Below are 107633 nucleotides of genomic sequence, written 5' to 3'. Positions count from 1 at the left end.
CGGCCTTCATGCGGAACCCGCGTTCAAGCTGGTCGAAGGGCGCCACCGGGTAATCGCCCGAGAAACAGGCGTCGCAATATTGCGGACAGGCCTTGTTGCGGCCCTGGACCTCGCCCACGGCGCGGTAAAGCCCGTCCAGCGACACGAAGGCCAGCGAGTTGACGCCGATCCAGTCGCGCATCTCGTCGGGCGACATGTTGGCGGCCAGCAGCTTGTCGCGGTCGGGCGTGTCCACGCCATAGAAGCAGGGCCAGGCCGTGGGGGGCGAGGCGATGCGGAAATGCACCTCGGCCGCGCCCGCGTCCAGGATCATGTCCTTGATCTTGCGCGACGTGGTGCCGCGCACCACGCTGTCGTCCACCAGCACCACCCGCTTGCCCGCGATCAGCGACCGGTTCACGTTCAGCTTCAACCGGACGCCCATGTTGCGGATCTGCTCGGTCGGCTCGATGAAGGTGCGGCCCATGTACTGGTTGCGGATGATCCCCATTCCATAGGGGATGCCCGATTCCTGGGCGAATCCGATGGCCGCGGGCGTGCCGCTGTCGGGGACGGGGCAGACCAGGTCGGCCTCGATGGGCGCCTCGCGCGCCAGTTCCACGCCGATCTGGCGGCGCGTCTCATAGACCGAGCGCCCGCCGATGATCGAATCGGGGCGCGAGAAATAGACATGTTCGAAGATGCAGAACCGCCCCTTGGACGGCCCGAAGGGGCGCGACGATTCAACCTCGCCTTTCGAGATCACCACCATTTCGCCCGGCTCTATCTCTCGGATGAAATCGGCGCCAATGATGTCCAGGGCGCAGGTTTCCGATGCCAGCACGAAACCATCCTCGCCGACCTTGCCCAGCACCAGCGGGCGCACGCCCAGGGGGTCGCGCACGCCGATCAGCTTGGTCCGCGTCATGGCGATGACGGAAAACGCGCCCTCGACCCGGCGCAGCGCGTCCTTCATCCGTTCGGGGATGTTGCGCTGGATCGACCGCGCCATCAGGTGGATGATGCATTCCGAATCCGACGAGGACTGGAAGATCGAGCCGCGCTCGATCAGCTCGCGGCGCAGGGCGGCGGCATTGGTGATGTTGCCGTTATGGGCAATGGCGCAGCCGCCCATGTGAAATTCGCCGAAAAAGGGCTGCACGTCGCGGATCGCGGTGGCGGCCTTGGTCCCGGCGGTGGAATAGCGGACATGGCCGATGGCCAGCGGGCCGGGCAGCGTCGCCATCACCTCGGCCTTGGTGAAGTTGTCGCGGACATAACCGAAGCGGTGCGCGCTGTTGAAGCCGTGTTCGGCGTCGTGGGCGACGATGCCCCCGGCTTCCTGCCCGCGATGCTGCAGCGCGTGCAGGCCAAGCGCCACGAAGTTCGAGGCGTCGACGACGCCGATGGCCCCGAAGATGCCGCATTCTTCGTGCAGTCGGTCCGAATCGAACGGATGGGCCAGGAATGGTTGCATCGCGGCACCCTGAATGGCTTTGGGCTGTCCCGCGCTATGTAGTGCGGGTGCGACCCAAAGTCACGCCCCTGCTTGTCGGCGGGGGCGGTTTTTCGTCACCAAACCGTTACGGCAAGGCAGCCATGCGTCCAGTGCATCAGTTGGCGGCAGGCGGCGTTTCCTGCGCCGAAGGCGTTGCAGTTGCCGTGCAGCCCGCCACCATCTGTTCATAGCGGCTGACGATCCAGCCCGGCGCATCGTCGGGGATCTGCTGGTCCATCTGGCCGCGCATCCGCTCGAACACCTGGGCGCTGCGGCTGTTTTCCACCACCGCGACCTGCTGGCTGGTCATCACGCGGTCATAAACGATGAAGGCGATCGCGACCAGCAGGATGCCGCGTGCCACGCCGAACAGGAAGCCCATGCCCTGGTCCACGCCGCCAAGCGCGGACCGCTGCACGACCGACGAAAACAGCGGCGTGATGATCGAGAACACGACCAGGGCAAGCGCGAAGACCACGGCAAAGCCCGCGATGGTCGCCAGTTCGCAGCTGTCGCCCAGGAAGCGGTCCAGCACCGGCAACTGCGCGATCAGCGGGCGCATGGCGGCGGCGAAGATGAAGGCCAGGATGGCCGCGCCGATCCATCCCAGGATCGCCAGCGATTCGCGCACGAAGCCGCGCGACCAGGCCAGGATGGCCGAAAGGATGATGACCGCAGCCACCACCGCGTCGATAACTGTGAATCCGTCCATGGCCTTGCCCCTTGCGCCGGTTCTGTTGTCTTTTCAGGACCTTCAGCCGGCGCCGAAGACCTCTCCCACGAATCCTGTCAGATCGGCGATGCGGTTGACCCCCATGCCCCCTGCGCCCTCGACCTTCTGGCTGTCGGGCAAAATCGCCTGTGAAAAACCAAGTTTCTGCGCCTCTTTCAACCTGTTTTCCGCCTGCGCAACGGGGCGTAGCGCGCCGGACAGGCTGATTTCGCCGAACAGCACCGCTTCGGGCGGCAGGGCGCTGTCCTCGCGCGCGGACAGAAGCGCCCCTGCGATGGCAAGGTCGGCGGCCGGTTCGTTGACGCGCATCCCACCCGCCACGTTCAGGAACACGTCCAACCCTGCGAAAGGGATGCCGCAACGCGCTTCCAGCACGGCCAGGATCGTGCTGACCCGCCCGCTGTCCAGGCCCACGACCGTGCGGCGCGGGGACGCCAGCGTCGATGGCGCGACAAGCGCCTGCACCTCGGTCAGCACTGGACGCGTGCCCTCGATCCCGGCAAAGACGGCGCTGCCGGGGACCGGCTGGCCGCGCTCGGACAGGAACAGGGCGGATGGATTGGCGACCTCGGCCAAGCCGCTGCCGGTCATCTCGAAGACGCCGATCTCGTCCGCCGGGCCGAAGCGGTTCTTGACGGACCGCAGGATGCGGAACTGGTGGCCGCGCTCGCCCTCGAAATAGATCACGGTATCGACCATGTGTTCGACAACGCGCGGCCCGGCGATCTGGCCTTCCTTGGTGACATGGCCCACAAGGAAGATCGCCACGCCCTTGCGCTTGGCGAAGGTCACCAGTTCATGCGCGGCGGCCCGGACCTGGGCTACGCTGCCCGGCGCGGCTTCGACCTGGTCGGACCACAGCGTCTGGACGGAATCAATGATGGCAAGGTCGGGGCGTTCGTTGTCCAGCGTGGTCAGGATATCGCGCAGGTTGGTTTCCGCCCCCAGCCGCACCGGCGCATCCGCCAGCCCCAACCGCTGCGCGCGCATCCTGACCTGGGCGCTTGCTTCCTCGCCGCTGATATAGACGGCGTTCGCGCCCCGCCGGGCAAAGGCCGCCGCGCCCTGCAACAGCAGCGTGGACTTGCCGATGCCCGGATCGCCGCCGACCAGGATCGCGCTGCCGGGCACAAGTCCGCCGCCCAGGACGCGGTCCAGTTCCTCCATCCCCGACAGGCTGCGCGGGGGCGGGGCCTCGGTCGTCATCAGGCTGGACAGCGGGACCGCCCGGCCTTTGTGCGCGCCAAGGCCGCGGCCCGGACCCTGGGACAGGGGAGCCTCCTCGACGATGGTGTTCCAGGCGCCGCAGGCGTCGCAGCGGCCGGCCCATTTCTTGTGGGACGCACCGCAGGCGGTGCAGGTGAACGCATTGGTGGATTTTGCCATGCCCCTCATGTGGCATCTGGGGGCTGCCGTCGCAATATGGGTATTTGAACAACGAAGAACCCCTCACGCCTTTGTCGGCTTGATCTTTGGGGGCGTCCCGGTCAGGTTCCCCGCGCAAAATCAAGGCGTCCCGATGGCCACACCCCGACCGTTCTCCCGATACGAATTCACCATCGCCTGGCGATACCTGCGCGCCCGCCGGGCCGAGGGCGGGGTCAGCGTGATGACCTGGATCAGCCTGATCGGCATCGCGCTTGGCGTCATGGCGCTGATCGCCACGCTGGCCGTGCGCGCGGGTTTCCGGGCCGAGTTCGTGGACACGATCCTGGGGGCCAATGCCCATACGACCGTCTATATGGCACCCCAGCGCATCACGAACGAATTCACCGAGGACGTTTATGTCGTCCCCGGCCGGATCGCGGATTATGACGCCATGGCCGCGAAGCTGGCGCAGGTGCCGGGCGTCACGCGGACGGCGCCCGTGGTTCGCGGTCAGGTCATGGCGACCGCCAACGACAGCTCGAACGTGGCCGAGGTTTACGGTGTAAGCCTCGACGATCTCAAGGCAATGCCGCGGATCGTGGATCTTTCGACCTCGGTCGGCAGCCTTGAGGATTTCGACCGCGGCATCGCCATCGGGTCGGGCATCGCGCGCGAACTGGCGGTGGGGTTGGGCGACCGGATCCGCCTGATCGCCCCCGAAGGCGCCCGCACGGCCATCGGCACCACGCCCCGCGTTAAGGCCTATGAGGTCACATACATCTTCAGCGCCGGGCGATACGACATCGACCGCACCCGCATCTACATGCCCATGGTCGAGGCGCAGTCATATTTCAACCGCGAGGGCGTCGCCGACGAGATCGAGGTCTTCGTCGCCGATCCCGAACGGGTGGACGACTGGACGCTGCCGCTGATCCAGGCGGCGGGCGAGGGGGCGCAGGTCTGGAACTGGCGCGACAGTTCCGGCAGCTTCCTAGCGGCGCTGGACATGGAGGATGACGTGATGTTCGTGATCCTGTCCGTGCTGGTGCTGATCGCGTCCATGAACATCACCAGCGGGCTGATCATGCTGGTCAAGAACAAGGGCCGCGACATCGGCATCCTGCGCACCATGGGCCTGACCGAGGGCGCGGTGCTGCGGATCTTCTTTCTGTGCGGGGCCTTCACGGGCGTGATCGGCACCATCGCGGGCGTGGTGCTGGGGGTGCTTCTGGCGCTGAATGTGGACAACATCATGGCCGCGCTGAACGCCCTGACCGGCGGCGGCGCCTGGCAGCCCGAGGTTCGGGGCATCTATCGCCTGCCGGCCGATCTGCGCGCCTGGGACATCTTCCGCGCGGTGGCGCTGTCGCTGTTCCTGTCCTTCGTCGTCACCATCTTTCCCGCGCGCCGCGCCGCGCGCATGAACCCGGTCGAGGCCCTGCGCTATGAATGACGTGTTGCGCCTGGAAGGGGTCGGCAAGACCTATGGCAAGGACGGTCCCGCCCCGGTGCCGGTGCTGCGTGGCCTGGATCTATCCGTCGCGCGAGGAGAGGTGGTGGCCCTGGTCGCGCCGTCGGGCGCGGGCAAATCGACGCTGCTGCATATCGCGGGGCTGCTGGACACGCCCGACACGGGGCGCGTGATCCTCAACGGCCGCGACATGACCGGCCTGCCCGACCGCCCCCGGACCGAGGCGCGGCGGGCCGAGCTGGGCTTCGTTTACCAATTCCACCACCTGCTGCCGGAATTCAGCGCGGCGGAAAACATCATCCTGCCGCAGCTTGCCAACGGCGTTCCCCAACGCCACGCCGCCGCCCGCGCCGCCGATCTTCTGGCTCGTCTGGGCCTGTCGGCGCGCGCGGATCACCGCCCGGCGGCGCTGTCGGGGGGCGAACAGCAGCGGGTGGCCTTCTGCCGCGCCCTGGCGAACCAGCCCGCGCTGCTGCTGGCGGATGAACCCACCGGCAACCTCGACCCCGAGACTTCGGACCGGGTCTTCGACATGCTGATGGCGCTTGTCCGCGACACGGGCCTGTCGGCGCTGATCGCCACGCATAACCACGACCTGGCCCGGCGCATGGACCGCGTGATCCGCCTCAACCAGACGGTTGCGTGACCCGTGCCGCCGGGGCAAAGTCGGGAAAACAATGTGAAAGGGGCAGCGATGAAGGCAACATATGGGGCGGGCCTGGCCGGGCTGGCGATGGCGGGCCTGATCGCCGCCTGCACACCGCAGATGTCGGACCGGGTGCAGGCGCGAAACGACTTCAACGCGCTGTGCGTGGATTGCCACGGGCCGGACGGCCGGGGCGGCGGTCCTGCGGCGGCAGGCATGACCCCCGCGCCCGTCGATCTGACCCGCGTGGCCGCCAACAACAGTGGGGTCTTCCCGCGCCTGCAGGTGATGGGCCACATCTATGGCTTCACGCCGGGTCGCAGCGAATCGCCGATGCCCGAATTCGGGGACCTGCTGGACGGGCCGACCATTCCCTATGACGCCGGCGACGGGATCATGACCCCGACCCCGGTGCGGCTGGTGGCCCTGATGGAATATGTCGAGGCGATGCAGCGGTAATGCCGCGCCTTCCCCTGCTGGCCGCCGTCGCTGCGGCCACCCTGGCCCAACCCGCCGCCGCCGATCCGCTCGCGGATTTTGGCACGGCGATGAAATACGGCCTGCCGCTGGCCGCCGCCGTCTGCGCCGCCCGCGACGACCGCCTGGAGGATTTTGCCGTCCGTGGCGCCTTGCAGACAGTGCTGGTCCTGGGCCTGAAGACCTGGCTGGACGGCACGCCCGTATCCGTGCGGCCGAATGGCGAGGGCAAGGGCTTCCCCTCGGGCCATTCCGCCGCCGCAGCCTTCGGCGCAGCGGATCTGGCCGGAAAGTGCTTCGCGGACGACCGCGCGGCGGGCATCGGCCTTTATGGCGCGGCGGGCCTGACGGCGGCCAGCCGCGTCCATGCGGGCGAACACACTGCGCAGCAGGCGCTGACCGGCGCCCTGATCGGCTTTTCCTTTGGCGCGGCCGATTTCGGCATCGGAACCGAGGGCGCGAGCTTCAGCGTGGGAATGCGCTTCTAACGCCCGCAGCGGTCCAGCCAGACATTGATCGCGGCCAGCGACTCCGGCTCGTCCAGCCAGGGCACATGGGCGCGGCCCGGAACGCTGGCGAAGATCGTGTCGGGGCGTCGTCGAACCATCTCGGCCGCGACCTCGGGCGACAGCAGGTCGGAATTCGCCCCCCGGATCAGCGCGACCGGCAGCCCGGCGGTCGCATCCCACAGCGGCCACAGGTCAGGTGCATCGCCCTGGAACGCGGCCAGGAAAGCCTCGCGCAGGGCAGGGTCGTACCTGATCCGCAATCCCTCGGGCGTTTCCTCGTAATGCCTTTGTGCATCCCCCAGCCACCGTCCCTCGGGCACATCGGCAAAGCCCTCCATGACGGATCCCAGCCGCTCGGCCAGCAAGTCATGCGTTCGTGCCGCGGGGTTGCGCCCGACATAGTCGAAGATCCGCTCCAGCCCCGCCTTTTCGATGACCGGCCCCACATCGTTCAGGCACAGCCCCAGCAGCCGGTCATGCGCAACGGCGGCCAGCAGCATCCCGATCAACCCACCGCGCGACGTTCCCAGCACCGCCGCCGCACCGATCCCCAGATGATCCATTAGCGCCAGGGCATCCTTGCCTTCCTGCGGCACGGTGTAACTTGCGGCGCCGGTCCAATCCGACCGCGCCCGCCCGCGATAATCCATGCGGATCAGCCGCACACCCGCCAGATGCGGCGCGAGATAATCGAAATCGCCCATGTTCCGCGTCAACCCGGCCAGGCAAAGAACCGGCAGCCCTTCGCCCTTATCCGAATAAGCCAGCTGCGCCCCGTCATTCGCCGTGAAGAACTCGACCATCGCCCTTTGCCTTGGCTTAAATATCCCACAGGGGGTCCGGGGGACGTGAAGTCCCCCGGCGCGACCTTACAAGTTCTCGCTCTGCGGCATTCCCAGCACATGATAGCCGCCATCGACCAGCACGATTTCCCCGGTGGTGCAGGCGCCCCAGTCCGACAGCATCCAGACGGCGGTGCCGCCGATGGCCTCCAGCGTGGCGTTCTTCCGCAAGGGAGCGTTGGCCTCGGTGTGGCGGAAGGTCTTGCGCGCCCCGCCGATCGCGGCACCCGCCAGCGTCTTCATCGGGCCAGGGCTGATGGCGTTGACGCGAATCCGGTCCGGCCCCAGGTCGTTGGCCAGATAGCGCACGGTGGATTCCAGCGCCGCCTTGGCAACCCCCATCACGTTATAGAACGGCGTCACCCGGTTCGACCCGCCATAGGTCAGCGTGATCAGAGATCCGCCCGCTGACATCAGCGGATGGGCGCGCCGAGCTACCTCAATCAAAGAATAGCAGGAAATTTCAAGACTGTGCTTGAAGTTCGCCCGGCTGGTGTTCATGAACCGACCGGTCAACTCGTTCTTGTTGGAAAAGGCGATCGCATGGACCACGAAGTCCAGCTTGCCCCAGCGATCCGCGATGGCCGCAAAGGCCGCGTCCAGCGATGCATCGTCCGTGACATCCACGTCCAGCAGGAAATCCGATCCAACCGATGCCGCCAGCGGCTGCACCCGCTTGCCGAAAGCGTCCCCCTGATAGGAAAAGGCCAGTTCGGCACCTTCGGCCGCGACGGCCTTGGCGATGCCCCAGGCGATGGAGTGGTCATTGGCGACCCCCATTACAAGCCCGCGCTTGCCTTGAAGAAGATCGCCCATGTCCGGCCCCACCTATTCCTGATATTTCGACATCAGCAGGGTGGCGTTCGTTCCCCCGAACCCGAAGCTGTTCGACAGCACGGAATCAAGGCCGGCATTGTCCACCCGGCTTGTCGCAATCTCGCTTGGCGAAAGGTCGGGGTCCAGAGTGGTCACGTTTGCAGATGCTGCAATGAAGTCATTTTGCAACATCAGCAGGCTGTAGATCGCCTCGTGCACGCCGGTCGCACCCAGCGAATGCCCGGTCAGCGACTTGGTGGAACTGATCGGGGGCGTGCTGCCCTCGCCGAAGATGCGGCGCACGGCCTTGACCTCGCCCACGTCGCCCACCGGGGTCGAGGTGCCGTGCGCGTTGATATAGCTGACCTTGCGCCCCTCGGGCAGGGTCGCCAGCGCCACGCGCATCGCCCGCTCGCCGCCCTCGCCGGACGGAGCCACCATGTCGTATCCGTCGCTGGTCGCGCCATAGCCGGTGACTTCGGCATAGATTTTCGCGCCGCGGGCCAGGGCGTGGGACAGTTCCTCCAGCACGACGACCCCGCCGCCGCCCGCGATGACAAAGCCGTCGCGCGTCGCGTCATAGGGGCGCGAGGCGGTTTCGGGCGTGTCGTTGTATTTCGAAGACATCGCGCCCATGGCGTCGAACAGGCAGGACAGCGTCCAGTCCAGTTCCTCGCCGCCGCCGGCGAAGACGATGTCCTGCTTGCCCATCTGGATCTGCTCGACCCCGTTGCCGATGCAATGCGCGGACGTCGCGCAGGCCGAGGTGATGGAATAGTTCACGCCCTTGATCTGGAAGGGCGTCGCAAGGCAGGCCGAGTTGGTGGACGACATGCAGCGCGTGACCATGAAGGGACCCATGCGCTTGGGGCTGCCCTTTTCGATGACCGTCTGGTGCGCCTGGAAGAAGTTGCTGGTCGACGGCCCGCCTGATCCCATGATCAGGCCGGTGCGCGGGTTCGACACGTCGCTTTCCTCAAGCCCCGAATCCTTGATCGCCTGTTCCATGGCGATGAAGTTGTAGGCCGCGCCCGGACCCATGAAGCGCAGGTTGCGCTTGTCGATGTGGTCTTCCAGCGTGATCTGCGGCATGCCGTGGACCTGGCTACGGAAGCCGTGTTCGGCATATTCGGGCGCGAAGACGATGCCCGAACGGCCCGCCTTCAGGCTTTCCGTGACCTCGCCTGCGTTGTTGCCGATGGGCGAGACGATGCCAAGGCCGGTGATGACGACGCGTCGCATGGGCCTTCCTCCTTGATGTGTTCAGTGGGCCGCCGTCAGCTGGACGACAGCGCGACCTTCATGTCCTTGACCTGGTAGATGGTTTCGCCATCCGCCTCGACCCGGCCATCGGCCACGCCCATGGTCAGGCGCCGCGTCTGCACGGCCTTGGTGAAATCCACATGGTAACGCAGCAGCTTGCGGTCCGGGCGGACCATGCCGGTCAGCTTGACCTCGCCCACGCCCAGGGCATAGCCGCGCCCCTGCCAGCCGCGCCAGCCCAGGTTGAAGCCGGTCAGCTGCCACAGCCCGTCCAGGCCCAGGCAGCCGGGCATGATCGGGTTGCCGGGGAAATGGCAGGCGAAGAACCACAGGTCGGGGGTGATGTCGAACTCGGCCACGACATGGCCCTTGCCATGGGCGCCGCCGTCCTCGGAGATGTCCGTGATGCGGTCCATCATCAGCATCGGCGGTTCGGGCAGTTGCGCATTGCCGGGGCCGAACAGCTCGCCCCGCGCGCAGGCCAGAAGGTCGTCGCGGTCGAAGCTGGTTTTCTCCATCGCCATGCGGTTCGTGCCTTTCCTGCGGGATCGCGCCCGCCCTGTCCAAGTTGACGCGCTGTCTATCACTTGGGGTAACGCGGGTGCAAGTCAATGCGGGCGATGGGGCGACGGCGGCTTGCATCCGGCAAGACGGCGCGCGACAACCGTTGCCAGCCCGCGCAAGGAGAACCGCATGAGCCTGTATGTCGCCCTGCAGATGGACCCGGTCGAGCACGTCTCGATCACCGGGGACAGCACCTTCCGCATCGGGCTGGAGGCCCAGGTCCGCGGCCACCGGCTGTTCCAGTACACCGTCGATCAGCTGCGCTATGACGAAGGCCGGGTGATCGCGCGCGGCCGGCCTGTGACGCTGCGCCGTGAACAGGGCAACCACGTCACCTTCGGCGACTGGGCCGAGGTGGACCTGTCGGACTTCGACGTCGTCTGGCTGCGCCAGGATCCGCCCTTCGACATGGCCTATGTCACCTCGACGCACCTTCTGGACCGCGTGCATCCGAAGACACTTGTGGTGAACGATCCCTTCTGGGTCAGGAACTGCCCGGAAAAGCTGATGGTGCTGGATTTCCCCGACCTGACGCCGCCCACCATGATCGCCCGCGACCCTTCGGCGATCCGGGCCTTCCGCGACCGGCACGGCGACATCATCGTCAAGCCGCTTTACGGCAATGGCGGGGCAGGGGTGTTCCACCTGGACCCCGACGACCGCAACCTGTCGGCGCTGCTGGAACTGTTCGCCGGCATCAACCGCGAACCGATGATCGCGCAGAAATACATCCATGCCGTGAGCAAGGGCGACAAGCGCATCATCTTGGTGGATGGAGAGCCGGTCGGCGCCATCAACCGCGTGCCGCAAACGGGCGAGGCGCGGTCGAACATGCATGTGGGCGGCCGCGCGGAAAAGATCGGCCTGACTGATCGCGAATACGAAATCTGCAAACGGATCGGTCCCACCCTGCGCGAAAAGGGCCTGATCTTCACCGGCATCGACGTGATTGACGGCTGGCTGACGGAAATCAACGTGACCTCGCCCACCGGCATCCAGGAACTGGAACGCTTCGACGGCGTCAACGCGGCCGAGGCGATCTGGCAGGCGATCGAACGGCGGCTCGCCGCGCGCTGATCTTCATTCTGGCTGAAATATCCCGGGGGTGCGGGGGCTGGCCCCCGCCCTTCACCCCGCCTCGCGCACCCGTTCCTCGACGATCTCGAAGGGCACCCCCGGCTGGTCCTTGGCGGCCCGGATCACCAGCGAGGTCTTGACGCTGGCGACGTTCGGCGCCGCCGTCAGCGACTGCGTCAGGAACCGCTGGAAGGTCGAAAGATCCGGCGAAACGCATTTCAGGATGAAGTCGATCTCGCCGTTTAGCATGTGGCATTCGCGGACCAGGGGCCAGCCCTGCACCAGCGTCTCGAAGGCCGACAGGTCGCGTTCGGACTGCTGGGCCAGTCGCACCATGGCAAAGACCTGCACTTCGAACCCCAGTTCACGGGCGTCGATGTCGGCGTGATATCCGCGAATGAAGCCGGTTTCCTCAAGCGCGCGGACGCGGCGCAGGCAGGGCGGCGCGGATATGCCCACGCGGCGGGCCAGCTCGACATTCGTCATCCGGCCGTCGGCCTGCAGTTCGGCCAGAATCTTGCGGTCGATGTCGTCCAGTTTCGCGCCGGCCATGCTGCTCTTTCTCGATCGGGTCTTGCAGGTTGCCGGAAACTACAATGCAGGCATGACGCGCGCAACATTCTTTCTGGGCGCGTCCCGCGTTGCGAATTCCGGTGGGAAGGACTACCTCATGCACAAACACCGGATGGGGCGCAAGATGACCGATAGCACGCATGTCAAACTTCTGATCATTGGCTCTGGCCCGGCGGGCTATACCGCCGCGGTCTATGCCGCGCGCGCGATGCTCAATCCGATGCTGATCCAGGGGATGCAGCCCGGCGGGCAGCTGACCATCACCACCGAAGTGGAAAACTGGCCGGGCGAGACCGAGATCCAGGGCCCCGAGCTGATGGTCAAGATGGAAGAACACGCCCGCGCCATGGGCGCCGACATCGTCGTGGACATGGTGACCTCGCTGGACCTGCAGAAACGCCCCTTCACGGCCACCTGCGACAGCGGCCGCGTCGTCACGGCCGACGCGGTGATCCTGGCCACTGGCGCGCAGGCCCGCTGGCTGGGCCTGCCGTCCGAGGAGAAGTTCAAGGGCTTCGGTGTTTCCGCCTGCGCCACCTGCGACGGCTTCTTCTATCGCAACCGAGAGGTGGTGGTGATCGGCGGCGGCAACACTGCCGTCGAGGAGGCGCTGTTCCTGACCAAGTTCGCCAGCAAGGTGACGCTGGTCCACCGCCGCGACAGCCTGCGCGCCGAGAAGATCCTGCAGCAGCGCCTGTTCAACCACCCCAAGATCGAGGTGATCTGGAACCACGCCCTGACCGAAGTGCAGGGCACCGATACGCCCCTGGGCGTGACGGGCGCGGTCCTGACGTCGACGGTGGACGGCAGCACGCGCATGGTTCCGGCGGACGGCGTTTTCGTGGCCATCGGCCATGCGCCCGCCAGCGAACTGGTCAAGGACCAGCTTGAACTGCACAACGGCGGCTATGTGAAGGTCGAACCGGGAAGCACCCGCACCTCGATCCCCGGCGTCTTCGCGGCGGGCGACCTGACCGACCACGTCTATCGCCAGGCGGTCACAAGCGCCGGCATGGGCTGCATGGCGGCGCTGGATGCGGAAAACTGGCTGGCCGAACATGATGACGCGGGCCAGCCCGACCCCGACCACGCCTGGCGCGAAGACGAGATGGCCGGATGAACGGAAAAGGGGCGCGGTGATCCGCGCCCCTTCGTCTTGAAGTCCTGTCTTACTGCGACAGGGTGAACGGCTCGGTCATCTGGTCCACGTTGTCGGCGTTGATCAGGATGCAATCGAACAACTGCTTTTCCGTGTCCGCGCCGGTCGTGCCGTTCTTGATGAAGTTGTCGGCCTGGCGCACGGCTTCCTCGGCGAAGACGGCGACGGGCTGCAGGACGGTGTACTGCATCTCCCCCGCCTTGACCGCCGCGACCGCGTCGGGGGATCCGTCGAAGCCGCCGACCTTCACCTGATCCAGCTTGCCGGCTTCCTTCAGCGCCGCGATGGCGCCCAGGGCCATTTCGTCATTGCCCGAAATCACGCCGATGATGTCGGGGTTGGCCTGCAGCAGCGACTGCATCTTCTGATAGCCTTGGGTGCGGTCCCAGTTGGCGACTTCCTGGCCGACCTTCACCAGATCCGGGTACTGGGTCAGCACGGTCTCGAAGCCGTTCGACCGGGTCTGGGCGTTGTTGTCGGACGGCGCGCCGAACAGTTCGACATAGTTGCCGGCATCGCCCACGGCCTCGACCCAGGCCTGTGCGCCAAGGGCCGCGCCCTGCGCGTTGTTCGACACAAGCTGCGCCTTGGCCAGGCCTTCCTGGTTGATCTCGGCATTGATCAGGATGACCGGGATACCCGCGTCCACCGCCTTCTGCACCGCGCCCACGGAACCGTCGGCATTGGCCGGGTCCAGGATCAGCGCGACCGACTTGTTGGTGATCGCGGTATCGACCAGGGTGCTTTCGGTGTTGGTGTCGCCCCGGTGCGCGGCCACGTTGGCGGTATAGCCCAATTCCTCGGCCGTCTTCTTGGCGACCTCGCCTTCCGTGAACCAATAGGGGTTCGCGGGGTCGTTGACGATGATGGTGATCAGCCCTTCGGCCTGGGCCGCGGCCGCCATCAGCGGCAGCGAGGCAGCGGCGGCAAGCAGCGCGCGGCGGGTCATGGTGAACATTACTCTCTCTCCCCTTTGGGTTGTTACACTGCCGGAAGGCAGGCTTTCCGCCCGGCGTCCCGCGCCGGACGGGGAAGGTCGTGGGCCGTCAGGACTTGCGTCCGCCGCGCCCGTATTGGATCGAGTTCATCAGCACGGCCAGCACGATCACCGCGCCGGTGAAGACCGTCTGCCAGTATGAACTGACGCCGATGATCACGAGGCCCGCCGACAGGAAGCCGATCACGAAGGCGCCCAGCATCGTGCCGCGCACGCCGCCGCGCCCGCCGGTCAGCGCCGCGCCCCCGATCACCACCGCCGCGATGGCCGTCAGTTCATAGGTGGTCCCCGCCGTAGGCCCCGCCGATGTCAGCTGCGAGGCCAGCACCAGCCCCGCCACCGCCGACAGCGCCCCCGAGATGGTATAGACCGTGATCTTGACCAGCCGCACCGGCACGCCCGACAGTTCCGCCGCGCGTTCGTTCCCGCCCGAGGCATAAAGCCAGCGCCCAAAGGCCGACCGCGACAGCATCAGCCCCGCCAGCACCGCCACCACGGCCAGCACGATCACGCTGATGGGGATCCCCCACAGCCGGTTGAAGCCCAGCCAGTTGAAACCGGTATTGCCCAGGGCCTCCTGGCCGCGCAGGTTGTTGTAGGTCAGCCCGTTCGTCATCAGAAGCGCGACCCCGCGCGCCACATACATCACGCCCAGGGTGGCGACGAAGGGCGGCACCTTGAAGAAGGCCACCAGCACGCCGTTCAGCGCCCCCACGGCCGCGCCGATGGCGATGGTCAGCACGACCACCGCCCAGACCGGCGGGTAAAGGATCACCCCCGCCCATTCCAGCGTGACGCCCTGCATCATCGCGCCCGCGCAGACCCCGCAGAGCGCGAGGATGGATCCGACCGACAGGTCGATCCCGCCGTTCAGGATCACCAGCAGCATCCCCACCGACAGGATGCCATAGATCGCCACCTGCGACGACATGATCAGGAAGTTCGACACCGTGAAATAGTTCGGCGACAGGAAGGAAAAGACCGCGATGATCGCGATCAGGGCGAAAAAGGCGCGGCCTTCCAGCAGCAGGCGGCCGATGCTGAAGCCGTCCTGTTTGGGCGCGGTGGTGGTGGCAGACATAGGTTTTCCTCGCTCAACGGCCCATCAGGCAGCCACGGACTCGCCCGAGGCGGCCATGATCTTTTCCTTGGAAACGGTGGAATCGAATTCGGCCGAGATCCGGCCCTTGTGCATGACGATGATCCGATGCGCGATGGACAGGCATTCGCTGACCTCGGATGTGGAATAGATGACGGCAAGCCCCCGGCGGGCGCCTTCGGCCAGCAGGCGGAAGACCTCGGCCTTGGCGCCGATGTCGATGCCGCGCGAAGGTTCGTCCAGCATGATGACCTTGGGGTTGGTGGCCAGCATCTTGCCGATCACGACCTTCTGCTGGTTGCCCCCCGACAGCGATCCAATGGGCGCGCCCCCGCCCGAGGTCTTGACCGTGACGCTGCGGATGCTGTCGTCGATCAGCCTGCGTTCGGTGCGGCTGCTGGTGAACAGCCCGCGCGTGAAGTTGCGGATGGATGCCAGCGACAGGTTCTGGCCCACGCTCATGGTCTGGACCAGGCCGTCGCGCTGGCGATCCTCGGGGACCAGGGCCAGGCCGCGGGCGATGCGTTCGCCGATGGGCAGGTGGGAAATCTCCTGCCCTTCCAGCACGATCTCTCCGCCGCTGGCGCGCAGCCGTCCCGCGCAGGTTTCCAGAAGCTCGGTGCGCCCCGCGCCCATGAGGCCATAGATGCAGACGATCTCGCCCGCCTTCACGTCCAGCGACAGGTTGCGCACCAGATCCTGCCCGGTCTGGTCGGGCACCGACAGGTTGCGGATCGACAGGGCGACCTGCCCCCTGGCGCTGTCGGGCGGGCTGCCCAAGTCGTAATTCTCGCCCACCATGTTGCGGACGATCCATTCCAGGTCGATATCCGCGCGCGGCGCATAGGCCGTCATGGTCCCGTCGCGCAGCACCACGGCATGATCGGTGATCGTCAGCGCTTCTTCCAGGTGGTGAGAGATATAGACGATGCTGACGCCCCGCGCGGTCAGGTCGCGGATGACCTTGAACAGCACCTCGACCTCTGATGCCGAAAGCGCACTGGTGGGTTCGTCCATGATCAGGATGCGGCTGTCCACCGACAGGGCGCGGGCGATCTCCACGATCTGTTGCTGGCCCAGGCGCAGTTCCTCGACCGGGGTCAGGGGGTCGATCTCCTCCTCCAGTTCCTCCATCAGGCGGCGGACCTGGCGTTCCTCCTCGGCGAAATCGACGCCCATGGGGCCGCGCAGCTCGCGGCCCATGAAGATGTTGTCGCGCACCGACAGGTTCGGGGCCAGCGACAGTTCCTGGTGGATGATGGAAATGCCGCGGTCGCGCGCGTCGTTCGCGTTGGCGAAGTGGACGGGCTGGCCGTCCAGGATGATCTGCCCGGTGGTGGGCTGGATCACGCCGGACAGGATCTTCATCAGCGTGGACTTGCCCGCACCGTTTTCGCCGAACAGGGTCGTGACCTGGCCGCGATGGATGTCGAAGTTCACGCCCTTCAGCGCATGGACGCTGCCGTATGACTTGGCGACGTTGCGCGCGGCCAGAACGACTTCCTGGGCGTCGGGATTGCCTTCCGTCTGCCGGGTCATTGAACCGCGACCTCGACCGGGGTGATCATCCAGTTCTTGGGGTTGATCAGGCGGAAGGCACCGGTGACGGTGACGGTCTTTCCGGTCAGGCTGGCGGTGTCGATCCCGTCTAGGACGGCGGCCTTCATCGCGCGGTTGATGCCCGATCCGGCGTCCTGGTATTCGATCTGGTTCTTGAAATCGCCGAATGCGATGTCGCCCGGCGCGTCGCGCAGATCGGTGCCGTTGATCGCAGGCCCGGTCTGGACGCGGACGGTGATGTCCTCGGGCACGCCCTCGACGGTCAGCGGATAGACGCCCGAGCGCGCATCTCCGGCAACGCCCGTCAGCGTCACGAACATGATCGCCCCGGTGGATGAGGCCACGCCGTATTGTTCCGCCGCCGCGTCCTTGTCGGCCAGAACGGCAGGGGCCAGCGTGGCGGCATCCACCGCCTTTTCCTTCACGAAGGCCTGGATGCGCGGGAACTGTTCCTGCCCATAAGCGTCGGCCGAGAATGCCTGGGCACGCACATCCGCGTCAGAGCCGATGGAAACCACCGTGGTATCGAACGCGATCGCCCCGGCCAGCACCGCGGCGGCGGCAAGGCCGAACAACAGCCCGCGCCGCGACGGGGCGGGCGCCCGAGGCGCCCTTGCGCCTTGAATCGAATCCACGGCCTGCTTCACGGGCATCTGCGGTTCCCCCTTGTCCTTGCCTGTCCGGTCCCGCGATCCGGGATCGCGTGGATCGGCAGTCTCCACCTTGAAGGCCAACGTAACTGAAAATAATTTCTGTGTCTGCAAAAAAATGCATTTCCGACCGCCAGTCGGTCATGTATGATTTTCACAAGGCGTGCCATGCCGCGCCAGGGGGATCGCTATGACGCACAAGGGTTCTGGCCATGTCGGGCCGTGACATCCTGATCGGCATCGACGCCGGAACCTCGGTCATCAAGGCGGTGGCCTTCGACCTGGGGGGAAGGCAGATCGCGGCGGCATCCGTGCCCAATCGCTATCATTCGGGCTTGAATGGCGCGGTCACGCAATCGCTGGCGCAGACCTGGGACGATTGCACGGCGGCGCTGCGCGGGCTTGGCGCCAAGGTGGACGGTCTGGCGGCACGCACCGCCGCGCTGTCGGTGACGGCGCAGGGCGACGGCACATGGCTGGTGGGCCGCGACGGGCCGGTGGCGGATGCCTGGCTGTGGCTGGACGCCCGCGCCGCGCCCACGGTGGCACGTCTTGCGGGCGGTCCCGCGAACCGCGTCCGGTTCGAGGCGACGGGCACCGGGTTGAACACCTGCCAGCAGGGCAGCCAGATGGCGCATATGGATGCCCATGCGCCCGCCCTGCTGGACGGGGCCGAGGTCGCGCTTCATTGCAAGGACTGGCTTTACCTGAACCTGACCGGCGTGCGGGCGACCGACCCCTCGGAAGCCAGCTTCACCTTCGGCAATTTCCGCACCCGCGCCTATGACGACGCGGTGATCGAGGCGCTTGGCCTGACGCATCGCCGTTCCCTGCTGCCACCCATCATCGACGGCACGCAGGTGACGCATCCGCTGACGGACAATGCCGCGCGCCAGACCGGGCTGCTGGCGGGAACGCCGGTCGTCCTGGGCTATGTGGACATGGTGATGACCGCGCTTGGCGCGGGCGTCTATGGCGGGGCTGCGGGCGACGTGGCCTGCTCGACGGTGGGATCCACGGGCGTGCATTTGCGCGCGGTTCGTGCCGAGAACGTGCATCTGAACGACGAGGGCACGGGCTATGTCATCTGCCTGCCGGTCCCCGGCATCGTCACGCAGGTCCAGACCAACATGGCGGCGACGCTGAACCTGGACTGGGTGCTGGGGATCGCCGCCGGCATCATGTCGGACATGGGCCAACCGGTGACCCATCGCGATCTGGTCGCCCAGATCGAAGGCTGGCTGGCGCAATCCACCCCCGGCCAGATCGTTTATCACCCCTATATCTCGGACGCGGGGGAACGCGGCCCCTTCGTCAATGCCGACGCGCGGGCGGGCTTTGTCGGGCTGTCGGCCGGCCATCGATACCCCGACCTGATCCGCGCCGTGGCCGAAGGCCTGGGCATGGCCATGCGCGACTGCTATGCCGCGATGGGGCCGCTGCCTGGCGAGTTGCGCCTGACCGGCGGCGCCGCCCGGTCGCGCGGCTTGCGCGGGATCCTGTCGGCCAGCCTGAACGCCCCCGTCCGCGTGTCGGACCGCGACGAGGCCGGGGCTGCGGGCGCCGCCATGATGGCCGCCGTGGCCATCGGCGCCTATCCCGACATGGACGCCTGCATCGCCGAATGGGTGACGCCGTTGCTGGGCCGGGCGGAACTGCCCGACCCCGCGCTTGTTGCGGCCTATGACGCGCTGTTTCACGCCTTCACCGCTTCGCGCCGGGCCTTGCCGCCCGCCTGGGACGCGCTTGCCGCGGCCCGTTCCCTGAAAGGACACTGCTTATGACCTCTCAAACCGACATGATCGACCTTTTCGTCATTGGCGGCGGCATCAACGGCGCGGGCGTGGCCCGCGACGCGGCGGGCCGGGGCCTGAAGGTCGTGCTGTGCGAAAAGGACGACCTGGCCCAGGGCACGTCCTCTCGGTCGGGCAAGCTGGTCCATGGGGGCCTGCGCTACCTCGAATATTACGAATTCCGCCTGGTGCGAGAGGCGCTGATCGAACGCGAGGTCCTGCTGAACGCCGCGCCGCACATCATCTGGCCGATGCGCTTCGTGCTGCCCCATTCGCCGCAGGACCGCCCGGCCTGGCTGGTCCGGCTGGGCCTGTTCCTTTACGACAACCTGGGCGGCCGCAAGAAGCTGCCCGGCACCCGCACGCTGGATCTGCGCCGCGACCCCGAGGGCGCGCCGCTGCTGAACCAGTATCACAAGGGCTTCGAATACAGCGACTGCTGGGTGGACGATTCTCGGCTGGTGATCCTGAACGCGGTCGGCGCGGCCGAAAAGGGCGCCGAGGTCCTCACCCGCAGCCCCTGCATCTCCGCCCGCCGCGAAAACGGCGCCTGGACCGTGCAGGCCCGCAACGAGATGACGGGCGAAATCCGCACATTCCGCGCCCGCTGCATCGTCAACTGCGCAGGCCCCTGGGTCAGCGACATCATCAACAACGTCGCAGGCTCGAATTCGTCCCGCAAGGTGCGGCTGGTCAAGGGCAGCCACATCATCGTGCCGAAATGGTGGTCGGGCCAGCAGGCCTATCTGGTCCAGAACCACGACAAGCGGGTGATCTTCGTCAATCCCTATGAAGGCGACAAGGCGCTGATCGGCACCACCGACGTGGCCTATGAGGGCCGGGCCGAGGATGTGGCCGTCGCGGCTGAGGAAATCGACTATCTGCTGGCCGCCGTGAACCGTTATTTCAAGGAAAAGCTGCGCCGCTCGGACGTGCTGCACGCCTTTTCGGGCGTGCGGCCTTTGTTCGATGACGGCAAGGGCAACCCGTCCGCCGTGACGCGGGACTATGTCTTTGACCTGGACACGACCGGCGGCGCACCGCTTCTGAACATCTTCGGCGGCAAGATCACCACCTATCGCGAACTGGCCGAACGCGGGATGCACAAGCTGAACGGCATTTTCCCGAAGATGGGTCCCGACTGGACCGAAACCGCCCCCCTGCCGGGCGGAGAGATCGCCAATGCCGATTTCGAATCCTTCCTGGAATTGCAACGCGAACTGCATCCCTGGATGCCGCGCCCGCTGATCGTTCATTACGCCCGCCTTTACGGCGCGCGGATCAGGGATGTCGTGGCCGGCGCGATGACCATGGAGGGTCTGGGGCGCCATTTCGGCGGGACGCTCTATGAAGCCGAGGCCCGCTATCTGGTCGCGAAGGAATGGGCGCAGACGGCAGACGACATCCTGACGCGGCGCACCAAGCATTACCTGCACCTGACGCCCGACGAACAGCAGGCCTTTGCGGCGTGGTTCGACGGGTCTGACCTGGCGCAGGCGGCCTGATCCCATGCCCCTGACGCTTTCGCTGAACACCAATCCGCTGGTCAACCGCTTCGCCGATCCCGATGACCTGATCGGCACGGTCGCGCGCGATCTGCGCATTCGCGACCTGCAGCTGACGCACGAATTCATCAACCCGTCATGGGCAGCCCCGGTGATTCGCCGCCTGACGCGGCAGATGGCGGCTGCACTGGACCGGACGGGCGTGCGCGTCACCAGCGGCATGACCGGCCCTTACGGGCGGCTGAATCACTTCGGCCATCCTGACCGCGACGTGCGGCGATACTATGTCGATTGGTTCAAGACCTTCGCCGACATCATCGGCGATCTTGGCGGCACGTCCGTGGGCACGCAGTTCGCGATCTTCACCTATCGCGATTACGACGATCCCCAGCGGCGCGAGGCTCTGATCCGCACCGCCATCGACGCTTGGGCCGAGGTCGCCGAACACGCCAGGGCTGCGGGGCTGTCCTACGTCTTCTGGGAACCGATGAGCGTGGGGCGCGAGTTCGGCGAAACCATCGGCGCCTGCATGGAATTGCAGGACCGGCTGACGGCGGCGGACATGGCCGTGCCGATGTGGATGATGGCCGACATCGACCATGGCGACGTGACCAGCCCCAACCCCGACGACACCGACCCCTATGCCTGGGCGCGCGCGGTGCCCAGGGTCAGCCCGATCATCCACATCAAGCAGTCGATGATGGACAAGTCGGGCCACCGCCCCTTTACCGCCGAATACAACGCCAAGGGCCGGGTCCAGCCCGAACCGCTGCTGGCCGCCCTTGCCCAGGGCGGCGCGGTGGACAACGAAATCTGTCTGGAACTGTCCTTCAAGGAACGCGAACCGAACGACCGCCAGGTGATCGCCCAGATCGCCGAAAGCGTGGCCTTCTGGGCGCCGCATATCGACAGCGGCGCCGGGGACTTGCGCGTCTGATGGTTCAGCCCTTCGCCTTCGCCACCGCGACCGAGATCCTGTTCGGCAGGGGCCAGGCCGCCCATGCCGCAGGGCGCGTGGCGGGGCTGGGCCGCCGGGTGCTGCTGGTTCATGGCCGCAGCCCCGACCGCGCCGCCTGGCTGGCCGATGCGCTGCGGGCGCAGGGATGCGAGGTCACGACTTTCGCCGTGCCGCGCGAACCCGACACCGATCTGGTAGCCCAGGGTATCCAGGCTGCGCAGGGCGCGCAGGTCGTCGTGGCCCTGGGCGGCGGCGCGGTGATCGACGCGGGCAAGGCCATCGCGGCGCTTGTCCCCGCCACCCGTCCGATGCTGGACCACCTGGAGGTCGTGGGGCAGGGCCTGCCGCTGGATCACGCGCCCTTGCCCTTTGTCGCCATTCCCACCACCGCCGGGACCGGGGCCGAGGTCACGCGCAACGCCGTGATCGGCGTGCCCGAACACCGCCGCAAGGTCAGCCTGCGCGACACGCGGATGCTGCCGCGCCTGGCGATCGTGGACCCCGCGCTGACCGACGGCTGCCCGCGCGCGGTCACGCTGGCCTCGGGCCTGGATGCCATCACGCAGGTGATCGAGCCCTTTGTCTGCACCCGCGCGAATCCGCTGACCGACGCGCTGTGCCGCGACGCGATCCCACGCGGTCTGGCCGCGATCCGGCGGCTGATGGAGGCCGAGGACCAGGAGGCCCGCGACGACATGGCCTGGGTATCCCTGTGCGGCGGCTTGGCCCTTGCCAATGCCGGACTTGGCGCGGTCCATGGCCTTGCCGGGCCGCTGGGCGGACTGACCGGGGCGCCGCATGGCGCGGTCTGCGGGGCACTGCTGCCGCATGTGCTGATGGCGAACCGCCACGCCGCCCGGGATCCCGCAGCCGTCGAGCGGCTGGACCAGGTGGCCCGCTGGATCGGCGCGGCCTTTGACACGCCCTTCGCATCCATGCCCGAGGCGACGCGGGCCCTGGCCGACTGGTCGCACCGGTCGGGCCTTCCCGCGCTGACCGCCCTTGGCATCGGCCCCGAGGCGCAAGCCGCCGCCGCCGCGGCCGCGGCCAGTTCATCCTCCATGAAGGCCAATCCGGTCGTGCTGACGGAAAACCAGTTGCGCCGCATCATGGAGGAGGCCGGCTGATGGCACGGCATGGCGGGATCGACCCCGAGCGCAGCCTCGCCACCCGCGCGGCCTGGCTGCATTATGCGGGCGGGCTGACCCAGGCGGCGGTCGCCAAGCGGCTGGGCGTCACCGGCGTCAAGGCGCATCGCCTGATCGCCCGCGCCGTGGCCGATGGCGTGGTCAAGGTCAGCATCGACGGCGAGATCGTGGAATGCGCGATGCTGGAGGACCGGATCTGCGCGCTCTATGGCTTGGCCTTCTGCGAGGTTGCGCCCGATCTGGGCGAGGAAGGGATGCCCCTGCGCGCCCTGGGCCTGGCCGGGGCCAGTTTCCTGCGCCGGGAAATCGAGCGGGGCGAGCACAGGACCATCGGTCTGGGCCATGGCCGCACGCTGGCCGCGGCCGTCCAGGAACTGCCGCGTTTCGACGCGAACGGCACCCGCTTCGTGTCGCTGCTGGGCGGGCTGACGCGACATTATTCGGCCAATCGCCATGACGTGATGCACCGGCTGGCCGAACGGACCGGCGCGCAGGCCTATGTCCTGCCGGTGCCGTTCTTCGCCAATTCCGAATCCGACCGCGCGGTGTTGCTGAACCAGCCCGGCGTGGCCGAGATCTTCGACCTGGCCAATGGCGCCGACCTGAAGATCGTCGGCATGGGCACGGTCGATCCCGGCGCGCAGCTTGTGGCGTCGGGCATGATCGAGCCGCGCGAGATCGACGAGATCCGTGCAGCCGGCGGGGTGGGCGAGATGATGGGCCATTTCTTCGACGCCGGGGGCCGGGTGCTGGATACCGCGCTTTCGGCGCGGACGCTCTCGGCTTCGCTGGACGAACCGGGGGCCAGTCGGGTCGTGGTGATCGCGGGCGGGGCGGACAAGGTCGAGGCGATCCGTGCGGCCTTGCGCAGCGGGCGGCTGCAAGGGCTGATCACCGACGAGGTGACGGCGCAGGCCTTGGCGCTCCAATAGAAAAGGTGCGTGCAAAGCACGCACCCTACGGGTTTGCGGCGTAGGGTGCGTGGTTCCCCACGCACCTTGGCCGATCACTTGCCGGTCAATGCCTTCGCCCGTGCGACGATGGCGTCCGCCGTGATCCCGAACTCCTTGTACAGCCGGTCGATGGGCGCCGATGCGCCAAAGCCCGTCATGCCGATCACGTCATCCTCGGATGCGACATAGCGGGTCCAGCCGAACTTGCCTGCCGCTTCCACCGCGATGCGCGGCGCGTCGCCCAAGGTGGCCTCGCGATACTCCTCGGACTGGGCATCGAACAGCTCCCACGAGGGCATGGACACGACGGCGACGTTCAACCCGTCGGCGTGCAACGCCTCGGCCGCCTGGACGGCCAGCTGCACCTCGGTCCCCGTGGCGATCAGCGTCACGTCGCGGCCTTCCCCGAACTGGCGGATGACATAGGCGCCCTTGGCGGTCAGGTTCTCGTCGCCCGCTTCCAGCCGCAGTTGCGGCACGTCCTGGCGCGACAAGGCCAGCAGCGACGGCACCTTGCGGTTGCGGATCGCGATGTCCCAGGCTTCCAGCGTTTCCACCGTGTCGGCGGGGCGCAGGACCGTCAGGTTCGGGATGGCGCGCAGCGATGCCAGATGCTCGATCGGCTGGTGGGTCGGGCCGTCCTCGCCCAGACCGATGCTGTCATGGGTCATCACATAGATCGTGCCGACCCCCATCAGCGCCGACAGGCGGATCGCGTTGCGGGCATAGTCCGAAAACACCAGGAACGTCCCGCCATAGGCGATGAAGCCGCCATGCAGGTTGATCCCGTTCATCGCGGCGGCCATGCCGAATTCACGCACGCCATAGCCGATATAACGGCCCGGCGCCTGACGCGTGTACTGGCTGTCCACGGCCTTGACGCGGGTCAGGTTCGAGCCGGTCAGGTCGGCCGATCCGCCGATCATTTCCGGCAGCGCGGCGGTCAGCGGTTCCAGCGCCATCTGGCTGGCCTTGCGGGTCGCGGCCTTCTTGGGTTCGGCAAACAGCGCATCGCGGGCGGCCTTGACGGCGGCGTCATAGCCCTTGGGCAGTTCGCCCGACAGGCGGCGGTTGAATTCGTCGCGGACCTCGGCCGACTTGCCGGCCAGGCGGGCTTCCCAGGCCTCGCGGTCGGTGGCGCCGCGGGTGCCGATCCTGCGCCATTCGGACAGCAGGTCCTCGGGGATCACGAAGGGATCATGCGCCCAGCCGATCGCCTCGCGGGTCAGCGCGGCCTCGTCCTTGCCCAAGGGCGATCCGTGGACAGAATAGGTGCCCGCCTTGTTGGGCGAGCCGAAGCCGATCACCGTCTTCATCGCGATCAAGGACGGCTTGCCCGTTTCCGCCTTGGCCGCCGCAATGGCCGCATCAAGCGCCTTGCCGTCATGGCCGTCGCATTTCTGGACATGCCACCCGCAGGCCTCGAACCGTGCCGCGACATCTTCCGAGAAGCTGATCGAGGTCGGGCCGTCGATGGTGATGTCGTTGTCGTCATACAGCACGATCATCTTGCCCAGGCCCAGGTGCCCGGCAAGGCTGATCGCCTCTTGTCCGATGCCTTCCTGCAGGCAGCCGTCGCCCACGAAGACATAGGTGTGATGATCCACCAGATCATCGCCGAATTCTGCCGCCAAAGCCCGTTCCGCAAGCGCCATGCCGACAGCCGTGGCAATGCCCTGACCCAGCGGGCCGGTCGTCGTCTCGATGCCCTTGGCGTGTCCGTATTCCGGGTGGCCGGCGGTGATCGAGCCCCACTGGCGGAAGTTCTTCACCTGCTCCAGCGTCATGTCCTCATAACCCGTCAGGTGCAACAGGCTGTAGAGCAGCATCGAGGCATGGCCGTTCGACAGCACGAAGCGGTCGCGATCCGGCCAGTCGGGATTTTTTGCGTAGAACTTCAGGTGGTTGCGGAACAGGACCGTCGCCGCATCCGCCATGCCCATGGGCGCGCCCGGGTGGCCCGAGTTCGCGGCATTCACTGCGTCGATGGACAGCGCGCGGATGCAGTTGGCAAGCGCGAAGTTCTGCGGGTCCAGGTCGGCCTTGGCCGCGATCTTGGGATCCTTGGGCGAATCTAGGGGCATGTGGTCCTCCGAGGGTTTGGGGGTCAATACCGTGGACCGGGGTTGATCACAACAATAATCACAAAACACCATCACAATCTCACAATAATGGTGTTGCGATATGCCGGGATGATGTTACAAGCGCCCCTAACGCAGGAGGCATGGTTGAAGCGCGAGGAACGCAGGCAGGCGATCATGGATCTTCTGGTCGGATCGCGTGCCGTGGATCTGGACGATCTGGCCGACCGCTTTGCCGTGTCGCGCATGACCATCCACCGCGACCTGGACGACCTGGAACAGGCGGGCCTTTTGCGCAAGGTGCGCGGCGGCGCCACCATCGAGGCGGGGACGCAGTTCGAAAGCGACTTCCGCATCCGCGCGCTCCAGGACAGCGACGCCAAGGCCCGCATGGCCCGCGCGGCACTGGAGATGGTCGAACCCGGCATGACGGTGATGGTCAACGACGGGTCCATGGCCGCCCTGCTGGGCGCCAGCCTGACCGACAAGGCGCCGCTGACGGTCATCACCAACAACGCCGCCGTGATCGAGCGGCTGAAGGACGCGCCCCGCGTCACGTTGATCGCGCTTGGCGGCACCTACAGCGCCAAGTTCAACGGCTTTTTCGGCGTCGTGACCGAGGATGCGCTGTCGCGGCTGCGCGCCGACCTGGCCTTCATCTCGACCCCCGCCGTGGCGGGGCTGCGGGCCTTCCACATGGACGACGCGGCGATCCGCGCCAAGCGGGCGATGATCGCCGCCGCCGACCGGGCCGTGCTGCTGGTCAACCATACGCGCTTCGGCCGGTCGGCCCTGCACATGCTGGCCGACCTGTCCGATTTCGACGCCATCATCACCGACGCCGCCCCCGCGCCCCAGGATCGAACTGCCATCGACCGGGCCGGGCTGCGGCTGACAATCGCAAGGGACTGACCGCATGACGGATTTCTGGATCGGCACAAGCTGGAAGATGAACAAGACGCTGGCCGAGGCGCGCGTCTTTGCCGAAGGCCTGGCCGCGGCGGATGCTGACCGCGATCCGCGCATCCAGCGTTTCGTGATCCCGCCCTTCACCGCGGTGCGGCAGGTCAAGGAGTGGCTGGCGGATACCTCCGTCAAGGTCGGCGCGCAGAACATGCATTGGGCGGACGAGGGCGCCTGGACGGGCGAGGTCTCGCCGGTGATGCTGCGTGACTGCAACCTCGACATCGTGGAACTGGGCCACAGCGAACGCCGCGAGCATTTCGGCGAGACGGACGAGACCGTGGGCCTGAAGACCGAGGCCGCCGTCCGCCACGGGTTGATCCCGCTGATCTGCATTGGCGAGACCCTAGCCGAACGCGAGGCAGGCCGTGCGCAGGACGTGCTGGAAACCCAGGTACGCGGCGCGTTGTCCCGCGTGGCGGGCAGCGATGCGACGATCCTGCTGGCCTACGAACCCGTCTGGGCCATCGGCGTGAACGGCATCCCCGCGACCTCGGATTACGCCGATGCCCGGCAGGCCGAGATCATCGCGGTGGCCCAGAACATCCTGGGCCGCAAGGTGCCCTGTCTTTACGGCGGCTCGGTCAATCCGGGCAACTGCGAGGAACTGATTTCCTGCCCGCATATCGACGGGCTGTTTATCGGACGGTCGGCCTGGAACGTGGACGGCTATCTCGACATCCTGGCGCGCTGCGCCGCAACCATCGGAGACACGAAATGAAACTGGCAATCGCAGGCGACAGCGCGGGTGAGGGTCTGGCCAAGATCCTGGCCGACCACCTGAAGGACAAGCATCAGGTCTCGGAAATCAGCCGCACCGACGAAGGCCCTGACGCCTTCTATGCCAACCTCTCGGACCGGGTGGCAAGCCAGGTCAAGGACGGCACCTTCGACCGCGCCATCCTGGTCTGCGGCACCGGCATCGGCGTCTGCATCGCGGCCAACAAGGTGCCGGGCATCCGCGCTGCGCTGACCCACGACACCTATTCGGCGGAACGCGCCGCGCTGTCGAATGACGCCCATATCATCACCATGGGCGCCCGCGTCATCGGCCCGGAACTGGCCAAGGCCATCGCCGACAAGTGGCTGGCCGAGACCGAGAATTTCGACAAGGCCGGCAAGTCCGCGGGCAACGTGAACGCCATCGACGCGGTCGATGCGAAATACAACAAGGCGTAAGATGCTGAAACTGCCGAACGACGGCCCGGCAACAGGCCGCCTGCTGTCGCATGTGCTGACGGGTGACGGCCCCGCCGCCATCGTCCACGCGATTGCCCGGGCGCAGCCTGCGGTGGCCGCCCGCCTTGGCGCAGGGCGTCTGCACGGCGATCCGACCGAGATCGTCGGCGTGAACGACACCGGCGACAAGCAGAAGGCCCTGGACGTGGGCGCGCATCACCACATGATCGCGGCTCTGCGCGAGGCGGGTGTCCGCCAGGTCCTGTCCGAGGAAGCCGAGGCGGTCATCGAACTCAATCCCGAAGGTGCCTGGGACGTGGCGATGGATCCCATCGACGGGTCAGGCAGCATCGGCATCGGCGCACCCCTGGGGATGCTGTTCTCCATCCTACCCGCCGCGCCCGAGGGTTTCCTGCGCACGGGCGAGGCGGTCGTGGCCGCTGGCTATGCCTCTTTCGGCCATTCGATGGACTTCGGCTGGTCCCTGGGCGATGGCACCCATATCGCCGGCTGGGACGCCGAGGCGGGCGAGTTCCGCATGGTGCGCGAGAACGTCACGCTGAAGCCGACCGCATCCACCATCGCCTATAACGCGTCCAACGAACGCCACTGGAACGCGGGCCTGCAAGCCTGGGTCGCGGATCTGCGGGCGGGCAAGGACGGACCTCTGGGCAAGAACTACAACATGCGCTGGCTGGCCGCCGCCGTGGGCGAATTGCACCGGATCCTGCTGAACGGCGGCGCGTTCCTCTATCCCGCCGACCGCCGCCCCGGCTATGAAAACGGTCGCCTGCGGCTGGTCTATGAATGCATGCCGATCGCCTTTCTGGTCGAACAGGCGGGCGGGCTGGCGTCCGACGGCGCGCAGCCGATCCGTTATCGCAAACCGTTAGCGGTACACGACATGACGCCCCTGATATTCGGCGCTAAGGACGAGGTCGAGACGATCCTCGGCTATCTGGCCGAACCCACGGAAGGATAACAACATGGCTATGATTACCCTGCGCCAGCTTCTCGACCACGCGGCCGAGAATGGCTATGCGGTCCCCGCCTTCAACATCAACAACATGGAGCAGGGTCTGGCGATCATGACCGCCGCGCAGGCGACGAAATCGCCGGTGATCCTGCAAGCCAGCCGGGGGGCGCGGGCCTATGCCAACGATCTGGTGCTGGCCGGGCTGATCCAGGGCTTTGCCAAGGCCTTCCCGGACATCCCGCTGTGCATGCACCTGGACCACGGCAACGGGTTGGCGACCTGCGCCACCGCCATCCAGAACGGCTTCACCAGCGTGATGATGGACGGCTCGTTGAAGGCCGACGGCAAGACGCCCGCCGATTACGCCTATAACCGCGACATCACCGCCAAGGTGGTCGAGATGGCCCATGCCTGCGGCGTCTCGGTCGAGGGCGAACTGGGCGTCCTGGGCAGCCTGGAAACCGGCATGGGCGACCAGGAGGACGGCCACGGCGCGACCGAGCAGCTGGGCCATGACCAGCTTCTGACCGACCCGGACGAGGCCGTGCGCTTCGTGAACGACACCAAGGTGGACGCGCTGGCCATCGCCATGGGCACCAGCCACGGCGCCTACAAGTTCTCGCGCAAGCCCGACGGCGACATCCTGGCGATGCACGTGATCGAGGAAATCCACACCCGCCTGCCCAACACCCACCTGGTGATGCACGGGTCGTCGTCCGTCCCCGAGGATCTGCAACAGATCATCAACAGCTATGGCGGCGACATCAAGCCGACCTGGGGCGTCCCGGTCGAGGAGATCCAGCGCGGCATCAAGCACGGCGTGCGCAAGGTCAACATCGACACCGACAACCGCCTGGCGATGACTGCCGCGATCCGCAAGGTCTTTTCCGAGGAACCCTCCGAGTTCGACCCGCGCAAATACCTGAAGCCCGCGATGCAGATGATGTCGCAGGTCTGCAAGGACCGCTTCGAGGCGTTTGGCACGGCAGGCAATGCCGACAAGATCGTGCCGCTGCCGCTGTCGGTGATGGCCTCGCGGTATTGATCTGCGGATAGGATGAAGAAGGGGCCTCGCCGGGTGGCGGGGCCTTTTTCGTTGGAGGCCCTGGATTGACATGTACAGGATGAGGTACCAAGTTTGCGGGAAGCAAACCCGGTCCCGCCATGAACATCGTCACCTATACCGACGCCCGCAAGCACCTGAAGGATGTCATGGACCAAGCGATCCACGACAAGACCGAAACGGTCATCACCCGCTCGGGGCGTGAGGCCGTTGTGGTCGTCGGCAAGGAAGAATGGGACGCAATCCAGGAAACGCTGTATCTGCTGACCTCGCCCGCCAACGCGGGTCGCCTGCGGGACTCCATCGCCCAGTTGAATGCGGGGCAGGGGGTCGAGCGGACCCTGGACGATGAAGCTGATCTTCTCTGACGCCGCATGGCAGGACTATCACCACTGGCGCAACAGCGATGCAAAGGTTTTCGAGCGGCTGAACGATCTGATCAAGGAAACCATGCGGACACCGTTCAAGGGGACCGGCAAGCCCGAACCCTTGAAAGGCGATTTGTCCGGTTGGTGGTCCCGAAGGATCACGCAGGCGGACCGGCTGGTCTATCGAGTGTCGGGGAATGGGGAGGCGCAGGCGTTGGAGATTGCGCAGTGCCGGTATCATTATTAGGTGGGGTGGCTACTGTATAACCTGTCTGTTGCTATGGGGAGTTGTTTTGGAAAACAAAGCTATCGAGCAGATTGGCGAATATAAACTTCGCAAAAAGGACTTTTCTCATTTGCATCCTGATCTTCAAGCAGGATTGGTCATTACAGCTTATGCTATAACAGAAATAAATTCGTTGATGCGTCTATTCCTTAATGCTGCACATCCTCGAACAGGGAATGATCTGTTGGACTCAGCAAGTTGGACTCAACGCCACATCTTGCTCCGCACTATTTCTTCAAAAGTCTTTGAGTAGTGCGTGATGCTTGAAGGGAAGGATTGTAAAAATGCAGATAAAAGTTGGAGCGATGAATCCGAAAATATCAGAAAGGAAATTTCTTCTACTGAAAAGATGGTTGGCTTTAAATTATCAGAATATCTCCGTAATGAAGCAACAAATCACTATTCGTTCCGCGCAGCAAAAAAGAATTTGACGTACACGAGTCCTAATGCGGATTTTAGTCTCTATGTTCATCAAAAGCACGGGAACAGCTTCTACCCTGCCGGGGAAGAAGTTATGTTCATAGCTCGCGTATCACGACATATTCACGGTTTGAAAAATATCACCTTTCATGAAGCGATTGATGCATGGATGCTTTGGGTGAGAGAGGTTGTCACGATCATGTCAAACCATTATTACAAGATGATTGTAGAGCATATTTTTAATCAGAAGCCAGGAAAATTTGCTAAGAAAGTTACTTATTACGTTCCGTTTAGTATGGTTCAAGAAGTTCGCAAGCCTACCGCGCCAATATTTATGAGGGATCGGGGGCCATCTAAGTGCGTGTAACTTATTACAGAACAACACGTGGCGTTTTGTCTCATTAACCCCTCTGACGCGCCCTCCCGTCCTCCATCCCCATGCTGCGCATCGACGACATCTCCTATTCCATCCAGGGCCGCCCTCTGTCCAAAGGCGCAACTGCCACCATCCCCAAGGGCCATTGGGTCCACCCCAACCGCACCACCAACCCCATACCTGAAACTTCCCCACCCCTTCCGCTGTTATCCTCCCGACATTGGAAAGGAACCCCGCCATGGCCACCGAACCCAAACCCAGCCGCGGCATGCCCCGCTCGATCCTTTATGCGCTGATCCCCGCCGGATTTCTGATCATGGTCGCCTTCATGGTCCTGTCGGGGCGCGACCGGTCCGAAACCGCTGCCGAGGCCGCGGTCGAAACGACCGAGACCGTGCCCCTGCCGATCGAGTCTGCGCCTGGCACCCCGGTCCCCGCGGAAGCAGCACCGGCGCATGCAGCCCCCGTGGATGCAGCTCCGGTGGAACCGGCCAACTGACACATTGTCCCCCGCGCGGGGTGATGCAGTGGTGTGGGGTGCCTGTCGCCGCTTGACGCGCGGCTTCGCATCGGCCATCCCCCGGCAATGCTGCGCATCGACGACATATCCTATTCCATCCAGGGCCGCCCTTTGTTCGAAGGGGCTTCGGCCACCATTCCCGAAGGCCACAAAGTCGGCCTTGTCGGCCCCAACGGCGCGGGCAAGACCACGCTGTTCCGCCTGATCCGCGGGGAACTCAGCCTCGACGGCGGCGACATCAGCCTGCCCAGCCGCGCCCGCATCGGCGGCGTCGCGCAAGAGGCGGCGGGAACGGCCACCTCGGTCCTGGAAACCGTTCTGGCCGAAGACAAGGAACGCGCGGCCCTGCTGGCTGAAAGCCACACCGCCACGGACGCGCACCGCATTGCGGACATCCAGACCCGGCTGGCCGATATCGACGCCTGGTCGGCCGAGGCGCGGGCGGCCTCCATCCTGGACGGCCTGGGCTTTTCGACCGCCGACCAGGCACGGCCCACCAGCGATTTTTCCGGCGGCTGGCGGATGCGGGTGGCGCTTGCGGGGGTGCTGTTCGCGCAGCCCGACGTTCTGCTGCTGGACGAACCCACGAACTATCTGGACCTGGAAGGCGCGCTGTGGCTGGAAACCTATCTGGCGCGCTATCCGCATACCGTCATCATCATCAGCCATGATCGCGACCTCTTGAACCGCGCCGTGGCCCATATCCTGCATCTGGAGAACCGCAAGCTGACGCTTTACACGGGCGGTTATGATGACTTCGCGCGGATGCGGGCGGAAAAGCGCGCCCTGCAGGCCGCCGAGGCGCGAAAGCAGGCCGACCGCCGCGCCCATCTGCAAAGCTTCGTGGACCGCTTCCGCGCCAAGGCATCGAAGGCCCGCCAGGCCCAGGCCCGCGTCAAGATGCTGGCCCGGATGGAGCCGATCACTGCGCCCGAGGAAGCCAAGTTCCACCGCTTCGGCTTTCCGCAGCCCGAGGAACTGTCGCCCCCCATCGTCGCGATGGAGGGGGTCAGCGTCGGCTATGACGGGCGCGCGGTGCTGCGCAAGCTGTCGCTGCGCATCGACCAGGACGACCGCATCGCGCTGTTGGGCCGGAACGGGCAGGGCAAGTCCACGCTGTCCAAGCTTCTGGCCGAACGCCTGCCCGCGATGGAAGGCAAGCTGACGCGGTCGTCCAAGCTGCGCATCGGATACTTCGCCCAGCATCAGGTGGACGAGTTGGACCTTGGCGAAACCCCGCTGGCCCATATCCGCCGCCTGCGCCCCGATGAGGGCCAGGCGAAACTGCGCGCCCGGCTGGCGGGCTTCGGGCTGATGGAGGCGCAGGCCGAGACCAAGGTCGGCCAGCTGTCGGGCGGCCAGAAGGCGCGGCTGTCGCTGCTGATCGCGACCATCGACGCGCCGCATCTGCTGATCCTGGACGAACCCACCAACCACCTGGACATCGAATCCCGCGAGGCGCTGACCGAGGCGCTGAACGACTATACCGGCGCGGTGGTGCTGGTTTCCCACGACATGCACCTGCTGGGGCTGGTGGCCGACCGGCTGTGGCTGGTCAGCGACGGCGCGGTCTCTCCCTACGAGGGGGATCTGGACGATTACCGCCGTTTCCTGCTGGGCGGGGACGAACCCCGGGTCGTCGAGGAAAAGCCGAAACCCGCCCCGAAACGCGCGCCGCGCGACGAGTTGCTGGCCCTGCGCGCCGAAGCCCGCCGGGCCGAGGAACGTGTCCAGAAGCTGGCCGAGATGCTGGAAAAGCTGGACGTGAAGCTGGCCGATCCGGCGCTGTATAACGACCCGCACGAGGCGAAACGCTGGTCCGCCAAGCGCCTTGAGGCCGTGCAGGCCATGGCGCGGGCCGAAGATATCTGGATGAATGCGTTGGAAAATCTGGAAGGTGCCGAACGGGGATAGCTGTTGCGCAAATGCGCCGCCCGGGCGATGATCGTTAACGATTGGCCCGTGGCGCCTTGTGCAGTGTAACGATTCGACCCTAGGAAGCGATTACATCCCGCCGACCCCTCCTGAAGGACCCGACCATGAAACATCTGCTGGCCTTGGCCGTTCTTGCCGCATCCGCTGCCACGGGTGTTCATGCGCAGGATTTCGGCTTTGCAGGCCGCGAGTTTTCGGTCGATCTGGGGGTCGGCGTGGATGTCGGCCCGGATTATCCCGGTTCCGACGACGCCGAGGCCGGTCCCTGGCTGATCTGGCGCAACGCGGGCTTCGGCCAGCCGGGCAGCAACCTGCGCGAGGGTTTTGCGATCTCTCCGTCCTTCGGCACGGTGGGCGAACGCGACGCTTCGGACAATGACGACCTGGCGGGGATGGAGGATATCGACCGCGCCTATGAACTGGGTCTGCGCGTCAGCTATGGCGCGGGTCCGGTGACGGCGTTCGGTTCGGTCCGCAAGGGCTTTGACGGGCACGAGGGGCTGACCGGGGAAGTCGGCGCAAGATACCGCACCGAGCTGTCCGACCGCGTGACCCTGTGGTCGGGCCTGTCGCTGGGCTATGGGGACGGCGATTACAACGGCACCTATTTCGGCGTCACCCCGGACGAGGCGATCCCGGGCCGTCCCGCCTATGACATCGGCGGCGGCTTCAACAAGGCGTCGATCACCTTCGAGGCGCAATACGCCCTGACGGAGAACACCGCGTTGCTGGGCGAAATCGAATACGGCAAGCTGATCGGCGATGCCGCGGATTCGCCGGTGGTCCAGGACGAATACCAGCCCGCGATCAAGTTCGGGGTCGTGCGCAAGTTCTCGTTCGGGTTCTGACCCGGACCCTCAGGTCCAAGGGGCCGCGACACTGTCGCGGCCCTTTTCGTTCTCCGGCCAAGGGATGGCGGGATCAGGCCGGCTGGCGCCGCCGACGCCGCGTCATCGCCAGGGCGCCGATCCCCAGGCCCAGAAGTCCCGCCGACATGGGCAGGGGAACGGGGGCAGGCTGGTTGACGGAGACAACGGTGAACTCGGCCATTCTGTTGAAGAAGGTCATCGTTCCCCAGCCCAGCGACTCGGAAGACAGGTAATCGTTGTTGAAAACATAGGTCAGCGTCCCGCCTGGCCTTGGATCGACCGTCAGCGACCGATATTCGCCGAACAGCATGTCGCCGTTGTGATAGGTGCCCGTCACGCCGTCCGTGCAGCCGACCCCGGCAAGATTGCAGCGAAGCGCATAGCCGCCGTTGTCGAAAGGGGCGATCATGTCTTCGGGATCATCGGGGACCGACAGCGTGGCGCGGAACGCAACCATGTCGCCGATGGACAGCCCAGGTCGCAGGGTCGGCAGCGCCAGTCCGCTTTCCTCGGCCAGAAGGGTATCGAACTGATGCTCCTGCCATCCCGCCGGATCGGTCGGTCCGGCCGTGCCATAGTCCGTGACCGCCAGGTCGGTATATGTCGTGCCCTCGTATCGCAGACCGATATCGAACCTGGCCAGGGTGGCTGCGTTCGCCTGTCCGCCGATGCCGATCGCCAAACCTGCCGCCAGCAGGGAAATGACCGTGATTTTCATGCTCGACCTTCCCGTCGTAAGATGCGGCATCCCAAGGCCGCGCAGGGTCGATTACCGGCCGCTGCCGGGACCGAGTCAAAACCAAAATACCCGCGCCTCCGGTGATAGGCGAAAAAGGGATCATTGTCGGGAAAAACCGCCGATGCGGTTACGCTGCCGCAGGCGGGTCAAGGACGGTCATGGACGGGATGGAGCGGGTGAAGGGAATCGAACCCTCGTATTCAGCTTGGGAAGCTGCTGCTCTACCATTGAGCTACACCCGCGTGGCGCCTTGGCTAAACGATGGCGCGGGCCGCGTCAAGCATCAGACAAGGCCCATCTCGGCAAGCGCCGCGGCCATCTGCGGGGGCAGGGCGGCGTCGCCTGCGCGCCCGCGCGGCATGTCGGCGGGGGCATCCTGGGCCGTCAGATAGCGCCAGCCCTGGAAGGGGCGGCGCGGCACGGCGGTGACCGGCACGATGTCGCGGTCCAGGATCAGGGCGCAGCGGCGGATGCCGTCGTCGCGGAAATGTTCGTCCAGCCGGACGATCCGCTGGCGGGCCAGCATCACCCCCTTGAAGACCCAGAAGATCGACCCGCCCGACAGCAGTTCGTCCTCTCGCTTGGGCCACATGCGGGTGACATGGACGGCATGGCCGTCGCCAAAGCGGCGCTGCCATTCGGCCAGTTCATCGGGGCCTTCGGCGCCCACGCAAAGCTTCATGAGGTGGAGTTGTGCTGACATGGCCGCAAGATAGGGGGTGCCCGGCGGCCTCACAAGGCTGTCGGAAACGAAAAGGCCGCGCGGGATGGCGCGGCCTTTCGGTTCAATGGAATGGGACGATCAAAGCTCGTCCAGGGCCTCGACAGCCTTTTCCAGTTCTTCCTTGGTCACGGTCTTTTCAGTGACCTGCGCCTGCTCGGCGATGTGATCGACGACCTTGTCCTCGAAGATCGGGGCGCGCAGCTGCTGCTGGACGGCCTGGTTCTGCTGGACGAACTCGAAGAAGGCGCGTTCCTGGCCGGGATACTGGCGCGCGGCGCGCAGCACGGCCTGCGTCATCTCCTGGTCGGTGACGGTCACCTCGGCCTTCTGGCCGATCTCGGCCAGCAGCAGGCCCAGGCGCACGCGGCGCTCGGCCAGCTTCTTGTGCTCGTCGGTCGGCTCGATGCTGCCGTGGTTGTGGTCGTGGACCTCGGGGTTTTCCTCGTGCCACAGCTGGTGGGCGATCTGATGCGCCTCGGCCTCGACCAGCGATTCGGGCAGGTCGAACTTCACCTTCTCGTCCAGCTGGTCCAGCAGCGAGCGTTTCAGGATCGCGCGGGCGGCGCCGGCATATTCCTGTTCCAGGCGGCCGGCGATCTGCTTCTTCAGGCCTTCCAGATCCTCGGCGCCGAATTTCTTGGCCAGTTCGTCGTCGATTTCCGCCGCCTTGGGCGCCTTCACGGCCTTGACCTTGCATTCGAAGGTGGCGTCCTTGCCCGCCAGGTGCGGGGCGCCGTACTGGTCGGGGAACTTGACGTTCACCGTCACGTCCTCATCGGCCTTCGCGCCGACCAGCTGATCCTCGAAGCCGGGGATGAAGCTGTTCGAGCCCAGCACCAGCGGGTAATCCTCGCCCGCGCCGCCCTCGAAGGCCTCGCCGTCGACGAAGCCCTTGAAGTCGATCACGACCTGGTCGCCGTCCTTGGCCTTGCTGCCCTTCTTGCGGTCCTCGAAGGACTGCGCCGACTTCGCCAGGTTTTCCAGCGCCTCGTTGATCGCGGCTTCCTCGGCCGGGACCGACAGCTTTTCCAGCGTCAGGCTGGACAGGTCCACCTCGGGGATGGCGGGCAGCGCCTCGTAGGAGACGTTGACGACGACGTCGTCGCCCTCCTTCCAGGTCTCGCCGTTCTGCATCTCGACCTTGGGCTGGGTCGCGGGACGGTCGCCGGACGTGTCCAGGTGGTTCTTCAGCGCGCCGTCGATGGCTTCCTGCATGGCATCGCCCATGATCCGCTGGCCGAACTGCTTTTTCAGCATGGCCATCGGGACCTTGCCCTTGCGAAAGCCCTTCATCTCGACCTCGGGCTGCGCTTCCTTCAGCTTCGCATCGACCGTCGCGGCCAGATCAGCTGCCGGCAGGGTGAACTGATAGCCCCGCTTGAGACCTTCGTTCTGCGTTTCCGTGACCTGCATCATCGTCCTCATGCCATAATGGCCGCCAAAACCGGGCAGCCCGAAAAATTCCCGTCCTTCTAGTCGCGGGGGCAGGTCTCTGCAAGCGGAACCCGCGCAGCGGCCGGGGCGTTTTCCGTCGCTCCCCTTTGCAAAAGGCCCGCCATGACCCGTTTCAGCGTCATCATCGCCACCAGCCTTCTGGCCGCCGGAACGGGCCTGGCCCAGACCGCCGCATCCCCCGACATGGCCCAGCCCCGCGCCGCGACTGCAGCCACGGCGGCCCAGGACGCCGCCCGCAACGGGACCCCCGGCGCGCAGGCCCAGGGGACGCAGACGGCTGCCACCGAGGAAGCAGGCCAGTCCGGCGAAGGCGGCTGCCCGGCCCCGGACACGGTGGCCCAGCCCGCGACCCAGCCGCAGCCCGGTTCGGACAGCACCGAAGCCAACAACGCAGGCACCAGCGGGTGGAGCGGGGGCCTTGGCGGTTCCCACCTGGGCACGAACACGCAAGGGGCGCTGAACGCCTCGCCGACCTGGCAGCCGCCCACGGCGCGGGGTCTGGACCTGACGGGCCGGGCTGAACCGGTCGCGGCCAGGGCGCCCGACTGCTGATCAGTTGAGGATCGGCGGCTGCGGCTCGGCGTCGTCCAGCCGCAGCCGCAGACCGTCGCGGTTCAGGAACTCTCCGTCCCGGATCAGGGTGCGGTCGCCGTTCATCGCGCGGACAAGCTGGTCCAGCCGGTCGCGGGCGATGTCGTCCTTGACCAGCCCCTCGCGCCCCGCGCGGAACAGCACGACCGCGTCCCAGTCCACGCCCGATCCGTCCAGATAACCCGCCATGTCGGGCCAGCGGATCTCGTCCCCGATCACGTGCAGATAGGCCGACCGCAGCAGGTCGATGCGCCCGCCGCCGATGCCCAGCAGCACGATCAGCATCGTGAAGCCCTGGGTCTCGGCATAGGTCTGCTGCACCCAGTCGTCGAAATCGGTTTCGTTCATGCCTGGCCTTCGGAAACTGGCGGAAGGGAATGGGAGTCGAACCCACCCGGGACAGTCTCGCTGCCCCAACCGGAGTTGAAGTCCGGCCGCCCCACCGGGGACGATTCCCTTCCAGGATCGCCGAACAGGTCGGCGCGATGAGGGTTGATGCGACGTAAATCGCCCCGGCGCAAGGTCAGGCCCAGGCGGTCGAAGAAGTCGAGGATCTCGATGGCGACCTTGCGGCCGTTCTGCACGCGGTCGCGAAAGGCGGGCGCGGTGAACCAGCCGTCAGGGGCCTGCGCCGCGACATCGTGGATGATCGCCACCATCTCTCGCGTCGTCTCGCGCGCGAAGAAATGGTCATGGGCGATCTGGTCGGTTCGGCCCAGCTTCTGCGTCAGGCGCAGCACGCGGCGGATGTCGCGTTCGTCGATGCCGAAGTCGGTCGCGAAGTCGCGCACGCGCGGCGGGCGAAAGCGGGTTTCGCCCGCAAGGGCGGGGGCGATGCGATCCCACAGCGCCTCGTCATCCGGTGTCAGGCGGACCTCGTGGCCGGGCAGGCGGACGAAGGCACCATCGGGGACCGCGCGGCCCGCGTCGGCCTCGGCCCGCAGGAAGGTCAGGAAGGCGTCCTTCGGCAGGCGCGGGTGCAGCGCCAGGCGCAGGCGTTCGCGGCCCAGGCCCGCAAGGTCGGGGTTGTCCGCGTGGAACTGTGTCAGGGTTTCCGTCAACTGGGCCTGCAGCACGGTCAGCACCGGACGGCCAAGGGCCAGGTCGCCGATGGTCGCCGCATCCGCGCGGCGCAGGGCATCGGTCAGATCGGCAGGCGACAGGCTGCGGTCGCGGGCAAAGGCGGGCAGATCGACCGGCGCCACGGCCAGCATCGCGGCAAGGGCGGCCCCCGGATCCTCGGCGCGGGCGGCGTCAAGCAGCGCCAGCCGTTCGGGCGTGCGGCGCTTACGGGCCGGGGCGCGCAGGTCGAGGAAGCGCCCGCCGCCGATGGTGCGGCTGGCGGACACGTCGCGCAGGATGAAGCGGTCATGCACCGCCGCAGCAATGGGCCGATCCAGCACGATCTGCACGGGACCGCCTTCGCCGGGCTGGATCGGATCGCCCAGGGGCACGATGCGCGCGCCGGTTTCGACGGCGTGGCTGTGCAGGCGGGCGGGGAACCAGGTGCCGATGGGCTTGGGTTCGGACGGCAGCACCGTCAGCCAGGCGTCGATCCGGTCGGTCGGGGCGTGCAGCGTGGGCGACAGCACCACGTCGCCGCGATGGATGGCATCCTTGCTGATCGCCTCGCCCGCCAGGTTCAGGGCGCAACGCTGTCCCGCAACGCCTTCCGTTGCCGGGCGGTTCTGTGCGTGGATGGCGCGGATGCGGGCGGGCAGGCCGCGCGGGCTGACGATCACCTGATCCCCGACGGCAACCCTTCCCGTCAGCATGGTTCCCGTCACCACCGTGCCCGCGCCGGACAAGGTAAAGCTGCGGTCCACTGCCAGTCGCATGGGGCCATCGGCTTGGCGGGCGGTCGTCTCGGATTCAGTGGCGATCAGCGACGCGCGCAGGGTGTCGATCCCTTCGCCGGTCAGCGAGGACACGGGCAGGATCGGCGCATGGGCCAGGGCGGTCCCTGCAAGAGCCTCGCGGATCTCGGCGGCGACTTCGGCGCGGCGGGCGTCGTCCGCCAGGTCGGACTTGGTCAGCGCCACGACGGCGCGCGGAATGCCCAGCAGATCCAGGATCGCCACATGTTCCCGCGTCTGCGGCATCACGCCGTCGTCGGCAGCCACGACCAGCAGCGCCATGTCGATGCCGCCCGCGCCTGCCAGCATGGTGTGGATCAGGCGTTCATGCCCCGGCACATCGACGAAGCCGGTGATCGCACCGCTGCCCAGGTCGGCATAGGCGAAGCCCAGGTCAATGGTGATGCCGCGCGCCTTCTCCTCGGCCAGGCGGTCAGCGTCGGTGCCGGTCAGCGCCTTCACAAGCGCCGTCTTGCCGTGGTCGATATGCCCCGCCGTGCCGACGATCATGCCGACAACGCCCGCAGCAGATCCTCGTCCTGGTCGAGGCAGCGCAGATCCAGGATCAGCGCACCGTCGCGGATATGGCCGATCACCGGGCGGGGCAGGGCGCGCAGTCGGGCGGCCAGCCGGTCAGGCGCATCGCCCCCCGCGCCGGTGATCCGCAGCCCGGCCGAGGGGATGGTGTCGGTCGGCAGCGCGCCCGAGCCGATCTGGCTGGCGCAGTCCGTCGTGGTCACCGTGTAGTCCGGCAGCAGCGCACCGACCTGCGGGGCAAGGCGCGCGGCCTGCGCGGCGATGTCGGCTTGCGGGCGCGACAGGTATCGCAGCGTGGGCAGACGTTCGGCCAGCCGGTCGGGGTCGCGGTAAAGTCGCAGCGTCGCCTCCAAGGCCGCGATGCGGATCTTGTCCAGGCGGACGGCGCGTTTCAGCGGGTTTTTGTTGATCTGCGCGATCAGGTCGCGGCGTCCGACGATGAAGCCCGCCTGCGGCCCGCCCAGCAGCTTGTCGCCCGAAAAGGTGATCAGGTCCGCGCCTTCGGCCACGGCCTCGGCCACGGTGGGTTCGCGGCGCAGCCCCCAGGCGGCCAGATCGACCAGCGATCCTGCGCCCAGGTCATTGAGCAGCACCACGCCTGCCTTGCGCGCGATCTGCGCCAGGTGCGGGGCGGGCACCTCGGCCGTGAAGCCCTCGATGCGATAGTTCGAGGTGTGGACCTTGAGGATCAGCCCGGTGTCCGGCGTGATCGCGTCCTGGTAATCGCACGGATGGGTGCGGTTGGTGGTGCCCACCTCGACCAGATGCGCGCCGGCGCGGGCCATGATGTCGGGCATCCGAAAGGCGCCGCCGATCTCGATCAGTTCCCCGCGTGAGACGATGGCCTGCCGCCCTTGCCCGAAGGTGTTCAGCGCGATCAGCACGGCAGCGGCGTTGTTGTTGACGATCGTGGCGTCCTCGGCCCCCGTCAACTCGCACAGAATCCCACGCAGGTGGTCGTCGCGCTGTCCGCGACCGCCGCTGTCCAGGTCGAACTCCAGGGCCAGCGGGGCGGCCATGGCGGCACTGGCGGCGGCGATGGCCTCGTCCGCCAGAATCGCGCGGCCCAGGTTGGTGTGCAGGACAGTGCCGGTCAGATTAAGCATCGGCCGCAGGTTCGACTGCGCGGCGGCGGCCAGGTCGGCAGCCAGCAGATGCGGCAGGCGCGCGGCCTCGGCGTCACCGTCGGCGCCGTCGCGGATCGCGGCACGGGCGGCGTCCAGACGGGCGCGCAGGCCCGCCGTGACCGCCGCGCGGCCGTGGCCGTCGATCAGCGTTTGGCCCATCGGGGACAACAGGAACTGATCGACCGAGGGCAGGGCGCGGAACCCCGCCATCAGTATCCCGCGATGAAGGGGTTGAAGCCGCCGCGCCGGAAGTCCGTGTCCCTCATCAGCATGTCCAGCCCCAGGCTGGACACGTCGTCGGCGATGGGATCGAGGCTGGCGTTCTTGACCTGATACAGGATCTTGACCCAGCCTTTGCAATCGCCGCAGACCTCGGCCTTGACGGTCGCCTCGTCCGTTTCGGCGCTGCGATAGCTGATCGCGGCGTTCGATCCGCAGCAGAGGCAGACGACGCGCACCTCGTTCCACTGGGTCGCGCAGCAGCCGCAGGTAGCGTAGCGCGTGCTTTCGATGCCCGCCTGGCCCATCACCGATGACGTGGCGGGCTTGCCGCCGCAGGTGGGGCAGGTGCCGGTCCTGATCTTGACCAGCTTCGCCGCGTCCAGCGTTCCCGCCAACCGCGCCAGGTGCAGTTGCACCGCCGCGCCGACGAACAGGTGGGGCGCGGCGCTGTCGTCGGGGATGCGGTCGGACAGGATGTTTTCCAGCAGCCAATGCCGGTCGGCAATCCCCGATGCGGTCACCGCGGACAGGGCAAGGCGGGCCTGTTCGGGCATCTCAAGGCCCGCGGCCTCGGCCAGGAAGCGGTCCAGCGTGGCGTGCATCCCTTCGTCCGTGGCAAGCGCCGCGCGGTCGATGGGGGGCATCCGGCTGGATTGGGCCAGTTCCACCCGGTCCGTGGGGATCGGCATCACGGGGGGCAGTTCGCGCGCAAGCCGCGCCTGCAAAGCGGTCAGGTCGGCCAGAAAACGCATATAGGGCGCCAGATTGCCGCCGTGATCCGCCAGAAAGGCGAACCGCCCGGCCCGCTTGTCGAAGACGGCAGGGGCATCGGGCAGAAAGGCCAGCGGCGCCACAGGGACGCCGCCAATGACCGAAGGGTCGGGTTTCAGACTGTTGTTCATCGCCTCTCCGGGCCGAACCGGCCACTTGCCTTGCGTTATTCTGCCGGGCCGTTCTGGCGGCGTCCAGCCAGTTCGCGCAGCCACTTGCGGTGGTGGCGATAGGCCCAGCCGCCCGTCACGGTGCCCCGCGTCATCGCCCGCAGCGTGCCGCGCGTCCAGAAGGCCGCATAGACGTGCAGGATGAAGACCAGGATGATCGCCACCGCCGCAAGCGCATGGGTCAGGACGGCCCAGCGGCGGGTCGGGATCGAGACAAGCTCACCGAAGAACTGTTCCCAGATCATGATCCCGGACACGATCAGCACCACGATCAGCAGCGTCATGCCCCAGAAGATGAACTTCTGCCCGGCATTGTATTTGCCAAGCTCGGGCAGGTTCTCCTCGTTGCCCTTCACCACGTCGCCGATCTGGTTCAGCCAGGCCTTGTCGTCCGGCGTGGGCAGGTTCAGCCGCCACAACTGGATGAACATGACCATGAAGCTGACGAACAGCACCACGCCGATGATCGGATGCAGCCACCGCGCCGTCTGCCCGCCGCCGAAAAGGCCGGTCAGGAAATACAGCGACGGATGGAAAAACGCGAGGCCCGACAGCAGCAGCAGGATCAGCGACAGTGCCGTGACCCAGTGGTTGGCGCGGATGAACCCCCGGTAACGGCTGACCGTCACCGGGCGGGTCGATTCGATCCGGTCGCCCGGTTCGGAATAGACGGGGCGCACCATTCAGACAGCCCCCCTGTCGTCCGAACCGCCGGAACTGACCAGCTTCTCGGCCTCTTTCTCCTCGTGCTCGTCCACCTTGTTGGCACGGGCGAAGATGCCGTGGATCGCGGCGCCCACGGCGGCCACGCCCATGACGGCAAGACCGGCGGTCTTGGTCACGCCCTTCCAGCCCTCGACCACGGGCGAGATGCGCGGATCGTCCGGCAGCTTTTCATAGATCGACGGCTTGTCCGCGTGATGCAGCACATAGAAGACATGCGTGCCGCCGACCCCCGCCGGATCATAGATCCCGGCGTTTTCATAGCCGCGCGACTTCAGATCCTCGACCCGTTCGTTGGCGTGGGCGATCATGTCCTCTTTGGTGCCGAAGACGATCGCCTGGGTGGGGCAGGCCTTGGCGCAGGCCGGACCCTGGCCTACGGCAACCCGGTCCGAACACAGGGTGCACTTATAGCTCTTGTGATCGACCTTGCTGATGCGCGGGATGTCGAAGGGGCAGCCGGTCACGCAGTATCCGCAACCGATGCAGTTCTCGTGGATGAAATCGACGATGCCGTTGGAATACTGCACGATGGCGCCGGGCGCCGGGCAGGCCTTGAGGCAGCCCGGATCCTCGCAATGCATGCAGCCGTCCTTGCGGATCAGCCATTCCAGGTTATCGGTTTCCGGGTTCACCCATTCCGTGAAACGCATCAGGGTGAACATGTTCGGCGTCAGGTCGTGGGGGTTCTCGTAAACCCCCACGTTGGTCTCGACCTCGGGCTTGGTGTCGTTCCACTCGATGCAGGCGGACTGGCAGGCCTTGCAGCCGATGCACTTGCTGACGTCGATCAGCTTGGCGACCTTGGTCAGTTGCCGGTCCGGCTGCGGCACGTCCTTCGTGGCCGAGATTCGGACCACGTCGGACGGCAGCAGGTTGGACGCGATGGGCTGAACCGGAGGGTTCGAGGCCGCGGTCTTGGGTTGGGGCGCGGTTTCGCTCATGCCACCGGCTCCTCTGCCGAAGGTTCAATATTGACCATGAAGGCCTTGAATTCAGGCGTTTCCACATTGGCGTCGCCAACCTGGGACGTCAGGCTGTTCGGCCCGAAGCCCTTCTTCGCCGCCCCCACAAAGCCCCAGTGCAGCGGAATGCCAATCACATGGACGGTCTTGCCGTCGATCTGCATCGGCCGCAGCCGCTTGGTCACCACGGCCTTGGCCCAGACCTCGCCCCGCTTGGACCAGACGCGCACCCGTCCGCCGCGCTCGATGCCGCGCTCGGCCGCCAGTTCCTCGCTGATCTCCACGAAGAACTCGGGCTGCAACGCGGCGTTTACCGGGTTGTGCTTGGTCCAGTAATGGAAATGCTCGGTCAGGCGATAGGAGGTCGCCACGAACGGGAACTCGGGATCCCCGATGGCGGCGAACTGGTCGGCAGTGCTTTCGAAGACCCGCGCCACCGGGTTGCCCCGCATCCTGGGGTTGAACACGTTGGCGATGGGCGCCTCGAACGGTTCCATGTGGGTGGGGAAGGGACCGTCCCGCATCATGCCCCGGCTGAACAGGCGCGACGCGCCTTCCGGGTTCATGATGAAGGGAAGGGTTTCGCCCGGCTTGGCCGTGACCGGCATGTCGGGCACGTCATAGCCTTCCCACTTCTCGCCCGTCCACTCGATGATCTTGCGCGACGGATCCCACGGCTTGCCCTGCGGATCGCAGGAGGCCGCGTTGTAAAGGATCCGCCGGTTCGCAGGCCACGAGAACGCCCAGTTCTGGAACATGCCGGTGTCGTCGGGGTCGGTATTGTCCCGCCGCGCCATCATGTTGCCGTCCTTCGTCCAACTGCCGGCATAGATCCAGCAGCCGCCCATGGTCGATCCGTCGTCGCGGTAATGACCGAAGCTGGACAGTTGCTGGCCGGCCTCGGCCAGGACCTTGGTCGGGTCCTTGGGGTCATAGACAGTCGCCAGCGCGCGGCCGTTCATCTCGCGCGCAAGCTCGTCCGGCATCGGCTCGTTCGGGTCGGCATAATCCCAGGTCAGGTTCAGGATGGGGTCGGGGAAGACCCCGCCTTCGTCCTGATAGAGCTTTTTCACCCGCAGGAAGATCTGCGCCATGATCCAGGTATCGTGCTTGGCCTCGCCCGGAGGAGTCGCCCCCGCCCAGTGCCATTGCAGCCACCGCCCCGAGTTCACCAGGGCGCCCTCGTCCTCGGCAAAGCAGGTGGTGGGCAGTTCCAGCACCTCGGTCTGGATCGCCGCCGTGTCCACGTCGTTGTGGATCCCGTGGTTCTGCCAGAAATGCGAGGTTTCCGTGGTCAGCGGGTCCATGACCACCAGCATCTTCAGCTTGGAAAACGCCTCGGTCATCTTGCCGCGGTTGGGGAAGGACAGGATCGGGTTGAAGCCTTGGCAGAAATACAGGTTCACCTTGCCGTGGTTCATCAGCTCGAACATGCGCATCCCGTCATAGGCGGGCACGTCGAGCTTCGGCAGATAGTGATAGGCCCAGTCGTTTTCGGCCGTCGCGGCATCGCCCCACATGGCCTTCATGAAGCTGACCATGAACTTGGAATAGTTCTGCCAATAGCTGATCTGCCCCGGCACGATCGGCTTGAAGCCGCGGGTGGACATGTAGGTCGCCCAGTCCGCTTCCTTTTCCGTCGGGATGTTCAGGTATCCCGGGATCAGGTTCGACATCAGCCCGATGTCGGTCAGGCCCTGGATGTTGGAATGCCCGCGCAGCGCGTTCATGCCGCCGCCCCGGACGCCGATGTTGCCCAGGATCAGCTGCAGCATCGCCATGCCGCGGATGTTCTGCGCGCCCTTGGAATGCTGCGTCCAGCCAAGCGCATACATCGAGGTCATGGTCTTGGTCGGCGACGAGCATTCGCCGATCATCTCGGCGATGTGCAGGAACTTGTCCTTGGGCGTGCCGCAGATGCGTTCCACGAATTCGGGCGTATAGGCGTCCACATGGGCCTTCAGCAGGTTCCAGACGCAGCGCGGATCCTGAAGCGTCGGGTCGGTCTGGACGAAGCCGTCCTCGCCCATCTTGTAGTCCCAGGACGACTTGTCGTAGTCGCGCTTTTCCTCGTCATAGCCGGTGAAAAGCCCGTCGGACCAGCCGAACTCGTCCTTCACCAGGAAAGAGGCGTTGGTATAGTTGCGGACGTATTCCCACTGGACCTTGTCGTTCTCGATCATCCAGCGGATCATGCCCATCAGGAACACGATGTCGCTGCCCGGACGGATCGGCGCATAATAGTCCGACACGGAGGCCGTGCGGTTATAGCGCGGATCGACCACGATCAGCTTGGCGCCGCGATGGGCCTTGGCCTCGGTCACCCATTTGAAGCCGCAGGGATGCGCTTCCGCGGCGTTGCCGCCCATGACGATGACAAGGTCGGTGTTCTTGATGTCGGTCCAGGAGTTGGTCATCGCTCCACGGCCAAATGTCGGGCCCAAACTGGACACCGTGGGGCCGTGTCAGACGCGCGCCTGGTTATCGAATCCGACGATCCCCATGGACCGGACCGTCTTGTAGGTCAGCCATGCGGTTTCGTTTGTGGTTGCCGATGCCGCCAGGAAGCCGGTCGTCGTCCAGCGGTTGACGGGCACGCCCGCCTCGTTCGTCTGGATGAAGTTGGCGTCGCGGTCGTCCTTCATCGCGCGGGCGATCTTGTCCAGGGCCTCGTCCCAGGTGATGTCCTGGAATTCGCTGGCGCCCGCTGCGCGATAGCGCGGCTTGGTCAGGCGCGTCGGGGCCTTGACGAAGTCCTTGAGCGCGGCGCCCTTGGGGCACAGCGTCCCGCGGTTCGTCGGGTGGTCCGCGTCGCCCTCGATGTGGATCAGTTCGGCGGTCTCACCCGCCTTCACGTCACCCTTGGAATACATGATGATCCCGCAGGCGACCGAGCAATAGGGGCAGGTGTTGCGCGTTTCCGTGGTCGTGGCCAGCTTGAAGGCGCGCACATGCGCCTGTTCCGCCGCCTCGGCCTCGCCGAAGCCCATGGCCCCCAGCGACGTCGCCGCAACCCCCGCACCCGCCAGCCTCAAGAAGCCGCGGCGCGAAAGGTCGATGTTCATAACCCCTCCTGCTGCCTGTCGATAGATAGGTACGAGCCGAGTTTGCTGACCGGGCGGTCAAAAGTCAAGGTGAACAGGTGTTCCCGCCACAAGCCACCATTGCAGACGGAAGTTAAAGAAAGATAAAAATGTCATTTAAAATCAGAATAATGCAGTTCTTGAGCGATCATGGCCTTCGTGCGAGTGAGCGATCACTTTCATTGTGAGGAACGTGATGTTCAAGCCGATCTTTCTTGCCTGCGCCATCCTGTCGGTTGCGGGATGCGCAACGATTACCCGTGGATCGAACGACACGCTGGTGGTGAATTCCACACCTTCCGGTGCCCAGGTGAAGATGAGCGACGGGCAGACCTGCAACAACACGCCCTGCACCTTCAAGGTGCCGCGCAAGTCCGAACTTAACGTCCTGGTCACCAAGCAAGGCTGCACGCATCAGCAGATCCGCGTGACCAACAAGGTCGCGCCCGGCGGAAGCGCGGCCATGGCCGGAAACGTCTTCGTCGGCGGGATCATCGGTGCGGGCGTCGATGCCAGCAGCGGCGCGATGCTGGATCTGGTGCCGAACCCGGTCGAGGTGACGCTGGACTGCGGCTAAGGGTCTGGAACGGGCCGCAGCGCAAGCGTGTCGTGGTCCGTCGCCATTCTGGTGCGCGGCGAGGGACTCGAACCCCCACGCCGAAGCGGTTGGACCTAAACCAACTGCGTCTACCAATTCCGCCAGCCGCGCACGCGCCCAGCCTTACGGCAGGAGGGCCGCCGGGGTCAACGGGTCATCGCGATGGCGATTTGCGCCGCAAGGCGGGCGTTGTTCAGGACCAGTTCGATATTCGACTCCAGCGAGCGGCCTTCGGTCAGTTCGAAGATGCGCTGCAACAGGAAGGGCGTGACCTCCTTGGCGGCGATGCGCCGGGTCTCGGCTTCGGACAGGGCCTGTTCGATGAAGGGGCCGATCACGTCGGCGGTGATCTCGGCCTCGGGCGGGATCGGGTTGGCGACCAGTTGACCGCCCTTCAGGCCCAGGCGGGCGCGCATGGCGGCGGCTTCGGCGATCTGGTCGGCGCTGTCCATGCGCAGGGGCGCCTTGATGCCGCTGTTGCGCGACCAGAAGGCGGGCAGTTCGTCCTGACCGAAGGCGATGACGGGCACGCCCAGGGTTTCCAGCACTTCCCAGGTCTTGGACAGATCCAGGATCGCCTTGGCCCCGGCGGCCACGACCGTCACCGGGGTCTGCGCCAGTTCCTGAAGATCGGCCGAGATGTCGAAGCTGGTCTCCGCCCCGCGATGCACGCCGCCGATGCCGCCGGTCGCAAAGACCCGGATGCCCGCCAGATGCGCGCAGATCATGGTGGCGGCGACGGTGGTCGCGCCGGTGCGGCCATTTGCCAGGCAGACCGCCAGATCGGCGCGCGACAGCTTCATGGCCTGGTCGGATGGCGTCTGCGCCAGGGCTTCCAGCGCGTCATGGGTCAGGCCGACATGGATCTGGCCGCCCATCACGGCGATGGTGGCAGGCACCGCCCCGTTGTCGCGGATCACCTGTTCCACCTGCCGCGCCATCTTCAGGTTCTGCGGATAGGGCATCCCGTGGGTGATGATCGTCGATTCCAGCGCAACGACCGGGCGCCCCTCGGACAGGGCGTCCCGGACTTCGGGCGAGAAGGTGAGGGGGGCGGTCATGGGACAAGGCCTTTCGGTGCGTTCAAGAGCGAAGGGCGGCCCCCGCCGTGGGGGCGGGCGGGGGCTGCCCGGCGTGCCGCCGGGCGGACCGGATCGGCCAGGGTGGCGCTGTTCATGGAACGTCCTTTCCAGAGACATGGGCGGCCGCAGCCTCGGCAGCCTGGCGCAGGGCGGCGTCGCGTGGCTGGCCCGCCAGTTCGGCAGCCAGATGCGCCGCCAGGAAGCAGTCGCCCGCCCCGGTCACGCGCGCGACGGTCACGGCGGGCGGGGCATAGGTCAGGGCAGGGGCGCCCGCCATGGCTTCGGCCACCGGGCGGGGGCCGTCGGTGACCAGCACGCGCGCGGCGCCCCGCGCCACCACGGCCTGCGCGGCGGTCGCGGCGTCGGGGCAGGCGCGACCGGCCAGGATCTCGGCCTCGAGCCGGTTCAGATAGAAGCAGCCGCGCCGGGCGGCGATCAGCGGCTCCAGCCGTTCGGCCTTGCCGGGGCTGGCGGGGACCACGCGCAGGTCCGCGCGCATCAGGCGCGGGTCGCGGGCAATGGCTGCCAGCAGATCCTCGGTCAGGTTGCCGTCCAGGACGACCGGCGCGGTCCAGCCGGCCAAGGCCCCGTCCAGGGCAGCCAGGATCGCGGTCCCCGCGTCTTCCAGGCTGTGGACATCGGCGATGGCGGCGATCAGCCCCTCGCTGTCCTCGATGCCCATATAGGTGTCGGTGGGCAGGCCGGTGTCGCGGGCCAGGTGGTCGGTGATGACGCCCATCCGTTCCGCCTCGGCCACCAGGGCTGCGCCTTCCGGGTCGCGGCCGACGGCGGACAGGACGGCGGGGCGCAACCCCCAGCGGGCAAGCGCCACCGCGACGTTCAGCGCCACCCCGCCCGGGATATGGCGGATGCGGCCCGGCACGTCGGCGCCCGGCGCCATGCGGCGCGGCGCACGGCCGATCACGTCCCACAGCATCGCGCCGATGCACAGGATGTCGGGCTTGGTCATTCGCGGGTCCAGCTTTGCATCTCGGCTTCCAGAAAGCGTTCGAAATCGTCCAGGTCCACCGGGTCGAACTGCCCGAAGCCCCCCATCCAGACGGAGGCCGCGCGCATCCCTTCGGGGTCCAGCTTGCACCAGGTGATCCGGCCCCGGCGTTCCTGCCGGATCAGGCCCGCCGCCGCAAGGACCGACAGATGCTTGGAAATCGCGGCAAGGCTCATGTCGAAGGGGGCCGCGACGTCGCTGACGGCCATGTCGTCCTCCAGCAGCATCGACAGCACCCGCCGCCGCGTGGGATCGGCAAGGGCCGCGAAGATCAGGTCCAGCCGGTCGGGCGAGGGGGTGTCCATGCTCATCTCATGACGCGGAAAGGCGGGAATGGTCAACTGCGCGGTTGAATGATCTGTGATCGAGGACGGATTGATGGCCCGGGCGCTGAATGTTCGTTTTCAAGAAAGTCATTGTATTTCAGTTAATTGGTTCGGAAAGTCACTTGCTTGACTCGGGCAGCGATCCCCCCTAGACAGCGCCGCAACAAGGAACGGGGCATGACAGATGGCCGAAGACCCCCGGAGCGACGCGGACAGGGAAGCGGATGCCGCCCGTTTGCGCGACCTGGAAGACCGGCTGTCCCGCCTGACCCAGAAGCCAGAGGCGAACATGCCGATGGCGGGCTATGACAAGGCGCATGTCGCCTGGCGCATGGTCACCGAGATCGTCGCGGGCATCATGCTGGGCGCCGGGATCGGATACGGGTTGGATTACGTGTTCGGCACCCTGCCGCTCATGCTGATCCTGTTCATACTTCTCGGCTTCGTGGCCGGCATCAAGGTGATGATGCGCACGGCGGCCGAACTTGGCAGCAGACCCGGCCAGCCGCCGGGCACCGACGAGAGGGACTGATCGTGGCGACCGAAGCGCATGGCGAAGCAACCGGCCTGTCTTTCCACCCGATGGACCAGTTCATCGTCCGCCCGCTGTTCGGCGACGGCCCGGTCCACTGGTACACGCCCAGCAACGTGACGCTGTGGCTGTTCGCCATCATCCTGGCCACGCTGGCGCTGCTGGTGCTGGGCACGCGCGGCCGCGGCATCGTGCCGACCCGCACCCAGTCGATCGCTGAACTGGCCTATGGCCTGGTGCACAAGATGGTCGGCGACATCGCGGGCAAGGACGGGCTGAAGTATTTCCCCTATATCATGACGCTGTTCATGTTCATCGTCTTCGCCAACTTCCTGGGCCTTCTGCCCATGGCCTTCACCGTGACCTCGCATATCGCGGTCACAGGCGTGCTGGCGCTGGCGGTGTTCCTGACGGTGACGACCATCGGCTTCGTGAAGAACGGCGCGCATTTCCTGGACCTGTTCTGGGTCCGCTCGGCCCCGCTGGCGATCCGCCCGGTGCTGGCCGCGATCGAGGTGATCAGCTATTTCGTGCGCCCCGTCAGCCATTCCATCCGACTTGCAGGCAACATGATCGCCGGCCATGCCGTGATCAAGGTCTTTGCCGGTTTCGCGGCGATCGCCGCCGTGGCCCCGATTTCCATCATCGCGGTCGTGGGCATGTATGCCTTCGAAATCCTCGTGGCCTTCATCCAGGCCTACGTCTTCACCATCCTGACCTGCGTTTATCTGAAGGACGCGCTGCATCCGTCGCACTGACGCCGGACGCACAGGTCATCAACCCAATCCACCACTTCCAACCGCAAGGAGCATCATCATGGAAGGCAATATCGGAGAACTGGGCCAGTACATCGGCGTCGGCCTGACCGCCATCGGCATGGGCGGGGCGGCCATCGGTGTGGGCAACGTGGCCGGCAACTTCCTGTCGGGCGCGCTCCGCAATCCGTCGGCCGCCGCCGGTCAGACCGCCACGCTGTTCATCGGCATGGCCTTTGCCGAAGCCCTGGGGATCTTCTCGTTCCTGGTCGCGCTTCTGCTGATGTTCGCGGTCTGATCCTGCGCCATCCTTGCGGCGGGGTGGGGCTGCGGCCCCGCCCCTTCGTGACTGTCAGGGCCAAGGGGTAGGACATGATCAGCCTGTTGCAAGAGGCCGTCACCATCGCGGCCGAACATACCGAAAGCGTGGCCTCGTCCGTCGCGCATGGAGAGACCGAGACGACAACGGGCCTGCCCCAGTTGGATCTCTCGACCTTTGCGAACCAGATCTTCTGGCTGGTCGTCGCGATGGTCGTTCTTTACTGGGTCGTCGCCAGGATCGCGCTGCCGCGCATCGGCGCCGTCCTGTCGGACCGCCAGGGCGCCATGACCGGCGACCTGATGGCTGCCGAGGAATTCAAGCTGAAGGCCAAGGAAGCCGAGGCCGCCTATGACAAGGCGCTTGCCGACGCCCGGGCCGAGGCGAACAAGATCGTCGCCGCGAACCGTGCGGAAATCCAGAAGGAACTGGATGCCGCAATCGCCCATGCCGATGCCGAGATTTCGGCGCGCAGCGCAGAATCGGAAAAGCGCATCCGCGAGATCCGCGATTCCGCCGATGTCGATGCGCGCGAGGTTGCCCGCGACGTCGCCGCCGAACTGGTGCGCAGCTTTGGCGGGACGGTCGATCAGGCCGCTGTCGATCAGGCCATGGACAGCCGCATGAAAGGGGCCTTGCAATGAAGAAACTTGCCGTCATTGCCGTCGCCGGGCTGAGCGCCGGGCCGGCCTTTGCCGCGACGGGTCCGTTCTTCTCACTGCGGAATACGGACTTCATCGTCCTGATTTCGTTCCTGGTCTTCGTCGGGGTGCTGCTCTATTTCAAGGTGCCTTCCCGGATCGGGGCGCTGCTGGACAGCCGCGCCGCCGGCATCCGCCGCGACCTGGACGAGGCCAAGCGCCTTCGCGAGGAAGCGCAGGAAATCTATGCCAGCTATGAACGCCGTCAGCGCGAAGTGGCGGGCCAGGCCGACCAGATCGTCGCCAATGCCAAGCGCGAGGCCGAGGCCCAGGCCGCGAAGGCCAAGGCCGACCTGAAATCCTCGATCGAACGCCGCCTGAAGGCCGCCGAGGATCAGATCGCCAGTGCCGAAGCGGACGCTGTGCGTGCCGTGCGCGACCGCGCGGTGCAGGCGGCGATCGCCGCAGCCTCTGGCCTTCTGGCGCAGCAGGTCGGCGCAGGTCAGCGGTCTGCGGGGATCGACGAAGCCATCGACGACGTGGCGCGCCGTCTGAACTGACACGCGAACGGACGGGCGCAGGCCGCGGAACCATCGGACAGTGGAAAACCCCCGTCGCGCAAGCGGCGGGGGTTTCGCTGTTGCTCGTCAGTTCGTCGGGCGGATCAGGATTTCCACGCGACGGTTCTGGGCGCGACCTGCGGCGGTGTCGTTCGAGGCGACCGGCTGGTTGAAGCCCGCACCCGTCGCCACAAGGCGCGAGGGCGAGACGCCGGCGGCGGCCAGGATGCCCGTCACCGACTGCGCGCGGCGCTGCGACAGGTCCATGTTCAGCGCGGCGCTGCCGGTGTTGTCGGTATGGCCGACGACCTCGACCCGGCTGTTGGGATACTGGTTCAGGTTGCGCGCGACGGCGTAAAGGTCGTTCTGCGCGGCGCCCGACACGGCGGCCGAGCCGGTGGCGAACAGGATCCCCTCGGGCATCACGACCTGCAGGTAGGAACCGCGGTTGATGACCTGGATGTTCGGGTTCGACAGCGACTGTTGCAGCGCCTGCGCCTGGCGGTCGAGCATGTTGCCCGCAACGGCCCCGGCGATGCCGCCCAGGATCGCGCCGCGCGCGGCGTCGCGGCCCTGGTTGTTGCGGTCGCTGTCGCGGGTGCCCGCAAGGACGGCGCCGACGGCGGCCCCGGCCAGGGCGCCCTGCTGGGTGCGGCTCATGCCGGTGCCCGTGCCCATGCCGTCCATGCCGGTCGTGGGGGCGCAGGCGCCAAGCGCCACAAGGCCCGTGGCGGCGAGGAGAGAGGTGACGCGAAGCTTCATGGGATGTCCTTTCATGGTCTTGCGACGGGAAGATGCGGCAAATTTGCCTTTGCCGTCAAACGTGCCCGAAGCTGGCCCAGTTCCGGCCGAAAGGAAAGTCACGGCTGCGTGGAAGTTATTGGACTGGCGGAAAAACCCTCGCTTGCAGGCCGGGCTTGCATTGCGGCGCCGGGCCGGTCAAAAGCGTCGGGTCATGGTCCAGCCCCGCCGCCTGCCGCAGCCCTTGCCCTTTGCCCAGCAAGTCGCGATCTTCTCGCGCCTGGCCGAGGCCAATCCCCGGCCCGTGACCGAGTTGGAGTTCACCAATCCCTTCACGCTGGTGGTCGCCGTCGCCTTGTCGGCCCAGGCGACCGACGTGGGCGTGAACAAGGCCACGCGCGGACTGTTCGCCATCGCCGACACGCCGCAGAAGATGCTGGATCTGGGCCTTGAGGGCGTCACCGAGCATGTCAAGACGATCGGGCTGTTCCGCCAGAAGGCCAGGAACGTGATCGCCCTGTCGCGCATCCTGGTGGACGAATTCGGCGGCGAGGTGCCCGACAGCCGCGCGGCCCTGATGCGGCTGCCCGGCGTGGGGCGCAAGACCGCGAACGTGGTCCTGAACAGCGCCTTCGGCCATCCCGCGCAGGCGGTCGATACCCATATCTTCCGCGTCGGCAACCGCACCCGCATCGCGCCGGGCCGCGACGTGGACGAGGTCGAGCGTGCGATCGAGGACAACGTCCCCGCGCGGTTCCAGGACAACGCCCATCACTGGCTGATCCTGCACGGCCGCTATATCTGCCAGGCCCGCCGCCCGCGCTGCGCGGTCTGCCCCATCTACGATCTGTGCCCATACGAGGAGAAGACCGCATGACCACACCCTATGTGATCGGCATCGGCAATGCGGTGATGGATGTCATCTCGCCCACCACGGACGACCGACTGGCGGCGCTTGGCGTCCAGAAGGGCATCATGCAGCTGATCGAGCGCGAGCGGTCGGAATACCTGATGGCGGCACAGGCCGATGATCATGGGCCAGGACGCGCGCAGTCCAAGCTGGTGCCGGGCGGGTCGGTGGCGAACACGCTGGCGGGGATCGGGATGCTGGGGCTGCGCACGGCCTTCATCGGGCGGGTGGCGGACGATCCGCTGGGCCTGTCCTATGCCGAGCAGACCGAGGCGGCGGGGACGGTCTTCGTCAATCCCCCTGTCGCGGGGGAACAGTTGCCGACCTCGCGTTCCATCATCCTGGTGACGCCGGATGGCGAGCGGTCGATGAATACCTATCTGGGGATTTCCGCCGAGCTGGGGCCGGAGGACGTGAATCCGTCGGTGTTCCAGGGGGCTGGCTGGCTGTTCCTGGAAGGATACCTGTTCGACAAGCCCAAGGGGAAAGAGGCTTTCCTGAAGGCCGCGAAATCCTGTCACGAGGCGGGCGGGCAGGCGGGGATCGCACTGTCCGATCCGTTCTGCGTGGACCGCCACCGCGAGGATTTCCGGCGGCTGGTTGCCGGGCCGATGGATTACGTGATCGGCAATGTCCATGAATGGCAGTCGCTTTATCAGGTGGACGATCTGGAGGAGGCGCTGCGGCTGGCTAGCGTCGATTGCGGCACGGTGATCTGCACGCGGTCGGGCGAGGACGCGATCCTGATCCGCGACGGGGAACGGGTGAGTGCGCCGGTGCACCGGATCGTGCCGGTGGATGCAACGGGGGCCGGGGACCAGTTCGCGGCGGGGCTGCTGTATGGTCTGGCGACCGGCGGGCCCCTGGCTGTGGCGGGGCGCATGGGCTGCGTTGCTGCGGCCGAGGTGATCGGCCATGTCGGCCCGCGCCCCGAGCGTGACCTGCGGGCGGATTTCCGTGCCGAAGGGTTGATCTGAGGCTTTGCGTCCCGCGAGAGCCGGGGGCCAGCCCGGACCCCCGGGATATTTGGGCCAGAATGAATGGCGCCGCTGTGAAGGCCCCGGCGTTGCGTGGTTCTGCCGGCGCGTGTATCAGGTCTGCAACAGATTTGCAGCTTGAAGGACATTGCCGATGCGCAGGGTTGTTGTCACCGGATTGGGCATGGTCACGCCGCTGGCCTGCGGCGTCGAGGCGACCTGGGAACGGCTGCTGGCCGGGCAGTCGGGTGCCGGGCGGATCACGCGATTCGATCCCAAGGATGTCGTGACGAAATATGCCTGCGAGATCCCGTTTGGAGACGGCAGCGACGGCAGCTTCAACCCCGACGACTGGATGGAGCCGAAGGACCGGCGCAAGGTCGATGACTTCATCCTGTACGGAATGGCCGCGGCCGAGCAGGCGGTGAAGGATTCCGGCTGGGAGCCTGCGAGTGACGAGGATCGCGAACGGACCGGCGTGATGATCGGGTCGGGGATCGGCGGGCTGACCTCGATCGCGGAAACGGCGGTGCTGATCAAGGAGCGCGGGCCGAAGCGGGTCTCGCCCTTCTTTATTCCCGGCGCGCTGATCAACCTTGTGTCCGGGCAGGTCAGCATCCGCTTTGGCTACAAGGGGCCGAACCATGCGGTGGTGACGGCCTGTTCCACCGGCGCGCACGCCATCGGTGATGCGGCGCGGCTGATCATGCTGGGCGATGCCGACGTGATGGTCGCGGGTGGCGCGGAAAGCCCGATCAGTGAGATCGGCATCGCGGGCTTCAACGCCTGCAAGGCGCTGTCCACCAAGCGCGACAACGACCCGCAGGCGGCCAGCCGCCCCTATGACGTGGACCGCGACGGCTTCGTGATGGGCGAGGGCGCGGGCTGTCTGGTGCTGGAAGAATACGAGCACGCCAAGGCACGGGGCGCGAAGATCTATGCCGAGATCCTGGGCTATGGCCTGTCGGGCGACGCCTATCACATCACCGCGCCAAGCGAGGATGGCGATGGCGGTTTCCGGGCGATGCGGAATGCGCTGAAGAATGCCGGGCTGGAGCCTTCGGCGGTTGATTACATCAACGCGCATGGCACCAGCACCATGGCCGATACCATCGAACTGGGCGCGGTTGAACGGCTGCTGGGCGATCACGCGCCGAACGTGGTGATGTCGTCCACGAAGTCGAGCATCGGGCATCTGCTGGGCGCGGCCGGTGCGGTCGAAGCGATTTTCTGCGTGCTGGCGATCCGCGATCAGATCTGCCCGCCGACGATCAACCTGGACAACCCGGCCGTCGAGCCGAAGCTGGATCTGGCTGCCAATGCAGCCGTGCGGCGCAAGGTGGATGTGGTGCTGTCCAACAGCTTCGGCTTCGGCGGCACCAATGCGTCGCTGGTGCTGGGGGCGGTCAAGGAATGATCTGGCGCAACATCGCCTCGAACTTCCTGACGCTGCTGATCGTGCTGCTGATTGCCGCTGCGGCGGCGGTGGCCTGGGGCAAGCACCAGTTCAGCGGGCCGGGGCCAAGCGCGGTCGCGCAATGCGTGCAGGTGGCGCCGGGCGCGAGCCTGAACGCGGTCAGCCAGCAACTGGCCGAGCAGGGGGCGATCAGCAATTCCTATGTCTTCCGGGCCGGCGCTGACTACCTGGACAAGGCGCGCGACCTGAAATTCGGCAGCTATCTTGTGCCGCCCCGCGCCAGCATGGAGGAGATCGTCGGCGTTATCACGGCAGGCGGGCCTTCGACCTGCGGAACCGAGGTGCTGGTCCGCGTGGGCGTGCGGGAAAACACCGTTCTGCTGCGCGACATGAACCCCGATACCGGTGCCTTCGAGGAGATGGCGCGCTTCAATCCCGCAACCGAAACCGCGCCCGAGTCCATTGTCGCCGCTGTCGAAAAGCCCGGCGCGCGGCTGCGCATTGCCATGGCCGAGGGCGTGACAAGCTGGCAGGTCGTGGAGGCGCTGAAGGCTGCCAGCTTCATGACCGGAGAGGTCGAGGACATCCCGGCGGAGGGCAGCCTGGCGCCCGACACCTATGAGGTCGAGAAGGGCGCCAGCCGAGGCGCGCTGCTGGCCGAGATGGCGCAGCGCCAGGCGGCGATCCTGGCCGCCGAGTGGGAGGCGCGGCCCTTCGGCCTGCCTTATCGGACGCCTGAGGAGGCGCTGATCATGGCCTCGATCGTCGAAAAGGAAACGGGCGTGGCGGATGAACGGCCGCAGGTCGCCAGCGTCTTCGTCAATCGGCTGGAGCAGGGAATGCGGCTGGAGACGGATCCGACGGTGATCTATGGCATCACCAACGGTGAGGGGGTTCTGGACCGGGGGCTGCGGCGGTCGGAACTGGCCGCGACAACGCCCTATAACACCTATCGTGTCGACGGGCTGCCGCCCACGCCGATCGCCAATCCGGGCCGTGCCGCGATCCGGGCGGCGCTGAACCCGGCCGAGACGGATTACCTTTTCTTCGTGGCCGACGGGACGGGCGGGCACGCCTTTTCCCGCACCCTGGCGGAACACAACGACGCCGTGGCGCGCTGGCGCGAGATCGAGCGGCAGCGTGGCGAGGATCCGACCAGTCCCGTCCAGGGCGACGGCTGACGCGGCCCAAGCCGTTCAAAGGGTTTGACAAAGCCCGCCCCCCGCCGCAGCATCGCGGTCAAGGGGCGGGCTTTTCCAATGGCGCGGACCGCGCCGGGCGCCGCCCTGGCAGGAGGATGCGCCATGAAACTGTCCGACATGTTCTCGACCCTGGCCGAAAATGCCCGCACCTATGAAAAGCGCGTGGCCGAATGGCAGGACGAGATGAACAGCCGCAACGACGAGATGATGGCCAGTGCCCGCAAGTGGCAGGAAACCGCCATGCAGCGCCAGGACGAGATGAACCGGCAGTTCCGGGGTTATTTCGAGGAAGCCGGCGAGAACGTCCGCAACCAGTGGCAGACGATGCAGACCGCCTGGGAGGAGCAGTTCCAGAAGATGCGCGAAAAGGGCGAGGAAATGCGCGCCGCCGCGATGAAGTCGGGGCATTTCCCCGAATGGGCCGAAGCCTATGCCGCGCAGATGGTCGGCTTTGCGCAGAAGATGCAGGACGAGGCCGCCAATGCCATCGCCGCCGCGACTGAGGCAAAGGGCACGAAGTCCAAGGGAACCAAGGACGTCTAACAGGCGAATCCCGCGCCCTGTCGGAGCGGTTTCCGGCAGGCGCTGCATCGCAACATCAAGGGGTGTTGCGCAAGGTGTTGCAGGGGTCAACTACTTGTTAAACTTGGCTAATTTACCATTGAGCGTGCGCGCCAAGGTTTAGCAATTGACTTACCGAACGCCCTGGGGTAGAACATTTACATGCTGGGAAAAGTGGGCAAGCGGCCGGGGGGCGACCCCTAGGGCCGCTTTTTCATTTTTCGGCTCGTGCGGACAGGACACGAGGCGGGACAGTTTGCATGAACGATATGGAATGGCGCGGGGTCGTTGATCCCGAAGGACCGTTTGTGGCCGGGGGAAACCTTGCCCGGACGGACGTGAAGCCTGGTGCGAGTGCTGCGCTGGAGATGGACCCGAACGAGGCCATCTCCGTCGCCGAGGGGTTGTTCTGGTCGTACGTCAAGGATTTGAAACGTCACGAGGCCGCGTTGGAGGCCCGGCAGAGCGGGGCCGTCGATCCCGCCGAGCTGAAGGAAGCCATGCAAACCGCGAAGGTCGTCCGCGAGGCGGTGGGCCTTCTGATGGCGGAAAGGAACAGGGTTGACAAGTTACGCAAGGATATCGCCGGCGGGGTCGGAGGAGGCAGCCTCGACCTTGACCAGGCACGAGATGAGATCGGGCGCCGCCTGGCTTGCCTCCGCCGCGCCGGAGGACGTTGATGAATTCCTGGGCGGGCTTTCGGAAAATGCGCTGATGGCGCTGCCCTGGATGTTCGAGTTCTGGGCCCTGGATCACCAGTTGCCCCCCGAGGGCGACTGGAAGACCTGGGTGATCATGGGGGGGCGCGGCGCGGGCAAGACCCGCGCCGGGTCCGAATGGGTGCGGCGGATGGTCGAGGGACCGACTGCCGCCGCACCGGGGAAATGCCATCGCGTGGCCCTGGTCGGGGAAACCTTCGACCAGGTGCGCGAGGTGATGGTGTTCGGCGAAAGCGGCATCCTCGCATGTTCGCCCCCCGACCGGCGCCCCGTCTGGGAAGCCGGGCGCAGGCGGCTGGTCTGGGCCAATGGCGCGACGGCCACGGTCTATTCCGCGCATGAACCCGAAGCATTGCGCGGGCCGCAGTTCGACGCGGCTTGGGCGGACGAACTGGCCAAGTGGAAGAAGTCCGAGGATGTCTGGGACATGCTGCAATTCGCGCTGCGCCTGGGCGAGCATCCCCAGCAGGTGGTCACCACGACGCCGCGCAATGTGGGGGTGCTGAAACGGATCCTGGGCAACGCGTCCACGGTCACGACCCATGCGCCCACGGATGCGAACCGCGCCTATTTGGCGGAAAGCTTCCTGGCCGAGGTCGCGTCGCGTTACGGCGGGACGCGGCTGGGGCGGCAGGAACTGGATGGCGTTCTGCTGGACGATATCGAGGGCGCGCTGTGGACAACGGCAATGCTGGAGGGCGCGCGGGTCGAACGCGCGCCGAAGCTGTCGCGTGTCGTCGTGGCAGTCGATCCGGCCGTGACGGCGGGCAAGGCCAGCGACGAATGCGGCATCGTGGTCGCGGGCGTCGTGGCCGAGGGCGAGCCGGGAAGCTGGACGGCCTATGTGCTGGAGGACGCCACGATCAAGGGCGGGCCGCTGGACTGGGCGCGGGCTGCCATTGCTGCGATGGACCGGCACGGCGCAGAACGGCTGGTGGCTGAGGTGAACCAGGGCGGCGATCTGGTGGAAAGCGTGATCCGGCAGGTGGATCCCCTGGTGCCGTTCCGCGCGCTTCGCGCCGGGCGGGGCAAGGGGCTGCGGGCCGAGCCTGTGGCGGCGCTTTATGAGCAGGGGCGGGTCAAGCACCTGCGCGGGCTTGGCGCGCTAGAGGACCAGATGTGCCAGATGACCGTGCGTGGCTTCGAGGGGCGCGGGTCGCCTGACCGTCTGGATGCGCTGGTCTGGGCGATCCATGAGTTGGTGATCGAGCCGGGGGCAAGCTGGCGACGGCCGCAGATGCGGCGGCTGTAGTCGGGGGTTTCACCCCCGGACCCCCAGGATATTTGGACCAAGGCAAAGAGGCTGTCCTGCGGGGCGGCCTCTTTTTCGTTGGCATGGAGGCGAGAGATGGCGTTTCGATTGTTTTCGCGGGAGGAGAAGCAGGCCCCCGCGCCGGAAAGGAAGGCCAGTGCGACGGGCCGGGTGGTGGCTTTTGCCAGCGGCGCAGGGCGCGCGATCTGGTCGTCGCGGGATACGGTCAGCCTGACGCGGGGCGGCTTTGTCGGCAATCCGGTGGGCTTTCGCTGCGTCAAGCTGATCGCCGAGGCGGCGGCGGCCGTGCCGCTGGTCTGCGAGGATCGCGACCGGCGCTATGACATCCATCCGGTGCTGGATCTGCTGCGGCGGCCTAATCCGGGCCAGGGCCGGGCCGAGCTGTTCGAGGCACTGTTCGGGCAGATGCTGCTGTCCGGCAATGGCTATGTCGAAGCCGCGGGCCTTGGCGCGCAGGGCCTGCCCGAGGAGCTGCATGTGCTGCGGTCGGACCGGATGAGCATCGTTCCGGGCGTGGATGGCTGGCCTGTCGCCTATGACTATGCGGTGGGCGGGCGGAAGCATCGCTTCGACATGACGGGCAGTCCCGATCCGATCTGCCATATCAAGTCCTTCCATCCGCAGGACGACCATTACGGGCTGTCGCCCATGCAGGCGGCGGCGGTGGCGCTGGATGTGCATAACAGCGCGTCGGCCTGGTCCAAGGCGCTGCTGGACAATGCGGCGCGGCCCAGTGGCGCTATCGTCTACAAGGGCGTGGACGGGCAGGGGGTTCTGTCGCCCGAGCAATATGACCGGCTGGTGGGCGAGATCGAGATGAACCACCAGGGCGCGCGCAATGCAGGGCGTCCGATGCTGCTGGAGGGGGGCCTGGACTGGAAGCCGATGGGGTTCTCGCCGTCCGACATGGAGTTCCATGAGACGAAGATGGCAGCGGCGCGGGAGATCGCGCTGGCCTTCGGGGTGCCGCCGATGCTGCTGGGGATCCCGGGGGACGCGACTTATGCGAACTATGCCGAGGCGCACCGGGCGTTCTATCGCCTGACGGTGCTGCCGCTGGCCACGCGAGTCGCGGCATCCGTCGCCTGGTGGTTGTCCGAGCATCTGGGTGCAGAGGTCGATCTGCGGCCCGATCCCGACCGTATCCCCGCCTTGGCCGAGGAACGCGACCAGCAATGGGCGCGGATCGGGGCCGCCACCTTCCTGACCGATGCGGAAAAGCGGGCGCTTTTGGGCCTGCCGCCGCTGGCCGGGGCGTGATCCCATGGAGGGGTCGCGTTTCGTCAAGGACAGCTTCGGCTGGCACGACCAGCGGTTCGAGACGCAGGAACGGATCATGGCGCTGCAGTTCGGCACCATGGAAAAGCGGCTGGAGCGGATCGAGGCGCTGATTGAGGGGCTGGAGCGGCGGCTGTGGATGACCGTCTATGGCGTCGTTGCGGTGATCCTGACGCAGGCGGTGCAGGGCATTCTGGAATTTGCGCCGAAAGGAGGCTGATGGATGGTTCCGGGACTTGAGGTGAAATTCGCGGGTGGGGCGCCTGTCCTGTCGGACGGGCAGGTGATCGAGGGCTATGCCAGCCTGTTCGGCCTGACCGACCAGGGCGGCGATGCGGTGGCGCCTGGGGCCTTTGCCGCGTCGCTGGCGCGGCTGGCAGCCAAGGGCGACAAGGTGCGGATGCTGTGGCAGCACGATCCCGCAAAGCCCATCGGCGTCTGGGACGAGATCCACGAGGACGAGAAGGGTCTGTGGGTCAAGGGTCGCCTGCTGCCCGAAGTGACACAGGCGCGAGAGGCTGCGGCCTTGATCCAGGCAGGTGCCATCGATGGGCTGTCGATTGGTTATCGCACGATCCGCGCAGAGCGGGACAAGCAGGGTCGCCGCGTCTTGGCCGAGGTGGAGTTGTGGGAGGTGTCGCTGGTGACCTTCCCGATGCTGCCCGAAGCCAAGGTGGGCCGCAAGGAGGCGGACGATCTGCGCGAGGTTGCGGCGTTGTTCACGGCAGCGGCGGAAGCCTTGCGGGTTTGAGATTGCGGTGCGTGCGAGCGCGCATCCTACGGGTTTGGATCGCCCTTGGGGATCCGAAACAGGGGCGGGTCGGCCCCGATCATCGCGATGAGGAGACAGACCATGACCGAGGTGAAAGCCGCGGAGGGTGGCGGCACGGCTGCCGACCTGAAGGGAGCCATGATGGGGTTCGTCAGCGAACTCAAGGGCTTTCGTGACGACATTCAGAAGAAATTCACTGCACAGGAAGAGCGTATGAACATGCTTGATCGCAAGACCGCCATTCGTGGCCGCACCCCGCTGTCCGCCACCGCCGAGGTCGAGGTGCCTCATCAGAAGGCGTTCAACGCCTATCTGCGCAGCGGCGACGATGACGGCTTGCGCGGCCTGGTCATCGAGGAAAAGGGCCTGACGGTGGCGAGCGACGGCGGCTTCCTGGCCGCGCCGCAGGTGGCCGAGACGGTCCAGAACGTGCTGCGCTCGGGTGCGTCGCTGCGCAGGCTGGCCAATGTCGTGGCCATCGAATCCGCCAGCTATGAAGTACTGGTCGAGAAAAACGAGATGGGTGCGGGCTGGGCGACCGAAACGGCTGCCGCCGAAACCACGCCGGGCAACATCGAACGCATCTCGATCCCGCTGCACGAGCTGTCGGCCATGCCCAAGGCCAGCCAGCGTCTGCTGGACGACGCGGCATTCGATGTCGAGGCCTGGCTGGCCGAGCGCATCGCCGACAAGTTCGCCCGGTCCGAGGCCGCAGCCTTCATCACCGGCGACGGGGTTGGCAAGCCGAAGGGGATCCTGTCCTATCCGACCGCGCTGAACGCGACGGCGGGGACCAACGCCATCGGCGTGGTCGAGACCGGCACAGCGGGCGGATTTAACGCAAGCGCGCCGGCGGATGCGCTGATCGACCTGATCTATGCCTTGGGCGCCGAATACCGGGTCAATGCCAGCTTCGTCATGAACTCGAAAACCGCTGCGATGATCCGCAAGATGAAGGATGCCGATGGGCGGTTCCTGTGGACCGACGCCCTGGCCGCCGGGCAGACCCCGCAGCTGCTGGGGTATCCGGTCCTGATCAGCGAGGACATGCCCGACATCGGCACCGACGCGCTGGCCATCGCCTTTGGCGATTTCCGCGCCGCCTATACCATCGTCGAGCGTCCCGACCTGCGCGTCCTGCGCGATCCGTTCAGCGCCAAGCCGCATGTGCTGTTCTATGCGACCAAGCGCGTGGGCGGCGGCGTGACCGATTTCCGCGCCGTCAAGCTGCTGCAGTTCGCCTGATCCCGGATCGCGGGAACAGGTGAGGGAAAGACCGCGCACGGGTCGATGGCCATCCTGGCTTTGCAACTGTCCGCGCGTGCTGATGGCTGGCGCGCGGGCGCGGTCTTTCCCGATCTGATGCGACGACAAGGCCCCCGGCGGGCCTTGTCCCGGTGGATGACGAGCGGACAGCAAGACGGGAGGTTCGCGAGATGATGCTGATCGAGGAAACGGCGCCGGCGGCCGAGGCGCTGCCTGTCGCGGCGCTGCGCGAGCATTTGCGACTTGGAACGGGTTTCGAGATTGCGCAGGACAGTGCCGAGGACATGGCCTTGGCAGGCTTTCTGCGTGCGGCGATCGCCACGATCGAGGCGCGCACGGGCAAGGTACTGCTGACACGGCGCTTTCGAATGCAACTGGACGACTGGCGCGACCGGCTGGGCCAGACCCTTCCCCTGGCCCCGGTAAACGCTGTCGAAAGGATCGAGATCGATGACGGCATGGGCACCGTCACGGAGGTTCCGGCGGAAAACTGGCGGCTTCTGCCGCATGGGCAGCGCCCGATGATCCTGCCTGCCGGGGTGATCCTGCCGCATGTGCCGCGCAGGGGCTTGGTCAATGTGACCTTCCGGGCCGGGTTCGGTGAGGCCTGGTCGCAGGTTCCTGCCGATCTGGCGCAGGCGGTGATCATGCTGGCGGCACAATATTATGAGGATAGGGGCCAGTCGGGCGCAAAGGGGGCTATGCCTTTCGGCGTCAGCGCCTTGATCGAACGCTGGCGGCAGGTTCGGACGCTGGCAGGACGCGGCAGCCGAGAGGCACGGCGATGAGTATGCCCAGGCTGAATGTTCGGTTGGCTCTGGAAGGATCTGCCCGGCAGGACGACGGAATGGGCGGCTATCGCACCGTCTGGCAGCCCATCGGTTCGCTGTGGGCCGAAATGAAGGCCAAGGCGGGACAGGAGCGCGGCGCCGAAGTCGGTCCCGAAAGCGTCGTGTCTTGGCGGATCACAGTCCGGGGTGCCAGGGCCGAGGATCCGCGCCGCCCAGCCGCAGGCCAGCGGTTGCGGATGGGGCAGCGGACATTTGTCATCGAGGCGGTGGCAGAGCGTGACCCCTCTGGCCAGTGGCTGACCTGTTTTGCCCGAGAGGAGAAGCAGACATGAGCTTTGCGGCAAGCGTCGCCCTGCAAGGGGCGGTTTATCAGCACCTGCGCGCGGATCCCGCCCTGACCGACATGGTAGGAGACGCAATCTTCGACGCGATGCCGGTCGAGGCGCCTGCGGGCGTCTTTGTGTCGCTTGGTCCCGAGGATGTCGTGGATGCAAGCGACATGACGGCGGCGGGGTCGCGGCACGATTTTGTCGTATCCGTGCTTTCGGGCGCGGGGCAGGGCGGGGGTTTTGCCGCAGTCAAGGCGGCGGCCGCCGCTGTGGCCGACGCGCTGGACCAGGCGCCCCTGACGCTGAGCAAGGGGCGGCTGACTGCCCTGTGGTTCCTGCGCGCCAGGGCGCGCCGGGTGGAAAACGGTGCCGCGCGGCGGGTCGATCTGACCTTTCGCGCGCGGATAGATCTGGGCTGAGGAGACAAGCCATGGCGGCACAGAATGGACGCGATCTGCTGATCAAGATGGACATGACTGGCGACGGGGCGTTCGAGACCATTGCGGGTCTTCGCGCATCGCGCCTGTCGTTCAATGCCGAGACGGTCGATGTGACCAGTCTGGAAAGCGAAGGCGGCTGGCGCGAGCTGCTGGGCGGGGCTGGCGTGCGCAGCGCGTCGATTTCCGGGTCGGGCGTGTTTCGCGACGCCAATACCGATGGGCGGGCACGCCAGATCTTCTTTGACGGAGAGGTGCCGCGCTTCCAGGTCGTGATCCCGGATTTCGGCACCGTGGAGGGACCGTTCCAGATCACTGCGCTGGAATATGCCGGAAGCTACAATGGCGAGGCTACCTATGAAGTCACGATGGCATCCGCTGGCGCGCTGACATTCGTGGCGCTGTGATGGCTAATCCGTTGCGCGGAGAGGTCGAGGTGGTGCTGGACGGCACCGCCCATACCGCCCGACTGACGCTGGGCGCCCTGGCTGAACTGGAGCATGACCTGGGCGCCGACAGCCTGATGGCAATTGCCGGGCGGTTCGAGCAAGGCCGCTTCAGCAGCCGTGATGTGCTGGCCGTGCTGGTGGCGGGTCTGCGCGGGGGCGGCTGGCGCGGAACGGCGGCGGATCTGTTGACGGTCGAGATCGGCGGCGGGCCGGTGGCAGCCGGCCGGGCGGCCGCCGAGCTTCTGGCGCGGGCATTTCGGACCCTTTCATGAGCGGGGGCCTGGACTGGCCCGGCCTGATGCGGGCCGGGATGCGCGGCTTGGGGCTGCGCCCGGACCAGTTCTGGGCGCTGACGCCCGCGGAACTGGCGCTGATGCTGGGGGTCGAGGCGGGATCGCCCGCCATGACGCGGGACAGGCTGGCGGAGCTGGCCGCGCGCTATCCCGATCGGCCAAGGGAAACATCTGGATAGGGGCAAGGATCTATGGCCAACAAGGATGGGTTCAGTTCAACGCTGGATCAACTGGATGAAGGGTTCAGCCAGACCAGCCGCATGACCGCCGCCTTCGAGGCGGAGCTTGACCGCTTGCGGCAATCCGTGACCGTGACTGCGCGTGAAGTCGGGTCACTGAGTTCAGGCATCGAGGGCGGGCTGCGACGGGCCTTCGACGGGCTGATCTTCGACGGTGAGAAGCTGTCGGACGCGCTGAAGGGCATCGGGCGGTCGATTGCGGACACTGTCTTCTCGATGGCGATGAAGCCTGTCGAGAATGCCCTGGCCGGGTCCCTTGCCCAAGGCCTTGGCGGGATGCTATCGGGCGCGATGCCTTTCGCCAATGGCGGCGCTTTTGTCCAAGGCCGGGTGATGCCCTTTGCCAAGGGCGGGGTCGTCAGTCAGCCAACGCATTTTCCCATGCGTGGGGCCACCGGTTTGATGGGCGAGGCAGGTCCCGAAGCGATCATGCCGCTGCGGCGGGGTGCCGATGGCAGGCTGGGCGTGGCAGCCGCTGGAGGCGGCTCGCGTCCCATGAATGTCACGGTAAACGTGACTACCCCCGATGTGGCGGGTTTCCAACGCAGCCAGTCGCAAATCGCCGCACAGCTTGGGCGGGTGCTGGCGCGCGGCGAACGTAACAGCTGAGACAGGGGCCAAGATGGCATTTCACGAGGTAAGATTTCCGGCAAACCTGTCGTTCGGCTCCATCGGCGGTCCCGAGCGCCGGACCGAAATCGTGGCCTTGGCCAGCGGGTTCGAGGAACGCAACACCCCCTGGGCCCATGCGCGACGCCGTTATGATGCGGGAATGGGGCTGCGGTCCCTGGACGACTTGTCTGCCCTGGTCGCCTTCTTCGAGGCACGGGCCGGTCAGTTGCACGGGTTCCGCTGGAAGGATTGGTCAGATTACAAAAGCTGCCTGCCTTCGCGCGTGCCGTCCTTTGACGATCAGAAAATCGCGTCAGGGGATGGGGTAACAAAGGTCTTTCAATTGACCAAGATCTATTCCTCGGGTCCGGGCAGCTATGCAAGGCCGATCAGCAAGCCGGTGAAGGACACAGTAAAGGCAGGGATCGGCGGAAACGAGGTGTTCCCCGGAATGCATTATGCTGTCGATCATGCGACTGGCGTGATCACCTTTGCCGATGCGCCGGAACCGGGGGCCGAGATAACGGCGGGTTTCGAGTTCGATGTGCCGGTGCGGTTCGATACCGACCGGATCGCCGTGTCGGTCGCGTCTTTTCAAGCCGGCGAAATGCCCGCCATTCCTGTAATCGAGGTGCGGGTATGACGACGACAACGATCGCGCGCGCCTGGATGGTGCAGCGTGCGGACGGGATGGCTCTGGGTTTCACCGATCATGATGCAGGGCTGAGTTTTGACGGCATCCATTTTCGCCCGGATCACGGTATGTCAGCCCGAGCCCTGGTGCAGGCGACAGGACTTTCCGTTGACAATTCCGAGGCCGAGGGGGCGCTGTCGGACGACGCCATTACGGAAAAGGACGTGCTGGCCGGGCGATGGGACGGTGCCGCTGTCAAGATGTGGGAGGTGGACTGGACAAACGTGTCTACCCGGCGGCTGGTCTTCGCAGGCAGCTTGGGTGAGATCGCGCGGTCCCAGGGCGCCTTTCGTGCCGAACTGCGCGGATTGTCCGAGCCTTTGAACGCCGCACGCGGACGCGTGTTTCATCCGCGCTGTTCGGCACGCCTTGGGGATGGACGCTGCAAGCTGGACCTCGCCAATGAAACATTCATGGCCGAGGCTGCGATTGCAGGCATTGAGGACGGGCGAATCCTGCACTTTGCGGGGTTTCCAGCCTATGAAGCAGGGTGGTTCGAACGCGGCAGCCTTCTGGTTCTTGCAGGTGAGGCAGAGGGGCTGCGGGGCACGATCAAGAACGATACGGCCTTGCCGGACGGCGCCCGACAGATCGAATTGTGGCAGGGCCTGGGCATTGCGCCAGCCGCCGGGGATCGTGTCCAAATTACTGCGGGCTGTGACAAGAGAGCAGTAACATGCCGTGAGAAGTTCGATAATTTTCTGAACTTTCGTGGCTTTCCTCATCTTCCTTCGGAGGATTGGATCATGGCCCCGCAGGCAGGCCGATGACCATGGCAGACGATATCGTAGAAATGGCCCGTGCCTGGATCGGAACGCCCTACCAGCATCAGGCGAGTGTGAAGGGCGTTGCCTGCGACTGTCTGGGCCTGATCCGGGGCGTCTGGCGCGAGTGTCATGGGTCAGAGCCGGAGACACCCCCACCCTATACCGCCGACTGGGGAGAGGGCGGCGGGCAGGAGTTGCTGATGACCGCCGCATTGCGCCATTTCGTGCCGGTGGCTCGCCGTGCACCGTTGGAGCCGGGCGAGGTCTTGCTGTTTCGGATGCGTGCCGGCGCGGTCGCCAAACACTTGGGTATCCTGTCTGATGCCGGCCCGGCGCCTCGCTTCATACACGCCTATAATGCGCATGGTGTCATCGACAGTCCGTTGACGACCCCCTGGCAGAACCGGATCGCTGCCCGGTTCCGCTTTCCCTGAATCACAGACTTAGGAGGCCATTATGGCGACCATCATGCTGTCGGCCGTAGGGGCGTCGATTGGCGGAAGCTTCGGCGGTGCGGTTCTTGGCCTGTCGGGCGCCGTGATCGGCCGTGCAGTCGGCGCAACAGTCGGCCGGGTCATCGATCAGCGGTTGCTGGGCAATGGATCCAAGGCTGTCGAAACCGGCCGCATCGACCGCCTGCGCCTGCAAACCGCAGGCGAAGGCGCGCCGATCCCGCGGATCTGGGGACAAATGCGCTTGCCGGGCCATGTCATCTGGGCCTCTCCCCTGGAGGAGATTGCGCGGTCCGAGGATGCCGGCGGCGGCAAGGGTGCGCCGAAGTCGAAGGTCACGCAGATCAGTTATCGCCTGTCGGTCGCGCTTGCCCTGTGCGAGGGACGTATCCTGGGCGTCGGGCGGGTATGGGCAGATGGCGAGGAAATTTCGCCTGATGACCTGAACATGCGCGTTTACACCGGTGATGAAACCCAACAGCCCGACCCGGCGATTGCCGCGCATGAGGGCGGTATGGCGCCTGCCTATCGTGGGCTTGCCTATGTCGTGCTGGAGGATTTGACCCTGGAGGCCTGGGGCAACCGGATGCCTCAGCTGAGCTTCGAGGTGACGTCGCCTGCGCAGGATGGCAGCGGATTGTGTCGCGATGTGAAGGCTGTCGCGCTGATCCCTGGAACGGGCGAGTATTCTCTGGCGACTACTCCGGTCCATCAGGACCTTGGTCTGGGCGAACTGCGCTCAATGAACGTCAGCACGCCCATGGGCGGCACCGATTTCACCGTTTCGATGAACGTTCTTGGCCGTGAGTTGCCAAACGTCGGATCGGTGTCGGTGGTCGTATCCTGGTTTGGCAGCGACCTGCGCATCGGCCAGTGCGTGGTGCAGCCCAAGGTGGAGCAGCGTGAGATCGATGGCGAGGAAATCCCCTGGAGGGTTTCAGGAATTGGCCGCGATGCTGCTGTGCCGGTGGCACGCGTCAACGACCGGCCGATCTATGGTGGAACGCCCGCAGACCAGGTCGTCGTTGAAGGTTTGCGGGCCATTGCGGCGTCGGGACGAAAGGCGATCTTCTATCCCTTCATTCTGATGGAACAGACTGCGGGCAACAAGCTGGCCGATCCCTATGGCGCCGATGAACAGCCGGTCATGCCTTGGCGGGGCCGGATCACGACATCGATTGCGCCGGGTCGGCCTGGATCGGTTGACGGCACGTCCGCAGCCGACGCCGAAGTCGAGGCGTTCTTCGGCACTGCTGCCGTCGATGATTTCTCGCGCGACGGCGACAGTGTGAACTATCGTGGTCCCGAGGAGTGGTCGTATCGCCGCTTTATCCTGCACTATGCGCATCTCTGCGCGGCAGCAGGAGGCATCGACGCGTTTCTGATCGGCTCCGAGATGATCGGAATGACGCAGATCCGTGGGGCGGGAAACAGCTATCCGGCAGTGCAGCAACTGTGCCGTCTGGCCCACGATGTGAGGCGGATCCTTGGGCCTTCGGTCAAGATCGGTTATGCAGCCGACTGGTCGGAATACTTCGGCCATCATCCGGGCGGGGGAGAACTGTTTTTCCACCTGGATCCGCTTTGGGCGCACCCTGACATCGACTTCATCGGCATCGACAACTATATGCCCTTATCTGACTGGCGGGATGGTGAAGATCACCTGGATGCCCGTTGGGGACATATCGGCAATCCAGCCTATCTCGAGGCTAACGTCTGCGGGGGCGAGGGCTACGACTGGTATTATGCCAGCGATGCTGATCGTCAGGCGCAGCGGCGTACGCCGATCACCGATGGCGCCTACGACGAGGCATGGGTCTGGAAGTACAAGGATCTCGTAAGTTGGTGGCAGAACCTGCATTATGATCGACCGAATGGGGTGCGGTCGCGGCAGGCAACAGGATGGGTGCCAGGATCGAAGCCTATCTGGTTCACCGAATACGGCTGTGCGGCGCTTGACAAGGCCACCAACCAACCAAACAAGTTCCTGGACGCTATGAGTTCGGAGAGCACGTTGCCCTTCTACTCTAGCGGGCAGCGTGATGACGCGATTCAGGCGGCGTACATTCAAGCAGTCACGGCATATTGGTCAAGTCCGGCTAACAATCCTTCCATGGAGGATGGCCGGCGAATGGTTGATCTAGACCGGGCGCATGTCTGGTGCTGGGATGCGCGACCGTATCCGGCATTTCCCGCCCGTACGGATCTTTGGTCCGATGGACCTGCCTGGCAGCGTGGGCATTGGCTGAATGGGCGTGCCGGATCGGTTCTGCTCTCTTCGGTCATCGGGGATATCTGCCGTGAGGCGGGTGTGGCGAATTTTGACGTCAGCGCTGTTACCGGTGTCGTGCGCGGCTTTCATGTGAACGGGGGCGAGACGTCGCGGGCGGCCTTGCAGCCCATCTTGCTTGCGCATGGGCTGGACACAGTTGAACGCGACGGCAGCCTTCGGTTTGTGCCGCGCGATGGGCGGGTCACGCGTGATCTGGGGCCGGAGCATCTTGCGATCGGTGACGAGGTCAATGGCTTCGAGACGACACGACAGGCACAGGTGGAACTGTCTGGACGGTTACGGCTGACCCATGTCGAGGCGGGCGGAAGCTATACGACCGCTACAACCGAAGTCAGCCTGGCTGATGCCGACGGCAATTCGGTCAGCGACAGTGAGTTCGCCATGTCTCTGACACGTGCCGAGGGTCGGGCCATCGCCGAGCGGTGGCTGGCAGAAGCGGTCGTTTCACGGGATACGGCACGCTTCGCTCTGCCCCCTTCGGCCGCTGACTTGGGACCAGGTGACGTAATTCGCATGGATGACGGTCAGGGGGATCCGAAACGCTGGCGAATTGACAGGGTAGAGCGTGCAGGAGCCATTACTGTGGACGCCGTCCGGGTCGAACCGGGGGTATATCGTCCGGCCGTCACGAACGAGGACGACAGGCTAGCTAGCCGCTACACCCCGCCGCTGCCGGTATGGTCGCTGTTTCTCGATCTGCCGTTGCTGAAAGGCGATGAGCAGCCGCGTGCGCCTTATCTTGCCGCAACGGCGAAGCCTTGGCCCGGAACAGTGGTGGCCTATTCGTCAATCGAGAGCGAGGGCGGGTTTGAGCTGAACACGACGTTGAACCGACGGGCGTTCATCGGGCGGACGGAAACGCCACTTGGTCGGGCACGTCCCGGGGTGCTCGACCGTGGTGCGCCCTTGCTTGTCCGGCTGAAGGATGCCTCGCTGAGATCCGTCGGACAGAAGGCGCTACTTGCAGGAGCAAACGCCTTGGCGATCGGGGACGGATCAATGGAGAACTGGGAAATCATCCAGTTCTCCAATGCCGTCCCTGTAGGCAAGGACTTGTGGGCGATCAGCGACCGGTTGCGCGGCCAGGCTGGAACCGATGGCATCATGCCAGAGGTCTGGCCAAAGGGCAGTGTTGTCGTGTTGCTGGATGGCGCGGCGCAGCAGGTGGCACTGCCACCTTCAGCCCGCGGGCAGGAACGGTTCTGGCGCATCGGGCCGGCTCGAAGGGCTTTCGACGATTCCAGTTATCGCACCCGGGAAACCCAGGCACGGGGGATCGGCCTGCGGCCTTACGCGCCTTGCCACTTGAGTGCCCAAGGCCGCACGCTGGGATGGATCCGTCGCAGCCGTGTCGATGGCGACGGCTGGGATGGCGCGGACATCCCTTTGGGTGAGGTTCGTGAACGCTATCGTGTCCGCATCCTGCGCAACGGTCTTGTTCTGCACGAGGCGGATGTGAGCGCGCCGGAATACACCGTGCCTGAGCAGGTCTGGAACAGCGCCTGGCAGGGCGGCGTCTTTGTCGTCGCGGTTGCGCAGCTGTCGGATCAGTTTGGCCCGGGTCCCTTTGTGAGGAGGACTTTCAATGACGAATGAAACCATGCGCTTTCAGCTGCCTCTGCTGCAACCTGCCCAGGCTCAGAAGCATGTGACGGTCAACGAAGCCTTGATGCGGCTGGACGGCCTGACCAACGCCGTCCTGGAAAGCACCTCGGCCCTGACCCCACCGGAAGCAGTGATCGACGGGCAGTGCTGGGCCGTCCCGCAAGGGGCCAGCGGCGCATGGAGCGGACAGGCCGGGCGGATCGCGGTAGGGGCTAACGGCGGTTGGATCTTCATGGCGCCCTCACGGGGGATGCGTGCATTCGTGGCCGACCAAGGCGCCGAGGCGATCTTTGACGGCCAAGGGTGGTTCCTGGGCGGCGCAACTTTCGGCATCCTGGGTTCCGGCCTGGCCGTCCGCATGTCCGAGAAGGAGGTGACGGTTGGTGCGGGTGCGGCCTTCGATACCGGCGTTGTCATTCCGGCAGGTGCAATGGTGATCGGAGCCACGGCCAAGGTGATTCAAGCCCTGACCGGCAGCTTGCAGACTTGGCGGCTGGGCACGGCGGATTCTAACAACCGCTTCGGGCAGGGCTTGGGGAAGGGGGCGGGTTCATGGGCTCGCGGAATGCTTGGCGCACCCATGACCTATTACAGCAGCGCCAACTTGCTGATGACCGGCGAGGGCGGGTCGTTCACCGGCGGAAAGGTCAGCGTTGCCGTTCACTGGATGGAACTGCGGTTGCCGGACTGAGAGCTGTTCTTTCCCTTGGTCGCTGTTCACGGTAAGAAGGGTCAGTATTCGCCTGGATCAGTGACATGAACATGCAAAGCGGCACCAAGAAGAACCTGGGCCTGGATCGCGATGCGATCTGGGCGCAACTGCGGGACGAGGCTCGAGCAGCCGTTCGGGATGAGCCACTGCTTGGCTCATTGATCCACGCGGGTTTACTGCATCACGACAGCCTTGAGGCCGCATTGGCGTATCGGTTTTCCCTGAAGCTGGCCAGTGGTGAGATGAGCGAACAAATCCTGCGAGAGATAGCGGACCAGGCCTATCGCTCCTCGCCCGAACTGGGTGATGCGGCGCGGGCGGATTTGCTGGCCGTTTACGATCGTGATCCCGCCACGCATCGGTTGTTGCAGCCCATCCTGTTCTTCAAGGGCTTCCAGGCGCTGCAAGCCTATCGCATGGCGCATTGGCTGTGGCAGACGGGCCGGATCGACATGGCCTATTTCGTGCAGATGCGCTGCTCCGAATGCTTTGGCGTGGACATTCACCCTGCTGCCGTCATTGGCACCGGCGTGATGATCGACCATGCTCATTCGATTGTCATCGGTGAGACGGCAACCGTCGGCAACGACGTTTCGATGCTGCATTCCGTCACGCTTGGCGGCACCGGCAAGGAAGATGGGGACCGTCATCCGAAGATCGGCGACGGGGTGATGATCGGGGCGGGCGCCAAGGTTCTGGGCAATATTCGGGTTGGTCATCATTCGCGCATTGCGGCGGGTTCGGTCGTCCTGCACGAGGTGCCTTCCTGCAAGACGGTCGCCGGTGTTCCGGCACGCGTCATCGGCGATGCGGGATGCCCCGAACCATCGCACAGCATGAATCAGCTGCTTGGCTTGGGCGAGGATTACCTCTGAGACCAAGCGGCGGCGCCGCTGCCGCGCAGGTCCGCAAGCGTGATGTTTTCCTTGCGCAAACGCATGTCCAGGGCTTCGGCCATTTGCGTTACCAGCGAAAATCCATGATAAATTATGGCAGAATAGATCTGGACCGCACTTGCACCTGCGCGGATTTTCTCCCAAGCGTCCTCGACTGAGGAGATCCCACCCACACCGATGATCGGGATTGCTGCGTTTGTGGCGCGATAAAGCTTTGCCAGGACTACTGTCGAACGCTCGAACAACGGGTGTCCCGACAATCCCCCTGCCTGCTCGGAGTAGGGGCTGGCAATGCCCTCACGTGAAAGGGTGGTGTTGGTGGCAATGATGCCATCGACGCCGCTTTCCAGGGCGACGCCAGCGATGTCAGCAATTTCCCCATCCGCCAGGTCAGGGGCGATCTTCAGAAAGACCGGCCGTCGCAAGGGCAGTCTGTCGCGTGCTTCCAGCACCCCCCGCAACAAAGCCGAGAGTGCTGCGGCGCCCTGAAGATCGCGAAGCTTTTCCGTATTGGGCGAAGAAACATTCACCGTAAGAAAGTCAACCGAGGCGCCCGCGATCTCGACCACTGCCGCGAAATCGGCTGCACGGTCCGCACTGTCCTTGTTTGCCCCGATGTTCAGGCCGACCGGTATGCCTTGGGGCCTTGCCGCAAGGCGCAGGGCAAGGGCTTGTGCTCCCTCGTTATTGAAGCCGAAGCGGTTGATGATAGCCCGATCTTCGTTCAGGCGGAACAGGCGCGGTTTAGGGTTGCCCGGTTGCGGACGCGGCGTTGCGGCCCCCAGTTCGATGAAGCCGAAGCCCGCCCGCATCAGGGGACCGACGGCCTTGGCGTTCTTGTCATAACCGGCGGCCAGTCCGATGGGATTTGGCAGATCCAGTCCCGCCAGGTTGGTCCGCAATCGGTCAGAGGTTACAGGCGATCCCGCCAAGGGAACCAGTCCTGCCGACAAGGCCATGATCGACAGGTCATGCGCACGTTCGGGATCCAGCCGATGCAGGGCCGCCAAGCCAAGTTTTTCCACCAAAGTCATTCAAGCGGCCCCGTATCGTGGCCATCCTCGCTGCGCGAGATAATTCGCGACCATGCAATATCGTCCAGTGTGAGAGGACGATAGAGATGCGGGAATAGATCGCCCCCGCGCGAGGGCTCCCATCGCAGATCGCCACCGAAAACTGCCGCGTCGCAGCCTAGAAGGAGCAAATCCCCTTCATCCGCGAAATGCTTCGTCAGGGTGGTTCCAAGTTGGGCCGCAGTCGAAAAGTGCACGTATCCGTCAGCCAGATCGACCGGTGCGCCTTTCGAGGCGCCCGCTGCTTGAAGATCGGCCCATTCGGCAGGCCGCAATACCTTGTAGATCATCATGGGCGCATTTGCCGCCTCACCCCGCCCCTGGTCAAGCGGCGACATTCGCGTGTTTGACCCTTTCGGCAGGCTGGGCCAATCTTCCTTCGATCCGATCCAACGGGAACGAAAGGAATCACCGATGTCATTCCGCCTTCTGTCCGCCGTTTCGGCTGCGGCGCTTTTCGCGGGCGCAGCCCAAGCCGATACGGTGCTGCATATCCTGCACACCAACGACCTTCACAGCCGCATCGAAGCGATCAATGAATACGACAGCACCTGCGATGCGGAAACCGCCGCAGCTGGGGAATGCTTCGGAGGCGTTGCGCGGGTCGCGGCCAAGGTCAAGGAACTGCGCGACAGGATCACGGCCGAGGGCGGCAATGTCATCGTGCTGGATGCGGGCGATCAATATCAGGGATCGCTGTTCTACATGACCTACAAGGGCAAGGATGTCGCCGAGTTCATGACCGCCATCGGCTATGACGCGATGGCGGTAGGCAACCACGAATTCGACGACGGCCCCGAAGGACTTGCGATTCTGGCGGACGGGGTGGAATTCCCGGTGGTATCGGGCAACCTCGACCTGTCGCAGTCCAACGTCCTGAAGGGCAAGGTCGAGAACGTCGTCACCCTGGATATCGGCGGCGAAAAGATCGGCATCGTTTCTGCCTTGGCCATGGATACGCCCGAAACTGCATCCCCCGGTCCCAGCGTGATCTTCCAGGACGACATCGAAAGCTTAAAGGCAGACGTGCAGGAACTGACAGACCAGGGGGTGGACAAGATCATTGCCCTTACCCATGTCGGCTACCTGCGCGATCAGGAATTCGCCAGGCAGGTACCCGGCCTGGACGCCATCATCGGCGGCCATTCGCATACCCTTCTGGGCGACATGGAGGGGGCCGAAGGCCCGTACCCAACCATGATCGCAGGTCCTGACGGAGCCGAAATCCCGGTTGCGACCGCCTATGCCTACTCGAAATATCTTGGACACCTGACGCTGACCTTCGACGATGACGGCACCCTGACGAAGGTCGAAGGGCAACCGATCCTGCTGGACAATTCCGTCCCCGAGGATGAGGCCGTCGCCGCGCGGGTCAAGGAAATGGCCGCCCCTATAGAGGAACTGCGCCAGCAGGTCGTGGCAGAAACCGCCGCCCCCATCGACGGAGACCGCACCAGTTGCCGTGCAAAAGAATGCGAGATGGGCAACCTCGTCGCCGATGCGATGGTGGACCGGGTGAAGGACCAGGGGATCACCCTGGCCATCGCCAATGGCGGCGGGTTGCGTGCGTCCATCGACCAAGGCCCCGTCACGATGGGCGAGGTTTATACCGTCCTGCCGTTCCAGAACACGCTGGCGACGTTCCAGTTGACAGGCGCGGATGTGATCGCCGCGTTGGAGAACGGCGCCAGCCAGTACGAGGAAGGCGCCGGTCGTTTCGCACAGGTTTCAGGGTTGAAATACACCGTCGATCCCGCAGCCGAGCCGGGAAGCCGCATCAGCGATGTGATGGTAACGGCGGACGGCGAATGGAAACCCATTGACCCTGCCGCGACCTATGGCGTCGTATCGAACAACTACATGCGTTCCGGCGGCGACGGTTACGACGTTTTCGAGACGAAGGCGCAGAATGCCTATGACTTTGGCCCGGATCTGGCGCAGGTAGTCGCCGATTACCTGGCTGCACAGGATGGCGCCTATCAGCCGGCTCTGGATGGCCGCATCACCGTGAAATAGGTCAGAATGCCCCCGGCTTGCCAGGGGCGTTTTCCCTTACAACGGTTCGACCAGACGCCTGCGGCCCAGGTTTCGGCGCTGGCGGTCTGCAAGCTGCCGTGCTTCTTGTCCAGACAACAGACGACGCGCAGGATGCAGCCTGTCTTGGGCGAGTTCCGGAAACAGCGCCAGAATTTCTCGGCGTGCGGCGTCGCTCAGGGCGTTTATCGCCTGCGGTCCCGTGAAAAGGCTTTCGGACCAGGCACCGTTCGACATGACGATCTCGTGCCGGTCGAACAGAAGGTGGAAATAGGTCACGCCCTCAGGGGGGGTGCTCACCTCGATCCCGGGAAGGCCGACCAGGTGCTTGGCCGCCACCAGTATCTCGGCATCCTTAAACAGCCGGTGGGCGATGCGAGAGCGGATCAGCATCCGGTGCTGTGGCGAAACGGTCAGGTCGTGGCCGGGGCATCCCGCCCCAAGCGCCCCGGCTCGGATCAGGATCGGGCGAAGGTTGGGCCGGGCTTCCAACCCCTCCCTTGTGACATGGACGCCGCCCTGCCAGCGCAGTGTCTGCGCATGGTTATCGCGCGTCAGGACAAGATCGCCGGGCCGCAGCGTTTCCACAGGCCGCGCGCCTTGGGCGGTTTCGATCAGCGTACCCGCGGCAAAGCAGGTCACGGCTCCGGTCGCAAGCGGGGCGTAGGCGACCTGGTCGTTAGCCCGGCCGACGGCCTGGATCCCCTTGAAGGCATAGCTCTTCGTAAGGCTGAAGACAGGATAGGTCTTGTCGGCCCGCGGGATCGGCATCACCAGCACCGAATGGCGGCCGCCCAGTTCCACGCCAAAGGTTCCCGGCACGGACTTCCTGGGAAATGTCACCAGGAACTGGTCAACGCTGCCATCCGCATTTCTTGTTTCTATGATCGAGCAGGTATGGAATGACAACGCCGTTCCCGCAGGGACAGCCGCTGCATCATTGCCGAAAGTCACCGCCGTTGTCAGGGTCTGGCCCGTTGCATCGGGGGCATAGCGGCCACTTTGAAAGCGGTCGTCGTCGTCGCTTATGGTGATAGTGGACAGGGTCGCGCCCGGCATGGCGATGGCGCCCTTGACGTTCGACCAAGGGGATTCTGCCGTCGCCTCGGTGCCGCTGCCGCCCGTAGAAATGCGCTGACTGAGGGTCAGCACCGTGAATTGATAATCCATGACCCCTGCCGTCCTGCGAGAAAATCCCAGTTTTTCCCAGGCTGTTAGACGACCGCGACCAGCCGTCCCCACAGGCATATCGGCGAAGAGTTAACGAAGCGTTAAGACCGGTTTACAGAACATGAAGCACCTTCAGGGGCGCCAGCGCAGGAAATTCGCGATCATCCTCAGCCCGACGGCCTGGGATTTTTCCGGGTGAAACTGGGTGCCGACGATATTGTCGCGCCCCACAACCGCAGTGACCGGCCCGCCGTAATCCACATGCGCCAGCAGATGTGCTGGATCGGCGACCCTGAACTGCCAGCTGTGGACGAAATAGGCATGATCGCCCGTCGCGATCCCCTCCAGAACCGGATGGGGTCGGTCGATCACCAGATCGTTCCAGCCCATATGCGGCACCTTCAAACCCGGGGCGGCGATTGCGTCGACCTGCCCGCCAATCCAGTCCAGGCCAGGCGTTTCGCGGTATTCGTGACCGGTCGTGGCAAGCATCTGCATCCCCACGCAGATGCCCATGAAGGGCACGCCCCGGCCCAGGACAGCCTCGCGCAGCGCCTCGGCCATGCCGTCCACCTCGCCCAAGGAGCGGCGGCAGGCGGGGAAGGCCCCGTCGCCCGGCAGCACGATCCTGTCGGCGCGGGCGGCCAGCTGCGGGTCCGAGGTCACGACGATCTCGGCCCCTGCGTCGCGGCCCATCAGTTGAAAGGCCTTCTCAGCCGAATGCAGGTTGCCGCTGTCATAGTCGATCAGCGCCACCCGCATCACAGCGCCCCCTTGGTCGAAGGGAGCACGCCTGCCATGCGTGGATCGGGTTCGATCGCCTCGCGCAGGGCGCGGGCTACGGCCTTGAAGGCGGCCTCGGCGGTGTGGTGGCTGTTGATGCCGTGGATGCGGTCCACGTGCAGCGTAATGCCGCCATGGGTGGACAGGGCCTGGAAGAATTCGCGCACAAGCTGGGTGTCGAAGGTGCCGATCTTCTCGGTCGGGAAATCGACGTTCCAGACCAGGAAGGGCCGCGCCGACAGATCCAGCGCGGCGCGGACCAGCGAATCGTCCATGGCCAGCAGGAAGCTGCCGTAACGGCGGATGCCCTTCTTGTCGCCAAGCGCGCGGACCAGGGCCTGGCCGATGGCGATGCCCGTATCCTCGACCGTATGGTGGTCGTCCACATGCAAATCGCCCTTGGCGCGGATCGTCAGGTCGATCAGCGAATGGCGCGACAACTGGTCCAGCATGTGATCGAAAAAGCCAATTCCCGTCTGGTTGTCATAGACCCCAGAGCCGTCAAGGTTCAACGCGACCTCGATCTGCGTCTCGGCAGTGGTGCGGGTGATGGTGGCTTCGCGCATGGCAATGTCCTTTCGTCGGCCTGCCTTATAGGGTGCAGGGCGGGGCGCGCCAAGCGGGCAGGCTTGTCATGGGCGGGACGGGATGCCAAAAACGGGGAACGCCATGAAAGGACCGCCGATGAGCGATATCTCTGTCAGCGAACGCCGTCTCAGCGCGGCCCTGGACCGGATCGGCCAGTTCCTGGACCGAAGCGGGTCCGTTCCTGCGGGGCAGGGGGCCGATCTGCAGGCGGAACTGGATGCGGCCCAGGCGCAGATCGCCGCGCTGACCGGACAACTGGACCAGCGGCAGGCAGATGCGCAGGCCGGCGATCTGGCGGAACAGGCCGCGCGGCTGGCTGCGGCCAACGACGACCTGGCTGCGGCGAACCGCGCCCTGGTCCAGGCGATCGCCAAGGAAAGCGATGCGGTCGAGGCAGTCAGTGTCGCCCTGGAGGCCGAGATCGAGGCACTGCGCGCCGCCCGCGCCGCCGAGGCCGCCCAGCTTGGCGCCCTGATGGCCGAGGTCGAGCGGCTTCTGGCGGAAGACGGCGCCGCGCCCGCTGCCACGCCTGACGCCATGCCTGAAATCGCCGGAGATGCGGGCGGGATTCCCGAAGACGACCTGCAAGGGGGGGGCAGATAATGGCCGAGGTCGAGTTCACCATCGGGCACAAGGAATACCGCGTCGCCGCCCAGGACGGAGAGGAGCGTTTGCTGCAACGGGCCGCCGGTCTTCTGGACGCCGAAGCGCAGCATATCCTGTCGCAGGCGGGCCGGACGCCCGAACCGCGCTTGTTGCTTCTGGCCGGGCTGATGCTGGCGGACCGGCTCGCGACGATGGAAGAGCGCGCCGAAAAGGCCGAGCGTCATCTGAACCGCCTGCAAGCCAATCCCACGCGGGTCGAGGTTCCGGTCATTCCGGCGGATCTGAAGGAAGCCATGGCCGAACTGGCGGCCCGCGCGGAATCCCTGGCCGACCGGCTCGAGGAGCAGGCCGGGCGTTAACCCGGTCTTAACATCCCGCATGGCAGAAAGGCGCCATGCGAGCCTTGGTCCTTCTGCTTTTGCTATGCGCCTGCGCGACACCTTCGCCGCGGATGATGGGGGCGTCGCGCCACGACATCCGCCTGCAAGGCCTGAACTTCGCCGTCTTTCACAAGGAGGACCGGGCCCAGGTCGTGCGGCTGGACTTTGTCGCGCGGCCATCTGTGTCCCGTATCCGCCCCCTGATGGAACAGGCGGCGGCGCAGGCAACGGGCTGCAGGGTCATTCCTTTCAGCGCGACAAGCATGGCGTCCGCGATACCGGCGTGGTGGCCTTCGATCTGGATTGCTGGGGGACGCTCAGCCCCGGCCCAGGAAACTGATCAGGATTTGTGTCACCGCCTCGGGTGCGTCGGCATGAAGCCAATGGCCTGCATCCTTGACGCGCACCACCCGCGCCTGCGGGAAATGCGCACGCAGTGCCGCCTGGCCCGTCTCGGTCACGTAATCTGACCGCTCGCCCGCGATTTCCAGCACGGGGCCATGGAAGCTGGCCTGGGGCAGGTCGTCCGGCCAGCCGGTCAGGTTGTCCATCTGGTTGCGCAGGGCAGCCAGGTTCAGCCTCCACGCCTTTGGATCGGATTTCAGGTCCAACGATTGCAGCAGGAAGGCCCGCACGCCCGGATCGTCGATCAGCCGGGCCAAGGCGGCATCGGCGACGCTGCGGCGGTCAACGGTTCCAAGGTCCAGCGACTCCATCGCGTCGATCAGATGCGACTGCGAATGACCATAGGCGACCGGCGCGATGTCCATGACGACCAGCTTGCGGACCAGTTCGGGCCGGGTCAGGGCCAGCACCATGGATGCCTTGCCGCCCATCGAATGCCCCACCAGATCGACGCGGCCCCCCAGATCCGCGATCAGCCGCGCCAGATCGTCCGCAAGCGCGGGATAGCTGTGGTCGGGGGCGTGAAAGCTGTCGCCATGGTTGCGCATGTCCACCGTGACGACGCGCCGCGTGTCGGCCAGGCGGCGGGCCAGGGCGCCCAGGTTGCGGCCCTGCCCGAACAGGCCATGGACCATCAGGATGGGCAAGCCGCCATCCGTGCCAGTGATCGAGTGATTCAGCATCATGCCGCGACCCTAGATCGTCTGGCGCGCCCCCGCCAGAGCGTCTAGACTGCCGCCATGACCCGCAATGCAACCGGACCCGACGATATCCGCGACATGGCAGACGAGGTGTCGCGTCTGATCGCCGCCCGTTTCGGCGGTGCCCGGCGGGGCGAACGCCTGCCTTTGGCAGTGATGCTGCGCCGGCGGGGTGCCGCGTTGCCGCGTCGGCTGCGAAAGCAGGCACTTGCGCTTGCCAAGGCTGACGAGATGTCCGCCCAGCCGAAGATCGCGCGGCAACTGGACCTGGCCGGCCTGTCGCGCGCCCATCAGGCCCTGATCCTGCATCTGCAGCCGCTTGGCGAATTGTCGCGCTGGCAGGGACGGGCGATCGGCTTTGCTGCCTCGGTCGCGCTGGGCCTGCTGGTTCTTGCGTCGATCGTGATCTGGATCCTGCTGTGGCGCGGGTATCTTTGACCGTTGCATTCCCTGCAAGGCAGGTTTAGCGCCATCACACTTGTATTTGCTGCAATGCAGCAAGATGCTGGGGCAGATCCCACAGGAACGCGCGCATGACTGAACACGGCAATCTTCGCTATGCCATTCTGGCATTGGCCCTTGGCGCCTTCGCCATCGGCACATCGGAATTCGCGGCCATGGGGTTGCTGCCGTATTTCGCGGGCGATCTTGGCATCTCGGAACCGCAGGCGGGTCATGTGATCAGCGCCTATGCCCTGGGGGTGGTGATCGGCGCGCCGCTGACCTCGATCCTGGGGGCGCGGTTGCCGCGCCGGCGGTATCTGGCGGCGCTGATGGCCTTCTATGGGGTGATGAACATTGCCGCCGCCGTCCTGCCGGGGCTGGCCGTGCTGACCGGGATGCGCTTTCTGGCAGGCCTGCCGCATGGCGGTTTCCTGGGTGTCGCGATGCTTTATGCCGCCGATGCCCTGCCGCGCGAACACCGGGCGCGGGGCGCGGCGCAGGTCATCATGGGCCTGACCGTCGCCAATATCGTGGGCGTCCCGCTGGCCGGATGGCTGGGCCAAAGCATCGGCTGGCGGTGGGGATTCGCACTGCCGGGCTTCATCGCGCTGCTGTCCGCATGGCTGATCCTGAAGGTCGCCCCGCGGGTGGGCGGCAATCCCAATGCCCGGCCCTGGGACGAGCTTCAGGCCCTGCGCAACCCGCGCGTGCTGTGGCTGCTGGCCGTGGGTGCCATTGGCTTTGGCGGCTTCTTTGCCGTCTATGCCTTCCTGACCGCCGCGATGATCGCGACGACCCAGGCGCCGGCCTATGCGATCCCGCTGGCCCTGGGGGTCTTTGGCGTCGGCGGCACGCTGGGCACCTGGGTCGCAGGGCGCCTGACCGAACGCATGGGGCAGATCCGCGCGGCCTATATCAGCCTGGCAAGCATGGCCGCGACGCAGGGCTTTGCGTCCCTGGCGGTCGGCAACTGGCAGATGATGGTGTTGTCGTCATTCCTGCTGGCGGCGGGGGCCGGGCTGGTCATCCCGTTGCAGACCCGGCTGATGGACGTGGCGGGCCGCGCCCAGAACATGGCTGCCGCCATGAACCACGCCGCCTTCAACGCGGCCAACGCGCTTGGGCCGTTCCTGGCGGGGCTTGCCCTGTCTGCGGGCTGGGGCTGGGCTTCCAGCGGGTATGTCGGCATTGCGCTTACGGCTGCGGGGGCCTTGGTCCTGACAATGGCAGTCTGGCATGATCGGGCAAGCGGGGCGGTGGCAGACTGCGCATGATGACCTGGCGCGAGGTCGAGGCGAATTCGCGCCGCCACGTCACGAACAGCACGACGGCCGTGCCCAGCATCAGCGCCCATGGCCCGGCCAGCCAGCCAAGCGATCCAAGCGCGAAATAGACGCTGCGCAGCCCCGCGTTGAAGCTGCGCGCGGCGGTGATGTTCAGATCCGCCGCCTGCATGGCCCGGTCGCGCGACACTGGATCGTCGGGGTCATTCGGAACGGCGGCCATCATGATGGCGCAGTATCCGAACAGCCGATGCGCCCAGACGAACTTCAGGAAGGCGTTGACGACGAAGAACATCGTCACCAGCAGCTTCAGTTCCCACAGGATGTCGCCCCCTTCCAGGGCAAGTTCCTGAGCCAGGCCCTGCAACTGGTCGGTATTGCCGATCAGCGCCAGGATGCCGCCCGTGGCAATCATGCAGGCGGATGCGAAGAACGCCGTCCCTTCGCGCAGGCTGGACAGGATATTGCCGTCGAAGATGCGCGGATCGCGGGTGATGAAATGCACCATCCATTCACGCCGGAACCGCATCATCAGCACCGACACCGAAGGCTTCCCGGCTGGCGGGCGTTCGGTGAACCAGCCGATGCCGAACCAGACCGCGAACAGCAGGACGATGGCCGACAGATCGGCGGCAGAGATCGAGATGGGCAGCGGCAAGACCAGATCCATGGCCCGTTCTAGCCCTGTTCAAAGCTGTTTGAAAAGGCCGGGGCAGGGGTCTTGACAGGGGATTGCGCGCCCCTAAATCAACATTGCCGGCGGCCAGATGGCGCCGGTTGATGGCCCGCCCGAAGACCGGGGGGCACAGACTATTGCATCGCTTGTGAAGGATGTGACCATGCGCAACTTTGACCTGACCCCGCTCTATCGTGCCTCGGTCGGCTTCGACCGACTGGCGGACGTGATGGACCGCGCCCTGTCGGCGGATGTCGCCGCGCCGACCTATCCGCCCTATAACATCGAAAAGACGGGCGATGATGCCTATCGCATTTCGATCGCCGTGGCCGGCTTTGCGCCCGAAGACCTGAATGTCGAGGTCCGCGACGGCGCCGTGATCGTTTCGGCCCGCAAGGCCGAGGAAAACGACGGCCGCACCTATCTGCATCGCGGCATCGCCACCCGCGCCTTTGAACGCAAGTTCACCCTTGCCGATCACGTGCGCGTCGAAGGCGCCAGCCATGTGGACGGGATGCTGCACATCGACCTGGTCCGCGAAATCCCCGAGGCGCTGAAGCCCCGCCGGATCGAGATCGCGAAATCCGCGCCCAAGGTCGAAAAGCTGGACTCGTGATCCTCAGAACGGCTTCCGCTCCGTGAAGCCCGGATGCCCGTCGGTTCACCCCGGCGGGCATTTCGCGTTGGGATGGTAGGCGCGGAGGGACTCGAACCCCCAACCAAGGCGTTATGAGCGCCCTGCTCTAACCATTGAGCTACACGCCCAACCTTGCTTCTGCGTTAATGGCGTCGCTCTATCGGGTCAAGCGCGTTCGCCGTTGCCCCCATTGCCGCCATCCGTTATCGGGTGCGCAAATCCAGCCGGGGGCCGCCATGACCAAGAACGGGATCAGCTATCGCGATGCTGGCGTCGATATCGACGCGGGGAACGCGCTTGTGGAACGCATCAAGCCCGCCGCCGCCGCGACCGCGCGCCCCGGCGTGATGGACGCGCTTGGCGGCTTTGGCGCGCTGTTCGACCCCCGCGCGGCGGGCTATGACGACCCGGTCCTGGTCGCGGCGACCGACGGCGTGGGCACCAAGCTGCGCATCGCCATCGACACCGGCCACCTGGACGGCATCGGCCAGGATCTGGTCGCGATGTGCGTGAACGACCTGGTCTGCCAAGGGGCGGAACCCTTGTTCTTCCTGGATTATTTCGCCACCGGCAAGCTGTCGGTGGACGAAGGCGCCCGCGTCGTCGAAAGCATCGCGCGCGGCTGCAAGGCGGCAGGCTGCGCCCTGATCGGCGGCGAGACGGCCGAGATGCCCGGCATGTACCACGACGGCGACTTCGACCTGGCGGGCTTCGCGGTCGGCGCCATGCAGCGCGGCACGGCCCTGCCTGCCGGTGTGGTCGAAGGCGACGTGCTGCTGGGCCTCGCCTCGGACGGGGTTCATTCGAACGGCTATTCGCTGGTGCGCAAGGTCGCGGAACGCGCGGGCCTTGGCTGGGACGCGGCCTCGCCCTTTGGCGAGGGCGACTTGGGCGCGGCGCTGCTGACCCCCACGCGGCTTTATGTGAAACCCGCCCTGGCCGCAATCCGCGCGGGTGGCGTCCATGCTCTGGCCCATATCACCGGCGGCGGCATCACCGAGAACCTGCCGCGCGTCTTGCCGAAGGACCTGGGGGCCGAGATCGACCTGACCTCCTGGACCCTGCCGCCGGTCTTCCGCTGGCTGGCCGAGGCGGGCGGGATCGAGCAGGGGGAGATGCTCAAGGCCTTCAACAGCGGCATCGGCATGATCCTGTCGGTCGCTGCCGACCGCGCGGACGTGTTGGCCGACCTGCTGGCCGCGCAGGGCGAGACGGTCCACCGCCTCGGTCGCGTCGTGGCAGGGCAGGGCGTACGCTACAGCGGGGCGCTTGCGTGAAACGCGTCGCCATTCTGATTTCGGGCAGCGGATCGAACATGGTCCGTCTGGTCGAGGACATGCAGGCGGGCGATCATCCCGCCCAGCCGGTGCTGGTGGCGTCCAACGATCCCACGGCTGCCGGCCTGGCGAAAGCCGCCTCGCTTGGCGTGCCCACCGCCGCCGTCGATCACCGCGCCTTCAAGGGCGACCGAGCCGCCTTCGAGTCAGCCCTGCTGGAACCCCTGCTGGACGCGCGCCCGGACATCCTCTGCCTTGCAGGCTTCATGCGCATCCTGACGCCCGCCTTCATCGACCGCTTCGAAGGACGGATGCTCAACATCCATCCTTCTCTTTTGCCCAAATACCCAGGCCTGCACACCCACAAGCGCGCCATCGAGGCGGGGGATGCCGAAGCCGGCGCCACCGTCCACGAGGTCACAACCGACCTGGATGCAGGCCCGATCCTGGGCCAGGTGCGCGTGCCCATCGAACCCGGCGACACGCCCGAAACCCTGGCCGCCCGCGTCCTTCAACGCGAACATCAGCTTTACCCGCTGATCCTGCGCCGTTTTGCCGCAGGGGCGCGCGAACGCTTCGACATTTAGCCCCAGAGCGCCGTCAGCGCCGCCACGGGATCCTGGGCCGTCCAGATCTCGGGGCCAATGGCGATGAAGTCGCTGACGGGCGACAGTTGTTCCAGCAGTTCGCGGGTAATTGCCCCTTCGGCCACGACCGGAACCTCGATCATCTCGGACCACCACTGGAACAACTCAAGCTCCACCGGCTCGCCTCGATAAAGGGCCGAGGCGCCGACCGGGCCGAAGCTGACGTAATCCGCCCCGGCCTCACCCGCGTTCATCCCCTCGTGGCGCGACGACCCACAGAAGGCGCCGACGATGGCATCCGCGCCCAACTCCTTGCGGGCATAGCGTACGGCCTTCGCCCCATCCGTCAGGTGAACCCCGTCCAGCCCATGCCGCTGCGCCAGGGCCACATGGTCGTCGATCACCACCGCCACGTCGCGGGCATGGGCGATCTCGCGCGCCAGATCGGCCAGACGGCCCAACTCATCCTCCTCGGCCCCCGCGCGGATGCGCAGGCAGGCGACCGGAAAGGCGTCCATCACCGCCGCCAGTTGCGGACCCAGGGCCGAGGCCTGCGCACCGGCGGGCGTCATCAGGTAAAGCTGCGGGGCGTCTTGGGCGTCGGACATGGGCGAACTCCTTTGGCTCGCCCATAGCGCAGCTTGCCGCCCGCCGCCAGACGGACTATCTGCCCCATCATGCAAAGCCAACGCCTGCCCGTCATCATCCTGGTCCGCCCGCAGATGGGCGAGAACATCGGCGCCGCCGCTCGCGCCATGCTGAACTTCGGCCTGACCGAGATGCGGCTGGTCGATCCCCGCGACGGCTGGCCCAACCCGCGCGCCATAGCCATGGCGTCCGGCGCGGCGGGGCAGGTGCTGGACCGTGCCCGCATCTATCCGACGCTGGCCGAGGCGATGGAGGGCATCGACTTCGCCTTTGCCACCACCGCGCGGGGGCGCGAACTGTCGAAGCCCGTCCACACGCCAGCGACCGCGATGGAGATGGCGCGCACCCATCCCGGCCGCTGCGCGATCATCTTCGGCCCGGAACGCACGGGGCTGGAAAACGACGACGTAGCACGCGCCAATGCCATCGTGACGGTGCCGGTCAACCCGGACTTCCCCTCGCTGAACCTGGCGCAGGCGGTGCTGCTGATGGGCTATGAATATGGCCGCGACATCCTGCCCGCCGAGCCGTCCCCCCACCACGCCCGCCCCGAAGCCATCGCCTTGGCCGACCGCCTGGAGATCGAGAAGCTGGGCGATCATTGGGAGGAAAGGCTGACCGAGGCGGGTTTCTTCTTTCCCGAGACCAAGGCCGCCTCGATGCGGCTGAACCTGCGCAACATGTGGTCGCGCCTGGCGCTGACCCGCGGCGACGTGCGCATCCTGCACGGGATGCTGCGGCAGTTGACCCGGCGCTGACCCACCCCTACTGTCCGCCTGAAGGAGCAAGCGATGGCCAAGCGCCCCGTGTTCGAGGAAGTTTCGGACCCCACCGCCAGCAGCCGCCCCGTCACCACGACCGGCATGATTGACGCAGCCCCGCGCGGCGCGCGGCGCGCGATCCGCGTCTGGCTGATGATCCTTTTCGTGATGGTCCTGGCGATGATCGCGCTTGGCGGCGCGACCCGGCTGACCGGGTCGGGCCTGTCCATCACCGAATGGGCGCCCGTCACCGGCACGATCCCGCCCCTGAACGAAGCCGATTGGCAAGCGGAATTCGAGGCTTACAAGCAGATCCCCCAATATGTCGAGGTCAATCCCGACATGGATCTGGCGGGCTTCAAGGAGATCTACCTGTGGGAATGGGCGCACCGCCTGCTGGGCCGGCTGATCGGCCTTGTCTGGGCGGCGGGCTTTGTCTTCTTCCTGGCAACCCGGCGCATCCCGACCGGCTGGACCCCGCGCCTGCTGGGCCTGGGCGCGCTTGGCGGGCTGCAAGGGGCCATCGGCTGGTGGATGGTCAGTTCCGGCCTGGTCGAGGGGATGACCCGCGTGGCGTCCTATCGGCTGGCGACGCATCTCGGCCTGGCCTTCGTGATCCTGGGCCTGATCACCTGGTATGTCCTGCTGCTGGGCCGGTCAGAGGCCGACCTGCTGCGCGCCCGCCGCGCGGGCGAGGCCAAGCTGTTTTCGATGTCCACGGGCCTGATGCACCTGGCCTTCGTGCAGATCCTGATCGGCGCGTTGGTCGCGGGCATCGACGCGGGCCGCACCTATACCGGCTGGCCGACCATGGGCGGCGAATGGATCCCCGCGCTGATCTGGGACCCGGTGCTTGGCTGGCGCAACTTCTTCGAAAACCCCGCGCTTGTGCAGTTCGTCCACCGGATGGTGGGCTATCTGCTGGCGATCTTTGCGGTCGTGGTCTGGCTGCGCGCGCGGCGTTCGCCCCATCCTGTCACGCGCGGTGCCTTCACGGCGATGATCGTGGCGGTCGCGGTGCAGGTGGCGCTTGGCATCATGAACGTGATCCATGCTTCGCCCCTGGGGCTGGCGCTGACGCACCAGTTGGGCGCGGTCGTCCTGTTCGCGCTGATCATCCGGGCGCGTCACCACGCGCGCTTTCCGCATGAAACCTCGGTCAGGGGGACCATCCGATGACGGCGATCAACGACCTGCTTGCCTTCCAGCGCCAGACCGAGGCGCTGTCCTCGATCGCCGAACGGCTTGGCTGGGACCAGGAAACCGTCATGCCGCGCGGCGCGGTCGAACAGCGGGCCGAGGAGATGGCCGCGATCGAGGCCGTGCTGCACGAGCGCCGCACCGATCCGCGCATCGGCGAATGGCTGGACGTGGCCGAACCCCGGACCGAGGCCGAGGCCCGGTCGGTCGAACTGATCGCACGCGATTTCAGCCGCGCGAACCGCATTCCCGCCAAGCTGGCGCAGGAACTGGCGCGGCTCACATCCCTGTCCCAGGGCATCTGGGCCGAGGCACGCGCCAAGGACGCGCCCGAGGATTTCCTGCCCACGCTGGATCAGGTCCTGGTCCTGAAGCAGGACGAAGCCGCCGCCCTGGCCGATGGCGGCGACCATTATGACGCGCTGCTGGACGATTACGAACAGGGCATGACGGGGGCCGAGATCGCGGCCCTGTTCGACACCATGCGCCCGCGTCTGGTGGCGCTGCGCGAGGAGGTTCTGGGGGCCGGGCGGCAGCCCGCGCCGCTGTCGGGCCATTTCCCGCAGGAAACCCAGATCCGGCTGGCGCGCACCTGTGCCACCGCCTTCGGATATGACTGGACGCGCGGGCGGATGGACATCGCGGTCCACCCCTTCAGCAGCGGCCGGTGGCAGGACAGCCGCATCACGACGCGGGTGGTGGAAACCGATCCCTTCAACTGCATCTATTCCACCATCCACGAGGTCGGCCATTCCAGCTATGAACTGGGAATAGACCCGGATTACGCCTTCACGCCCCTGGGCCGGGGCGTGTCGATGGGCGTCCACGAAAGCCAGAGCCGCATCTATGAAAACCAGATGGGCCGGGGCCGAGCCTTCACCGGCTGGCTGTTTGGCCGCATGTCGGACGCCTTCGACGGGCTGAACATCACCGATGCGGATGCCTTCTATGCCACCGTGAACCGCGTCACCCCTGGCTTCATCCGCACCGAGGCCGACGAGGTGCAATACAACCTGCACATCATGATGCGCTTTGATCTGGAACGCGACCTGATCTCGGGGCGGCTGTCCACCGACGATCTGGTCGAGGCCTGGAACGACCGCTTCCTGCGTGATTTCGGGGTGGTGGTGGACCGCCCGGCCAATGGTGTCTTGCAGGACGTGCATTGGGCGGTAGGGCTGTTCGGCTATTTCCCGACCTATGCCTTGGGCAACGTCTTCGCGGGCTGCCTGAACCATGCCATGCGGCAGGCGGTGCCAGACCTGGACAATGCGCTTGCCGCGGGCGATGCCGCGCCGGCCGTCGAGTGGCTGCGAGAAAACGTGCAGCGCCATGGCGGGCTGAAGCGCCCGCGTTCCCTGATCGAGGAGGCGACGGGGGCCGATGTCTCGCCCGAGCCGCTGCTGTCCTATCTGGAAGGCAAGTTCGGCCAGATCTACGGGCTGTAAACAGAAGGCCGGGCGATCCGCCCGGCCTTTCGCTTACCTGTTGGGCCACAAGGGCGCGTGTCGGTTCACGTCCTTGTAGAGCAGGTATCGGAACGGCCCCGGCCCGCCCGCATAGCAGGCCTGCGGGCAGAAGGCGCGCAGCCACATGTAGTCGCCCGGCCCGACCTCGACCCAGTCGCGGTTCAGGCGATAGACGGCCTTGCCCTCCAGCACGAAGAGGCCGTGCTCCATCACATGCGTCTCGGCGAAGGGGATGGATCCGCCCGGCTTGAAGGTCACCACGGTGATGTGCATGTCGTGGCGCAGGTCGGCCGGGTCCATGAAGCGCGTGGTGCCCCAGGCGCCATCCGTGTCGGGCATCATGGACGGAGGGATGTCCTGTTCCTGCGCGACGATGGGATCGGGCCGCGCCAGCCCCTCGACCGGCTGCCACCGCTTGCGCCACCAGTGGAAGCCGGTGTTGCCGGGCGTGGTGTTTCGGACCGACCAGGACGTGCCGGGGGGCACATAGGCGAAGCCGCCGGGGGTCAGCAGGTGTTCGGTCCCGTCAATGGTCACCGACATCGACCCGCCGGTGACAAACAGGGCGTGCTGGATCTCGGGGTCGTCATCGGGATGGTCCGATCCGCCGCGCTCGGCCAGTTCGACGATGTACTGGCTGAAGGTCTCGGCAAAGCCCGAGAGCGGCCGGGCGATCATCCACATCCGCATCCCCGTCCAGCCGGGCAGATAGCTGGTCACGATGTCGCGCATCACGGTGCGGGGGATCACCGCATAGGCCTCGGTGAAGACGGCCGTGTCGGTGGTCATGCCGGTCTGCGGCGGCAGGCCCGCCACGGGACCGGCATAAGGCACGCGGTTCGGGTTCTCGACCGGGACGGGGGCCACGTCGCCCACGGGGGCGCCGGCAGGGGGAAGGTCTGGGGTCATGTCGGTCATTTCAGGGCCTCTTTCAGGCGAAGTTCGCCGATGCGCATGACCTGGCGTTCGGCCTCGGCCCGCTCGGTCGGGGTGTCGTTGTCGATGCGGGCCTGCATGGCGGCCATGATGCCCGGCTTGTCGTGGTCGCGCACGGCGATGATGAAGGGAAAGCCGTGCTTGGCGACATAGGCGTCGTTCAGGCGCGTGAACGTCGCGCGTTCATCATCCGTCAGGCTGTCCAATCCCGCGCTTGCCTGTTCCGCGGTGCTGTCGGCCGTCAGGCGCTTGGCCTGCGCCAGCTTGCCCGCCAGATCGGGGTGCGCGTTCAGGACGCCCAGCCGTTCGTCGTCGGACGCGCTGCGGAACACCTGCGCCATCCGCGCGGCCAGGCCCGAGGCGCTGTCATGGACCGCGCCCATCTCGGCGTCCCAGACCCGTTCGGCGATGAAGGGCGAATGTTCATAGATGCCGCCGAATTTCTGGACAAAGCTGTCGCGGTCCATCTGCGACGGACGCTGGCGCGGCTGGAACGGATGCACCTCGGCCCAGTGGCGCGCGATGTCGAGGCGGCTGGCGAACCAGACGCCCTCGTGCTGGCGGCAATGGTCCAGGAACCGCTGGATCGCCATGGCCCGGCCCGGACGCCCGGCAAGTCGGCAATGCAGGCCGATCGACATCATCTTGGGCGCGCCCGCCGCACCTTCGGCGTAAAGGATGTCGAAGCTGTCGCGCAGATAGTCGAAGAAATCCGTCCCCGTGCCGAAGCCCTGGCCGGACGAGAAGCGCATGTCGTTGGCGTCCATCGTATAGGGCACCATCAGCTGCGGCTTGCCGTTGTGGACATGCCAATAGGGCAGCTCGTCCGCGATCGTGTCGGCCAGGTATTCGAAGCCGCCTTCCTCGCAGCCAAGCGCCACCGTGTTCATCGAACAGCGGCCCTGGTAGAACCCGCGCGGGCGTTCGCCGGTGACGCGGGTGTGCAGCTCGACCGCCTGGGCGATGTGATCCGCCTCGACCTCGCGCGGGATGTCGCGATAGTCGATCCATTTCAACCCGTGGGTCGCGATCTCCCACCCGGCCGATTTCATCGCGGCCACCTGTTCGGGGCTGCGTTCCAGGGCGGTGGCGACGCCATAGACCGTCACGGGGATGTCGCGCAGCATCCGGTGCAGGCGCCAGAAGCCCGAGCGCGCGCCATAGTCATAGATCGATTCCATGTTCCAGTGCCGCTTGCCGGGCCAGGGCTGGGCGCCGATGATCTCGGATAGGAAGGCCTCGGAGGCGGCGTCGCCGTGTTCGATGCTGTTCTCGCCGCCTTCCTCGTAGTTGAGGACGATCTGCACCGCGATCCTTGCGCCGCCAGGCCATTTCGGGTCGGGGGTGGTTTCTCCATATCCTCGCAGGTCGCGGCTATAGCGCATCGGGCATCCTTTCCGTGGCAGCGTCACGCGCAGCAAACCGCGTGCGAGCCTCTGCGGCAAGCGGGCGGCAGCAGAATTCTGTATCAACGAATCGGAAAAGATCAGCGCCGGTTTCAATTACCTGTTGAAAGACTTGCGGGCTGGTGCTGATTGTTGCCACGAACGCGGCCCCCATAAGCTGCGCGCATGCGGCCACCATAAGCCGCGCGGGAGGGAAACCCATGGAACGTTATTTCAAGCTGTCCCAACACGGCAGCACCGTCAGGACCGAGGTGATCGCAGGCATCACCACATTCCTGACGATGGCCTATATCATTTTCGTCAACCCAGACATCCTGTCAACGACCGGCATGGACCGCAACGCCGTCTTTGTCGCCACCTGCCTGGCCGCCGCCATCGGATCGGCGGTCATGGCGTTGTGGGCCAACTGGCCCATCGCCATGGCCCCGGGCATGGGGCTGAACGCCTTTTTCGCCTTTACCGTCGTTGGCGCCATGGGTTTTACCTGGCAGCAGGCGCTTGGCGCGGTCTTCATCAGCGGCCTGATCTTCCTGTTCCTGTCGGCCACAGGGATCCGCCGCTGGCTGGTGGCGGGGATTCCCGTGTCGATGCGCAGCGGCGTGGCCGCCGGGATCGGCATGTTCCTGGGCATCATCGCGCTGCAATCCTCGGGGATCGTGGTGGACAGCCCCGCGACGCTGGTCACGCTGGGCGACCTGACCAACCCCGGCACGCTGCTGGCGGTGGCGGGCTTCTTCATCATCGTGGCGCTGGATGCGTTGCGGGTGACGGGCGCGATCCTGATCGGCATCCTGGTCATCACGGTGGCCGCGATCCTGCTGGGCGTCAGCCAGTTCGGCGGCATCATGTCCATGCCGCCCTCCATCGCGCCGACGCTGATGCAGCTTGATGTCTGGGGCGCGCTTGGCTTCGGCATCTTCCACGTCATCCTGGTCATGGTCCTGGTCGAGGTCTTCGACGCCACCGGCACCCTGATCGGCGTGGCCAAGCGTGCGGGCCTGCTGAAGGAAGGCCCGGTGCATACCAATCCCGGCCTGTCGCGCGCGCTGATGGCGGATTCGACCGCGATCACCGTGGGGTCCATGCTGGGGACCAGCTCGACCACGGCCTATGTCGAAAGCGCGTCCGGCGTGCAGGCGGGGGGCCGGACCGGGCTGACCGCGCTTGTCGTGGCGGTGCTGTTCCTGCTGGCGATGTTCTTTGCGCCCTTGGCCGGGTCGGTGCCCGCCTATGCCACCGCGCCCGCGCTTCTGTATGTAGCGACCCTGATGGTGCGCGAACTGTCCGAGATCGCGTGGGAGGACGTGACTGAATCCGCCCCCGCCGTCCTGACCGCCCTGGTGATGCCCTTCACCTATTCCATCGCCAACGGCCTGGCCTTCGGCTTCATCAGCTATGCGGTGATCAAGCTGCTGACCGGCAAGGCGTCCCAGGTCCATGCGGCGACCTGGATCGTGGCCGCGCTGTTCGTGATCAAGTTCGCCTTCTTCGGCGGCCACTGATCCGATCGGCAGTCATCGACAAGAGGCCTCGCGGGCGACCGCGAGGCCTTTTGCTATCCACCCATCGCATGGCTCAGTTCCGCCGCGGCGGCCGTCACGACCGCGCCCAGCGTCTTGACATGCTCTGGCCCGATGCGGTGCGTGGGTCCGCTGACGCTGACCCCGGCAATCGCCTCGCCCGTCAGGTCGAAGACCGGGGCGGCGATGCAGCGCATCCCGCGCGTCCGTTCCTCGTCATCGAAGGAAAAGCCGCGGGCGCGGATCCGTGCCATGTCCTCGGTCAGGGCCTCGGGCGTGGTCAGCGTCCTTTCGGTGAAACGGGCCAGGCCGGGACCCTCCAGATAGGCGCGCAATGTCTCGGGCCGGCCATAGGCCAGCAGCGCCTTGCCGATGCCGGATGCGTGCAGGGGCGACCGGGTGCCGGGCGGGAAGAAGGCGCGGATGGTTTCGTGGGTTTCGGCCTGGCTGACGAACAGCACCGCATCGCCGTTCAGGATCCCCAGGTTCGCCGTTTCCCCGGTATGCTTCATCAGCGCCTGCAGAACAGGGCGTGCACGTTCGACGATCCCCGACCTGCGCATGAAGGCCGATCCCAGCCGGAAGGTCGCCGCCCCGATGTTCCAGGCCTGCGTGGCCGGATCGCTTTCCACCATGCCGCGCGCGGCCAGTGAATGCAGCAGCCGGTGCACGGTCGAAGGCGGCTGGCCGATCCGGTCCGCGACCTCGGACAGGGTCAGGCCGGGATGGGTGGCCAGCAGGTCCAGCATGTCCAGGGCGCGATCCAGCACCTGCACGGTGCCGCCCTGGTCCTTGGTGCTGCGGGGGCGGCCCCGGCGGCGGGTAGGTTCAGACATTTTCGCCCTTTTCTAAAGAATACATTGCCAAAACCGCAATAATCCTGCGCCCCTTCTGAAAAAAGGCAAGCACATGGTCTTGCTGCTGATTTTGGCATTTATCGCGAAAATGGAAAACATTTCCAGAAAAATTGTGACATCTGGTCGCAGGTGGTATTCTGCGCTTATCAGAGGAGGAAGAGCCATGACCAGCCAGAATCCCGTGTTCATTCCAGGCCCCACCAATATCCCCGAGGTGCTGCGCAAGGCCGTGGACATGCCCACGATCGACCACCGCAGCCCGGTCTTCGGACGCATCCTGCACCCCGCGCTGGAAGGGGTGAAGAAGGTTCTGAAGACCACGCAGGGGCAGGTCTTCGTCTTCCCCTCGACCGGGACCGGCGGGTGGGAAACCGCGATCACCAACACCCTGTCGCCCGGCGACAAGGTTCTGGCGACGCGCAACGGCATGTTCAGCCACCGCTGGATCGACATGTGCCAGCGGCACGGCCTTGACGTGCAGGTCGTCACCCAGGAATGGGGCGAGGGTGTTCCCGCCGACCGGTTCGAGGAAATCCTGACCGCCGACAAGGGCCACCAGATCAAGGTCGTCCTGGCGACGCATAACGAAACCGCCACCGGCGTGCGCAGCGACATCGCCGCCGTCCGCCGCGCCCTTGATGCGGCCGGCCATCCGGCGCTGCTGTTCGTGGACGGGGTTTCGTCGATTGCGTGCTATGATTTCCGCATGGACGAATGGGGCGTCGATATCGCCGTGACCGGCAGCCAGAAGGGCTTCATGCTGCCCCCGGGCTTGGCCATTGTCGGTTTCTCGCCCAAGGCCATGGCGGCGGTCGAGACCGCGAAACTGCCGCGCACCTTCTTCGACATCCGTGACATGGCGAAAGGCTATGCCAACAACGGCTATCCCTATACGCCGCCGGTCGGGCTGCTGAACGGCCTGAACGTCGCCTGCGGGATGCTGCTGGACGAGGGGCTGGAGAACGTCTTTGCCCGCCACCACCGCATTGCCGAGGGCGTGCGCCGCGCCGTTGGTGCATGGGGGTTGCAGCTTTGCGCCAAGCGCCCTGAATTGTATTCGGACAGCGTCAGCGCGATCCGCGTGCCGGAAGGGTTCGATGCCAACAAGATCGTCAGCCACGCGCTGAACGCCTATGGCGTGGCCTTCGGCACCGGGCTTGGCGATGTCGCGGGCAAGGTCTTTCGTATCGGCCACCTTGGCAGCCTGACCGACGTCATGGCGCTGTCGGGCATCGCCACGGCGGAAATGGTCATGGCCGACCTGGGCCTGCCGGTGAAATTGGGCAGCGGCGTCGCCGCCGCGCAGGACCATTACCGCCAAAGCGCCACCGCAATGAAGGCTGCCGCGTGATGAAGGACGCCATGGAGATCCCGACCTATCAGGACATGCTTTCTGCACACGACCGCATCCAGCCATACATCCGCCGCACGCCGGTTCGCACCTCGGATTACCTGGACGATCTGACCGGGGCCCGGCTGTTCTTCAAGTGCGAGAACTTCCAGGAGCCGGGGGCCTTCAAGGTCCGCGGCGCCGCCAACGCGGTCTTCGGCCTGGACGAGGCGCAGGCCGCGAAGGGCGTGGCCACCCATTCCAGCGGCAACCATGCCTCCTGCCTCAGCTACGCCGCGATGCGCCGGGGGATCCCGTGCAACGTGGTGATGCCGCGCACGGCGCCGCAGGCCAAGAAGGACACGGTGCGCCGCTATGGCGGCGTGATCACCGAATGCGAGCCCTCCACCTCCTCGCGCGAGGCGACATTCGCCGAGGTGCAGGCGCGGACCGGCGGCGATTTCGTCCATCCCTACAACGACCCGCGGGTGATCGCGGGGCAGGGCACCTGTTCCAGGGAATTCATGGAGCAGACCGACGGGCTGGACATGGTCGTGGCGCCGATCGGCGGCGGCGGCATGATCTCGGGCACCTGCCTGACGCTTTCGACGCTGGCGCCGGAAACGAAGGTCATCGCGGCCGAGCCCGAGCAGGCCGACGACGCCTATCGCAGCTTCAAGGCGGGTCACATCATCGCCGACGATGCGCCCAAGACCATCGCCGACGGACTGCTGGTGCCGCTGAAGGATCTGACCTGGCATTTCGTCAGCAACCATGTCTCCGAGATCTACACGGCCTCCGACGCGGAAATCATCGATGCGATGAAGCTGATCTGGAAGCACCTGCGCGTGGTGATGGAGCCCTCCAGCGCCGTGCCGCTGGCGGCCATCTTGAAGAACAAGGACGCCTTCGCCGGCAAGCGTGTCGGCATCATCATCACCGGCGGCAATGTCGATCTCGACAAGCTGCCCTGGACCCAAGGAGCGCAATCATGAACGCACCGATCAAGTCGAATGGCGTGAACCTCGACACCCTGGAAGTCGGCTTCGACGTGCCCGCGCTGCCGGGCATGGACGAGGCGGACATCCAGACGCCCTGCCTGATCCTCGACCTGGACGCGCTGGAGCGCAACATCAGGAAGATGGGCGACTATGCCAAGGCGCACGGGATGCGCCACCGGGCCCATGGCAAGATGCACAAGTCGGTCGATGTGCTGAAGCTGCAGGAAAGCCTGGGCGGCGCGGTCGGCGTCTGCTGCCAGAAGGTCTCGGAGGCCGAGGTCTTCGTGCGCGGCGGCATCAAGGACGTGCTGGTCTCGAACCAGGTGCGCGACCCGCTGAAGATCGACCGGCTGGCCCGCCTGCCCAAGCTGGGCAGCCGGATCATCGTCTGCGTGGACGACGTGGCGAACGTCGCCGACCTATCGGCGGCGGCGCAAAGGCACGGCACGACCATCGAGTGCTTCGTGGAAATCGACTGCGGCGCAGGCCGCTGCGGCGTGAAGACCACGCCCGAAGTGGTGGAGATCGCCAAGGCCCTCGACGCGGCACCGGGGCTGAAGTTCACCGGCATCCAGGCCTATCAGGGCGCGATGCAGCACATGGACAGCTATGAGGACCGCAAGGCCAAGCTGGACGCGGCCATCGCCCAGGTCAAGGATGCGGTCGAGGCGCTGAAGGCCGCGGGGCTGGAGCCGGAACTCGTCTCGGGCGGCGGGACCGGCAGCTATTACTTCGAGAGCAACTCGGGCGTTTACAACGAACTCCAGTGCGGCAGCTATGCCTTCATGGACGCGGACTATGGCCGCATCCACGATGCCGAGGGCAAGCGCATCGACCAGGGCGAATGGGAAAACGCGCTGTTCATCCTGACCAGCGTGATGAGCCACGCCAAGCCCGACAAGGCGATCGTGGACGCGGGCCTGAAGGCGCAGTCCGTCGACAGCGGGCTGCCCTTCGTCTATGGCCGCGACGACGTGAAATACGTCAAGTGCAGCGACGAGCATGGCGTGGTCGACGACCCGCAGGGCGTCCTGAAGGTCAACGACAAGCTGCGCCTGGTGCCGGGCCATTGCGACCCGACCTGCAACGTCCACGACTGGTATGTGGGCGTCAGGAACGGCAAGGTGGAAACGCTGTGGCCGGTGTCGGCGCGCGGGAAGGCCTATTGATGTGGGTCGTTCCTGAAGGCGAGATCGCAGGCCTGATGACCCCCGAGGCCGCGTTCGACGCGGTCGAGGCGGTCTTCGCCGCCATGGCGCGCGGCGAGGCCCGCAACTTCCCCGTCGTGCGCGAGGCCATCGGGCATGAGGACGCGCTCTACGGCTTCAAGGGCGGCTTCGACGGGGCAGGGCTGACGCTCGGCCTCAAGGCCGGGGGATACTGGCCCAACAACGGGAAGCACGGGCTGATCAACCACCAGTCCACGGTGTTCCTGTTCGACCCCGACACCGGCCGCGTCTCGGCGGCGGTCGGGGGCAACCTGCTGACCGCGCTGCGCACGGCGGCCGCGAGTGCCGTGTCCAGCAAGTACCTGGCCCCCGAAGGGGCGCGGGTGCTGGGCATGATTGGGGCGGGCCACCAGTCCGCCTTCCAGATGCGCGCCGCCGTGCGCTTCGGCAATTTCGAGAAAGTCATCGGCTGGAACCCCCATCCCGACATGCTGACCCGCCTGGCCGACACCGCAACTGATCTGGGCCTGCCCTTCGAGGCCGTGGATCTGCCGCGACTGGGCGCGGAAGCCGACGTGATCATCTCGATCACCTCGGCCTTCGAGCCGCTGCTGATGGACGGTCATGTCCAGGGGCCGACGCATATCGCCGCGATGGGCACCGACACCAAGGGCAAGCAGGAACTGGACCCGGCGCTTGTCGCCCGCGCGCGCCTGTTCACCGATGAGGTGGCCCAGTCGCTCAGCATCGGCGAGTTCCAGCACGCAAGCGCGCAGAACGCCATCTCCGCAGAGGACGTCACCGCGATAGGCCAGGTCATCATCGGCCAGCATCCGGGGCGCGGCGATGCGGATGTCACCATCTTCGACGGCACCGGCGTGGGCCTCCAGGACCTCGCCGTCGCAAAGGCCGTCGTCGAACTCGCCAAGCAACAGGGAAAGGCCATAAAGGTCGATATCTGAGGGAACAAGACAGCCGTGGAAAGGGAGGTCCGCAATGTCTGACGCAACTTATCAGGGGGGGATCCATCCGGTGGATGAGATCCTGCCCGCCCCCAAGCTGTTCACGCTTGGGTTCCAGCATGTGCTGGTCATGTATGCAGGGGCCATTGCGGTCCCGCTGATCGTCGGCCGCGCGCTGAACCTGCCGCCCGAGGAGGTGGCGTTCCTGATTTCCGCCGACCTCTTCGTCTGCGGCGTCGTGTCCATCATCCAGAGCCTGGGGGCGACCCAGTATTTCGGGATCAAGCTGCCCGTGATGATGGGCGTGACCTTTGCATCCGTCGGCCCGATGGTCGCGGTCGCGACATCCATGCCCGGCCATGAAGGCGCGCGCGCGTTGTTCGGGGCAATCATCGCGGCGGGGATCATCGGCATCTTCATCGCGCCCTTCATTTCCAAGATGCTGCGGTTCTTTCCGCCGGTGGTTACGGGCACGCTGATCCTGACCATCGGGATCAGCCTGATGCCCATCGGCATCAACTGGATCTTCGGCCTGCAGGTCGGCCCGACCGCACCCAAGATCGTGGACCCCGAAGCCGCCGCCTGGCTGGAGGCCGCCCGCGCGGCGGGCAACGTGCCCGCCAGCGTGACGCTGGCGCCGACGGTGCAGAACCCGCTTTATGCGGCAGGGCAGAACATCCTGATCGCGGTGCTGGTGCTGGGCACGATCCTGCTGGTGTCGAAATTCGCGCGCGGCTTCCTGTCGAACATCGCCGTGCTCGTCGGCATCGTCGTGGGCGGCGTCGTCGCAGCCATGCTGGGCATGATGAACTTCGACAAGGTCGGCGCGGCGGAATGGTTCGCGGTCATCAAGCCGTTCCACTTCGGGATGCCGACCTTCGACCCGATCATGATCGCCACGATGGTGCTGGTCATGCTGGTTACGCTGATTGAATCCACCGGCATGTTCTTGGCCCTTTCGGACATCTGCAAGAAGCCCATGGAGCAGAAGTCGCTGGCTGCGGGCCTTCGCGCCGACGGCTTGGGCACCATGATCGGCGGGATCTTCAACACCTTCCCTTATACCTCGTTCAGCCAGAACGTCGGGCTGGTGGGCGTCACCGGAATCCGGTCGCGCTTCGTCTGCGTGGCGGGGGGCGCGATCATGATCGTGCTGGGCCTGATCCCGAAGATGGGCGCGCTTGTCGAAAGCCTGCCGACGACCGTCCTGGGCGGCGCGGGTCTGGTGATGTTCGGCATGGTCGCGGCGACCGGCGTGCGCATCCTGGCGCGTGTGGATTTTGCCACCAACCGGCACAATCTGTTCATCGTCGCGATCTCGGTCGGGATGGGGATGATCCCGCTGGTTGCGCCGAACTTCAACCAGTGGATGCCGCACGCAATCCACCCGCTGATCCATTCCGGCATCCTGCTGGCGGCGATCACGGCAGTTCTGCTGAACTGGTTCTACAACGGCGCGGCCCATGTGGACGAGGAAGAGCTGCGGGCGGCGGGTCATGTCGCGGACCACTAGGACGCTGTTCCGGGGCGCCGAGGTCGTCGTCACCATGGACGACGCCCGGCGGGAAATCCGGGGCGGCGATGTCCTGGTCGAGAATGGAAAGATCGTCGCGGCGGGTGAAAACCTGCCGCGCAATGGTGCGACAGTGGTCGAGGCCGCGGGCTGCGTGATCACGCCCGGGCTGGTCAACACCCATCACCACCTGTTCCAGACCCTGACCCGCGCCGTGCCCGCCGCGCAGGACGCGGCGCTGTTCGGCTGGCTGCGCACGCTTTATCCCATCTGGTCGCGCATGACGCCCGACGACATCCGCCTGTCAGCCGAGGTGGGGCTTGCGGAACTGGCGATGTCGGGCTGCACCTGTTCGTCGGACCATCTGTATCTGTTCCCGAACGGCTCGCGGCTGGACGACAGCATCGAGGCCGCGCAGAAGGTTGGCATCCGCTTCACGGCAACGCGCGGGGCCATGTCGATCGGCGAAAGCAAGGGCGGCCTGCCGCCCGACGCCCTGGTCGAGGACGAGGCCGCGATCCTGCGCGACAGTGAACGTGTGGTGGATGCCTTCCACGACGCGGGCGAGGGCGCGATGGTGCAGGTGGCGCTTGCGCCCTGTTCGCCCTTCTCGGTCAGCCGCGAGCTGATGCGCGACTCGGCGATCCTGGCGCGGGACAAGGGCGTGCGCCTGCATACCCACCTGGCCGAGAATGACGAGGACATCCGCTATTCGCTGGACAATTTCGGGATGCTGCCGGGGGACTATGCCGAAAGCCTGGGCTGGACCGGCGACGATGTCTGGCACGCCCATTGCGTGAAGCTGTCCGCGCCCGAGATCGACCTGTTCGCCCGCACCGGCACGGGGGTGGCGCATTGCCCCTGCTCCAACGCGCGGCTTGCCAGCGGGATTGCCCCGGTCCGTGCGATGCGCGATGCGGGCGTGCCGGTGGGCCTTGGCGTCGATGGCTCGGCCAGCAACGATTGCAGCCACCTTGGGCTTGAGGCGCGGCAGGCCATGCTGGTCGCGCGGCTGAAGGACGGCCCCGCCGCCATGGGCGCACGCGAGGCGTTGGAGATCGCGACACTGGGCGGGGCGCGTGTTCTGGGGCGCAGCGACATCGGCGCCTTGACGCCGGGGATGCAGGCCGACCTGGTGCTGTGGGACGTATCGGACCTGCCGCTGGCGGGGCAATGGGATTCGGTGGCGGCGCTGATCTTCTGCGCGCCGATCCGTCCGCGCGCGGTCTATGTCGGGGGCAGGGCGGTCGTTGACGATCACCGTCTGCTGACCGCTGATCCCCGTGACCTGCGGGCGCGCGCCGAACGTGCCGTGGCACGCCTGGCGGGCTGAGGATGGGGGGCTGTCTGCCCCCCAACGCGCGCTGCGCGTTCCCCCCGAGGATATTTCTGCCAAAGTGAAAGAACCCGCCGCCAGATTTTCTACGAAATCTTAAGACTACCTTGCTTACGGTCCCACTCGTGCCGGCCTGGGCAGATCGGTTATCAAGAAAACAGCGATAATGAGGGAGGGCGACGATGCCTGGATACCTGACCACCCATGTGCTGGACACGGCGCGCGGCCGCCCGGCCGAGGGGATGGAGGTGGTGCTGTTCCGTCTTGAAAACGGCCAGCGGACCGAACTTGCACGGCTGAAGACCAACAGTGACGGCCGCACCGACAGCCAGATCCTGCCTGCGGCGGAATTCGCCACCGGCACCTATGAGTTGGAATTCCACGCTGGCGCCTGGATGGACGCCACCGGGATCGAGCCTGAAAGTCCGCGGTTCCTGGACGTGATCCCGATCCGCTTCGGCATGTCGCAGGACGATCACTACCACGTGCCGCTGCTGGTTTCGCCCTTCGGCTTCTCCACCTATCGCGGAAGCTGAGCCATGCTGCACCTGATCCCCGACCAAACCATCATCTGGGAATGGCTTGCCTTCGCCATCCGCTGGACGCATGTGATCACCGCCATCGCCTGGATCGGATCGTCCTTCTATTTCATCGCCCTGGATCTTGGGCTGCAAAAGGTGCCGGGCCTGCCCAAGGGCGCGCATGGCGAGGAGTGGCAGGTCCACGGCGGCGGCTTTTATCACATCAACAAATACCTGGTCGCGCCCGAACAGATGCCCGAGCATCTGACCTGGTTCAAATGGGAAAGCTATGCCACCTGGCTATCCGGCGCGGCGCTGCTGATGGTCACCTATTGGGCGGGCGCGAACCTGTATCTGATCGACACCGCCAAGGCCGATCTGGCGACCTGGCAGGCGATTCTGATTTCTGCGGGTTCGTTGGCGCTTGGCTGGCTGATCTATGACACGCTGTGCAAGTCGCGCTTGGGCGAGACGCCGACGGTCCTGATGCTGCTGCTGTTCGTGGCGCTTGTCGTGATGGGCTGGGGCTATACGCAGGTCTTCACCGGCCGCGCGGCGCTGCTGCATCTGGGCGCCTTCACCGCGACGATCATGACGGCCAACGTGTTCTTCATCATCATGCCGAACCAGCGGATCGTGGTGGCGGACCTGAAGGCCGGGCGCGCGCCCGATCCGAAATACGGCAAGATCGCCAAGCTGCGTTCGACGCACAACAACTATCTGACGCTGCCGGTCATCTTCCTGATGCTGTCGAACCACTATCCGCTGGCCTTCGCCAGCCAGTACAACTGGCTGATCGCGGCGCTGATCTTTCTGATGGGCGTGACCATCCGGCACTTCTTCAACACCATGCACGCCCGCAAGGGATACCAGTGGTGGACCTGGGCGGTGACGGCGGTGCTGTTCATCATGGTGATGTGGCTGTCTTCCGCCGGCCTGAACCAGGACACGCTGGAACAGGCCGAAACGCGGCCCCTGACCCCGGTCGAAACCCGCTTCGCCGAGGCCGAGGGCTTTCAGCAGGTCAGCGACGCCGTGCTGGGCCGCTGTTCGATGTGCCACGCGCGTGAGCCGGGATACGAGGGCATCCTTCATGCCCCGAAAGGCGTCTTCCTGGAAACACCGGGCGACATCGCGAAACACGCGCGCGAGATCTATGTCCAGGCGGGGCTGACCGATGCCATGCCCCCTGCAAACGTCACCTATATGGAGCCGCAGGAGCGCGAGCAGATCATCCGCTGGTTCCGTGCCGCAGGCGGCGCAAGCCTGGCGGGAATGTAGGCCCGTGTTCCGTATCCGGCCCGCACGGCCCGAGGATACGGCAGCCTTGTTCGACGTCCGCACGTCGGTCCGGGAAAACCACCAGGGGGTCGAGGAACTGGCCAGGCTGGGCGTCACGCCCGAAAGCGTTTCGGCCATGATCGTCACGGCCCCTTGCTGCTGGGTCGCGGTCGAGGATGACCGGATCGTCGGCTTTTCCATGATCGACGACGACCGGGGAACCCTGTTCGCCGCCTTCGTGCGCCCGGAATGCGAAGGACGCGGCATCGGCGGCGGGCTTGTCGCCAGGGCCGAGGCCGCGCTGTTCCAGCGCCACCCTGTCATCTGGCTTGAAACCGGCCGCGGCACCCGCGCCGCTGCCGTTTACCGCCATCTCGGTTGGGGCAGCGAGATCGACCTGGGCGGCGGCAATATCCGCCTGTTCAAGACGCGCCCGTCCTAGCGGTCAAAAACCTTCTTCAATTCCCGCACCGCGAAATCCGCGAACATCCGAACCTTCGGGTCTTGCAACCGTCGATGCGGGGTCAGGCAGCCGAATTGCGACGGCAGGGGGCGGTTCCGGGGCAAGACCTCGACCAGGCGGCCGGACTTGATATCTGCGGCGACTTCGTACAGCGGCCGGTTTGCGATACCTTCACCCCCACGCGCCCAGGTTGTCAGCACGTCGCCGTCGTCGGTGTCGAAACGCCCCGAAACCATCATCTTCTGCGGGCCGTCCTCGGTCTGCAGGACCCAGTAGAATTCCGGGCTGCGGGGATAGCGCAGCAGCAGGCAGTTGTGATCGACCAGATCCTCGGGCGCCTTGGGGGTGCCGTGCTGGGCCAGGTATTCGGACGAGGCGACCAGCACGCGCGGACAATCCGCGATCTTGCGCCATTTCAATGCGGAATCGGCGGGTTCTCCCAGAAAGAACGCCAGGTCGATCGCATCCTCGACAATGTTGACGTTGCGGTCCGACAGCCGCAGCCGGAATTCGACGCCGGGGTTTTCCTTGCAGAAAGGCGGGATCAACGGTGCGATCAGCCGCCGTCCCAGGCCAAGCGGCGCGGTCAGGCGGATCACCCCCTGCGGGCGGCCCGAGAAGCTGGACACAAGCGCCTCGGCCTCGTCCAAGGTGTCGATGACGCGGCGGGCGTTGTCATAGAAGGCGCGCCCGATCTCGGTGGGGGTCAGCTTGCGGGTGGTGCGGTTCAGCAGCCGCACGCCAAAGCGGTTTTCCAGATCCTTGATGCGGTTCGAGGCCACTGCCGGGGAAAGCCGCAGGTCCCGGCCCCCCGACGTGATCGAACCCAGTTCGACCACACGGACAAAGACGCGCAGGCTTTCAAGATAGGACATGGATGATAGGCCGTTTTCAAGGAATCGTGTAAAGTCTTCCGGGTCGGCGCCGATTTCGCAACCGTTTTTTTCGGCCTAGCTTGATGACGGGTCCACAGCCACGAAGGATTGCCATGACACCCGCGCTGCGCTTTCTGCTGAACGATCAGCAGGTTGAATTGACCGAGGTCGGTGCTTCGGACACGCTGCTGGATTTCCTGCGCATCAACCGCCGCCTGACCGGCACCAAGGAAGGCTGCGCCGAGGGCGATTGCGGCGCCTGCACGGTGCTCGTCGGTCGCTTGACCGATGACGGGCTGATCTATGAACCCGTGAACGCCTGCATCCGCTTCCTGGCGTCCTGCCATGGCTGCCATGTCGTCACGATCGAACACCTGCACGGGCCGGACGGCGGATTGCACCCGATCCAGGCCGCGATGGTGGAACATCACGGCAGTCAGTGCGGCTTCTGCACGCCGGGGATCGTGATCGCGCTGTATGGCTTGTGGATGGCCAATCCCGAAGCCACGGCCACGGATATCGAGGTGGCTTTGCAAGGCAACATCTGCCGCTGCACGGGATACGAGCCGATCGTCAAGGCGGCGCTTGCCGCAGGCC

Annotated in this window: 114 protein-coding genes, 4 tRNA genes and 1 pseudogene (2 of these 119 only partly in view); 75 read left to right on the top strand and 44 right to left on the bottom strand. The window is 65.9% G+C overall.

Annotation, left to right across the window (positions count from 1 at the left end; translation table 11 throughout):
- The 3 genes from purF to radA form a co-directional block, all read right to left on the bottom strand.
- A protein-coding gene (gene purF, locus RAH32_RS05260) for an amidophosphoribosyltransferase (RefSeq protein ID WP_306605800.1) crosses the window boundary here: on the bottom strand, positions 1-1456 show its 5' portion. It extends 35 nt beyond the left edge of the window; only the first 1456 of its 1491 coding nucleotides appear in the window; it begins with the start codon at positions 1454-1456; the stop codon falls past the left edge of the window.
- Positions 1457-1592: 136 nt separating this feature from the next.
- Positions 1593-2189 carry a CvpA family protein gene (locus tag RAH32_RS05255; RefSeq protein WP_306605799.1) on the bottom strand — a complete coding sequence of 199 codons (597 nt, stop codon included), beginning with the start codon at positions 2187-2189 and terminating at the stop codon, positions 1593-1595.
- 42 nt (positions 2190-2231) lie between these two features.
- Entirely contained in the window at positions 2232-3596 is a 1365-nt protein-coding gene (radA, locus tag RAH32_RS05250) for a DNA repair protein RadA (protein WP_306605797.1), read from the bottom strand.
- Positions 3597-3729: 133 nt separating this feature from the next.
- On the opposite strand from radA, the gene RAH32_RS05245 reads away from it, so the two are divergent.
- Genes RAH32_RS05245 through RAH32_RS05230 form a run of 4 tightly spaced genes read left to right on the top strand, consistent with a single transcriptional unit; the run spans position 3730 to position 6660 of the window.
- Positions 3730-5031 carry a lipoprotein-releasing ABC transporter permease subunit gene (locus RAH32_RS05245; protein WP_306605795.1) on the top strand — a complete coding sequence of 434 codons (1302 nt, stop codon included), beginning with the start codon at positions 3730-3732 and terminating at the stop codon, positions 5029-5031.
- The gene (locus tag RAH32_RS05240; protein WP_306605794.1) at positions 5024-5695 is read left to right on the top strand and encodes an ABC transporter ATP-binding protein; all 672 of its coding nucleotides are present in this window, start codon (positions 5024-5026) and stop codon (positions 5693-5695) included. Before RAH32_RS05245 ends, RAH32_RS05240 begins: the two co-directional genes overlap by 8 nt.
- Before the next feature lie 48 nt (positions 5696-5743).
- A complete protein-coding gene (locus RAH32_RS05235) occupies positions 5744-6154 on the top strand; it encodes a cytochrome C (protein ID WP_306605792.1) in 411 nt (136 codons plus the stop codon).
- Complete coding sequence (locus RAH32_RS05230) at positions 6154-6660, top strand: phosphatase PAP2 family protein (RefSeq protein ID WP_306605790.1); 507 nt, start codon at positions 6154-6156, stop codon at positions 6658-6660. The genes RAH32_RS05235 and RAH32_RS05230 overlap by 1 nt, the downstream gene beginning before the upstream one ends.
- Here RAH32_RS05230 and RAH32_RS05225 read toward each other — a convergent pair.
- The 4 genes from RAH32_RS05225 to fabA all read right to left on the bottom strand — a co-directional run bounded on the left by RAH32_RS05225 (position 6657) and on the right by fabA (position 10126).
- Positions 6657-7484: an alpha/beta fold hydrolase gene (locus RAH32_RS05225; RefSeq protein WP_306605788.1), complete on the bottom strand. Its 828-nt coding sequence runs from the start codon at positions 7482-7484 to the stop codon at positions 6657-6659. The genes RAH32_RS05230 and RAH32_RS05225 overlap by 4 nt on opposite strands.
- 66 nt (positions 7485-7550) lie before the next feature.
- Entirely contained in the window at positions 7551-8339 is a 789-nt protein-coding gene (locus RAH32_RS05220) for an enoyl-ACP reductase FabI (protein ID WP_306605786.1), read from the bottom strand.
- A 12-nt stretch (positions 8340-8351) separates the two neighbouring features.
- Positions 8352-9581, bottom strand: coding sequence for a beta-ketoacyl-ACP synthase I (fabB, locus tag RAH32_RS05215; RefSeq protein ID WP_306605784.1), 1230 nt, complete (start codon positions 9579-9581; stop codon positions 8352-8354).
- Positions 9582-9616: 35 nt separating this feature from the next.
- Positions 9617-10126, bottom strand: coding sequence for a bifunctional 3-hydroxydecanoyl-ACP dehydratase/trans-2-decenoyl-ACP isomerase (gene fabA, locus RAH32_RS05210; protein ID WP_306605782.1), 510 nt, complete (start codon positions 10124-10126; stop codon positions 9617-9619).
- Positions 10127-10295: 169 nt separating this feature from the next.
- On the opposite strand from fabA, the gene gshB reads away from it, so the two are divergent.
- Complete coding sequence (gene gshB, locus RAH32_RS05205; RefSeq protein ID WP_306605780.1) at positions 10296-11243, top strand: glutathione synthase; 948 nt, start codon at positions 10296-10298, stop codon at positions 11241-11243.
- A gap of 51 nt (positions 11244-11294) precedes the next feature.
- Here gshB and RAH32_RS05200 read toward each other — a convergent pair whose 3' ends face one another.
- Positions 11295-11795: an Lrp/AsnC family transcriptional regulator gene (locus tag RAH32_RS05200; protein WP_306605779.1), complete on the bottom strand. Its 501-nt coding sequence runs from the start codon at positions 11793-11795 to the stop codon at positions 11295-11297.
- Between the two features lie 118 nt (positions 11796-11913).
- Here RAH32_RS05200 and trxB point away from each other — a divergent pair, with 118 nt between their 5' ends.
- Positions 11914-12936 (top strand): thioredoxin-disulfide reductase, encoded by a 1023-nt coding sequence (gene trxB / locus RAH32_RS05195; protein WP_306605778.1) that lies wholly within the window; start codon positions 11914-11916, stop codon positions 12934-12936.
- A gap of 49 nt (positions 12937-12985) precedes the next feature.
- On the opposite strand, the gene RAH32_RS05190 is transcribed toward trxB, so the two are convergent.
- The 4 genes from RAH32_RS05190 to RAH32_RS05175 form a co-directional block, all read right to left on the bottom strand.
- Entirely contained in the window at positions 12986-13933 is a 948-nt protein-coding gene (locus RAH32_RS05190; RefSeq protein WP_306605776.1) for a D-ribose ABC transporter substrate-binding protein, read from the bottom strand.
- An 88-nt stretch (positions 13934-14021) separates the two neighbouring features.
- On the bottom strand, positions 14022-15053 hold the full coding sequence (locus RAH32_RS05185) for an ABC transporter permease (RefSeq protein ID WP_103171527.1): 1032 nt from the start codon (positions 15051-15053) through the stop codon (positions 14022-14024).
- A 24-nt stretch (positions 15054-15077) separates the two neighbouring features.
- Positions 15078-16610: a sugar ABC transporter ATP-binding protein gene (locus tag RAH32_RS05180; RefSeq protein WP_306605772.1), complete on the bottom strand. Its 1533-nt coding sequence runs from the start codon at positions 16608-16610 to the stop codon at positions 15078-15080.
- Positions 16607-17284, bottom strand: a complete 678-nt coding sequence (locus RAH32_RS05175) for a DUF2291 family protein (RefSeq protein ID WP_306605770.1) — start codon at positions 17282-17284, stop codon at positions 16607-16609. The genes RAH32_RS05180 and RAH32_RS05175 overlap by 4 nt, the downstream gene beginning before the upstream one ends.
- Before the next feature lie 209 nt (positions 17285-17493).
- Between RAH32_RS05175 and RAH32_RS05170 the strand changes: the two genes are divergently transcribed.
- The 5 genes from RAH32_RS05170 to RAH32_RS05150 are packed head-to-tail and all read left to right on the top strand — an operon-like array spanning position 17494 to position 23617.
- Complete coding sequence (locus RAH32_RS05170) at positions 17494-19065, top strand: FGGY-family carbohydrate kinase (protein ID WP_306605768.1); 1572 nt, start codon at positions 17494-17496, stop codon at positions 19063-19065.
- A complete protein-coding gene (locus tag RAH32_RS05165; RefSeq protein WP_306605766.1) occupies positions 19062-20579 on the top strand; it encodes a glycerol-3-phosphate dehydrogenase in 1518 nt (505 codons plus the stop codon). The genes RAH32_RS05170 and RAH32_RS05165 overlap by 4 nt, the downstream gene beginning before the upstream one ends.
- 4 nt (positions 20580-20583) lie before the next feature.
- Positions 20584-21516 carry a sugar phosphate isomerase/epimerase family protein gene (locus RAH32_RS05160; RefSeq protein ID WP_306605764.1) on the top strand — a complete coding sequence of 311 codons (933 nt, stop codon included), beginning with the start codon at positions 20584-20586 and terminating at the stop codon, positions 21514-21516.
- On the top strand, positions 21516-22664 hold the full coding sequence (locus tag RAH32_RS05155) for an iron-containing alcohol dehydrogenase (protein ID WP_306605762.1): 1149 nt from the start codon (positions 21516-21518) through the stop codon (positions 22662-22664). Before RAH32_RS05160 ends, RAH32_RS05155 begins: the two co-directional genes overlap by 1 nt.
- Positions 22664-23617 carry a sugar-binding transcriptional regulator gene (locus RAH32_RS05150; RefSeq protein WP_306605760.1) on the top strand — a complete coding sequence of 318 codons (954 nt, stop codon included), beginning with the start codon at positions 22664-22666 and terminating at the stop codon, positions 23615-23617. Before RAH32_RS05155 ends, RAH32_RS05150 begins: the two co-directional genes overlap by 1 nt.
- 74 nt (positions 23618-23691) lie before the next feature.
- Here the strand turns inward: RAH32_RS05150 and tkt are convergent, their stop codons facing one another.
- The gene (gene tkt / locus RAH32_RS05145; RefSeq protein ID WP_306605757.1) at positions 23692-25722 is read right to left on the bottom strand and encodes a transketolase; all 2031 of its coding nucleotides are present in this window, start codon (positions 25720-25722) and stop codon (positions 23692-23694) included.
- Between the two features lie 144 nt (positions 25723-25866).
- On the opposite strand from tkt, the gene RAH32_RS05140 reads away from it, so the two are divergent.
- From RAH32_RS05140 to RAH32_RS05090, 11 genes are all read left to right on the top strand, one after another.
- The gene (locus RAH32_RS05140; RefSeq protein WP_306605755.1) at positions 25867-26631 is read left to right on the top strand and encodes a DeoR/GlpR family DNA-binding transcription regulator; all 765 of its coding nucleotides are present in this window, start codon (positions 25867-25869) and stop codon (positions 26629-26631) included.
- 4 nt (positions 26632-26635) lie between these two features.
- Positions 26636-27403 (top strand): triose-phosphate isomerase, encoded by a 768-nt coding sequence (locus tag RAH32_RS05135; RefSeq protein WP_306605753.1) that lies wholly within the window; start codon positions 26636-26638, stop codon positions 27401-27403.
- Positions 27400-27861, top strand: coding sequence for a D-erythrulose-4-phosphate isomerase (gene derI / locus RAH32_RS05130; protein WP_306605751.1), 462 nt, complete (start codon positions 27400-27402; stop codon positions 27859-27861). Before RAH32_RS05135 ends, derI begins: the two co-directional genes overlap by 4 nt.
- 1 nt (position 27862) lies before the next feature.
- Positions 27863-28843 (top strand): class 1 fructose-bisphosphatase, encoded by a 981-nt coding sequence (locus RAH32_RS05125; RefSeq protein ID WP_306605749.1) that lies wholly within the window; start codon positions 27863-27865, stop codon positions 28841-28843.
- 4 nt (positions 28844-28847) lie between these two features.
- The gene (fba, locus tag RAH32_RS05120; RefSeq protein WP_306605747.1) at positions 28848-29882 is read left to right on the top strand and encodes a class II fructose-bisphosphate aldolase; all 1035 of its coding nucleotides are present in this window, start codon (positions 28848-28850) and stop codon (positions 29880-29882) included.
- Between the two features lie 119 nt (positions 29883-30001).
- On the top strand, positions 30002-30268 hold the full coding sequence (locus RAH32_RS05115; protein ID WP_306605746.1) for a type II toxin-antitoxin system Phd/YefM family antitoxin: 267 nt from the start codon (positions 30002-30004) through the stop codon (positions 30266-30268).
- Positions 30249-30515 (top strand): Txe/YoeB family addiction module toxin, encoded by a 267-nt coding sequence (locus RAH32_RS05110; protein ID WP_306605744.1) that lies wholly within the window; start codon positions 30249-30251, stop codon positions 30513-30515. The genes RAH32_RS05115 and RAH32_RS05110 overlap by 20 nt, the downstream gene beginning before the upstream one ends.
- Positions 30516-30813: 298 nt before the next feature.
- The gene (locus tag RAH32_RS05105; RefSeq protein ID WP_306605741.1) at positions 30814-31341 is read left to right on the top strand and encodes a hypothetical protein; all 528 of its coding nucleotides are present in this window, start codon (positions 30814-30816) and stop codon (positions 31339-31341) included.
- A 247-nt stretch (positions 31342-31588) separates the two neighbouring features.
- Positions 31589-31849: a hypothetical protein gene (locus RAH32_RS05100; protein WP_306605739.1), complete on the top strand. Its 261-nt coding sequence runs from the start codon at positions 31589-31591 to the stop codon at positions 31847-31849.
- 87 nt (positions 31850-31936) lie between these two features.
- Positions 31937-33784, top strand: a complete 1848-nt coding sequence (locus RAH32_RS05095; protein ID WP_306606555.1) for an ABC-F family ATP-binding cassette domain-containing protein — start codon at positions 31937-31939, stop codon at positions 33782-33784.
- A 125-nt stretch (positions 33785-33909) separates the two neighbouring features.
- Entirely contained in the window at positions 33910-34653 is a 744-nt protein-coding gene (locus RAH32_RS05090; protein ID WP_306605737.1) for a MipA/OmpV family protein, read from the top strand.
- Between the two features lie 73 nt (positions 34654-34726).
- Here RAH32_RS05090 and RAH32_RS05085 read toward each other — a convergent pair whose 3' ends face one another.
- From RAH32_RS05085 to tig, 4 genes are all read right to left on the bottom strand, one after another.
- Positions 34727-35392: a hypothetical protein gene (locus tag RAH32_RS05085; protein ID WP_306605735.1), complete on the bottom strand. Its 666-nt coding sequence runs from the start codon at positions 35390-35392 to the stop codon at positions 34727-34729.
- A 189-nt stretch (positions 35393-35581) separates the two neighbouring features.
- Positions 35582-35655, bottom strand: a tRNA-Gly gene (locus RAH32_RS05080).
- 41 nt (positions 35656-35696) lie between these two features.
- Entirely contained in the window at positions 35697-36116 is a 420-nt protein-coding gene (locus RAH32_RS05075) for a DUF1489 family protein (RefSeq protein WP_306605733.1), read from the bottom strand.
- Positions 36117-36215: 99 nt separating this feature from the next.
- Complete coding sequence (gene tig, locus RAH32_RS05070) at positions 36216-37550, bottom strand: trigger factor (RefSeq protein ID WP_306606553.1); 1335 nt, start codon at positions 37548-37550, stop codon at positions 36216-36218.
- A gap of 144 nt (positions 37551-37694) precedes the next feature.
- On the opposite strand from tig, the gene RAH32_RS05065 reads away from it, so the two are divergent.
- A complete protein-coding gene (locus RAH32_RS05065; RefSeq protein ID WP_306605731.1) occupies positions 37695-38144 on the top strand; it encodes a hypothetical protein in 450 nt (149 codons plus the stop codon).
- Here RAH32_RS05065 and RAH32_RS05060 read toward each other — a convergent pair whose 3' ends face one another.
- The 9 genes and pseudogenes from RAH32_RS05060 to RAH32_RS21705 all read right to left on the bottom strand — a co-directional run bounded on the left by RAH32_RS05060 (position 38145) and on the right by RAH32_RS21705 (position 47619).
- Entirely contained in the window at positions 38145-38531 is a 387-nt protein-coding gene (locus RAH32_RS05060; protein WP_306605730.1) for a hypothetical protein, read from the bottom strand.
- Between the two features lie 17 nt (positions 38532-38548).
- Positions 38549-38644 (bottom strand) — tRNA-Sec (locus tag RAH32_RS05055).
- A gap of 48 nt (positions 38645-38692) precedes the next feature.
- Positions 38693-40549, bottom strand: a pseudogene (gene selB, locus RAH32_RS05050) (selenocysteine-specific translation elongation factor); the annotation flags it as partial.
- On the bottom strand, positions 40546-41913 hold the full coding sequence (gene selA / locus RAH32_RS05045; protein ID WP_306605729.1) for an L-seryl-tRNA(Sec) selenium transferase: 1368 nt from the start codon (positions 41911-41913) through the stop codon (positions 40546-40548). The pseudogene selB and the gene selA, both read right to left, overlap by 4 nt.
- The gene (gene fdhE, locus RAH32_RS05040) at positions 41913-42827 is read right to left on the bottom strand and encodes a formate dehydrogenase accessory protein FdhE (RefSeq protein WP_306605727.1); all 915 of its coding nucleotides are present in this window, start codon (positions 42825-42827) and stop codon (positions 41913-41915) included. Before fdhE ends, selA begins: the two co-directional genes overlap by 1 nt.
- 35 nt (positions 42828-42862) lie before the next feature.
- Positions 42863-43549, bottom strand: coding sequence for a formate dehydrogenase subunit gamma (locus RAH32_RS05035; RefSeq protein ID WP_306605725.1), 687 nt, complete (start codon positions 43547-43549; stop codon positions 42863-42865).
- Positions 43550-44533 carry a formate dehydrogenase subunit beta gene (gene fdxH, locus RAH32_RS05030; protein ID WP_306605723.1) on the bottom strand — a complete coding sequence of 328 codons (984 nt, stop codon included), beginning with the start codon at positions 44531-44533 and terminating at the stop codon, positions 43550-43552. It abuts the gene before it with no gap.
- On the bottom strand, positions 44530-47007 hold the full coding sequence (gene fdnG / locus RAH32_RS05025) for a formate dehydrogenase-N subunit alpha (protein WP_489681442.1): 2478 nt from the start codon (positions 47005-47007) through the stop codon (positions 44530-44532). Before fdnG ends, fdxH begins: the two co-directional genes overlap by 4 nt.
- A gap of 12 nt (positions 47008-47019) precedes the next feature.
- Positions 47020-47619 (bottom strand): twin-arginine translocation signal domain-containing protein, encoded by a 600-nt coding sequence (locus tag RAH32_RS21705; protein ID WP_489681441.1) that lies wholly within the window; start codon positions 47617-47619, stop codon positions 47020-47022.
- 214 nt (positions 47620-47833) lie between these two features.
- Between RAH32_RS21705 and RAH32_RS05020 the strand changes: the two genes are divergently transcribed.
- On the top strand, positions 47834-48214 hold the full coding sequence (locus RAH32_RS05020; protein WP_306605719.1) for a translation initiation factor 2: 381 nt from the start codon (positions 47834-47836) through the stop codon (positions 48212-48214).
- Between the two features lie 49 nt (positions 48215-48263).
- On the opposite strand, the gene RAH32_RS05015 is transcribed toward RAH32_RS05020, so the two are convergent.
- The 4 genes from RAH32_RS05015 to RAH32_RS05000 form a co-directional block, all read right to left on the bottom strand.
- Positions 48264-48346: transfer RNA gene (locus RAH32_RS05015), tRNA-Leu, on the bottom strand.
- 35 nt (positions 48347-48381) lie between these two features.
- Positions 48382-49296: a pseudouridine-5'-phosphate glycosidase gene (locus RAH32_RS05010; protein ID WP_306605717.1), complete on the bottom strand. Its 915-nt coding sequence runs from the start codon at positions 49294-49296 to the stop codon at positions 48382-48384.
- A gap of 112 nt (positions 49297-49408) precedes the next feature.
- Positions 49409-50287, bottom strand: a complete 879-nt coding sequence (locus RAH32_RS05005) for a PfkB family carbohydrate kinase (protein ID WP_306605715.1) — start codon at positions 50285-50287, stop codon at positions 49409-49411.
- On the bottom strand, positions 50284-50637 hold the full coding sequence (locus RAH32_RS05000; protein WP_306605713.1) for an ArsR/SmtB family transcription factor: 354 nt from the start codon (positions 50635-50637) through the stop codon (positions 50284-50286). The genes RAH32_RS05005 and RAH32_RS05000 overlap by 4 nt, the downstream gene beginning before the upstream one ends.
- A 199-nt stretch (positions 50638-50836) precedes the next feature.
- Between RAH32_RS05000 and RAH32_RS04995 the strand changes: the two genes are divergently transcribed.
- The 5 genes from RAH32_RS04995 to RAH32_RS04975 all read left to right on the top strand — a co-directional run bounded on the left by RAH32_RS04995 (position 50837) and on the right by RAH32_RS04975 (position 53459).
- Positions 50837-51184: an AtpZ/AtpI family protein gene (locus RAH32_RS04995; protein ID WP_306605710.1), complete on the top strand. Its 348-nt coding sequence runs from the start codon at positions 50837-50839 to the stop codon at positions 51182-51184.
- A 2-nt stretch (positions 51185-51186) separates the two neighbouring features.
- Positions 51187-51942 carry a F0F1 ATP synthase subunit A gene (locus tag RAH32_RS04990; protein WP_306605707.1) on the top strand — a complete coding sequence of 252 codons (756 nt, stop codon included), beginning with the start codon at positions 51187-51189 and terminating at the stop codon, positions 51940-51942.
- 58 nt (positions 51943-52000) lie between these two features.
- A complete protein-coding gene (locus RAH32_RS04985; RefSeq protein ID WP_089343169.1) occupies positions 52001-52237 on the top strand; it encodes a F0F1 ATP synthase subunit C in 237 nt (78 codons plus the stop codon).
- Positions 52238-52311: 74 nt separating this feature from the next.
- On the top strand, positions 52312-52902 hold the full coding sequence (locus RAH32_RS04980; RefSeq protein WP_306605702.1) for a F0F1 ATP synthase subunit B': 591 nt from the start codon (positions 52312-52314) through the stop codon (positions 52900-52902).
- Positions 52899-53459, top strand: coding sequence for a F0F1 ATP synthase subunit B (locus tag RAH32_RS04975; RefSeq protein WP_306605700.1), 561 nt, complete (start codon positions 52899-52901; stop codon positions 53457-53459). Before RAH32_RS04980 ends, RAH32_RS04975 begins: the two co-directional genes overlap by 4 nt.
- Before the next feature lie 87 nt (positions 53460-53546).
- On the opposite strand, the gene RAH32_RS04970 is transcribed toward RAH32_RS04975, so the two are convergent.
- Positions 53547-54221 (bottom strand): YiaD family glycine zipper/OmpA-like lipoprotein, encoded by a 675-nt coding sequence (locus tag RAH32_RS04970; RefSeq protein ID WP_306605698.1) that lies wholly within the window; start codon positions 54219-54221, stop codon positions 53547-53549.
- A 193-nt stretch (positions 54222-54414) separates the two neighbouring features.
- On the opposite strand from RAH32_RS04970, the gene nth reads away from it, so the two are divergent.
- The 24 genes from nth to cysE all read left to right on the top strand — a co-directional run bounded on the left by nth (position 54415) and on the right by cysE (position 75123).
- Positions 54415-55077, top strand: a complete 663-nt coding sequence (gene nth, locus RAH32_RS04965) for an endonuclease III (protein WP_306605696.1) — start codon at positions 54415-54417, stop codon at positions 55075-55077.
- Positions 55074-56087 carry an adenosine kinase gene (locus RAH32_RS04960; RefSeq protein ID WP_306605694.1) on the top strand — a complete coding sequence of 338 codons (1014 nt, stop codon included), beginning with the start codon at positions 55074-55076 and terminating at the stop codon, positions 56085-56087. Before nth ends, RAH32_RS04960 begins: the two co-directional genes overlap by 4 nt.
- 154 nt (positions 56088-56241) lie before the next feature.
- The gene (fabF, locus tag RAH32_RS04955; RefSeq protein WP_306605692.1) at positions 56242-57504 is read left to right on the top strand and encodes a beta-ketoacyl-ACP synthase II; all 1263 of its coding nucleotides are present in this window, start codon (positions 56242-56244) and stop codon (positions 57502-57504) included.
- Positions 57501-58685: an endolytic transglycosylase MltG gene (mltG, locus tag RAH32_RS04950; RefSeq protein WP_306605690.1), complete on the top strand. Its 1185-nt coding sequence runs from the start codon at positions 57501-57503 to the stop codon at positions 58683-58685. Before fabF ends, mltG begins: the two co-directional genes overlap by 4 nt.
- Positions 58686-58808: 123 nt before the next feature.
- Complete coding sequence (locus RAH32_RS04945) at positions 58809-59249, top strand: hypothetical protein (protein WP_306605688.1); 441 nt, start codon at positions 58809-58811, stop codon at positions 59247-59249.
- Between the two features lie 278 nt (positions 59250-59527).
- Complete coding sequence (locus RAH32_RS04940) at positions 59528-59947, top strand: permease (RefSeq protein ID WP_306605686.1); 420 nt, start codon at positions 59528-59530, stop codon at positions 59945-59947.
- Complete coding sequence (locus tag RAH32_RS04935) at positions 59898-61238, top strand: DNA-packaging protein (protein WP_306605683.1); 1341 nt, start codon at positions 59898-59900, stop codon at positions 61236-61238. The genes RAH32_RS04940 and RAH32_RS04935 overlap by 50 nt, the downstream gene beginning before the upstream one ends.
- Before the next feature lie 96 nt (positions 61239-61334).
- Entirely contained in the window at positions 61335-62519 is a 1185-nt protein-coding gene (locus RAH32_RS04930; protein WP_306605681.1) for a phage portal protein, read from the top strand.
- Between the two features lie 4 nt (positions 62520-62523).
- Positions 62524-62757, top strand: a complete 234-nt coding sequence (locus RAH32_RS04925) for a GTA head formation protein, RCAP_rcc01685 family (RefSeq protein WP_306605679.1) — start codon at positions 62524-62526, stop codon at positions 62755-62757.
- A 3-nt stretch (positions 62758-62760) separates the two neighbouring features.
- Positions 62761-63288: an HK97 family phage prohead protease gene (locus RAH32_RS04920; RefSeq protein WP_306605677.1), complete on the top strand. Its 528-nt coding sequence runs from the start codon at positions 62761-62763 to the stop codon at positions 63286-63288.
- A gap of 102 nt (positions 63289-63390) precedes the next feature.
- Complete coding sequence (locus RAH32_RS04915) at positions 63391-64554, top strand: phage major capsid protein (RefSeq protein ID WP_306605675.1); 1164 nt, start codon at positions 63391-63393, stop codon at positions 64552-64554.
- Between the two features lie 191 nt (positions 64555-64745).
- Positions 64746-65363: a head-tail connector protein gene (locus tag RAH32_RS04910; protein WP_306605673.1), complete on the top strand. Its 618-nt coding sequence runs from the start codon at positions 64746-64748 to the stop codon at positions 65361-65363.
- Positions 65360-65698 (top strand): head-tail adaptor protein, encoded by a 339-nt coding sequence (locus RAH32_RS04905; RefSeq protein WP_306605671.1) that lies wholly within the window; start codon positions 65360-65362, stop codon positions 65696-65698. Before RAH32_RS04910 ends, RAH32_RS04905 begins: the two co-directional genes overlap by 4 nt.
- Complete coding sequence (locus RAH32_RS04900; protein ID WP_306605670.1) at positions 65695-66114, top strand: DUF3168 domain-containing protein; 420 nt, start codon at positions 65695-65697, stop codon at positions 66112-66114. Before RAH32_RS04905 ends, RAH32_RS04900 begins: the two co-directional genes overlap by 4 nt.
- Before the next feature lie 11 nt (positions 66115-66125).
- Entirely contained in the window at positions 66126-66539 is a 414-nt protein-coding gene (locus tag RAH32_RS04895; RefSeq protein WP_306605668.1) for a phage major tail protein, TP901-1 family, read from the top strand.
- Positions 66539-66853 carry a gene transfer agent family protein gene (locus RAH32_RS04890; protein WP_306605666.1) on the top strand — a complete coding sequence of 105 codons (315 nt, stop codon included), beginning with the start codon at positions 66539-66541 and terminating at the stop codon, positions 66851-66853. Before RAH32_RS04895 ends, RAH32_RS04890 begins: the two co-directional genes overlap by 1 nt.
- Positions 66850-67053 carry a rcc01693 family protein gene (locus RAH32_RS04885; protein WP_306605665.1) on the top strand — a complete coding sequence of 68 codons (204 nt, stop codon included), beginning with the start codon at positions 66850-66852 and terminating at the stop codon, positions 67051-67053. Before RAH32_RS04890 ends, RAH32_RS04885 begins: the two co-directional genes overlap by 4 nt.
- 12 nt (positions 67054-67065) lie before the next feature.
- Complete coding sequence (locus RAH32_RS04880; RefSeq protein WP_306605664.1) at positions 67066-67722, top strand: phage tail tape measure protein; 657 nt, start codon at positions 67066-67068, stop codon at positions 67720-67722.
- Positions 67723-67735: 13 nt separating this feature from the next.
- A complete protein-coding gene (locus RAH32_RS04875; RefSeq protein WP_306605662.1) occupies positions 67736-68368 on the top strand; it encodes a DUF2460 domain-containing protein in 633 nt (210 codons plus the stop codon).
- Positions 68365-69189 carry a DUF2163 domain-containing protein gene (locus RAH32_RS04870; protein ID WP_306605660.1) on the top strand — a complete coding sequence of 275 codons (825 nt, stop codon included), beginning with the start codon at positions 68365-68367 and terminating at the stop codon, positions 69187-69189. Before RAH32_RS04875 ends, RAH32_RS04870 begins: the two co-directional genes overlap by 4 nt.
- Before the next feature lie 2 nt (positions 69190-69191).
- A complete protein-coding gene (locus RAH32_RS04865) occupies positions 69192-69620 on the top strand; it encodes a C40 family peptidase (RefSeq protein WP_306605658.1) in 429 nt (142 codons plus the stop codon).
- Positions 69621-69642: 22 nt separating this feature from the next.
- A complete protein-coding gene (locus RAH32_RS04860; protein WP_306605657.1) occupies positions 69643-73527 on the top strand; it encodes a baseplate multidomain protein megatron in 3885 nt (1294 codons plus the stop codon).
- Positions 73517-74227, top strand: coding sequence for a DUF2793 domain-containing protein (locus tag RAH32_RS04855; protein ID WP_306605655.1), 711 nt, complete (start codon positions 73517-73519; stop codon positions 74225-74227). The genes RAH32_RS04860 and RAH32_RS04855 overlap by 11 nt, the downstream gene beginning before the upstream one ends.
- A 65-nt stretch (positions 74228-74292) precedes the next feature.
- Positions 74293-75123, top strand: a complete 831-nt coding sequence (gene cysE / locus RAH32_RS04850) for a serine O-acetyltransferase (RefSeq protein ID WP_306605653.1) — start codon at positions 74293-74295, stop codon at positions 75121-75123.
- On the opposite strand, the gene RAH32_RS04845 is transcribed toward cysE, so the two are convergent.
- Both RAH32_RS04845 and RAH32_RS04840 read right to left on the bottom strand, forming a co-directional pair.
- Positions 75114-76178 (bottom strand): quinone-dependent dihydroorotate dehydrogenase, encoded by a 1065-nt coding sequence (locus RAH32_RS04845; RefSeq protein WP_306605650.1) that lies wholly within the window; start codon positions 76176-76178, stop codon positions 75114-75116. The genes cysE and RAH32_RS04845 overlap by 10 nt on opposite strands.
- Complete coding sequence (locus RAH32_RS04840) at positions 76175-76510, bottom strand: DUF952 domain-containing protein (RefSeq protein ID WP_306606551.1); 336 nt, start codon at positions 76508-76510, stop codon at positions 76175-76177. The genes RAH32_RS04845 and RAH32_RS04840 overlap by 4 nt, the downstream gene beginning before the upstream one ends.
- 121 nt (positions 76511-76631) lie before the next feature.
- On the opposite strand from RAH32_RS04840, the gene RAH32_RS04835 reads away from it, so the two are divergent.
- Positions 76632-78233, top strand: a complete 1602-nt coding sequence (locus tag RAH32_RS04835; protein ID WP_306605648.1) for a bifunctional metallophosphatase/5'-nucleotidase — start codon at positions 76632-76634, stop codon at positions 78231-78233.
- 36 nt (positions 78234-78269) lie between these two features.
- Here the strand turns inward: RAH32_RS04835 and RAH32_RS04830 are convergent, their stop codons facing one another.
- From RAH32_RS04830 to hisB, 3 genes are all read right to left on the bottom strand, one after another.
- On the bottom strand, positions 78270-79421 hold the full coding sequence (locus tag RAH32_RS04830; protein WP_306605646.1) for a Hint domain-containing protein: 1152 nt from the start codon (positions 79419-79421) through the stop codon (positions 78270-78272).
- A 132-nt stretch (positions 79422-79553) separates the two neighbouring features.
- On the bottom strand, positions 79554-80183 hold the full coding sequence (hisH, locus tag RAH32_RS04825) for an imidazole glycerol phosphate synthase subunit HisH (RefSeq protein WP_306605645.1): 630 nt from the start codon (positions 80181-80183) through the stop codon (positions 79554-79556).
- Positions 80183-80770: an imidazoleglycerol-phosphate dehydratase HisB gene (gene hisB / locus RAH32_RS04820; RefSeq protein ID WP_306605643.1), complete on the bottom strand. Its 588-nt coding sequence runs from the start codon at positions 80768-80770 to the stop codon at positions 80183-80185. Before hisB ends, hisH begins: the two co-directional genes overlap by 1 nt.
- A 118-nt stretch (positions 80771-80888) precedes the next feature.
- Between hisB and RAH32_RS04815 the strand changes: the two genes are divergently transcribed.
- Positions 80889-81395: a hypothetical protein gene (locus RAH32_RS04815; RefSeq protein ID WP_306605641.1), complete on the top strand. Its 507-nt coding sequence runs from the start codon at positions 80889-80891 to the stop codon at positions 81393-81395.
- A complete protein-coding gene (locus RAH32_RS04810; protein WP_103171668.1) occupies positions 81395-81757 on the top strand; it encodes a cell division protein ZapA in 363 nt (120 codons plus the stop codon). Before RAH32_RS04815 ends, RAH32_RS04810 begins: the two co-directional genes overlap by 1 nt.
- Positions 81758-82095: 338 nt before the next feature.
- On the opposite strand, the gene RAH32_RS04805 is transcribed toward RAH32_RS04810, so the two are convergent.
- On the bottom strand, positions 82096-82869 hold the full coding sequence (locus RAH32_RS04805; protein WP_306605638.1) for an alpha/beta fold hydrolase: 774 nt from the start codon (positions 82867-82869) through the stop codon (positions 82096-82098).
- A gap of 54 nt (positions 82870-82923) precedes the next feature.
- On the opposite strand from RAH32_RS04805, the gene RAH32_RS04800 reads away from it, so the two are divergent.
- Together RAH32_RS04800 and RAH32_RS04795 are read left to right on the top strand one after the other, a co-directional pair.
- A complete protein-coding gene (locus tag RAH32_RS04800; protein ID WP_306605636.1) occupies positions 82924-83322 on the top strand; it encodes a hypothetical protein in 399 nt (132 codons plus the stop codon).
- 95 nt (positions 83323-83417) lie between these two features.
- Entirely contained in the window at positions 83418-84602 is a 1185-nt protein-coding gene (locus tag RAH32_RS04795; protein WP_306605634.1) for an MFS transporter, read from the top strand.
- Here the strand turns inward: RAH32_RS04795 and RAH32_RS04790 are convergent.
- Complete coding sequence (locus RAH32_RS04790) at positions 84523-85281, bottom strand: DUF599 domain-containing protein (protein ID WP_306605632.1); 759 nt, start codon at positions 85279-85281, stop codon at positions 84523-84525. The genes RAH32_RS04795 and RAH32_RS04790 overlap by 80 nt on opposite strands.
- Before the next feature lie 169 nt (positions 85282-85450).
- Here RAH32_RS04790 and RAH32_RS04785 point away from each other — a divergent pair, with 169 nt between their 5' ends.
- Positions 85451-85903, top strand: a complete 453-nt coding sequence (locus RAH32_RS04785; RefSeq protein ID WP_306605630.1) for an Hsp20 family protein — start codon at positions 85451-85453, stop codon at positions 85901-85903.
- A 73-nt stretch (positions 85904-85976) separates the two neighbouring features.
- On the opposite strand, the gene RAH32_RS04780 is transcribed toward RAH32_RS04785, so the two are convergent.
- Positions 85977-86052 (bottom strand) — tRNA-Ile (locus tag RAH32_RS04780).
- A 108-nt stretch (positions 86053-86160) separates the two neighbouring features.
- Here RAH32_RS04780 and purM point away from each other — a divergent pair.
- Entirely contained in the window at positions 86161-87201 is a 1041-nt protein-coding gene (purM, locus tag RAH32_RS04775; RefSeq protein WP_306605629.1) for a phosphoribosylformylglycinamidine cyclo-ligase, read from the top strand.
- Positions 87198-87788, top strand: a complete 591-nt coding sequence (purN, locus tag RAH32_RS04770; protein ID WP_306605627.1) for a phosphoribosylglycinamide formyltransferase — start codon at positions 87198-87200, stop codon at positions 87786-87788. Before purM ends, purN begins: the two co-directional genes overlap by 4 nt.
- On the opposite strand, the gene RAH32_RS04765 is transcribed toward purN, so the two are convergent.
- Positions 87785-88396: a thiamine phosphate synthase gene (locus RAH32_RS04765; protein ID WP_306605625.1), complete on the bottom strand. Its 612-nt coding sequence runs from the start codon at positions 88394-88396 to the stop codon at positions 87785-87787. The two genes, purN and RAH32_RS04765, sit on opposite strands and share 4 nt — an antisense overlap.
- A gap of 69 nt (positions 88397-88465) precedes the next feature.
- Between RAH32_RS04765 and RAH32_RS04760 the strand changes: the two genes are divergently transcribed.
- The 3 genes from RAH32_RS04760 to RAH32_RS04750 are packed head-to-tail and all read left to right on the top strand — an operon-like array spanning position 88466 to position 91845.
- Complete coding sequence (locus tag RAH32_RS04760; protein WP_306605623.1) at positions 88466-89194, top strand: RNA methyltransferase; 729 nt, start codon at positions 88466-88468, stop codon at positions 89192-89194.
- A gap of 33 nt (positions 89195-89227) precedes the next feature.
- The gene (gene ctaA / locus RAH32_RS04755; RefSeq protein ID WP_306605621.1) at positions 89228-90376 is read left to right on the top strand and encodes a heme A synthase; all 1149 of its coding nucleotides are present in this window, start codon (positions 89228-89230) and stop codon (positions 90374-90376) included.
- A complete protein-coding gene (locus tag RAH32_RS04750; RefSeq protein ID WP_306605619.1) occupies positions 90373-91845 on the top strand; it encodes a carboxypeptidase M32 in 1473 nt (490 codons plus the stop codon). The genes ctaA and RAH32_RS04750 overlap by 4 nt, the downstream gene beginning before the upstream one ends.
- Before the next feature lie 33 nt (positions 91846-91878).
- Here RAH32_RS04750 and RAH32_RS04745 read toward each other — a convergent pair whose 3' ends face one another.
- A complete protein-coding gene (locus RAH32_RS04745) occupies positions 91879-92775 on the bottom strand; it encodes a bifunctional allantoicase/(S)-ureidoglycine aminohydrolase (RefSeq protein WP_306605618.1) in 897 nt (298 codons plus the stop codon).
- Between the two features lie 5 nt (positions 92776-92780).
- Positions 92781-94187 carry an allantoinase PuuE gene (gene puuE / locus RAH32_RS04740; protein ID WP_306605616.1) on the bottom strand — a complete coding sequence of 469 codons (1407 nt, stop codon included), beginning with the start codon at positions 94185-94187 and terminating at the stop codon, positions 92781-92783.
- Positions 94188-94408: 221 nt separating this feature from the next.
- Between puuE and RAH32_RS04735 the strand changes: the two genes are divergently transcribed.
- On the top strand, positions 94409-95710 hold the full coding sequence (locus RAH32_RS04735; protein ID WP_306605614.1) for an NCS2 family permease: 1302 nt from the start codon (positions 94409-94411) through the stop codon (positions 95708-95710).
- Between the two features lie 53 nt (positions 95711-95763).
- Here the strand turns inward: RAH32_RS04735 and bhcR are convergent, their stop codons facing one another.
- Positions 95764-96564 carry an HTH-type transcriptional regulator BhcR gene (gene bhcR / locus RAH32_RS04730; RefSeq protein ID WP_306605612.1) on the bottom strand — a complete coding sequence of 267 codons (801 nt, stop codon included), beginning with the start codon at positions 96562-96564 and terminating at the stop codon, positions 95764-95766.
- Between the two features lie 184 nt (positions 96565-96748).
- Here bhcR and bhcA point away from each other — a divergent pair, with 184 nt between their 5' ends.
- The 9 genes from bhcA (at position 96749) to RAH32_RS04685 (ending at position 106140) form a co-directional block, all read left to right on the top strand.
- Positions 96749-97936, top strand: a complete 1188-nt coding sequence (gene bhcA, locus RAH32_RS04725; RefSeq protein WP_306605610.1) for an L-aspartate--glyoxylate aminotransferase BhcA — start codon at positions 96749-96751, stop codon at positions 97934-97936.
- Complete coding sequence (bhcB, locus tag RAH32_RS04720) at positions 97936-98910, top strand: beta-hydroxyaspartate dehydratase BhcB (protein ID WP_306605608.1); 975 nt, start codon at positions 97936-97938, stop codon at positions 98908-98910. Before bhcA ends, bhcB begins: the two co-directional genes overlap by 1 nt.
- On the top strand, positions 98907-100085 hold the full coding sequence (bhcC, locus tag RAH32_RS04715) for a 3-hydroxy-D-aspartate aldolase BhcC (RefSeq protein WP_306605606.1): 1179 nt from the start codon (positions 98907-98909) through the stop codon (positions 100083-100085). Before bhcB ends, bhcC begins: the two co-directional genes overlap by 4 nt.
- Complete coding sequence (bhcD, locus tag RAH32_RS04710) at positions 100085-101047, top strand: iminosuccinate reductase BhcD (protein ID WP_306605604.1); 963 nt, start codon at positions 100085-100087, stop codon at positions 101045-101047. The genes bhcC and bhcD overlap by 1 nt, the downstream gene beginning before the upstream one ends.
- Positions 101048-101081: 34 nt before the next feature.
- A complete protein-coding gene (locus tag RAH32_RS04705) occupies positions 101082-102560 on the top strand; it encodes a nucleobase:cation symporter-2 family protein (RefSeq protein ID WP_306605602.1) in 1479 nt (492 codons plus the stop codon).
- Entirely contained in the window at positions 102544-103893 is a 1350-nt protein-coding gene (locus RAH32_RS04700; protein ID WP_306605600.1) for an 8-oxoguanine deaminase, read from the top strand. Before RAH32_RS04705 ends, RAH32_RS04700 begins: the two co-directional genes overlap by 17 nt.
- Before the next feature lie 185 nt (positions 103894-104078).
- Positions 104079-104432 (top strand): hydroxyisourate hydrolase, encoded by a 354-nt coding sequence (gene uraH, locus RAH32_RS04695; RefSeq protein WP_306605599.1) that lies wholly within the window; start codon positions 104079-104081, stop codon positions 104430-104432.
- 3 nt (positions 104433-104435) lie between these two features.
- The gene (locus RAH32_RS04690; protein WP_373429667.1) at positions 104436-105698 is read left to right on the top strand and encodes a urate hydroxylase PuuD; all 1263 of its coding nucleotides are present in this window, start codon (positions 104436-104438) and stop codon (positions 105696-105698) included.
- A 4-nt stretch (positions 105699-105702) separates the two neighbouring features.
- A complete protein-coding gene (locus RAH32_RS04685) occupies positions 105703-106140 on the top strand; it encodes a GNAT family N-acetyltransferase (RefSeq protein WP_306605596.1) in 438 nt (145 codons plus the stop codon).
- Here the strand turns inward: RAH32_RS04685 and RAH32_RS04680 are convergent.
- The gene (locus tag RAH32_RS04680; RefSeq protein ID WP_306605594.1) at positions 106137-107036 is read right to left on the bottom strand and encodes a LysR family transcriptional regulator; all 900 of its coding nucleotides are present in this window, start codon (positions 107034-107036) and stop codon (positions 106137-106139) included. The genes RAH32_RS04685 and RAH32_RS04680 overlap by 4 nt on opposite strands.
- Positions 107037-107149: 113 nt before the next feature.
- Between RAH32_RS04680 and xdhA the strand changes: the two genes are divergently transcribed.
- On the top strand, positions 107150-107633 hold the beginning of the coding sequence (gene xdhA / locus RAH32_RS04675; RefSeq protein WP_306605592.1) for a xanthine dehydrogenase small subunit. It continues 968 nt past the right edge of the window; only the first 484 of its 1452 coding nucleotides appear in the window; its start codon is at positions 107150-107152; the stop codon falls past the right edge of the window.

The organism is Paracoccus yibinensis (genome assembly GCF_030846195.1).
In the GTDB taxonomy this organism is placed as follows: Bacteria; Pseudomonadota; Alphaproteobacteria; order Rhodobacterales; family Rhodobacteraceae; genus Paracoccus; species Paracoccus yibinensis.
The sequence above is the reverse complement of the archived record's forward strand: the minus strand, read 5'-3'. Positions and strand labels throughout refer to the sequence as shown.

What these genes read in the sequence shown, in the direction of transcription:
- RAH32_RS05255 (WP_306605799.1), bottom strand. Translation starts at nt 2,189, where the DNA reads ATGGACGGATTCACAGTTATCGACGCGGTGGTGGCTGCGGTCATCATC.
- radA (WP_306605797.1), bottom strand. Translation starts at nt 3,596, where the DNA reads ATGGCAAAATCCACCAATGCGTTCACCTGCACCGCCTGCGGTGCGTCC.
- RAH32_RS05245 (WP_306605795.1), top strand. Translation starts at nt 3,730, where the DNA reads ATGGCCACACCCCGACCGTTCTCCCGATACGAATTCACCATCGCCTGG.
- RAH32_RS05240 (WP_306605794.1), top strand. Translation starts at nt 5,024, where the DNA reads ATGAATGACGTGTTGCGCCTGGAAGGGGTCGGCAAGACCTATGGCAAG.
- RAH32_RS05235 (WP_306605792.1), top strand. Translation starts at nt 5,744, where the DNA reads ATGAAGGCAACATATGGGGCGGGCCTGGCCGGGCTGGCGATGGCGGGC.
- RAH32_RS05230 (WP_306605790.1), top strand. Translation starts at nt 6,154, where the DNA reads ATGCCGCGCCTTCCCCTGCTGGCCGCCGTCGCTGCGGCCACCCTGGCC.
- RAH32_RS05225 (WP_306605788.1), bottom strand. Translation starts at nt 7,484, where the DNA reads ATGGTCGAGTTCTTCACGGCGAATGACGGGGCGCAGCTGGCTTATTCG.
- RAH32_RS05220 (WP_306605786.1), bottom strand. Translation starts at nt 8,339, where the DNA reads ATGGGCGATCTTCTTCAAGGCAAGCGCGGGCTTGTAATGGGGGTCGCC.
- fabB (WP_306605784.1), bottom strand. Translation starts at nt 9,581, where the DNA reads ATGCGACGCGTCGTCATCACCGGCCTTGGCATCGTCTCGCCCATCGGC.
- fabA (WP_306605782.1), bottom strand. Translation starts at nt 10,126, where the DNA reads ATGGCGATGGAGAAAACCAGCTTCGACCGCGACGACCTTCTGGCCTGC.
- gshB (WP_306605780.1), top strand. Translation starts at nt 10,296, where the DNA reads ATGAGCCTGTATGTCGCCCTGCAGATGGACCCGGTCGAGCACGTCTCG.
- RAH32_RS05200 (WP_306605779.1), bottom strand. Translation starts at nt 11,795, where the DNA reads ATGGCCGGCGCGAAACTGGACGACATCGACCGCAAGATTCTGGCCGAA.
- trxB (WP_306605778.1), top strand. Translation starts at nt 11,914, where the DNA reads ATGCACAAACACCGGATGGGGCGCAAGATGACCGATAGCACGCATGTC.
- RAH32_RS05190 (WP_306605776.1), bottom strand. Translation starts at nt 13,933, where the DNA reads ATGTTCACCATGACCCGCCGCGCGCTGCTTGCCGCCGCTGCCTCGCTG.
- RAH32_RS05185 (WP_103171527.1), bottom strand. Translation starts at nt 15,053, where the DNA reads ATGTCTGCCACCACCACCGCGCCCAAACAGGACGGCTTCAGCATCGGC.
- RAH32_RS05180 (WP_306605772.1), bottom strand. Translation starts at nt 16,610, where the DNA reads ATGACCCGGCAGACGGAAGGCAATCCCGACGCCCAGGAAGTCGTTCTG.
- RAH32_RS05175 (WP_306605770.1), bottom strand. Translation starts at nt 17,284, where the DNA reads ATGCCCGTGAAGCAGGCCGTGGATTCGATTCAAGGCGCAAGGGCGCCT.
- RAH32_RS05170 (WP_306605768.1), top strand. Translation starts at nt 17,494, where the DNA reads ATGTCGGGCCGTGACATCCTGATCGGCATCGACGCCGGAACCTCGGTC.
- RAH32_RS05165 (WP_306605766.1), top strand. Translation starts at nt 19,062, where the DNA reads ATGACCTCTCAAACCGACATGATCGACCTTTTCGTCATTGGCGGCGGC.
- RAH32_RS05160 (WP_306605764.1), top strand. Translation starts at nt 20,584, where the DNA reads ATGCCCCTGACGCTTTCGCTGAACACCAATCCGCTGGTCAACCGCTTC.
- RAH32_RS05155 (WP_306605762.1), top strand. Translation starts at nt 21,516, where the DNA reads ATGGTTCAGCCCTTCGCCTTCGCCACCGCGACCGAGATCCTGTTCGGC.
- RAH32_RS05150 (WP_306605760.1), top strand. Translation starts at nt 22,664, where the DNA reads ATGGCACGGCATGGCGGGATCGACCCCGAGCGCAGCCTCGCCACCCGC.
- tkt (WP_306605757.1), bottom strand. Translation starts at nt 25,722, where the DNA reads ATGCCCCTAGATTCGCCCAAGGATCCCAAGATCGCGGCCAAGGCCGAC.
- RAH32_RS05135 (WP_306605753.1), top strand. Translation starts at nt 26,636, where the DNA reads ATGACGGATTTCTGGATCGGCACAAGCTGGAAGATGAACAAGACGCTG.
- derI (WP_306605751.1), top strand. Translation starts at nt 27,400, where the DNA reads ATGAAACTGGCAATCGCAGGCGACAGCGCGGGTGAGGGTCTGGCCAAG.
- RAH32_RS05125 (WP_306605749.1), top strand. Translation starts at nt 27,863, where the DNA reads ATGCTGAAACTGCCGAACGACGGCCCGGCAACAGGCCGCCTGCTGTCG.
- fba (WP_306605747.1), top strand. Translation starts at nt 28,848, where the DNA reads ATGGCTATGATTACCCTGCGCCAGCTTCTCGACCACGCGGCCGAGAAT.
- RAH32_RS05115 (WP_306605746.1), top strand. Translation starts at nt 30,002, where the DNA reads ATGAACATCGTCACCTATACCGACGCCCGCAAGCACCTGAAGGATGTC.
- RAH32_RS05110 (WP_306605744.1), top strand. Translation starts at nt 30,249, where the DNA reads ATGAAGCTGATCTTCTCTGACGCCGCATGGCAGGACTATCACCACTGG.
- RAH32_RS05105 (WP_306605741.1), top strand. Translation starts at nt 30,814, where the DNA reads ATGCTTGAAGGGAAGGATTGTAAAAATGCAGATAAAAGTTGGAGCGAT.
- RAH32_RS05100 (WP_306605739.1), top strand. Translation starts at nt 31,589, where the DNA reads ATGGCCACCGAACCCAAACCCAGCCGCGGCATGCCCCGCTCGATCCTT.
- RAH32_RS05095 (WP_306606555.1), top strand. Translation starts at nt 31,937, where the DNA reads ATGCTGCGCATCGACGACATATCCTATTCCATCCAGGGCCGCCCTTTG.
- RAH32_RS05090 (WP_306605737.1), top strand. Translation starts at nt 33,910, where the DNA reads ATGAAACATCTGCTGGCCTTGGCCGTTCTTGCCGCATCCGCTGCCACG.
- RAH32_RS05085 (WP_306605735.1), bottom strand. Translation starts at nt 35,392, where the DNA reads ATGAAAATCACGGTCATTTCCCTGCTGGCGGCAGGTTTGGCGATCGGC.
- RAH32_RS05075 (WP_306605733.1), bottom strand. Translation starts at nt 36,116, where the DNA reads ATGTCAGCACAACTCCACCTCATGAAGCTTTGCGTGGGCGCCGAAGGC.
- tig (WP_306606553.1), bottom strand. Translation starts at nt 37,550, where the DNA reads ATGCAGGTCACGGAAACGCAGAACGAAGGTCTCAAGCGGGGCTATCAG.
- RAH32_RS05065 (WP_306605731.1), top strand. Translation starts at nt 37,695, where the DNA reads ATGACCCGTTTCAGCGTCATCATCGCCACCAGCCTTCTGGCCGCCGGA.
- RAH32_RS05060 (WP_306605730.1), bottom strand. Translation starts at nt 38,531, where the DNA reads ATGAACGAAACCGATTTCGACGACTGGGTGCAGCAGACCTATGCCGAG.
- selA (WP_306605729.1), bottom strand. Translation starts at nt 41,913, where the DNA reads ATGGCGGGGTTCCGCGCCCTGCCCTCGGTCGATCAGTTCCTGTTGTCC.
- fdhE (WP_306605727.1), bottom strand. Translation starts at nt 42,827, where the DNA reads ATGAACAACAGTCTGAAACCCGACCCTTCGGTCATTGGCGGCGTCCCT.
- RAH32_RS05035 (WP_306605725.1), bottom strand. Translation starts at nt 43,549, where the DNA reads ATGGTGCGCCCCGTCTATTCCGAACCGGGCGACCGGATCGAATCGACC.
- fdxH (WP_306605723.1), bottom strand. Translation starts at nt 44,533, where the DNA reads ATGAGCGAAACCGCGCCCCAACCCAAGACCGCGGCCTCGAACCCTCCG.
- RAH32_RS21705 (WP_489681441.1), bottom strand. Translation starts at nt 47,619, where the DNA reads ATGAACATCGACCTTTCGCGCCGCGGCTTCTTGAGGCTGGCGGGTGCG.
- RAH32_RS05020 (WP_306605719.1), top strand. Translation starts at nt 47,834, where the DNA reads ATGTTCAAGCCGATCTTTCTTGCCTGCGCCATCCTGTCGGTTGCGGGA.
- RAH32_RS05010 (WP_306605717.1), bottom strand. Translation starts at nt 49,296, where the DNA reads ATGACCGCCCCCCTCACCTTCTCGCCCGAAGTCCGGGACGCCCTGTCC.
- RAH32_RS05005 (WP_306605715.1), bottom strand. Translation starts at nt 50,287, where the DNA reads ATGACCAAGCCCGACATCCTGTGCATCGGCGCGATGCTGTGGGACGTG.
- RAH32_RS05000 (WP_306605713.1), bottom strand. Translation starts at nt 50,637, where the DNA reads ATGAGCATGGACACCCCCTCGCCCGACCGGCTGGACCTGATCTTCGCG.
- RAH32_RS04995 (WP_306605710.1), top strand. Translation starts at nt 50,837, where the DNA reads ATGGCCGAAGACCCCCGGAGCGACGCGGACAGGGAAGCGGATGCCGCC.
- RAH32_RS04985 (WP_089343169.1), top strand. Translation starts at nt 52,001, where the DNA reads ATGGAAGGCAATATCGGAGAACTGGGCCAGTACATCGGCGTCGGCCTG.
- RAH32_RS04980 (WP_306605702.1), top strand. Translation starts at nt 52,312, where the DNA reads ATGATCAGCCTGTTGCAAGAGGCCGTCACCATCGCGGCCGAACATACC.
- RAH32_RS04975 (WP_306605700.1), top strand. Translation starts at nt 52,899, where the DNA reads ATGAAGAAACTTGCCGTCATTGCCGTCGCCGGGCTGAGCGCCGGGCCG.
- RAH32_RS04970 (WP_306605698.1), bottom strand. Translation starts at nt 54,221, where the DNA reads ATGAAGCTTCGCGTCACCTCTCTCCTCGCCGCCACGGGCCTTGTGGCG.
- nth (WP_306605696.1), top strand. Translation starts at nt 54,415, where the DNA reads ATGGTCCAGCCCCGCCGCCTGCCGCAGCCCTTGCCCTTTGCCCAGCAA.
- RAH32_RS04960 (WP_306605694.1), top strand. Translation starts at nt 55,074, where the DNA reads ATGACCACACCCTATGTGATCGGCATCGGCAATGCGGTGATGGATGTC.
- fabF (WP_306605692.1), top strand. Translation starts at nt 56,242, where the DNA reads ATGCGCAGGGTTGTTGTCACCGGATTGGGCATGGTCACGCCGCTGGCC.
- mltG (WP_306605690.1), top strand. Translation starts at nt 57,501, where the DNA reads ATGATCTGGCGCAACATCGCCTCGAACTTCCTGACGCTGCTGATCGTG.
- RAH32_RS04945 (WP_306605688.1), top strand. Translation starts at nt 58,809, where the DNA reads ATGAAACTGTCCGACATGTTCTCGACCCTGGCCGAAAATGCCCGCACC.
- RAH32_RS04940 (WP_306605686.1), top strand. Translation starts at nt 59,528, where the DNA reads ATGAACGATATGGAATGGCGCGGGGTCGTTGATCCCGAAGGACCGTTT.
- RAH32_RS04935 (WP_306605683.1), top strand. Translation starts at nt 59,898, where the DNA reads ATGAGATCGGGCGCCGCCTGGCTTGCCTCCGCCGCGCCGGAGGACGTT.
- RAH32_RS04930 (WP_306605681.1), top strand. Translation starts at nt 61,335, where the DNA reads ATGGCGTTTCGATTGTTTTCGCGGGAGGAGAAGCAGGCCCCCGCGCCG.
- RAH32_RS04925 (WP_306605679.1), top strand. Translation starts at nt 62,524, where the DNA reads ATGGAGGGGTCGCGTTTCGTCAAGGACAGCTTCGGCTGGCACGACCAG.
- RAH32_RS04920 (WP_306605677.1), top strand. Translation starts at nt 62,761, where the DNA reads ATGGTTCCGGGACTTGAGGTGAAATTCGCGGGTGGGGCGCCTGTCCTG.
- RAH32_RS04915 (WP_306605675.1), top strand. Translation starts at nt 63,391, where the DNA reads ATGACCGAGGTGAAAGCCGCGGAGGGTGGCGGCACGGCTGCCGACCTG.
- RAH32_RS04910 (WP_306605673.1), top strand. Translation starts at nt 64,746, where the DNA reads ATGATGCTGATCGAGGAAACGGCGCCGGCGGCCGAGGCGCTGCCTGTC.
- RAH32_RS04905 (WP_306605671.1), top strand. Translation starts at nt 65,360, where the DNA reads ATGAGTATGCCCAGGCTGAATGTTCGGTTGGCTCTGGAAGGATCTGCC.
- RAH32_RS04900 (WP_306605670.1), top strand. Translation starts at nt 65,695, where the DNA reads ATGAGCTTTGCGGCAAGCGTCGCCCTGCAAGGGGCGGTTTATCAGCAC.
- RAH32_RS04895 (WP_306605668.1), top strand. Translation starts at nt 66,126, where the DNA reads ATGGCGGCACAGAATGGACGCGATCTGCTGATCAAGATGGACATGACT.
- RAH32_RS04890 (WP_306605666.1), top strand. Translation starts at nt 66,539, where the DNA reads ATGGCTAATCCGTTGCGCGGAGAGGTCGAGGTGGTGCTGGACGGCACC.
- RAH32_RS04885 (WP_306605665.1), top strand. Translation starts at nt 66,850, where the DNA reads ATGAGCGGGGGCCTGGACTGGCCCGGCCTGATGCGGGCCGGGATGCGC.
- RAH32_RS04880 (WP_306605664.1), top strand. Translation starts at nt 67,066, where the DNA reads ATGGCCAACAAGGATGGGTTCAGTTCAACGCTGGATCAACTGGATGAA.
- RAH32_RS04875 (WP_306605662.1), top strand. Translation starts at nt 67,736, where the DNA reads ATGGCATTTCACGAGGTAAGATTTCCGGCAAACCTGTCGTTCGGCTCC.
- RAH32_RS04870 (WP_306605660.1), top strand. Translation starts at nt 68,365, where the DNA reads ATGACGACGACAACGATCGCGCGCGCCTGGATGGTGCAGCGTGCGGAC.
- RAH32_RS04865 (WP_306605658.1), top strand. Translation starts at nt 69,192, where the DNA reads ATGGCAGACGATATCGTAGAAATGGCCCGTGCCTGGATCGGAACGCCC.
- RAH32_RS04860 (WP_306605657.1), top strand. Translation starts at nt 69,643, where the DNA reads ATGGCGACCATCATGCTGTCGGCCGTAGGGGCGTCGATTGGCGGAAGC.
- RAH32_RS04855 (WP_306605655.1), top strand. Translation starts at nt 73,517, where the DNA reads ATGACGAATGAAACCATGCGCTTTCAGCTGCCTCTGCTGCAACCTGCC.
- cysE (WP_306605653.1), top strand. Translation starts at nt 74,293, where the DNA reads ATGAACATGCAAAGCGGCACCAAGAAGAACCTGGGCCTGGATCGCGAT.
- RAH32_RS04845 (WP_306605650.1), bottom strand. Translation starts at nt 76,178, where the DNA reads ATGACTTTGGTGGAAAAACTTGGCTTGGCGGCCCTGCATCGGCTGGAT.
- RAH32_RS04840 (WP_306606551.1), bottom strand. Translation starts at nt 76,510, where the DNA reads ATGATGATCTACAAGGTATTGCGGCCTGCCGAATGGGCCGATCTTCAA.
- RAH32_RS04835 (WP_306605648.1), top strand. Translation starts at nt 76,632, where the DNA reads ATGTCATTCCGCCTTCTGTCCGCCGTTTCGGCTGCGGCGCTTTTCGCG.
- RAH32_RS04830 (WP_306605646.1), bottom strand. Translation starts at nt 79,421, where the DNA reads ATGGATTATCAATTCACGGTGCTGACCCTCAGTCAGCGCATTTCTACG.
- hisH (WP_306605645.1), bottom strand. Translation starts at nt 80,183, where the DNA reads ATGCGGGTGGCGCTGATCGACTATGACAGCGGCAACCTGCATTCGGCT.
- hisB (WP_306605643.1), bottom strand. Translation starts at nt 80,770, where the DNA reads ATGCGCGAAGCCACCATCACCCGCACCACTGCCGAGACGCAGATCGAG.
- RAH32_RS04815 (WP_306605641.1), top strand. Translation starts at nt 80,889, where the DNA reads ATGAGCGATATCTCTGTCAGCGAACGCCGTCTCAGCGCGGCCCTGGAC.
- RAH32_RS04810 (WP_103171668.1), top strand. Translation starts at nt 81,395, where the DNA reads ATGGCCGAGGTCGAGTTCACCATCGGGCACAAGGAATACCGCGTCGCC.
- RAH32_RS04805 (WP_306605638.1), bottom strand. Translation starts at nt 82,869, where the DNA reads ATGATGCTGAATCACTCGATCACTGGCACGGATGGCGGCTTGCCCATC.
- RAH32_RS04800 (WP_306605636.1), top strand. Translation starts at nt 82,924, where the DNA reads ATGACCCGCAATGCAACCGGACCCGACGATATCCGCGACATGGCAGAC.
- RAH32_RS04795 (WP_306605634.1), top strand. Translation starts at nt 83,418, where the DNA reads ATGACTGAACACGGCAATCTTCGCTATGCCATTCTGGCATTGGCCCTT.
- RAH32_RS04790 (WP_306605632.1), bottom strand. Translation starts at nt 85,281, where the DNA reads ATGGATCTGGTCTTGCCGCTGCCCATCTCGATCTCTGCCGCCGATCTG.
- RAH32_RS04785 (WP_306605630.1), top strand. Translation starts at nt 85,451, where the DNA reads ATGCGCAACTTTGACCTGACCCCGCTCTATCGTGCCTCGGTCGGCTTC.
- purM (WP_306605629.1), top strand. Translation starts at nt 86,161, where the DNA reads ATGACCAAGAACGGGATCAGCTATCGCGATGCTGGCGTCGATATCGAC.
- RAH32_RS04765 (WP_306605625.1), bottom strand. Translation starts at nt 88,396, where the DNA reads ATGTCCGACGCCCAAGACGCCCCGCAGCTTTACCTGATGACGCCCGCC.
- RAH32_RS04760 (WP_306605623.1), top strand. Translation starts at nt 88,466, where the DNA reads ATGCAAAGCCAACGCCTGCCCGTCATCATCCTGGTCCGCCCGCAGATG.
- ctaA (WP_306605621.1), top strand. Translation starts at nt 89,228, where the DNA reads ATGGCCAAGCGCCCCGTGTTCGAGGAAGTTTCGGACCCCACCGCCAGC.
- RAH32_RS04750 (WP_306605619.1), top strand. Translation starts at nt 90,373, where the DNA reads ATGACGGCGATCAACGACCTGCTTGCCTTCCAGCGCCAGACCGAGGCG.
- RAH32_RS04745 (WP_306605618.1), bottom strand. Translation starts at nt 92,775, where the DNA reads ATGACCCCAGACCTTCCCCCTGCCGGCGCCCCCGTGGGCGACGTGGCC.
- puuE (WP_306605616.1), bottom strand. Translation starts at nt 94,187, where the DNA reads ATGCGCTATAGCCGCGACCTGCGAGGATATGGAGAAACCACCCCCGAC.
- RAH32_RS04735 (WP_306605614.1), top strand. Translation starts at nt 94,409, where the DNA reads ATGGAACGTTATTTCAAGCTGTCCCAACACGGCAGCACCGTCAGGACC.
- bhcR (WP_306605612.1), bottom strand. Translation starts at nt 96,564, where the DNA reads ATGTCTGAACCTACCCGCCGCCGGGGCCGCCCCCGCAGCACCAAGGAC.
- bhcA (WP_306605610.1), top strand. Translation starts at nt 96,749, where the DNA reads ATGACCAGCCAGAATCCCGTGTTCATTCCAGGCCCCACCAATATCCCC.
- bhcB (WP_306605608.1), top strand. Translation starts at nt 97,936, where the DNA reads ATGAAGGACGCCATGGAGATCCCGACCTATCAGGACATGCTTTCTGCA.
- bhcC (WP_306605606.1), top strand. Translation starts at nt 98,907, where the DNA reads ATGAACGCACCGATCAAGTCGAATGGCGTGAACCTCGACACCCTGGAA.
- bhcD (WP_306605604.1), top strand. Translation starts at nt 100,085, where the DNA reads ATGTGGGTCGTTCCTGAAGGCGAGATCGCAGGCCTGATGACCCCCGAG.
- RAH32_RS04705 (WP_306605602.1), top strand. Translation starts at nt 101,082, where the DNA reads ATGTCTGACGCAACTTATCAGGGGGGGATCCATCCGGTGGATGAGATC.
- RAH32_RS04700 (WP_306605600.1), top strand. Translation starts at nt 102,544, where the DNA reads ATGTCGCGGACCACTAGGACGCTGTTCCGGGGCGCCGAGGTCGTCGTC.
- uraH (WP_306605599.1), top strand. Translation starts at nt 104,079, where the DNA reads ATGCCTGGATACCTGACCACCCATGTGCTGGACACGGCGCGCGGCCGC.
- RAH32_RS04690 (WP_373429667.1), top strand. Translation starts at nt 104,436, where the DNA reads ATGCTGCACCTGATCCCCGACCAAACCATCATCTGGGAATGGCTTGCC.
- RAH32_RS04680 (WP_306605594.1), bottom strand. Translation starts at nt 107,036, where the DNA reads ATGTCCTATCTTGAAAGCCTGCGCGTCTTTGTCCGTGTGGTCGAACTG.